This window comes from Streptomyces sp. NPDC000134 (genome assembly GCF_042899225.1).
GTDB lineage: Bacteria > Actinomycetota > Actinomycetes > Streptomycetales > Streptomycetaceae > Streptomyces.
Genome location: NZ_JBIAZN010000011.1, coordinates 1 through 115343, shown reverse-complemented (window position 1 = coordinate 115343; position 115343 = coordinate 1). Strand labels below are relative to the sequence as shown.

At 73.5% G+C, this 115343-nt stretch carries 89 protein-coding genes (1 of these 89 running past the window's edge); 36 read left to right on the top strand and 53 right to left on the bottom strand.

The window, feature by feature from the left end; translation table 11 throughout:
• Together ACFY32_RS18240 and ACFY32_RS18235 are read left to right on the top strand one after the other, a co-directional pair.
• Window positions 1-420: the 3' end of a polysaccharide pyruvyl transferase family protein gene (locus ACFY32_RS18240; RefSeq protein ID WP_390674694.1), read on the top strand. Its footprint begins 486 nt before the window's first position; 420 of the gene's 906 nt are visible here — the last part of the coding sequence; its start codon lies beyond the left edge, outside the window; the stop codon is at window positions 418-420.
• 61 nt (window positions 421-481) lie between these two features.
• Window positions 482-790: a DUF3040 domain-containing protein gene (locus ACFY32_RS18235; RefSeq protein WP_359198466.1), complete on the top strand. Its 309-nt coding sequence runs from the start codon at window positions 482-484 to the stop codon at window positions 788-790.
• A gap of 13 nt (window positions 791-803) precedes the next feature.
• Here the strand turns inward: ACFY32_RS18235 and ACFY32_RS18230 are convergent, their stop codons facing one another.
• The 12 genes from ACFY32_RS18230 to ACFY32_RS18175 all read right to left on the bottom strand — a co-directional run bounded on the left by ACFY32_RS18230 (window position 804) and on the right by ACFY32_RS18175 (window position 13060).
• Complete coding sequence (locus ACFY32_RS18230; protein ID WP_359198463.1) at window positions 804-1700, bottom strand: glycosyltransferase; 897 nt, start codon at window positions 1698-1700, stop codon at window positions 804-806.
• Entirely contained in the window at window positions 1697-2599 is a 903-nt protein-coding gene (locus tag ACFY32_RS18225; RefSeq protein WP_359198653.1) for a glycosyltransferase, read from the bottom strand. Before ACFY32_RS18225 ends, ACFY32_RS18230 begins: the two co-directional genes overlap by 4 nt.
• A gap of 8 nt (window positions 2600-2607) precedes the next feature.
• Window positions 2608-3579 (bottom strand): glycosyltransferase family 9 protein, encoded by a 972-nt coding sequence (locus tag ACFY32_RS18220; RefSeq protein ID WP_390674693.1) that lies wholly within the window; start codon window positions 3577-3579, stop codon window positions 2608-2610.
• On the bottom strand, window positions 3576-4946 hold the full coding sequence (rfaE2, locus tag ACFY32_RS18215; RefSeq protein ID WP_390674692.1) for a D-glycero-beta-D-manno-heptose 1-phosphate adenylyltransferase: 1371 nt from the start codon (window positions 4944-4946) through the stop codon (window positions 3576-3578). Before rfaE2 ends, ACFY32_RS18220 begins: the two co-directional genes overlap by 4 nt.
• The gene (locus ACFY32_RS18210; RefSeq protein ID WP_359198454.1) at window positions 4939-5538 is read right to left on the bottom strand and encodes an SIS domain-containing protein; all 600 of its coding nucleotides are present in this window, start codon (window positions 5536-5538) and stop codon (window positions 4939-4941) included. Before ACFY32_RS18210 ends, rfaE2 begins: the two co-directional genes overlap by 8 nt.
• Window positions 5538-6755, bottom strand: coding sequence for a glycosyltransferase (locus tag ACFY32_RS18205; RefSeq protein WP_359198451.1), 1218 nt, complete (start codon window positions 6753-6755; stop codon window positions 5538-5540). The genes ACFY32_RS18210 and ACFY32_RS18205 overlap by 1 nt, the downstream gene beginning before the upstream one ends.
• Entirely contained in the window at window positions 6752-7702 is a 951-nt protein-coding gene (locus tag ACFY32_RS18200) for a glycosyltransferase (RefSeq protein WP_390674691.1), read from the bottom strand. The genes ACFY32_RS18205 and ACFY32_RS18200 overlap by 4 nt, the downstream gene beginning before the upstream one ends.
• A complete protein-coding gene (locus ACFY32_RS18195; protein ID WP_359198445.1) occupies window positions 7699-8688 on the bottom strand; it encodes a glycosyltransferase family 9 protein in 990 nt (329 codons plus the stop codon). Before ACFY32_RS18195 ends, ACFY32_RS18200 begins: the two co-directional genes overlap by 4 nt.
• Entirely contained in the window at window positions 8685-9299 is a 615-nt protein-coding gene (locus ACFY32_RS18190) for an HAD family hydrolase (protein ID WP_359198442.1), read from the bottom strand. Before ACFY32_RS18190 ends, ACFY32_RS18195 begins: the two co-directional genes overlap by 4 nt.
• Window positions 9296-10315, bottom strand: a complete 1020-nt coding sequence (locus tag ACFY32_RS18185) for a glycosyltransferase family 2 protein (protein ID WP_390674690.1) — start codon at window positions 10313-10315, stop codon at window positions 9296-9298. Before ACFY32_RS18185 ends, ACFY32_RS18190 begins: the two co-directional genes overlap by 4 nt.
• Window positions 10312-11955 carry a carbamoyltransferase C-terminal domain-containing protein gene (locus ACFY32_RS18180; protein ID WP_359198437.1) on the bottom strand — a complete coding sequence of 548 codons (1644 nt, stop codon included), beginning with the start codon at window positions 11953-11955 and terminating at the stop codon, window positions 10312-10314. Before ACFY32_RS18180 ends, ACFY32_RS18185 begins: the two co-directional genes overlap by 4 nt.
• A 127-nt stretch (window positions 11956-12082) precedes the next feature.
• The gene (locus tag ACFY32_RS18175; protein WP_359198434.1) at window positions 12083-13060 is read right to left on the bottom strand and encodes a UDP-glucuronic acid decarboxylase family protein; all 978 of its coding nucleotides are present in this window, start codon (window positions 13058-13060) and stop codon (window positions 12083-12085) included.
• A 133-nt stretch (window positions 13061-13193) separates the two neighbouring features.
• On the opposite strand from ACFY32_RS18175, the gene ACFY32_RS18170 reads away from it, so the two are divergent.
• Window positions 13194-13634 carry an SRPBCC family protein gene (locus tag ACFY32_RS18170; protein WP_359198431.1) on the top strand — a complete coding sequence of 147 codons (441 nt, stop codon included), beginning with the start codon at window positions 13194-13196 and terminating at the stop codon, window positions 13632-13634.
• A gap of 68 nt (window positions 13635-13702) precedes the next feature.
• Here ACFY32_RS18170 and ACFY32_RS18165 read toward each other — a convergent pair whose 3' ends face one another.
• The 5 genes from ACFY32_RS18165 to ACFY32_RS18145 all read right to left on the bottom strand — a co-directional run bounded on the left by ACFY32_RS18165 (window position 13703) and on the right by ACFY32_RS18145 (window position 20345).
• Window positions 13703-14842, bottom strand: a complete 1140-nt coding sequence (locus ACFY32_RS18165) for an XdhC family protein (RefSeq protein ID WP_390674689.1) — start codon at window positions 14840-14842, stop codon at window positions 13703-13705.
• A 55-nt stretch (window positions 14843-14897) separates the two neighbouring features.
• Window positions 14898-16355: an NCS2 family permease gene (locus ACFY32_RS18160; RefSeq protein WP_390674688.1), complete on the bottom strand. Its 1458-nt coding sequence runs from the start codon at window positions 16353-16355 to the stop codon at window positions 14898-14900.
• Between the two features lie 209 nt (window positions 16356-16564).
• Window positions 16565-18949 carry a xanthine dehydrogenase family protein molybdopterin-binding subunit gene (locus ACFY32_RS18155; protein WP_390674687.1) on the bottom strand — a complete coding sequence of 795 codons (2385 nt, stop codon included), beginning with the start codon at window positions 18947-18949 and terminating at the stop codon, window positions 16565-16567.
• A gap of 2 nt (window positions 18950-18951) precedes the next feature.
• Window positions 18952-19458, bottom strand: a complete 507-nt coding sequence (locus ACFY32_RS18150; RefSeq protein WP_359198419.1) for a (2Fe-2S)-binding protein — start codon at window positions 19456-19458, stop codon at window positions 18952-18954.
• A complete protein-coding gene (locus tag ACFY32_RS18145; RefSeq protein WP_359198416.1) occupies window positions 19458-20345 on the bottom strand; it encodes an FAD binding domain-containing protein in 888 nt (295 codons plus the stop codon). Before ACFY32_RS18145 ends, ACFY32_RS18150 begins: the two co-directional genes overlap by 1 nt.
• Before the next feature lie 286 nt (window positions 20346-20631).
• Between ACFY32_RS18145 and ACFY32_RS18140 the strand changes: the two genes are divergently transcribed.
• Window positions 20632-22323: a PucR family transcriptional regulator gene (locus ACFY32_RS18140; protein WP_390674686.1), complete on the top strand. Its 1692-nt coding sequence runs from the start codon at window positions 20632-20634 to the stop codon at window positions 22321-22323.
• Between the two features lie 152 nt (window positions 22324-22475).
• A complete protein-coding gene (locus tag ACFY32_RS18135) occupies window positions 22476-23234 on the top strand; it encodes a hypothetical protein (protein WP_359198650.1) in 759 nt (252 codons plus the stop codon).
• A 458-nt stretch (window positions 23235-23692) separates the two neighbouring features.
• Here ACFY32_RS18135 and ACFY32_RS18130 read toward each other — a convergent pair whose 3' ends face one another.
• On the bottom strand, window positions 23693-24505 hold the full coding sequence (locus tag ACFY32_RS18130) for a GntR family transcriptional regulator (RefSeq protein ID WP_390674685.1): 813 nt from the start codon (window positions 24503-24505) through the stop codon (window positions 23693-23695).
• Between the two features lie 168 nt (window positions 24506-24673).
• Here ACFY32_RS18130 and ACFY32_RS18125 point away from each other — a divergent pair, with 168 nt between their 5' ends.
• Window positions 24674-25519, top strand: a complete 846-nt coding sequence (locus ACFY32_RS18125; RefSeq protein ID WP_359198408.1) for a (2Fe-2S)-binding protein — start codon at window positions 24674-24676, stop codon at window positions 25517-25519.
• A 278-nt stretch (window positions 25520-25797) separates the two neighbouring features.
• Window positions 25798-26847, top strand: a complete 1050-nt coding sequence (locus tag ACFY32_RS18120) for a DUF2637 domain-containing protein (RefSeq protein ID WP_359198405.1) — start codon at window positions 25798-25800, stop codon at window positions 26845-26847.
• A gap of 40 nt (window positions 26848-26887) precedes the next feature.
• Here ACFY32_RS18120 and ACFY32_RS18115 read toward each other — a convergent pair whose 3' ends face one another.
• The 3 genes from ACFY32_RS18115 to ACFY32_RS18105 all read right to left on the bottom strand — a co-directional run bounded on the left by ACFY32_RS18115 (window position 26888) and on the right by ACFY32_RS18105 (window position 30528).
• Window positions 26888-27304: an ATP-binding protein gene (locus tag ACFY32_RS18115; protein ID WP_390674783.1), complete on the bottom strand. Its 417-nt coding sequence runs from the start codon at window positions 27302-27304 to the stop codon at window positions 26888-26890.
• Between the two features lie 188 nt (window positions 27305-27492).
• Complete coding sequence (locus ACFY32_RS18110; protein ID WP_390674684.1) at window positions 27493-29235, bottom strand: pyruvate dehydrogenase; 1743 nt, start codon at window positions 29233-29235, stop codon at window positions 27493-27495.
• A 66-nt stretch (window positions 29236-29301) separates the two neighbouring features.
• Window positions 29302-30528: a protein phosphatase 2C domain-containing protein gene (locus ACFY32_RS18105; protein WP_390674683.1), complete on the bottom strand. Its 1227-nt coding sequence runs from the start codon at window positions 30526-30528 to the stop codon at window positions 29302-29304.
• A gap of 947 nt (window positions 30529-31475) precedes the next feature.
• On the opposite strand from ACFY32_RS18105, the gene ACFY32_RS18100 reads away from it, so the two are divergent.
• Both ACFY32_RS18100 and ACFY32_RS18095 read left to right on the top strand, forming a co-directional pair.
• On the top strand, window positions 31476-32459 hold the full coding sequence (locus ACFY32_RS18100) for a winged helix-turn-helix transcriptional regulator (RefSeq protein ID WP_359198396.1): 984 nt from the start codon (window positions 31476-31478) through the stop codon (window positions 32457-32459).
• A gap of 36 nt (window positions 32460-32495) precedes the next feature.
• A complete protein-coding gene (locus tag ACFY32_RS18095; RefSeq protein ID WP_359198393.1) occupies window positions 32496-32978 on the top strand; it encodes a DUF456 domain-containing protein in 483 nt (160 codons plus the stop codon).
• On the opposite strand, the gene ACFY32_RS18090 is transcribed toward ACFY32_RS18095, so the two are convergent.
• The 7 genes from ACFY32_RS18090 to ACFY32_RS18060 form a co-directional block, all read right to left on the bottom strand.
• On the bottom strand, window positions 32904-33470 hold the full coding sequence (locus tag ACFY32_RS18090) for a methylated-DNA--[protein]-cysteine S-methyltransferase (protein WP_359198390.1): 567 nt from the start codon (window positions 33468-33470) through the stop codon (window positions 32904-32906). The genes ACFY32_RS18095 and ACFY32_RS18090 overlap by 75 nt on opposite strands.
• A gap of 4 nt (window positions 33471-33474) precedes the next feature.
• Window positions 33475-34896 carry an AlkA N-terminal domain-containing protein gene (locus tag ACFY32_RS18085; protein WP_359198387.1) on the bottom strand — a complete coding sequence of 474 codons (1422 nt, stop codon included), beginning with the start codon at window positions 34894-34896 and terminating at the stop codon, window positions 33475-33477.
• A gap of 66 nt (window positions 34897-34962) precedes the next feature.
• The gene (gene rsgA / locus ACFY32_RS18080; protein WP_359198384.1) at window positions 34963-36054 is read right to left on the bottom strand and encodes a ribosome small subunit-dependent GTPase A; all 1092 of its coding nucleotides are present in this window, start codon (window positions 36052-36054) and stop codon (window positions 34963-34965) included.
• A 233-nt stretch (window positions 36055-36287) separates the two neighbouring features.
• Window positions 36288-45794, bottom strand: coding sequence for a neuraminidase-like domain-containing protein (locus ACFY32_RS18075; RefSeq protein WP_390674682.1), 9507 nt, complete (start codon window positions 45792-45794; stop codon window positions 36288-36290).
• Window positions 45795-45850: 56 nt separating this feature from the next.
• Window positions 45851-53413, bottom strand: a complete 7563-nt coding sequence (locus ACFY32_RS18070) for a SpvB/TcaC N-terminal domain-containing protein (RefSeq protein WP_390674681.1) — start codon at window positions 53411-53413, stop codon at window positions 45851-45853.
• Between the two features lie 301 nt (window positions 53414-53714).
• The gene (locus ACFY32_RS18065; RefSeq protein WP_390674680.1) at window positions 53715-55190 is read right to left on the bottom strand and encodes a cellulose binding domain-containing protein; all 1476 of its coding nucleotides are present in this window, start codon (window positions 55188-55190) and stop codon (window positions 53715-53717) included.
• A 157-nt stretch (window positions 55191-55347) separates the two neighbouring features.
• Entirely contained in the window at window positions 55348-56667 is a 1320-nt protein-coding gene (locus ACFY32_RS18060) for a radical SAM protein (RefSeq protein WP_359198372.1), read from the bottom strand.
• Window positions 56668-56813: 146 nt separating this feature from the next.
• Here ACFY32_RS18060 and ACFY32_RS18055 point away from each other — a divergent pair, with 146 nt between their 5' ends.
• Window positions 56814-58088 carry a D-arabinono-1,4-lactone oxidase gene (locus tag ACFY32_RS18055; RefSeq protein WP_359198370.1) on the top strand — a complete coding sequence of 425 codons (1275 nt, stop codon included), beginning with the start codon at window positions 56814-56816 and terminating at the stop codon, window positions 58086-58088.
• Here the strand turns inward: ACFY32_RS18055 and ACFY32_RS18050 are convergent.
• The 3 genes from ACFY32_RS18050 to ACFY32_RS18040 form a co-directional block, all read right to left on the bottom strand.
• Complete coding sequence (locus tag ACFY32_RS18050; protein WP_390674679.1) at window positions 58033-59316, bottom strand: MFS transporter; 1284 nt, start codon at window positions 59314-59316, stop codon at window positions 58033-58035. The two genes, ACFY32_RS18055 and ACFY32_RS18050, sit on opposite strands and share 56 nt — an antisense overlap.
• Window positions 59317-59394: 78 nt before the next feature.
• On the bottom strand, window positions 59395-59916 hold the full coding sequence (locus tag ACFY32_RS18045; RefSeq protein WP_390674678.1) for a hypothetical protein: 522 nt from the start codon (window positions 59914-59916) through the stop codon (window positions 59395-59397).
• Window positions 59913-61631 (bottom strand): PHP domain-containing protein, encoded by a 1719-nt coding sequence (locus ACFY32_RS18040; protein WP_359198361.1) that lies wholly within the window; start codon window positions 61629-61631, stop codon window positions 59913-59915. The genes ACFY32_RS18045 and ACFY32_RS18040 overlap by 4 nt, the downstream gene beginning before the upstream one ends.
• A 173-nt stretch (window positions 61632-61804) precedes the next feature.
• Between ACFY32_RS18040 and ACFY32_RS18035 the strand changes: the two genes are divergently transcribed.
• The gene (locus ACFY32_RS18035) at window positions 61805-62383 is read left to right on the top strand and encodes a WHG domain-containing protein (RefSeq protein WP_359198358.1); all 579 of its coding nucleotides are present in this window, start codon (window positions 61805-61807) and stop codon (window positions 62381-62383) included.
• Here the strand turns inward: ACFY32_RS18035 and ACFY32_RS18030 are convergent.
• The 4 genes from ACFY32_RS18030 to ACFY32_RS18015 all read right to left on the bottom strand — a co-directional run bounded on the left by ACFY32_RS18030 (window position 62378) and on the right by ACFY32_RS18015 (window position 66363).
• Window positions 62378-63241 carry an alpha/beta hydrolase gene (locus ACFY32_RS18030; protein ID WP_390674677.1) on the bottom strand — a complete coding sequence of 288 codons (864 nt, stop codon included), beginning with the start codon at window positions 63239-63241 and terminating at the stop codon, window positions 62378-62380. The genes ACFY32_RS18035 and ACFY32_RS18030 overlap by 6 nt on opposite strands.
• A 61-nt stretch (window positions 63242-63302) precedes the next feature.
• Entirely contained in the window at window positions 63303-64124 is an 822-nt protein-coding gene (locus ACFY32_RS18025; protein ID WP_390674676.1) for an isocitrate lyase/phosphoenolpyruvate mutase family protein, read from the bottom strand.
• Window positions 64125-64231: 107 nt separating this feature from the next.
• Entirely contained in the window at window positions 64232-65269 is a 1038-nt protein-coding gene (locus tag ACFY32_RS18020; RefSeq protein WP_390674675.1) for a rhamnogalacturonan acetylesterase, read from the bottom strand.
• Between the two features lie 29 nt (window positions 65270-65298).
• Window positions 65299-66363 carry a glycoside hydrolase family 43 protein gene (locus tag ACFY32_RS18015; protein ID WP_359198347.1) on the bottom strand — a complete coding sequence of 355 codons (1065 nt, stop codon included), beginning with the start codon at window positions 66361-66363 and terminating at the stop codon, window positions 65299-65301.
• A 192-nt stretch (window positions 66364-66555) separates the two neighbouring features.
• On the opposite strand from ACFY32_RS18015, the gene ACFY32_RS18010 reads away from it, so the two are divergent.
• Window positions 66556-67104: a hypothetical protein gene (locus ACFY32_RS18010; RefSeq protein ID WP_390674674.1), complete on the top strand. Its 549-nt coding sequence runs from the start codon at window positions 66556-66558 to the stop codon at window positions 67102-67104.
• Window positions 67105-67162: 58 nt separating this feature from the next.
• On the opposite strand, the gene ACFY32_RS18005 is transcribed toward ACFY32_RS18010, so the two are convergent.
• Both ACFY32_RS18005 and ACFY32_RS18000 read right to left on the bottom strand, forming a co-directional pair.
• Complete coding sequence (locus ACFY32_RS18005; RefSeq protein ID WP_390674673.1) at window positions 67163-67810, bottom strand: hypothetical protein; 648 nt, start codon at window positions 67808-67810, stop codon at window positions 67163-67165.
• A gap of 43 nt (window positions 67811-67853) precedes the next feature.
• The gene (locus ACFY32_RS18000; RefSeq protein WP_390674672.1) at window positions 67854-71273 is read right to left on the bottom strand and encodes a DNRLRE domain-containing protein; all 3420 of its coding nucleotides are present in this window, start codon (window positions 71271-71273) and stop codon (window positions 67854-67856) included.
• A 480-nt stretch (window positions 71274-71753) separates the two neighbouring features.
• Between ACFY32_RS18000 and ACFY32_RS17995 the strand changes: the two genes are divergently transcribed.
• Together ACFY32_RS17995 and ACFY32_RS17990 are read left to right on the top strand one after the other, a co-directional pair.
• Window positions 71754-79487: a polymorphic toxin-type HINT domain-containing protein gene (locus ACFY32_RS17995; protein ID WP_390674671.1), complete on the top strand. Its 7734-nt coding sequence runs from the start codon at window positions 71754-71756 to the stop codon at window positions 79485-79487.
• Between the two features lie 10 nt (window positions 79488-79497).
• Window positions 79498-79866 carry a hypothetical protein gene (locus ACFY32_RS17990; protein WP_390674670.1) on the top strand — a complete coding sequence of 123 codons (369 nt, stop codon included), beginning with the start codon at window positions 79498-79500 and terminating at the stop codon, window positions 79864-79866.
• 543 nt (window positions 79867-80409) lie between these two features.
• Here ACFY32_RS17990 and ACFY32_RS17985 read toward each other — a convergent pair.
• The 8 genes from ACFY32_RS17985 to ACFY32_RS17950 all read right to left on the bottom strand — a co-directional run bounded on the left by ACFY32_RS17985 (window position 80410) and on the right by ACFY32_RS17950 (window position 89192).
• Window positions 80410-82413: a hypothetical protein gene (locus ACFY32_RS17985; protein ID WP_390674669.1), complete on the bottom strand. Its 2004-nt coding sequence runs from the start codon at window positions 82411-82413 to the stop codon at window positions 80410-80412.
• A gap of 446 nt (window positions 82414-82859) precedes the next feature.
• Window positions 82860-83600: an SDR family NAD(P)-dependent oxidoreductase gene (locus ACFY32_RS17980; RefSeq protein ID WP_390674668.1), complete on the bottom strand. Its 741-nt coding sequence runs from the start codon at window positions 83598-83600 to the stop codon at window positions 82860-82862.
• A 227-nt stretch (window positions 83601-83827) separates the two neighbouring features.
• Complete coding sequence (locus ACFY32_RS17975; RefSeq protein ID WP_359198334.1) at window positions 83828-84823, bottom strand: acyltransferase domain-containing protein; 996 nt, start codon at window positions 84821-84823, stop codon at window positions 83828-83830.
• A complete protein-coding gene (locus ACFY32_RS17970; RefSeq protein WP_359198331.1) occupies window positions 84820-85233 on the bottom strand; it encodes a lipocalin-like domain-containing protein in 414 nt (137 codons plus the stop codon). Before ACFY32_RS17970 ends, ACFY32_RS17975 begins: the two co-directional genes overlap by 4 nt.
• Before the next feature lie 55 nt (window positions 85234-85288).
• On the bottom strand, window positions 85289-86323 hold the full coding sequence (locus tag ACFY32_RS17965; RefSeq protein ID WP_359198328.1) for a ketoacyl-ACP synthase III: 1035 nt from the start codon (window positions 86321-86323) through the stop codon (window positions 85289-85291).
• A 32-nt stretch (window positions 86324-86355) separates the two neighbouring features.
• The gene (locus ACFY32_RS17960; RefSeq protein WP_359198645.1) at window positions 86356-87183 is read right to left on the bottom strand and encodes an SDR family oxidoreductase; all 828 of its coding nucleotides are present in this window, start codon (window positions 87181-87183) and stop codon (window positions 86356-86358) included.
• Between the two features lie 45 nt (window positions 87184-87228).
• Window positions 87229-88329 (bottom strand): terpene synthase family protein, encoded by a 1101-nt coding sequence (locus ACFY32_RS17955; protein WP_359198325.1) that lies wholly within the window; start codon window positions 88327-88329, stop codon window positions 87229-87231.
• A 29-nt stretch (window positions 88330-88358) separates the two neighbouring features.
• On the bottom strand, window positions 88359-89192 hold the full coding sequence (locus ACFY32_RS17950; protein ID WP_359198322.1) for a class II glutamine amidotransferase: 834 nt from the start codon (window positions 89190-89192) through the stop codon (window positions 88359-88361).
• A 258-nt stretch (window positions 89193-89450) separates the two neighbouring features.
• On the opposite strand from ACFY32_RS17950, the gene ACFY32_RS17945 reads away from it, so the two are divergent.
• Both ACFY32_RS17945 and ACFY32_RS17940 read left to right on the top strand, forming a co-directional pair.
• Window positions 89451-90479, top strand: coding sequence for a phytase (locus tag ACFY32_RS17945; RefSeq protein ID WP_359198319.1), 1029 nt, complete (start codon window positions 89451-89453; stop codon window positions 90477-90479).
• A gap of 143 nt (window positions 90480-90622) precedes the next feature.
• Window positions 90623-90811 carry a hypothetical protein gene (locus ACFY32_RS17940; RefSeq protein WP_359198316.1) on the top strand — a complete coding sequence of 63 codons (189 nt, stop codon included), beginning with the start codon at window positions 90623-90625 and terminating at the stop codon, window positions 90809-90811.
• Between the two features lie 427 nt (window positions 90812-91238).
• On the opposite strand, the gene ACFY32_RS17935 is transcribed toward ACFY32_RS17940, so the two are convergent.
• Window positions 91239-91505, bottom strand: coding sequence for a hypothetical protein (locus ACFY32_RS17935; RefSeq protein WP_359198313.1), 267 nt, complete (start codon window positions 91503-91505; stop codon window positions 91239-91241).
• Window positions 91506-91843: 338 nt separating this feature from the next.
• Here ACFY32_RS17935 and ACFY32_RS17930 point away from each other — a divergent pair, with 338 nt between their 5' ends.
• From ACFY32_RS17930 to mmuM, 5 genes are all read left to right on the top strand, one after another.
• Complete coding sequence (locus tag ACFY32_RS17930; protein WP_359198310.1) at window positions 91844-92017, top strand: hypothetical protein; 174 nt, start codon at window positions 91844-91846, stop codon at window positions 92015-92017.
• Entirely contained in the window at window positions 92008-92835 is an 828-nt protein-coding gene (locus ACFY32_RS17925) for a hypothetical protein (protein ID WP_359198307.1), read from the top strand. Before ACFY32_RS17930 ends, ACFY32_RS17925 begins: the two co-directional genes overlap by 10 nt.
• Window positions 92832-93764, top strand: a complete 933-nt coding sequence (locus ACFY32_RS17920; RefSeq protein WP_359198304.1) for a DUF6895 family protein — start codon at window positions 92832-92834, stop codon at window positions 93762-93764. Before ACFY32_RS17925 ends, ACFY32_RS17920 begins: the two co-directional genes overlap by 4 nt.
• The gene (locus ACFY32_RS17915) at window positions 93764-94870 is read left to right on the top strand and encodes a serine hydrolase domain-containing protein (RefSeq protein ID WP_359198301.1); all 1107 of its coding nucleotides are present in this window, start codon (window positions 93764-93766) and stop codon (window positions 94868-94870) included. The genes ACFY32_RS17920 and ACFY32_RS17915 overlap by 1 nt, the downstream gene beginning before the upstream one ends.
• 94 nt (window positions 94871-94964) lie before the next feature.
• Entirely contained in the window at window positions 94965-95861 is an 897-nt protein-coding gene (gene mmuM, locus ACFY32_RS17910; protein WP_390674667.1) for a homocysteine S-methyltransferase, read from the top strand.
• Between the two features lie 4 nt (window positions 95862-95865).
• Here the strand turns inward: mmuM and ACFY32_RS17905 are convergent, their stop codons facing one another.
• A complete protein-coding gene (locus ACFY32_RS17905) occupies window positions 95866-96336 on the bottom strand; it encodes a hypothetical protein (protein WP_359198295.1) in 471 nt (156 codons plus the stop codon).
• Between the two features lie 175 nt (window positions 96337-96511).
• On the opposite strand from ACFY32_RS17905, the gene ACFY32_RS17900 reads away from it, so the two are divergent.
• Window positions 96512-97426: a chlorophyllase gene (locus ACFY32_RS17900; RefSeq protein WP_359198292.1), complete on the top strand. Its 915-nt coding sequence runs from the start codon at window positions 96512-96514 to the stop codon at window positions 97424-97426.
• Here the strand turns inward: ACFY32_RS17900 and ACFY32_RS17895 are convergent.
• Window positions 97411-98256 (bottom strand): GNAT family N-acetyltransferase, encoded by an 846-nt coding sequence (locus tag ACFY32_RS17895; protein ID WP_390674666.1) that lies wholly within the window; start codon window positions 98254-98256, stop codon window positions 97411-97413. The two genes, ACFY32_RS17900 and ACFY32_RS17895, sit on opposite strands and share 16 nt — an antisense overlap.
• A gap of 20 nt (window positions 98257-98276) precedes the next feature.
• Window positions 98277-98726, bottom strand: coding sequence for an ATP-binding protein (locus ACFY32_RS17890; RefSeq protein WP_359198286.1), 450 nt, complete (start codon window positions 98724-98726; stop codon window positions 98277-98279).
• 85 nt (window positions 98727-98811) lie between these two features.
• Between ACFY32_RS17890 and ACFY32_RS17885 the strand changes: the two genes are divergently transcribed.
• Both ACFY32_RS17885 and ACFY32_RS17880 read left to right on the top strand, forming a co-directional pair.
• Entirely contained in the window at window positions 98812-99627 is an 816-nt protein-coding gene (locus tag ACFY32_RS17885; RefSeq protein ID WP_390674782.1) for a Scr1 family TA system antitoxin-like transcriptional regulator, read from the top strand.
• Window positions 99624-99863 carry a DUF397 domain-containing protein gene (locus ACFY32_RS17880; RefSeq protein WP_390674665.1) on the top strand — a complete coding sequence of 80 codons (240 nt, stop codon included), beginning with the start codon at window positions 99624-99626 and terminating at the stop codon, window positions 99861-99863. The genes ACFY32_RS17885 and ACFY32_RS17880 overlap by 4 nt, the downstream gene beginning before the upstream one ends.
• On the opposite strand, the gene ACFY32_RS17875 is transcribed toward ACFY32_RS17880, so the two are convergent.
• Window positions 99820-101313, bottom strand: coding sequence for a carboxylesterase/lipase family protein (locus ACFY32_RS17875; RefSeq protein WP_390674663.1), 1494 nt, complete (start codon window positions 101311-101313; stop codon window positions 99820-99822). The genes ACFY32_RS17880 and ACFY32_RS17875 overlap by 44 nt on opposite strands.
• Window positions 101314-101467: 154 nt before the next feature.
• Here ACFY32_RS17875 and ACFY32_RS17870 point away from each other — a divergent pair, with 154 nt between their 5' ends.
• The gene (locus ACFY32_RS17870) at window positions 101468-102511 is read left to right on the top strand and encodes a LacI family DNA-binding transcriptional regulator (protein ID WP_390674662.1); all 1044 of its coding nucleotides are present in this window, start codon (window positions 101468-101470) and stop codon (window positions 102509-102511) included.
• A gap of 88 nt (window positions 102512-102599) precedes the next feature.
• Here ACFY32_RS17870 and ACFY32_RS17865 read toward each other — a convergent pair whose 3' ends face one another.
• Window positions 102600-103208 carry a TetR family transcriptional regulator gene (locus tag ACFY32_RS17865; RefSeq protein ID WP_359198275.1) on the bottom strand — a complete coding sequence of 203 codons (609 nt, stop codon included), beginning with the start codon at window positions 103206-103208 and terminating at the stop codon, window positions 102600-102602.
• 168 nt (window positions 103209-103376) lie between these two features.
• On the opposite strand from ACFY32_RS17865, the gene ACFY32_RS17860 reads away from it, so the two are divergent.
• Window positions 103377-103847, top strand: a complete 471-nt coding sequence (locus tag ACFY32_RS17860) for a nuclear transport factor 2 family protein (RefSeq protein WP_359198272.1) — start codon at window positions 103377-103379, stop codon at window positions 103845-103847.
• Window positions 103848-103914: 67 nt separating this feature from the next.
• Here the strand turns inward: ACFY32_RS17860 and ACFY32_RS17855 are convergent, their stop codons facing one another.
• Window positions 103915-104592, bottom strand: a complete 678-nt coding sequence (locus tag ACFY32_RS17855; RefSeq protein ID WP_390674661.1) for a helix-turn-helix domain-containing protein — start codon at window positions 104590-104592, stop codon at window positions 103915-103917.
• 19 nt (window positions 104593-104611) lie between these two features.
• Window positions 104612-105751, bottom strand: a complete 1140-nt coding sequence (locus ACFY32_RS17850; protein ID WP_359198266.1) for a YihY/virulence factor BrkB family protein — start codon at window positions 105749-105751, stop codon at window positions 104612-104614.
• Window positions 105752-105839: 88 nt separating this feature from the next.
• On the opposite strand from ACFY32_RS17850, the gene ACFY32_RS17845 reads away from it, so the two are divergent.
• The 10 genes from ACFY32_RS17845 to ACFY32_RS17800 all read left to right on the top strand — a co-directional run.
• A complete protein-coding gene (locus tag ACFY32_RS17845) occupies window positions 105840-107474 on the top strand; it encodes an acyl-CoA dehydrogenase family protein (protein ID WP_359198263.1) in 1635 nt (544 codons plus the stop codon).
• A gap of 278 nt (window positions 107475-107752) precedes the next feature.
• Entirely contained in the window at window positions 107753-109066 is a 1314-nt protein-coding gene (locus ACFY32_RS17840) for a GAF domain-containing protein (RefSeq protein ID WP_359198260.1), read from the top strand.
• A 141-nt stretch (window positions 109067-109207) separates the two neighbouring features.
• Window positions 109208-110515: a hypothetical protein gene (locus tag ACFY32_RS17835; RefSeq protein ID WP_390674660.1), complete on the top strand. Its 1308-nt coding sequence runs from the start codon at window positions 109208-109210 to the stop codon at window positions 110513-110515.
• Between the two features lie 302 nt (window positions 110516-110817).
• Window positions 110818-111390 (top strand): GNAT family N-acetyltransferase, encoded by a 573-nt coding sequence (locus ACFY32_RS17830; RefSeq protein ID WP_359198254.1) that lies wholly within the window; start codon window positions 110818-110820, stop codon window positions 111388-111390.
• A gap of 168 nt (window positions 111391-111558) precedes the next feature.
• Entirely contained in the window at window positions 111559-111642 is an 84-nt protein-coding gene (locus ACFY32_RS17825; RefSeq protein ID WP_351056814.1) for a putative leader peptide, read from the top strand.
• Window positions 111643-111769: 127 nt separating this feature from the next.
• A complete protein-coding gene (locus ACFY32_RS17820) occupies window positions 111770-113470 on the top strand; it encodes a nitrite/sulfite reductase (protein ID WP_390674659.1) in 1701 nt (566 codons plus the stop codon).
• Window positions 113467-113646, top strand: a complete 180-nt coding sequence (locus ACFY32_RS17815) for a hypothetical protein (protein WP_359198248.1) — start codon at window positions 113467-113469, stop codon at window positions 113644-113646. Before ACFY32_RS17820 ends, ACFY32_RS17815 begins: the two co-directional genes overlap by 4 nt.
• Window positions 113643-114353, top strand: coding sequence for a phosphoadenylyl-sulfate reductase (locus ACFY32_RS17810; protein ID WP_359198245.1), 711 nt, complete (start codon window positions 113643-113645; stop codon window positions 114351-114353). Before ACFY32_RS17815 ends, ACFY32_RS17810 begins: the two co-directional genes overlap by 4 nt.
• A 29-nt stretch (window positions 114354-114382) precedes the next feature.
• The gene (gene cysC / locus ACFY32_RS17805; RefSeq protein WP_390674658.1) at window positions 114383-114919 is read left to right on the top strand and encodes an adenylyl-sulfate kinase; all 537 of its coding nucleotides are present in this window, start codon (window positions 114383-114385) and stop codon (window positions 114917-114919) included.
• A partial coding sequence (locus ACFY32_RS17800) for a phosphoadenosine phosphosulfate reductase family protein (protein ID WP_359198239.1) occupies window positions 114916-115343 on the top strand: 428 nt, incomplete at its 3' end. The genes cysC and ACFY32_RS17800, both read left to right, overlap by 4 nt.

The following is a 115343-nucleotide window of genomic DNA, read 5'->3' as shown; positions in this document are numbered from 1 at the left end:
GCGGTGACGGGCTGGCTGGCCGGCCAGGACTGCGCCCGTCTCGAACTGGAGACCAGGCTCGACACCCGCGACTGGCGGCTGTGCGCGACCCCGGCCCATCTGGAGGCCGTCCTGGCCAGGCTGGACCTGGTCGTCACCGACCGGCTGCACGGGCTGGTCCTCGCCCTGCGGGCCGGCACCCCGGCCCTGGCGGTCGACCCGGTCGCGGGCGGCGCGAAGGTGACCGCGCAGGCACGGGCCTGCGGCTGGCCCGCGCTGATACCGGCGGAGCGGGTCGGTGCCGGTGTGCTGGAGCACTGGTGGCGGTGGTGCCTCACGGACGGCCGGGAGGCGGCCCGGCGGGCCCGCGCGGGCTTTTGCGCCGGGCTCCCGGACGCGGCCGACGGCCTGCTGGACGCAGTGGCCGGGGTCCTTCGTTAGGACCCCCGGCGGGACGGGCACTCCGGGTGGTGTCGGGTCGTTTCCTGGAGGGATCACCACCGTGAGCATCGGCCGACTTTCCGAGCAAGAGCAGCGCATCCTCGAAGAGGTCGAGCGGGAGCTGTGCCGCGACCGCCGGCTCGACCGGGAACTGCGCACCTTCCGGCCGGGCCCGGGGCCCGGCCTCGCGCGCCTGGCGTCCTACCGCCCGCGCGCCCTGACCGTCGCCCTGCTCTGCGTCCTCGCCGTGACCCTGATGGTGACCGGCATCGTCACCTCCGAACCGGGGGTGGTCTGGGCGTTCGCCGCCGTGTGGCCGGTGACGCTGTTCGCGGTGTTCCGGCTGCTGTGCCGGTGGACCGAGGGCTGAGCCGCCGCGCGGGTCAGCCCGTGTAGCTGCGGGCCGTGGAGTCGCGCTGGGACGGCTCCAGGGTGCGCAGCCGGGCCTCGACCTCGGGCGGCAGCACCCGGCGCTCGCGCAGCACCCACGGCAGGGCGGCGGTCGCCTCGGCGAAGGCCCGCAGCGAGGCGGTGTCGCGCGGGACGGTGCGGGCCAGGTGCAGGGTGCGGCGCAGGGCGTAACCGGCCGGCCGGCGCAGCCAGGTGAACCACAGGGTGTTGCGGATGCCGTGCGCCCGGCGGAGCGTGGCGTCCCGCACCGCGGACGGGTGGTGGTGGATGGTCAGGTGGTCGGCGTACGTCAGCCACCAGCCGTCCGCCGCGAGGTCGGCGGCGAGCAGCTCCTCCTCACCGCCCAGCCAGAGCCGGGGATGGAAGCCGCCCGCGGCGCGGAAGGCGTCGGCGCGCAGCACGGTCGCGGCGGCCAGGAAGGACCCGAGCGCCGGTCCGGGCAGCCAACCGGGGCCGGGCACGGGCGAGTCGCGCAGTTCCTCGACGATGGGGTCCTCGGTGCCGGCCGGTTCGACCACGATCCGGGCGGTGACGGCGCCGAGCGCCGGGTGCGCGTCGAGCAGGTCGGCCGCGCCGGACAGCGAGCCGGGCGCCCACCAGGAGTCGTCGTCGCAGAACGCCACGTACGGGGTGCGGACCCGGCGGACGGCGAGGTTGCGGCCGACCGCGCCCAGGTTGCGGCCGGGGCGCAGCAGGGTCACCTCCGGGTGGTGGCGGGCGACGGCGCCGGCGGTGCCGTCGGTGGAGGCGTTGTCGGTGACGATCACCCGGGGTCTTTCCGGGAGTTCGGCGAGTCGGTCCAGGGTGCGCAGGAGTTCGGGGCGCCGGTTGTGGGTGATGACGACGACCGTGCTGCGGGGGTCGCTCATCCGGCGGCCCCGTCCAGGCGGCGGGCGGCCCGCTCCACGTGCGGGGGCAGCGGCCGGCGGGCGCGCAGCGCGGCGGGCAGCCTGGTGAGCGTCTCGCGCAGCGCGCGCCGGGCGTGCGGGTCGTGCCGGGCCTCGGCGGCCAGCGCGCGGGTGCGGGCCAGCGCGTGCGGCAGCGGGCGGCGCAGCCAGGCGGTGAGCAGTTCGTTGCGGCGGAGCACGGCCGGGCGGTCGGTGCGCGGGCCGGGGGCGGGGTGGTGGTGGGCGGTCACCTCGGGGCAGTGGGTGACGCCCCAGCCGCGGGCGGCCAGGTCGTAGGCGAGGAGGGTCTCCTCGGCGCCGAAGAACAGCAGCGGGTGGTAGCCGCCCGCGTCCAGGAACGCCTCGCGGCGGACCACGCAGGCGCAGGCGAGGAAGCCGAGGACCTGGGTGCCGGGCAGGTCGGTGGCCGCGCCGAGCGGGGAGGCGGCGAGCACGCCGTTGAGCGGGTCGGCGTACCCGGCGGGGCCGACCAGGGTGCGGGCGGAGATCAGGCCGAGCCGGGGATGCTCGTCGAACAGGCGGGCGGCGGTGGCGAGCGCGCCGGGCGCCCACCAGGAGTCGTCGTCGCTGAACGCCACGTACGGGGTGCTGAGCGCGCGCACGCCGTCGTTGCGGGCCGTGGCGCCCCGGTTCAGGGGCAGCGGCAGGACCTGGACCTGCGGGAAGTCCCGGGCCAGCAGCGCGCGGGTGTCGTCCGTGGAGGCGTTGTCGGCGACCAGGATCTCCGGGCGTTCGGGCAGGGCGAGCAGGTGGCGCAGGGTGACGGCGAGGCTCGCGCAGCGGTTGCGGGTGGCGATGACGACACCCACCGGGGCGTGGCCGGGCCGGTCGGTGCGGGCGTCTTCGCGGGTGGTGGACAGGGCGTGGTTCACGGGGCTGCCTCGCAGAGGGCGTCGAGGGTGCCGACGGCGGCCAGGACCTCGTCGGCGGTGATCCGCAGCAGGGCGGGGTCGGTGTCGCGGCCGTGCGGGTCGCCGTCCGGGCCGGGGTGCCACAGGGCGCGGTGGCGGGGGTGGCCGGGCGGGCCCCAGCGGGTGGGCGGCACCGGGCCGAACAGGGTCACGGACGGGGTGGCGTGCGCGACGGCCAGGTGCGCGATGCCGGTGTCGCCGCTGAGCACCGCGTGGGCCTCGGCGACCAGGGCGGACAGGACCGGGTAGGGCAGGCCGCCGCCGAGGACGTCGGTGCCGGGCAGCCCGGCCTGCTCGGCGAGGTGGGCCACCAGGGCGCTCTCGCCGGGGCCGCCGGTGACCACGACCCGCAGGCCGCGGGCGCGCAGTTCCCGGGCGACGGCCGCGTACCGCTCCACCGGCCAGCGGCGCGCGGGGGCGCCGGCCCCCGGGTGCAGCACCACCGCGCCGGGCGCCGGGGACGGGTCCGGCGGGCGGGGCAGCAGCAGGTCGGCGGGGTCGGCGTCGATGCCGTACGCCGCCAGCAGGCGGCACCAGCGGTCGCGTTCGTGTTCCTCGGCGTACCAGGGCGGTCCGTCGATCTCCGGGGTGCCGGGGTGGGCGAACGCCATCAGCGTGCGCGGGCGCAGGTCCGCCAGCAGTCGGTGGCTGGGCGGTCCGTTGCCGTGCAGGTCGACGGCGACCTCGGGCGGCGGGCCGGTCCAGTCCAGGGCGCGCGGCACCGCCCGGCCGGGCGCGGCGGCGGGCAGCAGCGTGTCGACGGCCCCCGTGGCGTCGGCCAGGGGGGCCAGTTCCGCCGGGGTGGCCAGCACGATCTCGTGGCGCGGGTACGCCCGGCGCAGCGCCCGCAGCGCGGGGACCCCGGCGAGCAGGTCGCCGAGGCCGAGGGCGCGCAGGACGAGGACCCGGGGCCGGACCGGCGTGGTCATCGCACCCCCTGCGCGGCGCGGGCCAGCAGCGCGGTCGAGGAGCGGCCGTCGAGGTACGGCAGGAGGACGGCCTGGCCGCCCCACTCCTGAAGGAGCGCGGCCTCGGGGAGGTCGGCCCCGGCGTAGTCGCCGCCCTTGACCCACACATCGGGGCGCAGGTCGGCCAGGAGCCGCTCGGGGGTGTCCTCGTCGAAGACGGCGACCGCGTCGACGCAGGCCAGGGCGCGCAGCACGCGGACGCGGTCGGCGAGGGGGGTGACGGGGCGGCCCTCGCCCTTGCGGCGGCGGACGGAGGCGTCGGAGTTGACGCACACCACCAGGCAGTCGCCGAGCCGCCGGGCGGCCTGGAGCAGGCCGACGTGCCCGGCGTGCAGCAGGTCGAAGCAGCCGCCGGCGGCGACGACCGTGCCGTGCCGGGCGCGGACCCGGGCGGCCAGCGCGTGCGGGTCGTCGGCGTCGGCGGGCGGGTCCTGCGCGGCGCGGGAGTCGGCGCGCGGCAGGGCGCCCGCGCCGCCCGCGGCGACGAACTCGGTGGCGGCGGCGACCGCCCCCTCGACGGCCTCGCCGACCAGGGCGCCGTCGGCGAGCAGTCCGGCGGCGGTCGCGGCGAACCGGTCGCCGGCCCCGCAGGAGTCGCCGTGGTGGGCGCCGGGCGCGGGCACCAGCAGCGGGTGCTCGCCGTAGGAGAGCAGGGCGCCGCGCGAGCCGAGGGTGACGGCGACGGCGGCGACCCGCCACTGGCGTACCAGGGCGGCGGCGCTGTGCGCGGCGGCGCGCAGCCCGCCGCCCACGGCCTCGCCGCGCGGGGCGAAGCCGTGGGCCTCCTTCTCGGCGGGGGTGACCAGCCGGGTGCCGGGGACGGGGGCGCCGCCGCGCGGGTGCGGGTCCCAGACCAGCGGCGGGCGGTCGGCGAGTTCCGCGCGGAGCGCGTCGGCGGTGCCGCGGCCGTAGTCGGAGACGAACACGGCCTGCGCGGCGCGCAGCACGGCGCGCGCCTCGTCGGTGGCGGCGCGGGCGTGCCCGCCGCCCCGGTCCAGGCGGACTACGGGCCGGTCCTGGGCGAGGACGCGGGTCTTCTCCGGCAGCGTACCGGCCTGCGGCAGGGCGATCAGCGTCAGCCAGGGTTCGAGGAGCGCCCGCAACTGGCGGGCGGCGGGGTCGTCGCCGAGGCCGGTGATCAGGGTGACCTCGCGGCCGTCGCGGGCGGCGAGGTAGGCGGCGAGCGCGGCGCCGCCGGGCCGGGTCCGCTCGGCGCACTCCGCCACCACCGGCACGGGCGCGTCGGGCGCGAGCCGGTCGGCGGAGCCGGTCAGGTCGCGGTCGAGCAGGGCGTCGCCGACCACCACCAGCGGGGTCCTGTCAGCCATGGGCCCGCCCCCGGCCGGTAGGGCGGTCCAGGGCCGCGTCGAAGGCCGCGCAGATCATGTGCACGGCGACCAGGTGGAGTTCCTGGACGGTCGCGCCGCTGGGTGCCTCGACGCACAGGGCCTCGTCGCTGCCCAGCATCAGCGGGTTGGGTTCGCAGCCGGTGAGCGCCCACACCCGCAGACCGGCCGCGCGGGCGGCGTCGGCGGCGGACAGCAGGTTGGCGCTGGCCCCGGAGGTGGAGAGCAGCATCAGCACATCGCCCTCGCGGCCGTGGGCGCGGACCTGGCGGGCGAAGACCTCGTGCACGCCGTAGTCGTTGGCGATGGCGGTGGTGGCGGAGGTGTCGGCGTGCAGGGCGATCGCGGAGAACGGCGGCCGGTCGTCGCGGTAGCGGCCGACGATCTCGGCGGTCAGGTGCTGGGCCTGCGCGGCGCTGCCGCCGTTGCCCGCGGCGAGCAGCCGGCCGCCGCCGGACAGCACGCCGGCGAGGGTCTCGCCCCAGCGTTCGGTGATGTGCGCGCGGGCCCGGAACGCGGTCAGGGCGTCCTGGAGTTCGTCGCAGTGCCCGGCCACGGGCGGGTGCACGGTCATCACGCCACCTCCTTCGACAGTTCGTGTTCGGCGAGCGTCCGGCGGTAGACCCGCTGTACGCCGTCGGCGACGCGCCGCCAGGTGTAGTGGGTCAGGACCCGGTCGCGGCCGGCCCGGCCCTGCTCGCGGCGGAGTCCGGGGTCGGCGAGCAGGGCGCGGGCGGCGTCCGCGACGGCCCCGGGGTCGCCGGGGGCGACGAGGCGGCCGGTGACGCCGTCGGCGACGGAGTCGCGGTGGCCGCCGACGTCGGTGGCCAGGACCGGCACGCCGCAGGCCATCGCCTCCAGCGGCACGATGCCGAACGGCTCGTACACCGGGGTGCACAGCACCAGGTCGGCGCTGCCGATCAGGGCCGGCATGTCCCGCGGGTCGACGGCGCCGAGCAGCCGGACCCGGTCGGTGACCCCGGCCCGGCGGGCGATCCCGGCCAGGCGCTCGGCCTCCGGGTCGGCCCACACATCGCCGGCCGGGGGGCCGCCGGCCACCAGCAGTTCGGTGTCGGGGAGGTGGGCCAGGGCGCGTACGGCCAGGTCGTAGCCCTTGCGGGGGACGAGCCGGCCGCAGGACAGCAGCCGGTGCCGGCGGCGCCGCTCGGGGGCGCGGCCGGCACCGGCGGCGGGCCGGAAGTGCTCGGCGTCCACGCCGCAGGGCACCACGGAGACCTGGCGCGGGGGCACGCCCAGGTCGCCGAGTTCGACCACCTCGTCGGTGCAGGTGGCCAGGACCCGGGCGCAGGTGCGGCCGATCTGCCGCTCGATGCCGATCCGCTCGTACGGGCTGGTGTCCCGCATCCCCTGGTGGCGCCGCTTGACGGTGCCCAGGGCGTGGAAGGTCTGCACGACGGGGACGCCGTGCGGCTGCGCGCCGATCTGGGCGGCGAGTCCGGACATCCAGAAGTGGGCGTGGACCACGTCGGGCCGCTCTTGCCCCCAGGCGCGCGCCAGATGGGCGCCGAACGCCGGCATGTACGGGAACAGGCCGTCCTTGGGGACGGTCTCGGCGGGCCCGGCCGGGACGTGCTCGACGACGGCGCCGCCGGGCAGCGGCACCCGGTCGGGCAGGTCGAGCGAGTCGCGGCGGGTGTAGACGACCACCTCGTGCCCGCGCCCGGCCAGTTCCTCGGAGAGGCGGGCCACGTACACGTTCTGGCCGCCGGCGTCGACGCCGCCGAGCGCGGCGAGGGGGCTCGCGTGCTCGGACACCATGGCGATCCTCATCGGGTCACCTCCTTGAGCAGCCGCTCCCAGTCGTCCAGGAAGCGGGACAGCCCGTAGCGGGCGAGGGCCGCCGCACGGGCCCGTTCGCCGACCGCGCGCGCGTGCGCCGGGTCGGCGAGGAAGTCGCGTACGGCGTCGGTCAGTACGTCGATGCGGTTGGAGACCACCCCGGCGCCGGGCGGGACCGCCTCGGTCACCTCGGTGGTGGCGAGGGCGACCACGGGCATGCCCAGGTGCATGGCCTCCAGCAGGGACAGGCCGAGGGAGGTCCAGCGCACGGGGTGGACGTACACCCGCCGTCGGGCGAGTTCCGCGTGCAGGTCGCGCTGTACGGCGTCCTGGGTGCGGCAGCGGCCGGGGTCGACGCCGATGTGCTCGGCGAGTCCCTCGGTGCGCATGCCGAACACGTCGAGGGGGGCGGCGCGGGCGAAGACGGGCAGCAGGTCGGTGCCGGTGGTCCGGCCGCGCCTGACCGGTTCGTTGACGACGACGGCGGCGCGGTCGAGTTCGCCGGTCCAGCGGTGCCCGGGGTCGACGATGCCGTGTTCGACGACGGTCGTCTCGGTGGCGCCCGCGTCCCACATCAGCCGGTTGAAGTGGGTGACGTGGACGAGGGTGACGCCGGGGATGCCGGCGGCGGGGTGGCGGGTGTCGGGCACGTCGCCGTGGGGGGCGTTGTGCTCCAGGTAGACCAGCGGGGGGCGGCGGCCCAGCCACCGGTCGACCAGGCCGAGTTCGTGCGGGCGTTGCAGGACGACGAGGTCGATGTGCTCCTCGCGCAGCCGCTCGGGCGGCACCTCCAGCACCGAGCCGGGCCAGTCCCAGGTGCGGGCGCGGCCCAGGCCGTCGGGGCCCCGGTCCGGGGTGACGGGGACCAGGTAGGTGTGGGGGCCCTGCACGAAGGACGTGGTCCACGACCCGTGCACGTGCCAGATGAGGAGCCTCATGCGTCCCCCAGGAGTTTCTCGACGGCGGCGGCGACGTCGGTGGCGGTGACGGTGTTCAGACAGGGGTGGCCGGGGACCGGGCACTGCCGGGCCCTGCTGCCGGCGCAGGGCGCGTCCTGGTCGCCCAGCAGCACGTAGGGGACGCCGTAGGGCCGCCAGCGTCCGGCGGGGACGACCGGGGCGAACAGGGAGACGACGGGGGTGCCGACGGCGGCGGCGAGGTGGGCGGGCGCGGTGTTGCCGGTGACGACGGCGCCCGCGCCGGCCAGCACGCCGGAGAGTTCGGGGGCCTCGGTGCGGCCGCCGAGGTCGGTGCCGTGCCGGCCGGCGACGTAGGCGGTGAGGTCGCGCTCGCCGGGGCCGCCGGTGACCAGGACGCGGTGTCCGGCGGCGGCCAGTTCCCGGACCGCCTCGGCGGCGCGCTCGGGGCTCCAGGCGCGGGCGGGGACGCTGGCGCCGGGGTGCAGCACGACGTACGGGCCGGTGCCCGTCAGGCCGGTGACGGCCGGCGGGGTGCGCACCCGCAGCCTGCCGTCGTCGGGTCTGGGGAACCCGGCCGCCTCCGCCAGGTCCAGCGCGGCCTCGGCCTCGTGGGCGTCCGGGGCGCGGCGGTGGCGCAGGTCGAGCAGCGAGCCGGGGTAGTCCACGCTGTCGGCGGCGAGGCGGCGCACCCCGGCCAGTCGCAGCACCAGGGCGGTGGGCAGCGGCGACTGGTGGAAGGAGGTGAGGATCAGCCCGGTGTCGGCGTCGATCCGGTCGGCGAGGGCGTCGATCTCCGCGCGGTCCACGGCGGGCGGCGCGAAGCCGCCCCAGGGCGCGTCCCACACCAGTACCTCGTCGACGCCGGGCAGCAGACGGGCGGCGGGGGCGCCGCGCGGGCCGCACAGCAGGGTGACGTGGTCGGCGCGGGCGGCGACGGCGCGCACCGCGGGGCCGGCGAGGAGGACGTCCCCGAAGCTGTCCAGCCGGGTCACGATCGCTCTCATCCCGGCCTCCCGCACGGATCGGCGGGCGGCGCGGGCGGCATGGCCCAGGCGGCCTCGACGGGGTCCTCGCCGGCCGGTCCCCGGCCCTTGCGGGGCCCGCCGAGGACGGCGCGTACGGCGGTCATCAGGTCGGCGGCGACGTGGTCGGCGGCGGAGGTCTCCTCCGGGCGGGTCGCCTGGTTGGGCACGAGGATGCCGTGCGCGCCGGCCCGGCGGGCGGCCTCGACGTCGGCGCCGATGTCGCCGACGACGACGCAGTCGGCGGGGTGGGTGCAGATCCGTCCGGCCGCCCACAGGATCAGCCCGGGTTCGGGTTTGCGGCAGTGGCAGCCCGCGTCGGGGCCGTGCGGGCAGATCGCCCACACGTCGAACGGGCCGAGCAGTTCGTCGACGCGGTGGTTGACGCGGCGCACGTCGGCGTCGGTGATCAGGCCGCGGGCGATGCCGGACTGGTTGGTGACGACGCCGGTGGCGATGCCGCGGTGCCGCAGCAGGGCGAGGGCCTCGCGGGCGCCGTCGACGGGGCGGACCCGGTCGGGGTCGCCGTTGTAGGGGACGTCGTGGACGAGGGTGCCGTCGCGGTCGAACAGGACGGCCTTGACGGGGCTCATGCGGTCATCTCCTGCCAGGCGGGGGCGGACCGGTGGCGCCACTCCCCGCTGATCCGGTGCCAGGTGGCGGCCGGCGGGATGAGGACGCCGGTCGCGAGCATGGTGGTCACCTCGTGCCGGGTGCGCGGTCCGGGGGCGATGCGGGCCCAGGTGAACTCGGCGGTGCCGGCCGCCCAGGCGAGCCCGGCGGCCGCGGCGGCCCGGGGGCGGCCGGCGGCGGCGAGCAGCAGGGCGGCGGCGCCGGCGGCGGTGATCGCGGCGTGCCGGCGGAACCGGCCCCGGGGCGCGACCGCCTTGGCCCACCAGTCGGGGCCGTGCAGGCGCCGCATCAGGGCGTCGTCGGCGTTGCCGCGCTGCTGCCCGAGCGAGACCCAGCGGCCGGCGGGGCGCACCGGGTGCCGGGTGGTGCGCCGGCCCTGCCGGATGCGCCATCCGGCGTCCAGGACGCGCAGGGCGAGGTCGGCGTCCTCCCGGAAGGCGCGGGTGAAGCGTTCGTCGAAGCCGCCGACCTGCTTGAGCGCCTCGGTGCGGTAGGCCATGTCGGCGGTGATCCAGCGGGCGGTGGCGAGTCCGGCGGTGCCGCGCTCCCAGTCGGTGGGGCGGCGCTCGCCGGGCAGGGGTACGGCGATGACGCCCTGGACGCCGGCGGTGTCCGGGGCGGCCTCGGCGAGGTCCTGGACGAGCTGGTCCCGCCAGTGCGGGCCGACCTGCACGTCGTCGTCGAGGAACGCGGTCCACGGGGAGACCACCGCGCTCAGGCCGGTGTTGCGGGCGGCGGCCGGTCCGCGTCCGCCGCCGCGCAGCACCACCGTGCGTTCGCGCAGGTCGCCCAGGACGCCGAGCGGGTGCTCCAGCGCGCCGGGGTCGGGGTCCGGGCCGGGCCGGTCGTCCACGAGGACGATCTCGTCGGGTTCGGGGCCGTGCGCGGCGACCAGCGCGGCCAGGCAGTCGGCCAGCGTGGCGCGGGCGAGGGTCGGGATCACGACGGCGTACCCGGTCGTGGAGGTGTCCGTCATGCGAACGCCTTCCCCCGGCGCACCGCGAACGGTCCGATGGCCAGCAGGTCCACGGGCGCGGAACCGAAGCATTCCAGGGCGTCGCGCGGGTCGTCGGCCATGGGCCGCCCGGCGGTGTTGAGGCTGGTGTTGACCACGACCGGCAGTCCGGTGCGCCGCTCGAAGGCGGCCAGCATCCGGGCGACCAGCGGTTCGCGGCGCTCCTCGACGGTCTGGACCCGGGCGGTGCCGTCGACGTGCACGACGGCCGGGATGCGGTCGCGCCACTCGGCGGCGACGTCGTGCACGAAGAGCATGTACGGGCTGGGGATCGGGCCGCCGGAGAAGATGCGGCCGGCGCGGTCGGCGAGCACCATCGGGGCGACCGGGCGGAACTCCTCGCGGCCCTTGACCTGGTTGAGGCGTTCGAGGTTCGCGGCCCGGCCGGGGTGGGCCATCAGGGAGCGGTGGCCTAGGGCGCGGGGGCCGTACTCGCTGCGGCCCTGGAACCAGGCGACGACGCCGTCCCGGGCCAGTTCCTCGGCGACCGTCTCGGCGATGTCGTCCGGTTCCTCGTAGGGGACGGCGGCCGTCTCCAGCCAGGCGCGGATCTCCTCGTCGCTCCAGCCCCGGCCGAGGTCCGCGCCGGGCATCGGCTCGGGGGCGGTGCCCTCCTGGGCGGCGGCCAGGTGCAGGGCGCCGCCCAGCGCGGTCCCGGCGTCACCGGCGGCCGGCTGCACCCAGACGTCCCGGTAGGGGCCGCGTTCGGCGATCTCGGAGTTGGCGACGCAGTTCAGGGCGACGCCGCCGGCCATGGTGAGGAACTCGCCGCCGGCCTCGCGGTGCAGCCAGTGCACCAGTTCCAGCAGGGTCTCCTCCAGCACCGCCTGGGCGCTGGCGGCCAGGTCGGCGTGGTCCTGGGTCCATTCCTCGCCCTTGCCCCGGGCGGGGGCGAGGGCGGCCCAGTCGACGCCGTGGGCGCGGAAGCCGCCGTCGCCGGTGGCGTGGACGTGCTCGCGCAGGGTGTCCAGGAAGCGGGGTTTGCCGTAGGAGGCGAGGGCCATGACCTTGAACTCGTCGCTGCTGCGCAGGAAGCCGAGGTGTTCGGTCAGTTCCTCGTAGACCAGGCCGAGCGAGTGCGGCAGGGCCTGGGCGGCGAGGGTGTCGAGCTTGCCGTCGCGGTAGCGCCCGGCCAGGTGGGAGGCGCACTCGCCGCGCCCGTCGAGGACGAGGACGTCGTTGTCGGGGTGCGGGGAGGCCGGTCCGGCGGAGGCGGCGTGGGCGACGTGGTGCGGGACGAAGACGACCCGGTCGGGGTCGAGTCCGGGGAGCGCCTCGGCGAGGAACCGCGGGGCGCGGCGGGCGTACTCCAGGCGCAGCGGGTCCCAGGGGTCGTCGAGTCCCATGTCCGCGGCGGGCCGGGCGAGCCGGGGGTCGAAGGAGTAGGCGACGGCGTCCAGGTCACCGGGCTCGACGCCGGCGTGCTCCAGGCACCAGCGGGCGGAGAGTTCCGGTACCTCCCAGGCGGAGAACGGCACCGGCCGCTTGCCGTGCTTGCGGCGGCTGAAGCGCTCTTCCTCGGCGGCCGCAACGGTCCTGCCGTCGATGACCAGTGCGGCGGCGGGGTCGTGGAACAGGGCGTTGATACCAAGGATGCGCATGGGGGATGCTCCGTCCTGTGTCGCTTCCGGGTCGCGGGTGCCTTGGGGCGGCTGTCTCAAACACTTGGAGACAGCTCAACTCCGAAAAAGACAGGAAAAATCACCATCCGTAACGCTTTGCCCGGATTCAGGCGGCGACGGTGTGCGCGAACCAGCCGATGGTGCGTTCCAGTCCCTCGTTCCAGCCGGTACGGGGCCGCCAGCCGAGTCTCTCGCGGGCCAGGGTGGTGTCGGGGCGGCGGCGCCCGGGGTCGTCGACGGGGCGTTCGACGAAGCGGATTCGGGAGCCGGAGCCGGTGAGGTCGATGATCCGGCGGGCCAGCTCCAGCATGGTGATCTCCTCGCCGCCGCCGATGTTCACCGGGCCCCGCTCGCCGGACGCGGCGAGGGCGAGGACGCCGTCCACGGTGTCGTCGACGTAGCACAGGGAGCGGGTCTGGCCGCCGTCGCCGGCCACGGTGAGCGGCATTCCGTCCAGGGCCTGGGCGATGAAGGTGGGCACGGCGCGGCCGTCGCCGGTGCGCATCCGGGGCCCGTAGGTGTTGAAGATGCGGACGATGGCGGTGTCGGTGCCGTGCACCTGGTGGTGGGCGGTGGTCAGGGCCTCGGCGAACCGCTTGGACTCGTCGTAGACGCTGCGCGGGCCGACCGGGTTGACGTTGCCCCAGTAGCTCTCGCGCTGGGGGTGCTCCAGCGGGTCGCCGTAGACCTCGGAGGTGGAGGCGAGCAGGAAGCGGGCGCCGTCGGCGCGGGCCCGCTCCAGGGCGTTGCGGGTGCCGGTGCTGCCGACGTCGAGGGTTTCGAGGGGCAGCCGGAGGTAGTCGGCGGGCGAGGCGGGGCAGGCGAAGTGCAGGACCAGGTCGAACCGGCCGGGCAGGCCGGTGAGGGCGGCGGGGTCGGTGGCGTCGGCCCGGACGAAGCGGAAGCCGGGCCGGTGTTCCAGTTCGGCGACGTTGGCGCGGGTGCCGGTGGCCAGGTTGTCCAGGCAGACGACCTCGGTGCCGGGGCCGAGCAGTCTGGCACACAGATGGGACCCGACGAATCCGGCTCCGCCGGTCACCAGCGCCCGGCGCCAGCGCCGGCCGCCCTCGGGGCGTTCACTCACGGGACTCTCCTCACGCTCGCCGTCACTTCCGTCTCCGGCGGGTAACCCGGTGAGTGCCCTCCGTATCTCGAATGCGCATCCCTCGAACAAGGCTTCGACGGCGGGGCGGTCCGGGAGTCCCTACGATCGTCGCGTGGTCACCTTCTCGCTGGAGCGCACGGCTCCGCTGCCGCCGGCCGAGACCTGGCGCCGGCTCACCGCGTGGCACCGGCACGGTGACGCGGTGCCGCTGACCCGGGTCACCGTCGCCCCCGCCGGGCCCACCGGTCCGGGCACGCTCGTGGTGGCCCGCACCGGGCTCGGGCCGCTGGCCTTCGAGGACCCCATGGAGGTGACCGTCTGGCGGCCCCCGCTGGACGGCGGGCCCGGCCACTGCCGGCTGGAGAAGCGCGGCAAGCTGGTGCGGGGCTGGGCGGAGATCGACGTCCGGCCCGGCCCCGGCGGCCGGACCCGGGTGGTGTGGCGCGAGGAACTGGGCATCCGCCCGCTCCCGCCCCTCTTCGACGCCCTCGTCGCCCGCACGGGGCGGTACGTCTTCGGCCGCGCGGTCAACCGGCTGCTGCGGCGGCCGTGACGGCGGGGCGGACGGACGGCCGCGACGGACGACGGCCGGGGCGCCGGCCGGGCGGCCGGGCGGCCGGGTCAGGACATCTGGGCGACCGGGGCCGGTTCGTCGTGGTGGATCGGGGTGTGCGCCCCGGTCAGCGGGACGCCGCTGCCGCCGCGCCGGGCCGCGACGATCTCGGCCGCGATGGACAGCGCGGTCTCCTCGGGCGTACGGGCGCCCAGGTCCAGGCCGATCGGGGATCGCAGCCGGGCCAGTTCCAGGTCCCCGACGCCGACCTCGCGCAGCCGCGCCTCCCGGTCCAGGTGGGTGCGGCGCGAGCCCATCGCCCCGACGTACGCCACCGGCAGCCTCAGCGCCAGCCTCAGCAGCGGTACGTCGAACTTGGCGTCGTGGGTCAGCACGCACAGCACCGTGCGGGCGTCCACCCCGGTCCGCTCCAGGTACTCGTGCGGCCAGGCGACGACGACCTCGTCGGCGTCGGGGAAGCGGGCCTCGGTCGCGAAGACGGGCCGGGCGTCGCACACCGTCACCCGGTAGCCCAGGAACCGGCCGACGCGGACCAGCGCCGACGCGAAGTCGATCGCGCCGAACACGATCATGCGGGGCGGCGGCACCGACGACTCCACCAGCACGGTGAGCGGCGCCCCGCACCGCGAGCCCCGCTCGCCGATCTCCAGGGTGCCGGTGCGCCCGGCGTCCAGGAAGGCCCGCGCCTCGGCGGCCACCGTGGCGTCCAGCGCGGGATGCGCCCCGAAGCCGCCGTCGCGGGAGCCGTCCGGCCGCACCGTCACCGCGCGGCCCAACAGGTGCGCGGGGCCCGCCACGATCCGGGCGAGCGCCGCCGCCTCCCCGCACGCGGCGGCGGCCAGCGCGGTCGCCGCCGCCGGCCGGGCGGGGTCGTCCGCCCGGACCGGGGTGACCAGGATGTCGATGACCCCGCCGCAGGTCAGGCCCACGGCGAAGGCGTCGGCGTCGCTGTAGCCGAAGCGTTCCAGGACGGTCGTGCCGTCCTGGAGCACCTGCCGGCACAGCTCGTACACGGCGCCCTCCACACAGCCCCCGGAGACCGACCCGACCGCCGTGCCGTCGGCGTCCACCGCGAGGGCGGCGCCGGGCCGGCGCGGGGCGCTGCCGCTGACGGCCACCACCGTGGCCACCGCGAAGTCGCGTCCCTGCCCGATCCACCGGTGCAGTTCCTCGGCGATGTCCAGCATCTGTCGGTCTCCTCGGGAAGATCGGGGTGGAGGGACGGGTTCCCCGGCCGGACGGCTAACGCACGCCCAGCCAGCTCTCGATCGGGTTCAGGGCGAAGTACACGAGGAAGACGGCCGTCAGCACCCACATGAAGGCGCCGACCTCCCGGAACCTGCCCTGCGCCGCCTTGATCGCCGTGTAGGCGATGACGCCGGCGGCGACGCCGGTGGTGATGGTGTACGTGAACGGCATCAGCACCACGGTCAGGAAGACCGGGATCGCGGTCGCCCGGTCCGCCCAGTCCACGTGCCGGGCGTTCATCAGCATCATCGCGCCGATCACCACCAGCGCCGCCGACGCGACCTCCTGCGGGACGATCGCGGTGAGCGGCGTGAAGAACAGGCAGGCCGCGAAGAGGGCGCCGGTCACCACCGAGGCGAGTCCGGTCCGGGCGCCCTCGCCGACGCCGGTGGCCGACTCGATGAACACCGTCTGGCCGCTGCCGCCCGTCACCCCGCCGATCGCGCCGCCGGCGCCGTCGATGAACAGCGCCTTGGACAGGCCCGGCATCCGGCCCTGGTCGTCGGCGAGTCGCGCCTCGGTGCCGACGCCGATGATGGTCGCCATCGCGTCGAAGAACCCGGCGAGCACCAGGGTGAACACGATCATGCCGACGGTCATCGCGCCGACCTCGCCCCAGCCCCCGAACCCGACGTCGCCGAAGAGCGAGAAGTCGGGCCTGGAGACCGCGCCGCCGTGCAGCTCCGGGGCACCGCCCGCCCACTGCCCGGCGCCGACCACCCCGCCGGCGTTCAGCAGGGCGGCGACGGCGGTGCCGGCGACGATGCCGATGAGGATGGCGCCGGGGACGTTCCGCGCCTGGAGCATGAAGATCAGCAGGAGGGTGCCGCAGAACAGCAGCACCGGCCAGCCGGCGAGTTCGCCCGCCGGGCCGAGGGTGAGCGGGGTGGCCTTGCCCTGGTGGACGAAGCCGGACTTGTAGAAGCCGATGATCGCGATGAACAGGCCGATGCCCATGGTGATGCCGTGCTTGAGCGCGAGCGGGATCGCGTTCATGATCATCTCGCGCAGGCCGGTGACCACCAGGAGCATGATCACCACGCCGTAGACCACGCACATGCCCATCGCCTGCGGCCAGGTCATCTCGGGGACGACCTGCGAGGCGAGCACGCCGGAGACGGAGAGGCCGGCGGCGAGCGCGAGCGGCACCTTGCCGACGAAGCCCATCAGCAGGGTGCTCAGGGCCGCGGCGGAGGCGGTGGCGGTGATCAGGGCCTTGGTGGCGAGGGTGTTCCCGGCCGCGTCCTCGCCGGACAGGATCAGGGGGTTGAGCAGGAGGATGTACGCCATCGCCATGAAGGTGGTGACGCCGCCGCGCACTTCGCGCGCCACGGTCGATCCTCGCCGGGATATGTGGAAGTAGCGGTCGAGCCACGACCGGCCCGCCGGGACGCGGGAGCCCGCGCCCGCGTCCTCGGCGGTGGTCGTGGGCTCCGCTGACTGCTGGGTCATGGTGCCGTCTCCCAAGGTTCACAGGGGCACCCGTGCCATGTGTGGTCACGGGATTTGGGAGGTGCCGCAGTCGGGGGACGGCCCGTTAACCGCACCTTGAGGTGGCCGGCGCCGGGGTGACCGTGGATGAGGCCGTTGCCCGGCGCCGGGATGCCGTCGCGCCCACCCGTGCCGCCCTGCGGCACGCCTGCCCGCGACGGGGGGCGGAGCTACGCCGTTCCGGTGAGGTGCTCCGGGCGGACCGGGGTGCGGTCCAGGCTGAGGCCCGTCGCGTCGCGGACGGCCGCGAGGACCGCCGGGGTGGAGGACAGGGTGGGGGCCTCACCGATGCCGCGCAGCCCGTACGGGGCGTGCTCGTCGGCGAGTTCGAGCACGTCGACCGGGATGGTCGGGGTGTCGAGGATGGTGGGGATGAGGTAGTCGGTGAAGGAGGGGTTGCGCACCTTGGCCGTCTCGGGGTCGACGACGATCTCCTCCATCACGGCGATGCCCAGGCCCTGCGTGGTGCCGCCCTGGATCTGCCCGACGACGGAGAGCGGGTTGAGCGCCTTGCCGACGTCCTGCGCGCAGGCCAGTTCGATCACCTTGACCAGGCCGAGTTCGGTGTCGACCTCGACCACCGCGCGGTGCGCGGCGAAGGAGTACTGGACGTGCCCGTTGCCCTGGCCGGTGCGCGGGTCGAAGGGCTCGGTCGGCCGGTGCCGCCACTCCTCCTCGACCTCGACGGCCTCGCCTTCGAGGACGTCCGCCAGGTCGGCGAGCACCTCGCCGCCGTCGGTGACCACCTTGCCGCCCTCCAGCAGCAGTTCGGCGGTGGCCCAGGCCGGGTGGTACGAGCCGAACCTGCGGCGCCCGATCTCCAGCACCCGCTCCCGCACCAGCTCGCAGGCGTTCTTCACCGCGCCGCCGGTGACGTACGTCTGCCGGGACGCCGAGGTCGAACCGGCGCTGCCCACCGCCGTGTCGGCCGGGTGGATGGTCACCTGGGCGACGCCCAGCTCGGTGCGGGCGATCTGGGCGTGCACGGTGACGCCGCCCTGGCCGACCTCGGCCATCGCGGTGTGCACGGTGGCCACCGGCTCGCCGCCGGCCACCTCCAGGCGCACCCGCGCGGTCGAGTAGTCGTCGAAGCCCTCGGAGAACCCGACGTTCTTGATGCCGACCGCGTACCCGACCCCGCGCACGACGCCCTCGCCGTGCGTGGTGTTGGACAGGCCGCCGGGCAACTGGCGTACGTCCGCTCCGTCGCTGGACTCCCACTGGCGCTCCGGCGGCATCGGCATCGCCTTGACGCGGCGCAGCAGTTCGGCGACCGGCGCGGGTGAGTCGACGGGCTGCCCGGTGGGCATGAGCGTGCCCTGTTCCATGGCGTTGCGCTGCCGGAACTCCACCGGGTCCAGGCCGAGTTCCCGGGCCACCTTGTCCATCTGCGCCTCGTAGGCGAAGCACGCCTGGACCGCGCCGAAGCCGCGCATCGCGCCGCAGGGCGGGTTGTTGGTGTAGAGGGCGATCGCCTCGATGTCGACGTCGTCGACGGCGTAGGGTCCGACGCCGAGCGAGGAGGCGTTGCCGACCACCGCCGGGGAGGCGGAGGCGTACGCGCCGCCGTCCAGGACGATCCGGCACTTGACGTGGGTCAGCTTGCCGTCGCGGGTGGCGCCGTGCTCGTAGTACAGCTTGGCGGGGTGGCGGTGGACGTGGCCGAAGAAGGACTCGAACCGGTTGTAGACGATCTTGACGGGTCTGCCGGTGCGCAGTGCCAGCAGGCAGGCGTGGATCTGCATGGACAGGTCCTCGCGCCCGCCGAACGCGCCGCCGACGCCGGAGAGCGTCATCCGCACCTTGTCCTCGGGCAGCCCGAGCACGGGAGCCATCTGGCGCAGGTCGGAGTGGAGCCACTGGGTGGCGATGTAGAGGTGGACGCCGCCGTCCTCCTCGGGCACGGCGAGTCCGGACTCGGGGCCGAGGAACGCCTGGTCCTGCATCCCGAAGGTGTACTCGCCCTTGACGATCACGTCGGCCCGGCGGGCCGCGGCCCCGGCGTCGCCGCGCACGATGGGCTGGCGGTGGACGATGTTGGGGTGCGGGACGTGGCCCATGTGGTGATCGGTGCGGTGCTCGTGGACGAGTACGGCACCGGGTGCGGTCGCGGACGCCTCGTCGGTGACGACGGGCAGCTCCCGGTACTCGACCTTGATCTTCGCGGCGGCGCGGCGGGCGGTCTCGGGGTGGTCGGCGGCGACGAGGGCGACCGGCTCGCCGTGGTGGCGGACCTTGCCGTGGGCGAGGACGGGGGTGTCCTGGATCTCCAGCCCGTAGTGGCGTACGCCGGTCGGCAGGTCGTCGTAGGTCATGACCGCGTACACGCCGGGCAGCGCGAGCGCCTCGGAGGTGTCGATGGAGACGATCTCGGCGTGCGCGACGGTGGAGCGCAGGATCTGGCCCCAGAGCATGTCCTCGTGCCACATGTCGGAGGAGTAGGCGAACTCGCCGGTGACCTTGAGCGTGCCGTCCGGGCGGAGCGTGGACTCGCCGATGCCGCCCTTGGCGGGGGCTTCCTGGGTGAGCTTCGTGGGTGCGCCGTTGGCTGCCATGGTCAGACCCCCTCGGACTGGCGGGCGGCGGCCAGGCGCACCGCGTCCATGATCTTCTCGTAGCCGGTGCAGCGGCACAGGTTGCCGGAGAGCGCCTCGCGGATGTCCGCGTCGCTCGGGTCGGGGTTGCGCTCCAGCATCTCGTCGGCGGCGACGAGCAGGCCGGGCGTGCAGAAGCCGCACTGGACGGCGCCGGCGTCGAGGAACGCCTGCTGGATCGGGGCGAGCCCGCTCTCCCGCGCCGGGTCGCCGGCCCGTTCCCTGGCGTACTCGGCCAGCCCTTCGACCGTGACGACCTCGCGGCCCTCGGCCTGGCCGGCGGCGACCAGGCAGGAGCAGACGGGCACGCCGTCCAGGCGGACCGTGCAGGAGCCGCACTCGCCCTGTTCGCAGGCGTTCTTGGAGCCGGGCAGGCCGAGCCGCTCGCGCAGCACGTACAGGAGGGACTCGCCCTCCCACACGTCGTCGGCCTCCTGGGGACGTCCGTTGACGGTGAAGTTGACGCGCATCAGGCGGCGCCTCCCTTTCGCTCGGCGGTGCGGTACGACTCCCAGGTCCACGTCAGCGTGCGGCGGGCCAGCACGCCGATCGCGTGGCGGCGGTAGCTCGCGGTGCCCCGGACGTCGTCGATCGGGTTGCAGGCGGCCGAGCAGAGCTGGGCGAACCGTTTGGCGACGGAGGGGGTGACGACCTTGCCGTTGTCCCAGAAGCCGCCCTCCGCCAGGGCCGCGTTCAGGAACTCCTCGGCGGCCGTGGCCCGCACCGGCGTCGGCGCGGCGGACCCGATGCCGGTGCGGACCGTCCGGGTCCCGGGGTGCAGCGCGAGGCCGAACGCGCACACGGCGATCACCATGGCGTTGCGGGTGCCGACCTTGGAGAACTGCTGCGGTCCGTCGGCCTTCCTGACGTGCACGGCGCGGATCAGCTCGTCGGGTGCGAGCGCGTTGCGCTTGACGCCGGTGTAGAAGGCGTCGATGGGGATCATGCGGGTGCCGCGCACCGAGACCGCCTCGACCTCGGCGCCTGCGGCGAGCAGCGCCGGGTGGGCGTCGCCGGCCGGGGAGGCGGTGCCGAGGTTGCCGCCGACGCCGCCGCGGTTGCGGATCTGCGGGGAGGCGACGGTGTGCGCGGCCAGGGCGAGCCCCGGCAGTTCGGCGCGCAGGTGTTCCATGATGCGGGTGTACGGCACGGAGGCACCGAGCCGTACGCTCTCCTGGCCGACCTCCCACTCGGCCAGTTCGCCGACGCGGTTGAGGTCCATGAGGTACTCGGGCCGGCGGTGGTCGAAGTTGATCTCGACCATCACGTCGGTGCCGCCCGCGATCGGCACAGCGGTGGGGTGCTCGGCCTTAGCGGCGAGCGCCTCCTCCCAACTGGCGGGGCGAAGGAAGTCCATGACCGGCTCTCTTCTTCGTCTCGTGGGGCGTGGGGATTGAGCCAATCCGTGTGCGGCGGGCCCGGCTCGTTCATGTGCTGTTCACGCTGAGTGGGCTCAGTACACAGCTCCGTGCGCCACCGGGGTCAGTCGCAGAAACCATGAAGGAGTTGGCTGGCCAGGGCAATCGTCTTGTAGATTCATATGAACGGAGGTCCTCGGTAACCTCCTCGATCTCCTGTGGAAACGCGCGACACAGCCGCGTGACCTGGAACACGCTTCGAGACAGAGAACGGCGGCGACGAGAATGCGGCTGCGCGCACTGCTGGACACGGACGCGCTGGGCCTGAGACTGCTCGGCGGCGAGAGCGAGCTGGACCGCGCCGTGCGCGGGGTGATGACCACCGACCTGCGGGACCCCAGCCGCTATCTCTCCGGCGGGGAGCTGGTGCTGACCGGCCTCGCCTGGCGCCGTGACGCCGCCGACTCCGAGCCGTTCGTACGGATTCTGGCGCAGGCGGGGGTGGCCGCGCTCGCCGCCGGTGAGGCGGAGCTGGGCGAGGTGCCCGAGGACCTGGTGGTGGCGTGCGCCCGGCACCGGCTGCCGCTGTTCGCGGTGCACGAGTCGGTGGCGTTCGCGACGATCACCGAGCACGTGGTGCGGCAGGTCTCCGGCGAGCGCGCCGGGGACCTCGCCGCCGTCGTCGACCGGCACCGCCGGATGATGACCTCCGGACCGGCGGGCGGCGGCCCGGACGTCGTCCTTGACCTGCTCGGCTCCGACCTGGACCTGCGGGCCTGGGTGCTGTCGCCGACCGGGCGGACCGTCGCCGCCGCCAGGGTGGCGGGCCCCGCGCCGGCCCCCGAGGTGTGCGCGAGGCTGGCGGCGGAGCACCTGGCGGCCACCCGCGCGGGGCGGCGGGCGCCGCACCGGGTGGCGCTGGCCGGGACGGTCTACAGCCTCTTCCCGGTGCGCGGCGGCGGGCGGGACCCGCAGGGCGCGCGGGTGGCGCGGGACGTGCGGGAGACGGTGCTGTCGGACTGGCTGCTGGCGGTCGAGGCGGACGCCGGGGACTGGGCGGAGGAACGGCTGGACCTGCTGCACGGCGTCACCCAGTTGATCGCCGTCGAGCGGGACCGCAGGGACGCGGCCCGCACGGTCCGGCGGCGCCTCGCGCAGGAGGTGCTGGAGCTGGTGCAGTCGGGGGCGGTGCCCGCCGAGATCGCGGCCCGGCTGCGGGTGGCGGCGCCGGTGCTGCTGCCGGGGCTGGGCGCCGCCCCGCACTGGCAGGTGGTGGTGGCCCGGGTGGAGTGGGACGACCGGGACGCCGGGGGGCCGGACAGCGGCCGCGGCGCCCAGGCGCTGCTCGAAGAGGTCCTCGTCGACCCCCGGGCGACCGGTCCCGAGCACTCCGACCGCATCGCGGTGGCGCACGCCGGCGACGAGGCCGTCGCGCTGGTCCCGCTGCCGGCCGTCGCGGGCGGGCACGACGGCTCCGAGGCGGGCGTCGTCGCCGACGCGCTCCTGGAGGCGGTACGGGAGCCGCTGGCGGCGGGGCTGGACGGGGACGGGCGGGTCACGATCGGCGTCAGCGCGGCGGTGCACTCGGCGGAGGGGCTGCGCGGCGCGCTGGAGGAGGCCCGGCACGCCCGGCGGGTGGCCGCCGCCCGCCCCGGCCGGGTCTGCGCGGCCGGCCACCAGGAACTCGCCTCGCACGTCCTGCTGCTGCCGTTCGTCCCCGACGACGTGCGCCGCGCCTTCACCGCCCGGCTCCTGGACCCCTTGCGGGAGTACGACCGGCGGCACCGCGCGGAGCTGATTCCGACGCTGGAGGCGTTCCTCGACTGCGACGGCTCCTGGACCCGCTGCGCGGCCCGGCTGCACCTGCACGTCAACACGCTGCGCTACCGCGTCGGCCGGATCGAGCAGTTGACGGCGCGCGACCTGTCGAAGCTGGAGGACAAGCTGGATTTCTTCCTGGCACTGCGCATGAGCTGACCTCTCGGCGGGCCGCCCCGCGGTCCCCGAGCGCCACTACTTTGTGAATTCTTTCACCCACCCTCTTGGCCGCGCCCGGCGTTCCGTGCTGAGATGCGCCCACCACTCGGGCTCGACGGCGTGCTAGGGAGGGCAACGTGGCGCACCCCGCCATGTCTGGTACGGGAACCACCGCAAGTGACGATCCGCTCCAGACCGCGATATGGCGGCTGCGTTCGCGCGCCTGCTGGGCCGACGCGGCCGCCCTGCTGCGGCCGGACACCGCGCCCGCCGCGCTCCAGCGGGCCGCGCTGCTGGTGGAGCGGTGCCTCTACACCGAGCAGGGCTGGGAGGAGGCCGAGGACGCGCTGCGCACCGCCGAGGCGCTCGCGCACGGCGACGAGGAGCGCGGGGCCGCCGCCTGCGAACGCGGGCAGCTCGCCTACGCGGCCACCCTGCACGGTGTGCGGGACCGGGCCGACGAGGCGCGGGCGGCGCTGGGCCGGGCGGCGGCGCTGATCGCGCCGGGGGCGCGGGGGCGGGCGCTGCTGGACTTCCGGCGCGGACTGCTCGCGGAGAACCTCACCCGCTCCCCGCAGGCGGCGCGGGCGGCGTACCGGCGGGCGCACGCCGGGGCCACCGCGCACGCCGATCCGCTGCTGCTGTCGTTCACCTGGCGGCACCTGGCCGGGCTGGCGCTGCGCGACGGGGAGATCGCCGAGGCCCGGCACGGCTTCGCCGAGTCCCTGCGCATCCGCGAGGAACTGGGCTACCTCGTCGGTACGGCCCCGGCGCTGGCCTCGCTCGCCGAGACGGAGGCCGAACCGGAGGCGACCCGGCTGCGCGAGGAGGCCCGCCGCCTCTTCCGCCTCCTGGGCGGCGTCCCCACCTGGCTCGCGGCCCACCTGACACCGTCACCGGGGGCGGCCTGACGGAGCGCCTCGCGCCCTCCCTCTCTCCCACCGCCGGTCACGGACGGCCCGCGACGGCGGCCGGAGAGGCCCATGGCGGCGGGGGGAGAGTCCCACGACGGGGGGGAGGCGGTCGGCCCGCGGCGGCCAGAGGCGGTCCACCCGCGGCGGCCAAGGCAGTCGGCCGAAGGCGGTCCGCCCGCGGCGGCGGAGGCGGCCGGCCGGAGGCGGGCGGAGGCGGTCCGCCCGCGGCGGGCGGAGGCGGCCGGCCGGAGGCGGGCGGAGGCGGTCCGCCCGCGGCGGGCGGAGGCGGCCGGCCGGAGGCGGCCGGAGACGGCCGGCCCGCAGCGGGAGGAAGCGGCCGGAGGCGGGTCGGCCCGCGGCGGGCGGAGGCGGTCCGCCCGCGGCGGCGGAGGCGGTCGGCCGAAGGCGGCCGGAGGCGGTGCGCGCGGGTGGTGCGGGAGCGGGGCGTGTGCGGCTCAGCCCTGCGCGAAGTGCCGTTCCACCAGGGTCCGTACCGCCTCCTGGTCGCCCGCGATCAGGGCGTCCAGCAGGGCGGTGTGGTCGTGGGCGTCGGCGATCAGGTCGGCCCGGCCGCGGGCGGCGGGGCCGCCGACCAGGGGCCACTGCGCCCGGCGGTGCAGGTCGTCGGCGATGCGCAGGAGCTGCTCGTTGCCGGCCAGGGCGAGCACCGCGCGGTGGAAGGCGCGGTCGGCCTCGGCGTAGGCCGCCCGGCAGTTGGCGGACGCGGCCCGGACGGTGGCCTCGGCCAGCGGGCGCAGCCCGGCCCAGCGCTCGGCGGGCACGGTCCGGGCCAGCCTCAGCACCACCGGCGTCTCGATCAGCGCCCGGACCTCGGCCAGCTCGGCCAGCTCCCGGGGGCCCCGCTCGACGACCCGGAACCCCCGGTTGGGGACCACCTCGACGGCGCCCTCCTGGGCGAGCTGCTGCATGGCCTCGCGCACCGGCGTCGCGGAGACCCCGAACCGTTCGCCGAGCGCGGGCGCGGAGTACACCTCGCCCGGCCGCAGCTCCCCGGCGACCAGCGCGGCGCGCAGCGCGGCGAGGACCTGCCCGCGCACGGAGGAGCGCTGGACGAGCGGCCGGGGGCCGGCCGGCGGGGTCTCGCCGTGGGTGTGCTCGCCCCGGGCGGCGTCCCCGGCGGCGGGCCGGTCCCCGGCGGTCTCCCGCCCGGCCCCGCCCGTGCGGGCCTGCGCCGGCACCCGGGCCCCGGCCGCGCGGCCGAACGCGGCGGTTCCCGCGCCGCCGGAGCCCTGCGCGCCCTGCTCCACCGGGTCCTCCTACGACGTGTCGGTACTTGGGGTCATTACGACCGGTTGTCACTGATCCGTCAAGCACTTTAGGTCGTACCGGCCACCGGTTCACATCCGGGAGATCTTGGGTAAGGTAAGGCTTACCTCTTGCTCGCCCGTTCGAACGACGTGGATCGGTGGTCCCGCATGTCCGTCCCCCGCTCGGCCGTCGCGGACGCCTACGCGCGTCTGACCGAGGCCCTCCCGGGACTCGCCGTCACCGAACTGTCCGCCGGCGAACCGCTGCCCAGCGGCGGCGACTGGGTGGCCGCCGCCGCGCTCGCGGAGGGCGGGGCCGCGCTGGAGACGTTCGTGGCCTGGGACGACGCCCAGGTGGTCCGGGACTACGGGCAGCGCGCCCGGCCGGACGTGGTCGCCAGCTTCGGCCTGCACCGGTACGCCTGGCCGGCCTGCCTGCTGGTCACCGTCCCCTGGTTCACCCACCGCCGGGTGCCCCGCTACCCGGTGACGCACGTCGCCTACGACCGCCGCGCCGAGGGCCTGCCGCTCGGGCACCTGGCGGTCCGGCCCGAGGGCTTCGCCTGCCTGCCCGGCGACCCGGCCGCCGCGCTGCCCGGCGCCCGCGTGGTCGCCGACGAGGAGGCGCTGCGGGCCGAGGTGCGGGCCGCGGTCGCCGAGCACCTGGAGCCGGTGCTCACCGGGTTCGGGCCGCGGATGCGGCGGCGCGGCCGGGCCCTGTGGGGCATGGCGACCGACGAGATCGTCGAGGGCCTGTGGTACGTCGCCCACCTCCTCGGCGAGCAGGAGCGGGCCCGTCAGGAGCTGGAGCTGCTGCTGCCGGGCGCGACCCGGCCGTACGTCGGCGCGGCGGCGTTCCGGGAGCTGAAGGGCCCGGACGGCAAGCCGCTGCACACCCGGGACCGGGCGAGCTGCTGCATGTTCTACACCCTGCGCCCCGAGGACACCTGCGCCACCTGCCCCCGCACCTGCGAGGCGGACCGCGTCGACAAGCTGCTCGCCACCGCGAGTTGACGCCCCGTCGGGCCGGAGCACTCCCCCGCGTCGCCTAAGATCATGCGTGGTTGCACAGATTCCTCACGCGTCACGGGAACTTTCCGTGGAACCACCCGGACGGGTAGTCTTGTTCGAACTCAACTCCCGCCCCTCAAGCGGCAGTTCGAGCAGAACGCCGCCCAGGGCTTTCCCTCGCACCCCCTTGGCGGCCTCTTGCCGCGAAACCCCCTGAGGGCCGACGGGATTGGGCCACTATGGCGGGCGTTACGCCCTATCCCACTGCAAGGGACCCCTAGATGAGACTGACCGACATATCGCTGAACTGGCTGCTTCCGGGCGCCGTACTGCTCCTGGGCATGCTGGCGGCGGTGGCGGTGCTCGCGCGCGGCAAGCGCACCTCGGGGAAGGACGCGAGCGCGGACGACTCGTGGGAGCGCGCCGAGGAGCGCCGCCGGCGCAAGGAGGCCCTGTACGGCACGGTCTCCTACGTCCTCCTCTTCTGCTGCGCCGCGGTCGCCGCGGCCCTCTCCTTCCACGGCCTGGTCGGGTTCGGCGAGCAGAACCTCGGCCTGAGCGACGGCTGGCAGTACCTGGTCCCGTTCGGCCTGGACGGCGCCGCGATGTTCTGCTCCGTCCTCGCGGTCCGCGAGGCCAGCCACGGTGACGCGGCGCTCGGCTCCCGGATTCTGGTGTGGACCTTCGCCCTCGCGGCGGCCTGGTTCAACTGGGTGCACGCCCCCCGGGGCGCCGGGCACGCGGGCGCCCCGCACTTCTTCGCGGGCATGTCCCTGTCGGCGGCCGTGCTGTTCGACCGGGCGCTGAAGCAGACCCGCCGGGCCGCGCTGCGCGAGCAGGGCCTGGTGCCGCGTCCGCTGCCGCAGATCCGTATCGTCCGCTGGCTGCGCGCCCCGCGCGAGACCTACCGCGCCTGGTCGCTGATGCTCCTGGAAGGGGTGCGCAGCCTGGACGAGGCGGTCGAGGAGGTCCGCGACGACCAGCGCCGCAAGGACGAGGCCAAGCTGCGCCGGCGCGAGAAGGAGCGCATGGAGCGGGCCCAGTTGAAGGCGATCAGCCGGGGCCACCGCGGCTTCCCCGGGCGGGGCGGCCGACAGGTCGAGGTCGAGGTGCAGGCGGTGGAGCGCGGCTCCGACCGGGTCTCCGCGGAGCCTGTCATATCGACCACCAAGGAGCAGTTGCCCGCGCGTCAGCGTCCGTCCCTGCAGCCCGTGCGCGGCGCCGGTGACCCGGTGACCGTCGACCTCACCGCGGAGGACGACACCCAGGCGCTGCCGCGGCTGGACTCCCTGGAGCGCAAACTGAAGGACCTGGAGCAGCAGTTCGGCTAGCGCGCCGCCCGGTCCGGTGCGAGGGGGCGTGACCTTCGGGTCACGCCCCCTCGGCGTTCAGCTCGAACCAGACCGACTTGCCCACCCCGTGCGCCCGTACGCCCCAGGCGTCCGCGAGGGAGCGCACCAGGACCAGGCCCCGGCCGTGCGTGCCGTCCCGGTGCTCGGCGGGCCGGGTCCGCGGCCACCGGCCGACGAAGTCCCGCACCTCCACCCGGAGCGCGCCCGGCCCGACGGTGGCCGTCAGGATCGCGTCGTGATCGGTGTGCACGAGCGCGTTGGTCACCAGTTCGCTGGTGAGCAGTTCCGCGACCTCCGACCGTCCCGGCCACCCCTGGTCGCACAGCAGCGCGCGCAGCGCCCGCCGGACCTCGGGCACCGCCCGCAGGTCGGCCCGTCCCAGTCTGCGCCTGAGCCGGGACTCCGCTCCCATGGTGTCGTCGGCCTTCTCCTCCACCGTGTCCCTCGTGGTCTGCCGCTCCATGTCCCCCGTCCGCGTGTCGCCGCCGTCGCCCCTCCTGCTCGAACACGTTCACGAGCATCCATGCCCGGTGCGGCCCGCCACACTCGGCCTGGCGTACGACGACCGCGTGTTCGGCCATCGGAATGGCCGAACACCGTCGGCCGGATCGGCTTCCCGGCGGATCAGGGCCGGGGCACGTTGCGCAGGTTGGAGCGGGCCATCTGGAGCATCCGGCCCACGCCGCCGTCCAGGACGATCTTCGAGGCGGAGAGGGCGAAACCGGTCACCATGTCGGCGCTGATCTTCGGCGGGATGGACAGGGCGTTGGGGTCGGTGACGACGTCGACGAGGGCCGGGCCCTTGTGCTTGAACGCGGCCTTCAGCGCGCCGGGGAGGTCCTTGGGCTTCTCCACCCGTACGCCGTAGGCGCCGCAGGCTTCCGCGACGGCGGCGAAGTCGGGGTTGGTGTTGGCGGTGCCGTGCGAGGGCAGTCCGGCGACCAGCATCTCCAGTTCGACCATGCCCAGCGAGGAGTTGTTGAACAGCACGATCTTCACCGGCAGGTCGTACTGGACCAGGGTGAGGAAGTCGCCCATCAGCATGGAGAAGCCGCCGTCGCCGGACATCGCCACGACCTGCCGCTTGCGGTCGGTGAACTGCGCGCCGATCGCCATCGGCAGCGCGTTGGCCATCGAGCCGTGCGAGAAGGAGCCGATGACCCGGCGCCGCCCGTTGGGCGTGAGGTAGCGGGCGGCCCAGACGTTGCACATCCCGGTGTCGACGGTGAACACCGCGTCGTCGTCGGCCATCTCGTCCAGGACGGCCGCCACGTACTCGGGGTGGATGGGGACGTGCTTCTCCACCTTGCGGGTGTACGCCTTGACCACGCCCTCCAGCGCGTCGGCGTGCTTCTTCAGCATCCGGTCCAGGAACTTGCGGCTCTTCTTCTCCTTCACCCGCGGGATCAGGCAGCGCAGCGTCTCCTTGGCGTCACCCCACACCGCGAGGTCCAGCTTGGTGCGGCGGCCCAGGTGCTCGGGCCGCACGTCGATCTGGGCGATCTTGACGTCGTCGGGCAGGAAGGCGTTGTACGGGAAGTCGGTGCCGAGCAGGATCAGCAGGTCGCACTCGTGGGTGGCCTCGTAGGCGGCGCCGTAGCCGAGCAGGCCGCTCATGCCGACGTCGTAGGGGTTGTCGTACTGAATCCACTCCTTGCCGCGCAGGGCGTGGCCGACCGGGCTCTTGATCTTGCCGGCGAACTCCATCACCTCGGCGTGCGCGCCGGCCGTGCCGCTGCCGCAGAAGAGGGTGACCTTGTCGGCGTCGTCGATCAGGCGGACCAGCCGGTCGATCTCCTCGTCGCCGGGGCGGACCGTCGGCCGGGAGGTGACCAGGGCGGTCTCGGGGGCCTGCTCGGGGGCGGGCTGTCCGGCGATGTCACCGGGCAGGGCGACCACGCTGACGCCGGAGCGGCCGACCGCGTGCTGGATGGCGGTGTCCAGCAGGCGGGGCATCTGCTGGGGGCTGGAGATCAGCTCGCAGTAGTGGCTGCACTCGGTGAACAGGCGGTCGGGGTGGGTCTCCTGGAAGTAGCCCAGGCCGATCTCGCTGGAGGGGATCTGCGAGGCGAGGGCGAGGACCGGTGCCATCGAACGGTGGGCGTCGTAGAGCCCGTTGATGAGGTGGAGGTTGCCGGGGCCGCAGGAGCCGGCGCAGGCGGTGAGCTTGCCGGTGATCTGCGCCTCGGCGCCGGCGGCGAAGGCGGCGGTCTCCTCGTGGCGCACATGCACCCAGTCGATGCCGGAGTGGCGGCGGACGGCGTCCACGACCGGGTTCAGGCTGTCGCCGACGACGCCGTAGAGACGGCGGACACCGGCGCGGACGAGAATGTCGACGAACTGCTCGGCTACGGTCTGTTTGCCCATGGCGTGCGTGTGCCCCTTCGGTCCGCTGGTGATCCCTCGGGTTCCATGGAGGCACAGCGGACGCCGTCACGCCTCCCACACGGCGGCGGCCGTACGGTCGTCGGCGTAACCCTCGACCCGGGTGCCGGTGTCGGCGAGGAATCCGGCGAGGCCGGGCGGGGTGCGGCCGGACCACCGTCCGGCGAGGTGCGCGCGCAGGCCGGACTCGCCGCGCAGGGGGCCGGCCAGGCCCTGGGTGCACAGCAGCAGGACATCACCCGGGCGGGCGACGGAGGCCCGGAAGCGGAAGGGTTCCCGGGGCGGTGCGGCGGGCTGGTCGTACGGGCCGGGCGGGGTGGTGATGCCGAGATCCAGGGTGAGCCGGTCGCCCTCGGGGGTCTCGGCCGGCGGTGACCCGAAGCCGACCACGGGGGCGCCGGCCGTCTCGGCGGCGGCGGGTTCGATGTCCTGCCAGTCGCCGTCCCGCAGCCGGAACAGGCCGCCCGCGCCGACGCCGAAGAACACCCGGGTGCGACAGGCCGGATCGGCGGGGAGCAGCAGACAGCGCAGGGTGGCGGTGTACTCGTCCGGCGCGAGGCCCTGTTCGGCGGCGCCGGCGCGGAGCCGGCCGAGACTGCGGTCGGTCAGGCGGTGCAGGCCCGACTTCAGGTCGCCGCGGCGGGCGGCCCGCAGGTCGGCGACGAGGCGGGCGTGGCTGCGGCCGACGGCCCGGCCGATCCAGCGGCATGCCTCGGCGGCGGCGCGGTGGGCGCCGACGGCACCGGGGGCGCCGGTCGCCATCGCCACCAGCACCAGGGCCTGCTCGCCGGTGCCGAACCGGGCGGTCAGCAGGGCGTCGCGGCGCGGATCACCCCGGAACCGGGCGGATTCGCCCCGCACGGACGCGGCCCGCAGGGTGCCGGCCCCCGACCGGGCCCCCTCCAGCACGGTGTCCGCCACCAGACCGTCCAGCGCCTCCGGATCGGCGACGGGCAGCACGGCGTGCCCGGCCTCGCAGACGAACGCCCCACCACCGACGTGACCCTGCGGGGCGGGGGACGGGACGTCTCGGGGGGCGGGGGCCGGGGCGCCCTGCGGTCCGGGTGCGGTGGCCTGTGGTCCGGGGGCGACGCCCTGCGGGCCGGGGGTTGCCCCGTCCCTCGGGCCTGAGGCCCCCGCCTCCTGCGGGCCGGGTGCGGTGGCCTGCGGGCCGGGTGCGGTGGCCTGCGGGCCGGAGGTTGCCGCGTCCTTGGAGGCTCGGGTCGCCGCCTTCTGCGGGCCGGGGTCTACGCCCTGCGGGCCTGGGCCCCCCACGCCCTGCGGGCCGGGGGCTGCGGCCTGTGATTCGGGGGCTGCGCCCTGCGGGCCTGGGGCCCCCACGCCCTCCGGGACGGGTGCGGCGCCCTCCGGGACGGGTGCGGCGCCCTGCGAGCCGAGGGCTGCGCCCTCCGGGCCGGGGGCTGCGCCCTGCGAGCCGCCGGGGGTTGTCGTTTCCCACGGGCGCGGGTCCGCCTTTTCCCACGGGCGCGGGCCCGCCACCCGCCACGGGCCGGCGGCAGCCGGTTGCCACGGGCCCGGGGACGCGCCGTCCGGCGGGCTCGGCACGCCTGCGTCCGGCGGCCCGGATGACGGGGCGTCTCCGGCCGCGCGGGGCGGGTCCGCCGCGGCCGGTGCCGTCGGGAAGGTCACGGGGCCGGGGTCCGGGTCGGTCGGTGGTTCCCAGGGGGCGCGCCACGCGGGCCGCCGTGCGGCCGGGTCGAACCCGAACCGCCCGGGGTCGGGCGGCGCCGCCGGGCGCGGGGCCGGCCCGGTCCCGCCGCGGCGGGGCGCCGGGACCGGCCCCGCGGGGGCGGCGGACGTCCCCGGGCCGCCCGGGGCGTCCACCGTGCCGGCGGCCGACGCGAAGCGGTCGTCCAGGGAATCGGGTGCTGCCGTGGGCCCGGTGTCGTCCGCGGAGGCGTCGTACAACTGCCGCCACCACTCGTCCTCGTGGCCCCTGGGACTTCCCCCCTGCTGGCTCATGCCGCCAATTGTCCACCGGGCGGGCCCGATGAACACGGGGCGACCGGAAAAATCGGGCGCGGCCCGGCAGCCGCCGAGCGGTCCCACCCCCCACGGGAGAACCGCCCGGCGACGATGAGCCCACCTTGGCAGAGCGAGGGGGCCTGCGGCGATGATGGGCGAAGGCGGGTTTGCGCCGTGGCCGTTTTCCGCCACGGACGCGGGTCCGGGGCCGGGGACCAGGGGAGGGACGACGTCTGATGCTGGGTGTGCTGGGGCTGGAGGAGCCGCACGAGTCGGCGTACCGGGCGCTGGTGGCCGTGGGCGCCGCCGACGTGCCCGATCTCGCCCGGAAGCTGGCGCTGGGCGAGCGGGACACCGAGCGGGCGCTGCGCAAGCTGGAGCAGACCGGCCTCGCGGCGCAGTCGTCGGCGCGGCCGGGCCGCTGGGTGGCGGCGCCGCCCGGCGTGGCGCTGGGCGCGCTGCTCGCCCAGCAGCGGCACGAGCTGGAGAAGGCGGAGCTGGCCGCCGCGCTGCTGGCCGAGGAGTACCGGGCCGCGGCGGCCGAGCCCGCGGTGCACGACCTGGTCGAGGTGGTGATCGGCGCGGCGGCGGTCGCCCAGCGCTTCCTGCAGTTGCAGTTGGGCGCGGCCGAGGAGGTGTGCGCGCTGGTCACCGGCAATCCGGTCGCCGTCACCGGCATGGAGAACGACGCCGAGGAGCAGGCCGCCGGGCGCGGGGTCCGCTACCGGGTGGTCGTCGAGCGGGCCGTGCTGGACCAGCCCGACGGGATCACGGAGCTGACCGCCGCGCTCGGCCGGGACGAGCAGGTCCGGGTGGTGGACCGGGTGCCGACCAAGCTGGTCGTCGCCGACGGCACGCTCGCCCTGGTGCCGCTCACCGCGCGGGCCGCGGAGCCCGCCGCGCTGGTCGTGCACGCCAGCGGACTCCTCGAACTGCTGATGGGCCTGTTCGAGAAGGTGTGGCGGGAGGGGCTGCCGCTCCGGCTCGGCGCGGCCGGGGTGGGCGAGCAGCGCCCCCAGGGGCCCGACGCCACGGACCTGGAGATCCTCTCCCTGCTGCTGGCCGGCCTCACCGACGCGAGCGTGGCCAAACAGCTCGACCTGGGCCTGCGCACCGTACAGCGGCGGGTGAAGCGGCTGATGGAACTGACCGGGGTGACCACCCGGCTGCAACTGGGCTGGCACGCCTACGAGCGGGGCTGGGTGGCCCGGGAGCGCTGAACTGCGGACCGGGCCGGACGGCGGCAAGCTGGTGGGATGGGAGTGCTGGACCTCCTGCTGGCCGGCCTGGTCGTGCTGCTCGGGCTGTGCGGCGTCCTGCTGCCCGGGGTGCCGGGGGCCTGGCTGGTGTGGGCGGGGGTCCTGTGGTGGGCGCTGAAGGACACCCGCCCGCTCGCCTGGGCGGTGCTGGTCGGCGCCACCGGGGTGCTGCTGCTGTCCCAGGCGGTCCGCTGGGCGCTGCCGCCCCGGCGGCGGGGCGCGCCCGGCCCCGACGGCAGGCTGCTGGCGTACGGGGGCGGCGGCGCGCTGCTGGGATTCGCGCTGGTGCCCGTGGCGGGCGCGGTGCCCGGTTTCCTCGGCGGGATCTATCTGGCCGAGCGGCTGAGGCTGGGCCGGCACGGCGCGGCGGTGGCGGCGCTGCGCACGGCGATGCGCTCGGGCGGCTCAGGCGTGCTGGCGGAACTGTTCGCCTGCCTGCTGATCACCGGGGCCTGGGTGGGTGCCGTCCTCGCCGGGTGACGCGGCGAGGACGCCCTCCAGGGTGAGCAGCCGCAGCTTGCGGGGCAGCCCGCCCGCGTACCCGGTCAGCGTGCCGTCGGCGCCGATCACCCGGTGGCAGGGGCGCAGGATCAGCAGCGGGTTGGCGCCGATCGCCCCGCCGACCGCGCGGACGGCGGCCCGGGGGGCGCCGATGCGGGCGGCGATCTCGCCATAGGTGGTGGTCCTGCCGTACGGAACGGCGTCGAGGGCGTCCCACACCCGGGTGCGGAAGGCGGTGCCCTCGGCGCGCAGCGGCAGGCGGAACCCGGTGGGCTCCCCGGCGAAGTAGGCGGCGAGCTGCTCGGCCGCCTCCCGGAACGGGCCGGGGTCGGGCCGCCAGTCGTCCTGGACGGTCCGCCCGCCCTTCTGGCCGGGCACGGACAGCGAGGTCAGCGCCCCGTCCGGGTCGGCGGTCAGCAGCAGCGGGCCGACGGGGCTGGCCAGCTCGGTCCAGTAGGTACGGGTGGACATCGGGTTACTCCAACTCCCCTGCTGCGCGCAGGTGGTTCAGGGCGTACGAGCGCCAGGGGCGCCAGGTGTCGGGTACGTCGGTGCCGGGCGGGGCGGCGTCCGGGTCGCCGAGGGCGCGGGTGCGGACGGCGGCGGCGGTGGCCGGGTCCAGGCCGGGCAGGGCGAGCAGGGCGTGCTCGGTGTCGTCCCGGTCGGCGCCCGCGTCGAGGCGTACGGCGCCGTCGGCGAGGGCGGCGGCGAGGGCACCGAGGGGGCCGCCGGGCTCGGCCTCGGCGAGGACGGCCGGTTCGGGGAAGAGGTGGGTGAGGGCGCCGCAGGGCGCGTCGAGGCGCTTGCCGTACCGCTGGACCAGTTCCCCGGCGCGGGTGCGGCCCACCAGGGCGCGGACGGCGAGTTCCTCCGGGTCGGCGGCGCCGGGCGAGCGCAGGCCGGGGCGGGCGGCGACGAGCGGGGCGAGCCGGGGGTCGGCGCCGAGACGTTCGTCGACGGCGTACGGGTCGGCGTCCAGGTCGAACAGGCGGCGCAGCCGCTGCACGGCGGTGGTCAGGTCGCGCAGGTCGGTGAGGTGCAGCCGGGCCTCCAGCCAGCCTCCGCCGCCCGCGCGGGGGGCGCCGCCGCGCTCTTCGACGGCGGCGATGCCGGTGCCGTAGGGCAGGCGGAGGGTGCGGCGGTAGACGCGGCGGCCGGGCGGTCCGCCGACCTCCTCGACGCCCGCGACGGCCTCCCGCCGGAGCAGGTCGAAGACGGGCCCGGCCTGGTAGGGGCCGCGGTGGGCGAGCCGCAGCGGGATGCCGGCGCCGGGGGTGGCCCGGTCGCGGACCGGGGCGGCGGCGCGCAGCGCGGTCGGGGTGGCCGCGTACACCGCGCGGATGGTGTCGTTGAACTGCCGGACGCTGGCGAACCCGGACGCGAAGGCGATCTCGGTGACCGGCAGCCCGGTGGTCTGGAGCAGTACCCGCGCGGTGTGCGCCCGCTGGGCGCGGGCGAGGGCGACCGGTCCGGCGCCCAGTTCGGCGGTGAGCTGGCGCTGCACCTGGCGGGCGCTGTAGCCGAGCCGGGCGGCGAGCCCGGCGACGCCCTCGCGGTCCACGACGCCGTCGCCGATCAGCCGCATGGCGCGGCCCACGACGTCCGCGCGGGCGTTCCAGTCCGCCGAGCCGGGCACGGCGTCCGGGCGGCACCGCCGGCAGGCGCGGAAGCCCGCGCCCTGCGCGGCGGCGGCGGTCGGGAAGAACCGCACGTTGTGCCGCCTGGGCGTGACGGCGGGGCAGCTCGGCCGGCAGTAGATGCCGGTGGTCTCGACGGCGAAGAAGAACGCCCCGTCGAACCGGGCGTCCCGGCTGCGCACGGCCTCGTACCTGCTGTCGTCGTCCCTAGCGGGGTCCGTCGCGGAGCGGACCACCGGGCTCCTCGCACTGTCCTTCACATGGTCCAGTGTCCGCCAGTCCCGGCACCGGGACTGGCGGATATCGGACGTCACACCCGGAAGGGGTCAGCGCCGGCGCCCCCGCTTGGCCTCCATGGCCGCCCGCCCCTCGGCGCCCCGGCGCTTCCACTCCTTGCGGATCTCCGCGCGCAGCCGGGCGTCGGTCTTGGCGACGATGCGCTGGTTCTCCCGCAGCAGCTTGCGGTAGCTCTCCAGCCGCCGCTGGGGCAGCTCACCGCGGTCCACGGCGGCCAGCACCGCGCAGCCCGGTTCGCGCTCGTGGGCGCAGTCGTGGAACCGGCAGTCGGCGGCCAGCTCCTCGATCTCGGCGAAGACCTGTCCGACGCCGCTGCCCGCGTCCCACAGGCCGACGCCCCGCAGCCCGGGGGTGTCGATGAGCACTCCCCCGCCGGGCAGGGCGAGCAGGTTGCGGGTCGTGGTGGTGTGCCGGCCCTTGCCGTCGACGTCGCGGATCGCCCGGACGTCCATGACCTCCTCGCCGAGGAGGGCGTTGGCGAGGGTGGACTTGCCCGCGCCGGACTGGCCGAGCAGCACCGCGGTGCCGCCCGCGACGACCGCCGCGAGGACGTCCAGGCCCTCCCCGTGGGCGGCGCTGACGGGGAGCACCGGCACGCCGGGCGCGCTGGTCTCCACGTCCCGCACGAGGTGCGCCAGCGTGGCCGGGTCGGGCACCAGGTCGGCCTTGGTGAGCACGACGAGGGGCTGGGCCCCGGACTCCCAGGCCAGTGCCAGGAACCGTTCGACGCGGGCCAGGTCCAGTTCGCCGGCGAGGGACACGGCGACCACGGCGTGGTCGACGTTGGCGGCGAGGATCTGCCCCTCGGACCGCTTGGAGGAGGTGGATCGCACGAAGGCGGTGCGGCGCGGCAGATACGTCCGCACGTAGCGCGGGCTGCCGCCGGGGTCGACGGCGACCCAGTCGCCGGTGCAGACGACGCGCAGCGGGTCGGGCGGGGTGACGAACGCGGTGTCGGCGCGGACCACGCCGTCGGCGGTGATCACGTCGCACTGGCCGCGGTCGACCCGGATAACCCGGCCGGGCACGAGCCCTTGGGCGGCGTACGGGGTGAACGCGTCGGCCCAGGCGGTGTCCCAGCCGTGGGCGGTCAGTGCGGTGGAGATGGCGGGGAAAGTCAAGGGGTGACCCTTCGAAGGGGCGGCCCCGGCGCGCGGATGCGCGGTGTCGTCAGCCGGTGGCCACGGAGGTGGACTGAGAGAACTTCCGGATGCGGGCAGCGCCCGTCGCAACGACAGCCATCGGTCACACCTCCTCGCTCGAACCGGGTCACCCGCGGCGACCCCCGGTCGCCGCTCGAACAGCACCGACAGTAGGGGACCCCGGGCTTCGGCGCCACCTAATTGAACGGCGGTCAGGCCACCGTGTAGTTGACGATCAGGAACACCTCCGTCACCGCGTCCGCCGGCAGCGACCTGAAGTCCGGCGCGCCGGTGCGGCGGAGCTTCAGGGTCCAGTCGTCCAGGTCCGCCTCGCCGCCGGTCAGGTCCCTGGCTCCCCGGTGCAGGCCCTGGAAGGAGGGGTCGGGCACGACCTGGAGCAGGTCCGCCGGGTCCGTGCCCAGGGGCGTGAGCTGGGCCTCGAAGGTGTGGGACGGGTCCGCGGGGTGGACGACGACCTCGATGCCCCGGGCCTTGCGGGAGGCGAAGCCGCGGGTGAAGAAGGGCAGGCGCCCGGTCAGGTCGCCGAGGTCCAGTCGCTGGTCGTCGTCCGCGCCGGGCGGGCGCAGGAAGCGGTACCAGGCGTCCGGGTACTCGCGGCGCAGGTCGAGCACCCGGTACAGGCCGTGCCGGGACTCGGCGAGCGCCAGCTCCCCGAGGGTCTGGCGCAGTTCGGCGGCGGCCTGGGCGCGCAGCACCGCGCCGCCCTCCCGCGCGGTGTAGCGCAGGTGCAGTACGGCGTCGGAGACCGAGGCGAAGTCGAACTGCGGCAGGTCCTTGCCCAGCCGCAGGTGCCAGGAGCTGACGGCGCCCGCGCCCTCGAAGGGCAGATACCGCTCGTCGCGGAAGCTCAGCTCGAACAGGCCCGCGTCGGACTGCGCGGTACTGGTGGCGATCGACTGGACCGCGCCGACCTCGTCGCGGAAGCGCGGGTCCCCGGCGGCGGTGTCCCGCGCGTACTTCCCGGCCAGCAGGGTGGGGTCCTTGCGCAGCCGGTTGCCGGTGAGGGTGAGGGTGCAGGCGACGGTGGTGGCGGGGCCGCTGACGCAGGGCAGGGTCAGGCCGACCGTGCGCAGGCGGCGGAAGTAGTGACCGGGGTAGTCCATGTCGAAGGCGGACTCCGGGATGTCGATGAAGCACTCGCCGTTCTGCCGCAGCTTCAGCAGGGCCACCGGGTCGAGCTGGGCCAGCGAGACGTGCTTGGTGAGTTCGTACTCGCGGCGGTTCCGCTCGTAGTACGCCGTCTCCAGGCGGCGCAGGTCGTGGGCGAGCCGTTCGCCGGAGAGCAGGCCCTTGCGCAGGCTGTCCCAGGAGCCGAAGCGGACGTAGTCGGAGTCGGCGAGGCCGAGTTCGTAGCGGAAGCAGCGTTCGGCGCGGCGGGCCATGTCGTGGGCGAGCCGGTAGCTCTGGAAGTACAGCGCGGACAGTTGGGTGACCGTCCAGTCGTGCAGTTCCCGGTTGGTGAACTTGCCGCGCAGGAACTCGTCCTCGCCGGCGGCCTGCTCGATGCGCCGGTCGTGCTCGGTCAGTTCCTGCTCGGCGACGCGGATGCGCACCTGGGCGGCGGCGATCTGCCGGTCGGCCTGGGCGATCTCCTGCACGGCGAGGTCGCACTGGAACTGCCAGTCCTGGGCGCGGCGTTCGTAGGAGCCGATGGTGTTGGTCATGCCCGCGCCCATCTGGGCGATGTTCGACAGCCCCCGCAGGGCGTCGGCCGTCTTGCCGAGGGCGTCGCTGGCCTGCTTGCCGCTGACGCTGAGCGTCAGGTGCGGGGAGCCGCCGAAACCGGAGGCGCCGGCCGTGACGTTGGGGATGAGTGACATGGGCGAGGCGAGCAGGTTCAGGACGGTGCCCGCGGTCTCCAGGCCCATCGCGCCGATGGTGAGGCCCAGCCATGCCTTCTCCCACCCGTTCCAGCCGTCGGCGAGCAGGCCCTGGTAGTGGTCGCGGCGCCGGACGGCGACCTTCTGGGCCTCCTCCAGGCTCTCCCGGGCGCGGGTCTCCTCCTCCACCCGGGCGACCCGGACCAGCCGGGCCTGGGCGAGCACCCGCTGTTCGTGGGTGGAGCGCAGCCGGGCCATGGCCTCCTCGTCCCGTTTCTCCAGGGCGGTGAGCATGGCGGTGCCGAGGGACTTGACCTCTTCGCACATCTCCTGGGCCCGCTGGTGCGTGAAGGAGAAGCGGTACAGGGGCAGCGGCGCGTTGAGGTCGGCGACGGCGGCCGCGACGTCGCCCCCGGCCGTGACCGCGCCGATCAGGGCGCCGGGGTCGAGTTCGGGTTCGAACAGCGGCAGGCCGCGCTCGACGCCCGCCAGGTTCATGCAGTGGCGGATCTTGAACAGGCGGTCCTCGACGGTGTCCCAGAGGCCGAGCAGCTTGGCGTTGTTCGGGACGCAGAAGTACGGGACGTCCAGGCGGGGCAGTTCGGGTCCTTCCCCGTCTCCCTCGACGCCGCCGGGGTCGGCGTCCGCGAGGAGGTTCTCGATCTCGACGAGGGCGTTGCCGAAGTCGTCGATGTGCTCGGTCTGGAGCTGGTAGTACGTCCTGGCCTGGTCCGGTGTCGTGCGGGGCACGCCGCGCGGGCGGGGGCCGAGCACGGAGGCGGCGAGGACGTAGAGCTGGGTGGCCTCGTTGACGGTCTCCAGGGTGTCCTGCTCGAAGAGCTGGTCGGCCCAGGCGATCAGGGTCTGGATGTACTTGACGACCACGTTCTTCTGGTAGGCGACCGTGCGCATCCGGGCGATCAGGTGCGGGTCGAACGGGTTGTTCCGCCACTCCGCGACCTGGGCGCGCAGTTCCGCGTCGCCCTGGGCGACGGCACGCAGGATGTTCTCGATCCGCTGGGCCCGGTACTGGGCGGTCGTGGTCTCGTAGAACTTCTTGGTGATCCAGAACTTCTGCTGCGGGGTGTCCGGATCGGGGGTGGCCGTGTCGGTGCTGGTGGGGTCGAAGATGTGGTGGAACCACTCCAGGGCCTCCTCGAACCGCTGGTTGGCGGCGAGTTTCTGCGCCAGCAGCAGCGGGACGTGGAAGAACAGCTCCCAGTTGTAGGGGGCGTAGGCACCCTGGTAGCCGAAGTCGACGTCCTCGACGGGCCAGGGCGGGGGGACGTAGAAGAAGTCGGGCTGGTAGGTGCCGAAGTCGAAGGGGGCGGGGGCCCCGGGCAGGCTGTGCGGGGCGGTCTGGACGCGCCGGTTGAGGACGCCCTTGACGCCGCTGGTGTTGAGTTCGCGCACGAACAGGTCGGTGTACGGGTGGTAGTGGATGTCGAACCGGACGCTCGCCCAGGTCCAGCCGGTCCAGTCGAAGCCGAACCAGAACCACCAGGTCCAGGTGGAGAAGGACATCAGGTAGGTGTGCCGCGAGTCCCACAGGAAGGAGGTGCCGGTGCCGTCCCTGGGCATGTCCTGTGCCGCGGAGTCGAGGACGGAGTACGTGCCGCCGGGCTCGACGGCGCCGGCCAGGGACAGCGACAGGGCCTGGAAGTGCGCCGGGAGGAAGTGCGGCTTGACGTCGATCTCGGACTGCGAGTTGTACGAGAAGTACAGCGCCCCGGTGTTGTGCTGGATCAGGCCGTCGCGCAGCTTGCTGCCGGCCGGAGAGGAGAGGTGCTCGTAGAACGGGGCGGGGTCGACCGGGTTGATCTGGCGTCCGGTCTTGTCGAAGGCGAGGATGCTGCGCGGGGCGGTCTCGCCGGCGTCCCGGCTGACGTGGAGCTGGGTGCGGATGCCGTCGGGCAGGGCACGGGCGCGCAGCGCGACGTTGTACGGGGTGTTCGCGCCCGCCGCGTACTGCCAGATGGTGCCCGCCCGGTCGGAGAGCACCTTGGGGCTCCAGCCGCCCTTTTTCAGCTCGCTCCAGAACATCCGTACTTCCCAGAACCGGTCGGGCTGGGCCAGCGTGGCCGAGGAGTTGGCGCTGGGGGTGCGGACGGAGTTCTGCGTGACGGCCCGTTCCAGGAACTGGGGCCACAGCAGATGGAGCCGGCGGTGGTGCACGGCGGTCACCAGGTGGTTGGAGTTGATCTCCAGGTCGATCCGTTCCCAGGGGGTCCAGCGGGCCCCGTTGACCTGGCGCCGGTGGTAGTACTCGGCGCCCTGGCTGGAGCGGGTGCGGCCGATGACGTGCAGATAGGTCTCGTCGGGGCCGGCCACCTCGGTGTGCTGGGCCCGGATCTCCAGGTTGGCGACCCGGTCGAGGCTCTCCAGGTAGGTGCGGAAGGCTTCCTCGGCGCTCTCGGCGGTGACCTCGTTCTGCATCAGCTCCTGTTCCAGGTCGCGGAAGAACGGGGACTTCTCGTCGCGCAGCTCCGGTTCCAGCCAGTTCTCCGGGTAGAGGAAGACCTTCCGGTTCGCCTCCCAGACCCGGTAGCGCTTCATCCAGGACCACTGCTTCCAGCGCGGGTCGAGGTCCGTGGCGGCCAGGATGTCGGTCTCCAGGTTCAACTGGACGCGCTGCACGAACAACTGGGCGGAGGCGGCCGCCTGCTTGAGGCGGGAGGTGAGCATGCACGGGCTCATCTCGACGTCGATGAGGAAGTGCGCGTACAGCCCGTTGCTGTCGGTCCAGGTCTGGCCGGCGTCCTCGTCGGGGTGGGCGACGAGCCAGTCGACGAGCGCCTTGCGCTTGCGTTCCCGGAAGACGTCCTGGAGCGGCCGGATGACCTCCTGCCACTGGCCGAGGTCGTACTTGGCCTTCACCGTCTGCTTCAGGCTCTCCGCGGTCTCCTCCCCCGGCTCGGCGACGGCCCAGGTCAGGGCCCGTTCGGCGGTCACGCCCACCCGCCTGAGCACGGCGGCGGCGGCGGCCAGGCGCAGCAGTGCGGCCGAGTCGGCGAGGCTGTCCTTGACCACGTCCGGTCCGCCGGCGTCGCGCCAGCCGAAGGCGGTCACCAGGGCGTCGAGGTCGGCGGGCGGCCAGCCGGTGAGGGCCGCCAGGTCGGTGAGGACGGCGGCCGGGGGCACGGCGGGGTCGAGGACCCGGGCGGCGAACTCCAGCGCGGTGAGCGGGGCCGGGGGCAGCGCGGCCCGCCAGGTGAAGAACCGCGCCATGGAGACCCACTCCCGGAGCGGTACCGGCGTGCCGGTGCCGTCCACCGGGAAGTCCCCCGGGTGCGGCCAGCCCAGGGCGCCCGCCCGGCCGTCCGCCAGCCACCACCGCACGTCGTCCGCCGTCAGCTTCAGCGCGCCGGCCAGGAGCGCGTCCTTGTGCAGCAGCCGCAGCGCCCCGAAGGCGTCCGGGAAGTCGGCCTCGGCAGGCGGGTAGCGGTACCCGCCATCGGGCAGCCGTTCGAGCAGGCGGGGGTCGTCGAGGTCGCGCAGCAGGGTGCCGGCGGCGCCGGGCCGGTGCAGCGCGCCCAGCAGGACGTTGGCCGTGGGCACGTCCAGGCCCAGCAGGTCGGCGCAGCTCTGGGCGATGTACGCCTCGCGCCGGGTGGTCAGCAGATACGTCTCCAGGGCGGGCTGGAGGTAGCCGAAGCGGGCGTCCACGGCCTGCTGGCGCCGGAGCGGGTCGAGCCCGGCGGGCAGGGCGGCGAGCCGGGTGCGGGCCTCGGCGAGGTCCAGGACGCCGGTGAAGTACCGCTCGATGAGCGCGTCCCGCTGGGCCTGGGTGCCCTGCCAGGTGCCGTCGGCGAGGGCGAGGGCGGCGACCTGGTCGGCGTCGGTGACGAGCCCGGCGAGCAGGCCGAGCCGGGCCCGGACGTACGACTCCGGGCTCTCCTCTGCCGCGCGGCGCAGCTCGGTGGTGATCTTTTCCAGGCCGGTGCGCAGCTCGGTGAGGAAGGCGGTGACGGTCCTGCTCTCCAGGGCGGTGGCGGAGTGCGGGACGATCCGGTGGGCCAGCAGATGGTCGAGCTGGGCCACCGTCAGCGAGGACGCGGCGACCAGGGCGGCGAGGTCGGCGAGGTCCAGCAGGCCGTCGGGGCCGGCGAACGGGTCGTCGTCCCAGAGGCGGACCAGCCGCAGGAACTGGTCCACGGTCAGCCGCAGTGCCTTGGCGGCCACGGCGACCCGGTGGACCGCGCTGAGCAGGCCGAGGTCGAGCGGGGTGCCGGCGGTGGCCTCCAGGTCGTCGAGGATGAGCTGGAGGTCGCCCTCCCGGATGCGGAACGCGGCGAGGATGCCGGGCACCTGGTCGCCGACCGTGCCGGTGAGGTCCGCGGGGTCGGCGGGGAACCGGGCGACGGCTCCGACGAGCCGGTTGCGGAACAGCCGCTGGTACTGGGTCTCCGCCTGGGCGGCGCCCTCGTCGCCCCAGACCCGGTGCGGGCGGTGCTCGATGCCGCGGAAGAGGCTGCGCAGCTCGGTCCAGTCGAGTCCGAGGCGGGTGCGCAGCTTCAGCAGGCCGGCCAGTTCGCGCAGCGCCCGGGAGGTGATGACTCCGGGTTCGGCGGCGGAGGCGAGGGTGTTCTCGTTCGGGGGGAGCAGCAGATCGAGTTCGGGCATGGTCCACTCCCCCGCCCGCCACAGCCGCACGAACCGGTGGACGCGGTCGAGGGCGTCGGTGTCCAGCTCCGCGACGGTGAGGGCGGACACGTCGCACTCGGGGCCCGCGGCCTCGCCGGTCCGCGCGATGCGCAGGGCGCCGGCGGGGTTGACGTAGGCCGTCTCCAGGAGTTGCAGCAGTCCGGTGTAGGCGAGGCCGGTGCGGTGCAGCAGGACCGGGACGTGCGCGAGGACCTCGGTCCAGGTGCCGGTGACGCGGCGGGTGGGGTCGTCGGGGTCGGGGATGTCGTTGTCCGTCTCGGCGAGGCCGTAGAACTCCCAGGGCGCGCGGCCAGGCAGGGTGCCGGTGACGATCAGCCGGGCCGTCTCGGTCAGGCCCAGCCGGGCGGCGGCGAGCTGGGTCGCGGACAGCGCGCCGGGGCCGCCGCGGCGCAGCAGGTCGAGCAGGTCCGGGCGGGGCACGCCGAGGTGGTCGAGATAGCTGCGGGTCTCCAGGTGCGCCAGGTCGAAGGGCAGGTGCAGCGGGAAGACCTCCTGGCGCAGCCTGCGGTAGGCCCCCTGGTCGGTGTACTCGGGGTTGGCCCGCAGTTCGGCCGCGGCGGCGAAGGTCTGGCGGGAGACCCGGACGCGCAGTTCCTCGCCGCCCTCGACCGGGTCGCGGGAGATGGTCCAGGCGTGGCCGCTGTCGCGGACGGTCCACCGGCCGCGGCTGTCCGGGGCCTGTACCCGGGCGTCGGCGGCGACGGTGACGCCCCGGGCGGCGAGCGCGTCGCGCAGGACCGGGGAGATCTGGCCGGCGCCGAGTTCGCCGGCGAGGGAGACGTCGAGCAGGACGGGTGCCTCGGGGGCGACGACGTCCTCCAGGATCTCGTTGACCAGGTCGACGTACGGCAGCGGTGTCTCGGTGTTCTCGCAGCTCAGTTCGAGGGCGCCGAGGTCGGGGCGGCGGGCCAGGAGCACGTCCCGCACGCTCCGGCCGGCGTGCGGGCCGGTGCCCTGGGTGCCGCGCTGGCCGAGGAAGCGCAGCACGTCGACGAAGTACGCGGCGGGGCTGTGCACCGAGCGGCAGCCCGCGCAGGCGCAGTAGTCGACGGAGCCGAACAGGGTCCGCAGATTGGGCAGGGCCCTGATCCGCGCCTGGGTGTCGGCGTCCGGTGACCGGTCGGGCAGGGCGAAGGGGGTGGCGCCGGTCAGGGCCAGGTTGTACTCGCCGTAGAGGGCGAGGGACTGGGCGTAGACGGTCTCGGCCTTGCGGTACAGCCGTACGGCGGCGGTGTCGGACAGCGGGGCCGCGTCCTGTGCCGCGGCGACCCGGTCGGCGAGGATGCCGTTCCGCGCGGCCGGCGCGCCGGTGACGGCGGCGACGAACTGGCCGCGGCCCAGGAAGTAGACGGCCTGCGCGGAGTCGAGTCCCCGGTCGCGCAGGGTGGCCACCGCGGTGTAGGTGGGGTCGAGCTTGAACGCCCGCTGGACCGACTTCAGGTCGGTGACCAGGGCGGCGGGGTCCTCGATCCCGTCGAGGGCGCCCGGTGTCGCGTCGAGGTAGTGGTCGACGCGGACGCGGTCCAGCTCGAAGCCGGGGTTGTGATCGAGGAAGTGGACCAGTTGCCGGTCCCCGTCGGCGGCCAGGGACCTGCCCGTGTGCTGGGCGCGGTCGAGTTTGCCGGTGAACGAGGCGGTGGGGAAGGCCCGTTCGAACTGCCGGTCGAGGACGGTGGCGTAGGTGCGGCGCTTCTCCTCCTCGGTGTCGCCCTCGGTGTCGTCGGGGACGCCGATGGGCCCGCCGCCGGGGGCGGGCTGCTGGAGCTGTCGCTCCCAGTCGTCCCGGGAGAGCCGGGCGAGGGACCGCTCGAAGGCGGTGCGTTCCTCGGCGGCCGGCGCGGTGTCGGTGATCCCCTCGGTCCGGTCGCCGAAGCGCTCGGCGAGGGCGCCGACCAGGGGGACGTGGTTGCGGGTGAGGCCGCCGAGTTCCAGGGAGAGCCGGACCCGGGGGACGGTCGCCGGCGGGATCACCTCGTCCCGGCTCACCTGGTCCCAGAAGTCGTCGGCCGACCCGGAGAACGACGTGAACGCCTCCAGGAACGCCGTCTTGTGCTCGGCGGCGTCGGGGGTGAGGTCGATCAGGTCGCCGACGGTGCCCCGGCCGTCACCGAGCACCGTGTCGCCGGTGTAGCGCAGCTTGATCCGGGCGAGGGTGTCCAGGATCGCCGGGACCCGGTCCTCGACGGCGACCGGCACGAGGTTCTCGGCCAGCGCCTTCTCCAGGAGGGCCTTCTGTGTCTCGACGGGGAGTTCCGCCAGGGCGCGCAGGGCCCGGTCCTCCGACGCGGCCATCCGCTGGGGGTCCTTGATGTCCTCCAGCAGGGTCTCGCTGAAGATGGAGGGCTGGCCCTGGCCGAGGTAGGCGAAGAGTTCCTCGGGGGCGAGCGGGAGTTCCTCCCGGGCGGTCTTCGCGGCGAGCCGGTGGCAGCCGACCCAGACGCCGATCGCGAGCGGGGTGCGGCCGGTCTCCCCGGCCAGGAAGGAGATGTCCTGGAACCGGTCGTCCTCGCGCAGGTCCACCGGGGCGACGGAGTCCAGCAGCGGGGTCACTTCCGCGGTGAGGGTCTCCCACTGGGAGGCGCCGGGGTAGTCGCGCGGGCCGAGGGTGAGGTTCCACTCCAGTTCGCCGGGGACGTTGAAGCGGACGGGGGTGCGCAGGAGTTCGCTCCCGTCGGCGCCGAGGACCTTCAGGACGAGGTCGGCGCTGTCCTTCTCGGAGCGGCGGAACTGGTCCGGGCCGTAGCGGATCTCGTACGTCCCGTCGCACAGCTCCGCCCTGCCGAGCGGCTCCTCGCCGCGCAGGTCCCGGTCGGCGGCCTCGACGGCGCCCTCGGTCAGCGGGGTGCCGGTCCGGTCACGGACCTCGCCGTACACGCGCAGCGGCCGCTGGGCCGGTTCGCGGTCGACCGTCAGGTCGATGACGGTCTCCTCCTCCAGTTGCTCGTACGGGCTCTCGCCGAGCTGCTCCTCCTCGTCGAACACCTTGATACGGCACAGGAACCGGGGGGTCGTCGTCCCCTTGCCGCCGCCCAGTCCCTGGAAGGAGACGGCGTAGCGGCCGTCCTCGTCGGTCGTCGCGGGTTCCCCGGCCTCGCGCTCCTGCGCGGAGTTCCCGCTCTTGACGAAGACCCGGACGGTCAGACCGGGGAAGGGCACTCCGGAGACGCTGATGACGCGTCCCGTGACACTGAATCTGTCGGTCGTCGTCCGCATCGGTCGCTCTCCCAGCCTGACGGTTGATCAGCTCGTCCTGTCGTGGTTCTGTCCGCTCACAGCCATTTGCTCAGCGCGTAGCCGGCGACCCCGATCAGCGCCCCGATGCCGGCTCCCACCGCCGTGCTCACGCCGGGCACGGGCACCAGCGTGCCGATGGCCGCGCCCATGAGGGCCGCCCCGGCCACGGCCGCTCCGAGGGAGACCGCCTCTCCCGCGCCCGCCTCGCGCAGCGTCTCCTCGACGGCGGTGCCGGCGGCCGCGCCGCCCATGGCGGGCAGGGTGACCGACCAGGCGAAGGTGGCCGGCGCCGCGGAGACCGCCGAGGCCACCGCGGGCAGCGCGCCCGAGGTGACGCCCAGGGTGCCGATCACGAAGGACTCCGCGAACGTGCCGACGAGCACCGCCTCGCCGAAGCCGGGGACCACCGCCTCGGCCAGGGTGTTGCCCACGCCGCTCGCCCCGGCCCCGAGGCGCCGCAGGCGGCCGGGGGCGGAACCGGCCCGGGTGTGCGCGGCGATCTTGTTCTGTACCTCGCCGAGCCGCTCCTCGCCGAACTTGTAGTCGAGCTGCGCCAGCGTGGCGCGCTCGGCGGAGCCCTGCGGGATCGGGGAGCCGTGTGCCTGGTTGGCCGCCTTCATCCGGGCCAGGCCGGGCAGGGCGATGTCCTCGACCTCGTCGATGGGCTTGCCCGCGGCGAGCTGCGCCTTCAGTGCCCGGGTCGCCGCGTTGTCACCGGGGGTCTTGGTGTCCGACACCGCCTTCGGCGACACCATGGTGGGCGTGGAGCCGGACTGGGCGCGGGCGGCGTCCCCGACGAGCGCGTCCTGGGCGCGCGGCGCGACGTGTTCATTGATCGTCTTGATGGTGCTCGGGTCGCCCGGGGTGCCGTACTCGGGAGGGTGCTGGCTCGACCAGGTGGCCACGTAGCCCGGCTCGCCCACCCGGGGCAGCCGTGGTCTGCCGGTCTCCGGGTCGAGCCACTCGGCGTTGAAGACCGGGAAGCGCGTGCCGTCGCTCCTGCGGTCCCAGCCCGCGAAGACCGCGCTGCCCGGGGTGTAGGGGAACCGGGGGTTGTTCGGCGGCAGGATCTTCTCGAAGTCCGCTCCGGTGAGCACCGGTGCCTTGCGTCCCTTGGGCACCCTGAGGGTGTATTCGCTCCGGCGGCCCGCCGGGTTGAGGTCGCCGGGCTCGGGCTTGCGTTTCTTGCCGTGCCCGTCGGGGTCGGTGAACATCACCGGGTTGTCGCCGCAGTACCGGTACAGGTTCAGGCCGTCGGCGAACCCCGCCGGGTCCGGGCTGGTCCAGCGGCCCAGCCAGGGGGCGTAGTACCGGGCGCCGATGCAGTACAGCCCGGTCTCCTCGTCCCGTTCCTTGCCCGCGAAGCGGTAGCGCTTCAGGCTCAGGTCGGTGTCCGGGCGGCCGCTGCGGTAGGCGGTGGTGCCGTAGGGGTGGTACTCCTCGTAGGAGACGGGGCGGCCGGTGTCGTCGGTCTCCAGGGTGGCGGAGCCGAGGTGGTTGCCGTACTGGTAGCGCACCAGGGGGACGCCCAGGGGGTTCGCCGGGTCGGTGGCGCGGTCGTCGCGGCGCTTGATGTCGACCTGGGCGACCCGGCCGGTGTTGTCGGACAGGTGCAGGGTGTGCCGTTCGTAGAAGGGGGCGGCCGGGCCCTGCCGCCGGCGGTGGATCTCCAGCGGCCCCAGGTAGAGGTGTTCGACGATCTCCCCGCCGGGGCGTTCGATCACCTTGCGGGTGCGCTGTCCGCCGGCGCCGTAGCGGTAGTACGCCGTTCCCCCGCCGCCCAGTTCCGCCCGGCGCAGCCGGTCGAACGCGTCCCAGACCAGTTCGTCGGGGGCCGTGCCGCGCAGCCGCGTCATCCGGCCGAGGGCGTCGTGGTCGTAGGTGGCGGTGTACGGGCCGTCCTCCGGGTCGCCGGGGCGACTGGTGGCCCGCAGGCGGTTGGTGCGGTCGGCGGGGTCGCTCTGGTACGCGTAGCGGTAGCGGCGGGTCCACAGGTCCTGGGCGGCCCGGTGCCGCAGGGCGGTGAGGTTGCCGAGCGGGTCGTACTCGTAGGTCTCGCTGTACGCGCGCACCGCCGCCGCGTCGTTGGCGTGCGGGAGTCCGCTCACGGCCTCGACGTCGGCGTCGGTACGGGTGGTGTCGTTGGCGCCGCCCGCGTGCTCCCGGCCGGCGGCCCGGACGAGCTGGTAGAGGGCGTCGTACTCGTAGCGGGTGGTCGGGGAGACGACCTGGTTGGCGAAGAAGTGGGTCTGCTGGGCGCCGTCGCGGACCTGGGTGACGTTGCCGACCGGGTCGTAGGTGTAGCGCAGGTCCTGCAACGGGGCCGTGGCCGGGCCGGTGAGCAGGCCGGTCAGGCGTCTGGTCGCCGGGTCGTAGGTGGAGCGGGTCCGCACGTCGTTGCCGAACCGGGCGGAGCGGCGGCGGCCGAGCGCGTCGTACTCCTGTTCCTGGAGGAAGGTGACCGGTGCGGCCCGGCCCGGCAGGTGGGCCGCGATGGAGGCGGGCAGCCCGGACTCGTCGTACCGGGGGACGAGCGCGGTGCCGTCCGGGAGGGTGAGCCGCACCGGGCGGCCGAGGGCGTCGTGGGCGGTGGTGGAGGTGAAGGGGGCGCCGGTGTCCAGCAGGGGGGCCGCGGCCGACTGGACCGCCTGGTAGCCGGCGGCGTCCGTCACCGCGCGCCAGTCCGGGTCGGCGGTGTGGTCGCGGGTGAACAGGCGTTCCACCTCGGTGGGGATGCCGTGCAGGTCGGCGCGCTGGACGCGGGTGCTGCCGTCGGTGTCGAAGACCTGGTGGACGGTGCCGAGGAGGTTGCGCTCGGCGGCCTCGGGGTGCCGGTCGCCGTACACGGCGTGCTGGTAGACCGTCTCGGTGCCGCCGCTGGAGCGCAGCCCGGTCACGGGGCGGCGCAGCGCGTCGTACTCGGCGCGCAGCTCCTGGCCGTGCTCGTCCCAGGTCCGCACCAGGCGGCCGGCGATGTCGGTGAAGGTCCAGCGGCGGCCGCGTTCGGCGCTGTCGAGTTCGAAGGGGGTGCCGGCCATCCCGGTGAAGCCCGAGGCGACCGCCCGGCCCAGTTGGTCGAAGAGGGCGGTGCGGCGGCCGGTCAGGTCGGTCTCGGAGCGTACCGACGCCGTCGTGCCGTCCTCGTACCGGGCGACGGTCAGCACCGGGCGGCCCAGGCTGTCCAGGTGCGCCTCGGCCGGTGTGTCCGCGTGCCGGGCGGCGAGCCAGGCGGCCCGCCGCTCGGCGTCGGCCACCGGTTCGGGCTCGGTGCGCGGGTCGGGGCGGCCCCGCAGTTCGTACCAGCGGCTCTGGCGGACGGTGTCGTTGGCGTCGTGGAAGCGGGTGGACCACTGTCCGAAGTCGCTGCGGGTGAAGGTGCCGTCCGGCAGCTCGGTGCGGACCAGGCGGCCCACCGGGTCGTAGAAGCGGATCGCGGTGGAGCCGATGGTGCGCATCGCCTCCTCGGGGTCGTAGGCGTGGGTGGGGCTGAAGTACGGCTCGTACTGCTTGACCGGCAGGCCCTTGTTGTTGACGACGGTCCGTCCGGTGCCGGTCCAGCGCGGGGACGCCTGCACGGTGACGGGGGTGCCGTCGGGGCCCGGGACCAGCGCCTCGCCGGGTGCCGTGCGGCTCTTGACGAGGGCCGGGGTGCCGGCGCCGTCGAGGTAGGTGTACGACTCGCGCAGCGGTGAGCCGGGGTCGCCGTGCCGCTCCTTGGCGAGCAGGCGGCTGACGTTCGGCGCGCGGTGCCGCTCCCACTGGAAGAGGTCGTACTCCAGGCGGGTGGTCGGGTCGGCCAGGGTGTCGCCCTCGCCCGCGCCCTCCTTGCCGAGCAGCGCGGTCCGCACCACCAGGCCCAGTTCGTCGTAGCCGACCGCGGAGCGGTTGCCGTTGGGGTCGGTCAGCCGGACCGGGGCCAGCACCCGGTAGTCGTTGGCCAGTTCGACGGTGTTCCAGGCGGCCTGGACGACCCGGCGGCGGACCGGCAGCAGGTCGTGGACGTCGAAGTCGGTGACCGTCTCCACGCCGAACGGGTCCCGGGTGCCGACGGGCCGGTAGAAGCGGGCGGCGGGGTTCCCGGGCGGGTGGACGTCGGTGCCGGACGGGACCCACCAGTCGGCGCCGTCGGCGAGGCGCACGTAACCGGCGGCGGTCAGGTCGGCGTCGCTGATCCGCCCGCCGTACCGGTCCGCCACCAGGTGCGGGGTGAAGGCCAGCCGGTAGCCCTCGTAGGGCAGGGCGAGGGTGTCCCAGTGGCCGAGCGGCAGCGGGGCCAGGGCGTCGTCGCGAAACAGGGTGCGCTCCACGGCGAGCGGGCGCCGCCGCACGGCGGTGCCGTCCGCCTCGTCCTCGTAGGCGAGGGGGGCGGCCCGGCCGATGCCCTCGCGCAGTTCGCGCGGGGTGAAGGCGCCCGCGGCCGGGGTGAGGCCGGTGATCTCGGAGCTGCGGGTCTCGAAGGGCCGGCCGAGCCGGTGGACCGGGACGGGGGAGCCGGTGTCGAGGTCGGGGGTGTACTCGGTCTCCGTGCACACGATGTGGGTGCGCGTCTGGTCCCGGGTGACCTCGGCGGGCAGCGCGGGGTCGGCGACCCGGCGGCCGTGGACCACGGACACCGACCTCAGCACCTCGCCGTGCGGGCCGTGTTCGAGGACGACACGGTGGGTGACGCGCGGGTCGGAGGGGTCGCGGTCGTAGGTGCGGGTCATCGTGGCCCGCTCGTTGACCAGGAAGACCGGGCGCGCCGGGCCCCGGGGCTGGAGCCGCTCGACGGCGTAGGCGGTCTCGGTGACCGTGTAGGGGTGGTCCTGGTCGGCGGTGCCGTCGAAGCTGTAGACCTCGGTGCGCAGCGGGCGGCCCCGCAGGGCCCGCAGGCAGTCGCGCAGTTCGCCGGCGTCCAGGCCGCCGGGGAGTTCCGGGCCGGGCAGGTGACGCTGTCCGAGGTAGAACTCGGCGGTGATCCGCTCCAGCAGTCCGGGACCGTCCGGGTGGGCGCCGGTGTGGAACCAGCTCCGGGTGGTGACCGGCGGCTGGTAGAGGGCCGGGTCGGTCTCCTGGGCGCCGCCGGTGCGGGCCGCTTCGGCGGCGTACCCCTCGTACGCCTCCGTGTCGTGCCGCTCGATCAGGCCGAAGCCGGCGAACTCCCGTTCCACGCCGTCGAAGTGGCCGTGGTGGTAGGAGTAGCGGGTGGTGAAGCGGGTGCGCCGGACGTGGTCGAGGTGCTCGCACCGCTCGACCACGTGGACCGGGAACGGCAGGCGGGTGTGCCAGGGGCGGCCGGCCCGCCGGTCGGCGAGGTAGAAGGCGGTGGACGGGGCGTAGCCGACCCGGGTCTCGGCGCCCATGTGGTTGTCGGCGCCGACCAGCAGGTGCGGTTTGGTGCCGCCCATGAGGTCGACGTAGCGCAGCGGATCGCCGGCGTCGGCGGGCAGCGGCGAGGACCAGACCAGACAGGCGGTGCCGTTGCCCAGCAGGTCGGCGACCCGGACCTGGGCGGGGTGGCCGAGGTGCGGGAGGGCGGGCAGCCGGTTCTCCGGGCTCCAGGCGTTGCCGGAGCGGTTGTACCAGAGCCGCACGCCGTCCCGGGCCAGGTACAGCAGGTCGGTCGTGCCGGAGCCGTCGACGTCGGCGAGCCGGACCCGGCGGGGGTCGAAGTCCTCGGGGGTGCCGAGCGGCGGGGCGTCGCTCATCACGACGGGGGCGCCGAACCGGCCGTGGCCGAGGTTCGGCCAGTAGCGGATCTCGCCGTTGCCGATCCGCACCAGGTCGGTGAGGCCGTCGCCGGACATGTCGGCGAGGAACAGGGTCCGGGTGCTGTCGCCGAGCAGCGGGCGCGGTCCGGTGCCGTCCTCGTCGGGGTGCGGGGCGGTGCGCGGTCCGCCGAAGCCCCGCGCGCCGAGCGACGGGTACCACACGACGCCGGTGTCCTCGGCGGTCAGCAGGTCCGCGAGGCCGTCCCCGGTGAGGTCCACCAGTCGCGTGGCCGGGGTGTCGGGATCGACGGCGGGGGCGGAGACGAACGGGACGAACGGCTCCCAGCCGCCGTCCGCGGTCCGGGCGTGGAAGCCGCGCGGCTCGCCGTCCAGGCGGACCAGGTCGAGCCGTCCGTCGCCGTCGAGGTCGGTCAGTTCCCGGCCCGGCCCGGCCGGCGGCAGGGCCGGCCGGGTGGCGAGCCGGCGCAGCGGGCCGAGGCTGCCGCCGCCGAGGCCGGGCTTGTAGTACCAGGCGTCCTCCCGCGCGCTCAGCACGCCGGACAGTCCCTCGCCGTCGAGGTCGACCCAGTCGTACGACGTCTCGTCCAGGCCCGCGGGCAGGTTCTCCAGGCTGCCCGCGTCGAGGCGGCGCACCTCGGTGCTGATCTCGGCGCGCGTGTAGGTGAGGGTGAGCGGCGGCAGCGACCGGCTGGTGTACCCGCCGCCCGCGGCGCGCTCGAAGCCGCTGACGGTGAGCGACTCCAGGAAGGAACCGCCGATGTGGCCCCGCGCGGTGTCGCCCGGCACGCCCTGCGCGTCGGGGTCGGCGCGGTAGCCGAAGGTGGTGGCGGCGACGAGGCAGTCCTGGCCCACGCCGGGTTCGCCGGGGAAGTGGTGGAACATCAGCGCGCGCCGGCACAGCCGGTAGGTGCGCACCTCGAAGGCGGGGCGGTGGGTGGAGAACGGGTCGGCGCGGCACGGCCACGGCGCCGTGGGCAGCGGGGTGGGGGCGTCGCCGTCGTGGCCGCCGTAGTCGAGGACCAGTTCGAACATCCATTGCGCGTCGCGCAGTCGTTCCGCGCTCACGTCCACCGGCCGGCGGCCGTCGCCGTCCAGCAGCGGGACCCGGTTGCCGTAGCGGACGCTGTACGGATAGCGGGCCACGCGCCGCCGGGGGCTGTCCGCGGCGCCCCGGCACCGCTCGTGCGGCGCGGTGGTGTCGACGCCCTCGGCGTCCTCGGCCAGGTAGCGGTAGTGCACGGCGTTGCCCCGGTCGTCGCGGGTCTCGCACAGCAGCCAGCCGAAGACCCGGCGCGGGTCCTCGGGATCGGTGATCCGGGACGCGCCGTCGCGGCCGTAGACGTTCAGCAGGTTGTCCGCCGACAGGGTCCGCCAGTGCACGTCGCCGTCCGCGGTGCGGGTCCAGCGCTCGATCCTGGTGAAGTCGCCCTCGACCCGCGGCCGGTAGCGGCGCACGCGGTAGCCGGGGTGCGCGGAGCCGTCGCCGTCCTGCCCCGGCGGGTACGGTACGAGGTCGTCGGCGCCGGTGAGGAGGAAGACGTCGGCGTCGGCGTCGGGGCCGGCCGCGCTGTCGCGGTACCGGGGCAGGCCGTTGTCGGTGCGGCGGGTGACGGCCGGCAGGGAGAGTTGCCAGCCGATGCCGAACGGTCCGTTGCCCGCGCCCGAGTCGTAGTCGAGTGTCAGGGCCGGTGTCAGCTCGCGGGCGGTGCTGAGGGCGAGCGGCACGGTCATCCGGCCGGTGCCGCGTGCCGGGTCGGTGGTGAACTTCTCGCCGATCGGCCGGATTGCTCCCCCGCCCTTCGGCAGCGATCCGCCGGGCGTCGCGTCGCCGCCGCGCACCGCGCGGATCGCGTCGTCCGGGTCCGCCGCTGCGCTGGACTCGTCCACGAGACCCCCGTTCCCGCAGGCACCCACCGGTCCGGAGCACCTGCTCACGGCAAGGCTCCGGCAGGCGGGACACGCTCGTACAGGGAATAACAGGGCAACTCGTGCCAACCGGCACATCGGTCGGCAAGGCGCAGAAGTGGCCGGAAATCCCTGCGGAACGGGCCGGGGGCGCACCGCATCGGTCGGCCCGCGCACCCGGCGCCGCCGGTGGTCGGTTCATTCATCGCGCCCGGCACGGGGCAAACGATTCAGCGGTCGCGGGGGATTGTCCGGTTCCCCCCTCCTGGCCGGGCCGGAGGGTTCAGTCGGCCGCGCAGGCACGCCCGTTCAGGGTGATGTCGCCCGGTGGGGAGTTGCGGTCCCGCCAGGAGGCGAGGAAGCCGAAGCCGACGCTGCCGCCGGCGGGGAGGGCGCGGTTGTAGTCGGCGGCGTCGGCGGTGACGCGGGGGCCGTCCTGGGTGGCGGTCGCGTCCCACATCCGGGTGACGCGCTGGCCGTCGGGGAAGGTCCAGGTCACCCGCCAGTCGTCGAGGGCGCGGCCGGTGGTGACGGTGACGGCGGCCTGGAAGCCGTCGGGCCACTGGTCGACCAGGTCGTAGCGGACGCGGCAGTCCGGGGACGCGGTCGGGGCGGGCTCGGGCTCGGGGTCGGGGTCGGGGTCGGTGACCGGGGTGGCCGTGGCGGTGGCCCGGGGTTCGGGTTCCGGGCCGGGGCCGGAGGGGTGCCGGCCGGGGCCGGCCCCGGGCGTCCCGGTGGTCCCGGCGGCGGACGGGCGGGCCCGCGCGGTGACGGACGGCGGCGGTGGCGCGGGCACGGGGTCGGCGGCCGTACGGCGGCCGGCGCCGCCGGCGGGCGCGGGGGCTGCGGTGCCGGAGGAGGAGCCGAGGGGCATCAGGGAGACGCCGAGGGCCAGCAGGGACACCGCCGCGGCGGCGAGCAGCAGACCGCCGCGGCGCATCCGGGCGCGGTGCCCGCCGGGCACCGGGCGCTCCTCGTCGGCGTCGGCCGGGCCCGGAGGCGCCGCGCCGAGGCGGGCGTCGGCGGCCCGGCGGCGGCGTTCCAGGTAGGCGGGGCCGCCCCAGCCGAGGACCCCGGCGGCCAGTGCGGCGGCCGGGGCGGTGCCGTGCGGGCGCAGGCAGGCGGCGGCCTCGGCGCAGTCGGCGCAGGTGGCGAGGTGGCGCGAGAGGTCCTCGGGGAGGTCGGCGCCGGGCGAGCCGGTGACCGCGTCCAGTAACGCGGCGTGGTCGCGGCAGGGGCCGTCGAAGCGGGCGCGGCGGCAGCGGTCCCGGAACCGGGCGCGGGCCCGTTCGAGCCGGTCGGCGGCGGTGGCCGGGTCGAGGCCGAGGCGGCGGGCCACCCCGGTCAGCGGCAGCGCCTCCACGTCGGCCAGCCAGAGCAGTTCGGCGTCCGGGGCCCGCAGTTCCCTGAGGGCGCGCAGGGCGAGCGGGCGGCGCGGCGGCGGGCCGGTGTGGCGGGCGGCCTCCGGGGAGTGCAGCCACAGTCTCAGGCCGGGGTCGAGTTCCTGGCCGCGCCCGGCGGCCTCCCAGGACGCCGCCGTGGCCCGTACGGCGGTCAGCAGCAGGGGGACGCGGGGCAGCCTGGCCGGGCGGCCGGTGCCGCGGGCCTCGCGCGTGCCCCGCGCGAACGCCTGCGCGGCCAGCCTGCTCGCGGCGGCCGACCCGGCCGTGCACAGGTCGGCGTAGGAGAAGACGGCGTCCCAGCACTCGGAGAACAGCGCGGCCTCGGCGGCGTCCTCGGGGATCGGCAGGTCGGGCATGGCTCTCCCGCGTCCACGAGCGAGGCCAACTCGTCATGACGACGACGGAGTTGGGGGGAACCTCGCGGCAGGCGCCGAGCCTTTCACGTCCCCGTCGGCACTGACAAGCGCCGTACGGGCGAGCGCGCGGCCCGGCACACCCGCCCCGTACGCCCCGTCAGACCTCCACGGCCTCGTCCGCCGGGAGGCTGTCCATGAAGGAGCTGACGGAGAACACCGCGTTGCCGGCGCCGGGCGGGCCGTAGCCGGGGGGCGAGGAGAGACCGAAGTCCTCCATGGTCTGCCGGTACGCCTGGAGCAGCCGGATGTGGTACTCCAGGGGGGCGCCCTGCGGGTTGGCCTTGCCGAGCGGGGTGGTGGGCTCGGGGCACCAGGTGGTGAACCGGGGCGTGATGCCGTGCGACATGAAGAAGCGCAGGCCCTCGGTGGTGGAGGCGATGGCCTCGTCGACCGTCTTGAAGCCGAACGGCTCGGCCATCTCCACGCCGGCCACGAAGTTCGGGATGACGTTGCGGGCGCCGAAGATCTCCGCCGAGTCCAGGATGCGCCGGTGCCACTCGTCGCGGCCGACGTAGCGCTCCTTGCCGGGGCAGTACCGCTTGAACAGGTACTCGTCCCACACCTCGAAGTTGGGGTGGTAGATCTGCACGCCGTAGTCCTTGAAGCGCTGCACGTCGTCGCGGGGCAGCGCCTGGGCGACCACCTTGCCGATCCAGCGGCCGGGGAAGCGCTCCTCGATGGCCTTGGCGTAGTGGCCGTAGAAGTCGGCCTCGTCCCGGCCGGAGACGGTGGAGGTGATGGCGCCGCCGGTGAGGGTGTACGCGGTGGACGCCTTCTGGGTGTCGTACCGGTCGATGATCTCCAGGGCCTCCAGCACCTCCTCGACGTCCTTCACGCCCGTGTAGGGGCGGCCGGCCGCCTTGTGCTGGCGCCAGTTGTGATTGATGTCGCAGTACTGGCACTCCTCCTTGGCGCCGAAGTACTGGCAGACCCGGAAGACGGTCAGGTAGATCAGGTAGCCCCACTGGATGGTCGGGGCGACCTCCATGACCGACTTGCCGTTGGAGAGGGTGTGCCGGTAGTACTCCGGCATCGGCGGCACGCCGACGTCCGCGATCCGCCTGCCGTCGAGGTAGAGGCCGAGCACCCCGTCCTCGCCGGCGGCGACGCGGTACGGCGAGGACGGGTTGACCCGCACCGAGACGACCGTGCGGCGCAGGTCGTAGGGGCCGCCGGTGAGGATGATCTCCTCGGGCGGGCGGCGCAGCGCGGCCTCGCCCAGCTCGGGCAGGGTGCCGTGGTCGAAGGAGAAGATGAAGTACGACTTCGGCTTGACCTCACCGTCCTCGTTGTCGCTGAGGGCGCTCGGGTCGAAGGCCACCCCGCCGCGGAGCAGGTCCTCCTTGAAGACCGCCTCCCGCGGTACGTGCGGAAAGCGCTCCATCAGATCCTCGACCAGCGCGGTACGGCTGCCCATCCGTGTCTCCTCCCGGCTCAGGCGTTCGACTTCTCACGGTATGCCCCCGCTGGTGCGGCTTCCCCGCCGGGGCCCCTTCCACGGGGCCAGGTAGGTTTCCGGCGGAGGACCGCGGGTCCTCGACGGATCGATGAGAGGGCTGCGGTATGACCGACACCACCGTGACCAACTGGGCCGGCAACATCACGTACAAGGCCGGGGAACTGCACCGGCCGCGGTCGCTGGACGCGCTGCGGACGCTGGTCGCCGGGAGCACCCGGGTGCGGGTACTGGGCAGCGGACACTCCTTCAACGAGATAGCCGAGCCCGGCGCCGGGGGCGTCCTGCTGTCCCTGGCCGGCCTGCCCGGCGAGGTCGACGTCGACACGGCGGGCCGTACGGTCCGGGTGGGCGGCGGCGTCCGGTACGCGGAGCTGGCCCGGGTGGTGCACGCCCACGGACTGGCGCTGCCGAACATGGCCTCGCTGCCGCACATCTCGGTCGCCGGGTCGGTCGCGACCGGCACCCATGGCTCGGGTGTGACCAACGGCTCACTCGCCTCGGTGGTGCGCGAGGTGGAACTCGTCACGGCCGGCGGTACGACGGTGGCGCTCGCCCGGGGCGACGAGCGGTTCGGCGGGGCCGTCACCTCGCTCGGCGCGCTGGGCGTGGTGACCGCGCTCACCCTGGACCTGGAGCCCGCCTACGAGGTCGAGCAGCACGTCTTCACCGAACTGCCGTTCGCCACGCTGGACGCGGAGAGCCTCGCCGCGGTGATGTCGGCGGCGTACAGCGTGAGCCTGTTCACCGACTGGCGGGCGCCCGGCTTCCGCCAGGTGTGGCTCAAGCGCCGCACCGACCGGCCCCTGCCCGACTTCCCGTACGCCGCGCCGGCCACCGAGAAGATGCACCCGGTGCCGGGGATGCCCGCGGTGAACTGCACCGAGCAGTTCGGGGTGCCGGGGCCCTGGCACGAGCGGCTGCCGCACTTCCGCGCCGAGTTCACCCCGAGCAGCGGCGCCGAACTCCAGTCCGAGTACCTGATGCCGCGCGAGCACGCCCTGGACGCGCTGCGCGCGCTGGACGCGATACGCGAGGAGGTGGCGCCGGTGCTGCAGACCTGCGAGGTGCGCACGGTCGCCGCCGACGCGCAGTGGCTGAGCCCGGCGTACGGGCGGGACACCGTGGCGGCGCACTTCACCTGGGTCGCGGACACCCCGGCGGTGCTGCCGGTGGTGCGGCGGGTGGAGGAGGCGCTGGACGCGTTCGACGCCCGGCCGCACTGGGGCAAGGTGTTCACCACGGCACCGGCGGTCCTCGCCGCCCGGTATCCGCGGCTCGGCGACTTCGCCGCGCTGGTCCGCGAGCTGGACCCGGCGGGCACCTTCACCAACGCGTTCGTCGGGCAGGTGCTGTCCGGCCCGGCCGGTGGACCGGCGTGAACAGCGCGACGACCGCGATCAGGACGCAGCAGGCGCCCGCCACCAGCGCCACCGGCGTGGTGCCGCGGTGCTCCGCCGCCCAGGTGAGGGCGGCCGCGCCCAGCGGCGCCGCCGCGTAGTGCAGGGTCCAGAAGGCGGAGGTGACCCGGCCCAGCAGGTGTTCCGGGGTGACCTCCTGCCGCAGCGACATCGAGCAGGTGCCCGCCATGCCGACGCAGGCCAGGAAGGCCGCGCTCAGCACGGCGACGGCGGGCACCTCGCGCACCCAGCCCAGTCCGGCGAAGGCCAGCCCGCACACCGCGACCGCGCCGGTCCAGGTCCGGCCGAAGCCGAGCCGCCGGCGGACCCGGGCGACCAGCAGGGCCCCGGTGATGGTGCCGACCGCGCCGGCCGCCATGACGGTGCCGACCGTGCCGTCGTCGTGGCCGAGGTCGTGCTTGAGGTGGTAGATCACCAGGTCGTTCAGGCCCAGGGTGAGGAAGCTGAACCCGGCCAGCAGCACGGTGAGGGCGCGCAGCACCGGGTGTCCGTACAGGAAGGACACCCCGACCCGCAGGTCCGCCCAGAGGCCGGGGCGCCGCTCGCCGGGGGCGTCGTCCGCGGCGCGGGCCCGGAACCGGACGAGGAGCAGGCAGGCGGCCGAGACGCCGAAGCTGGCGGCGTCCACACCGACCGCGGTGGCGGGTCCCGACCAGGCGGCCACCATTCCGGCGCCGAGCGGTCCGAGCACCCCGGCCGCTGCGGCGGTGGCGTTCAGCCGGCCGTTGGCCTCGGTGAGCTGCCCGGTGCCGACCAGGCCGCGCACGACCGTGACGTAGCCGACGGCGAAGAACATGCCGACGGCCTCGCACAGCGGCAGCACGACGTACAGCAGCCAGAGCTGGGGGCCCGCCAGCCAGACCACCGGGACCGCCCCGTACAGCGCCAGGCGGACCAGGTCGCAGCCGATGAGCAGCTTGCGGCGGTCGACGCGGTCGACGACGGCCCCGGCGAAGACGGCGGCGCCGACCGAGGCGATGCCGCCGACGGCCGTGAGCAGGCCCATGCTGGCGATCGAGCCGGTGGCCTCCAGCACCAGCAGGGGCAGGGCGATCAGGGCGAAGGAGTCGCCGAGGACGGAGAGGGTCTGCGCGGCCCAGAAGACCGAGAAGTCCCGCTGCCGCCACAGGGGCCGCGCGGTGCGCGCGGTGTCCCCGCCGGTCCGGTGGCGGTGTGCCTCGTGCGTCATCCAGTCCCTTTCCCCGACGATGTGCCGGGTCACCCTAAGACGCGCGGGGAAGGGGACGGTACGGGTTTTCCGGTGCGGTCAGTGGTCGGCGCAGCAGGGCGTCGGGGCGGGGTCCTCGAAGGGGACGAGGGTGCCGCCGGCGTGCGGCATGGCGGCCAGGACCAGTTCGCCGTCCTCCCACCGGGGGCGGACGAACTCCCGGGTCACCAGCGGCAGTCCCGGGTCGGGCGGTGCCGGGTCGCCGAGCACGCGGACCCGGGCGATCGCGGAGCGCTCCAGCAGCTCCGCGACCATCAGGGTGCCGGTCAGGCGGGCGGCGCCCGGGTAGAGCACCGCCCGTCCGGACCGGTCGGGGGCGCCGTCCGTCACCGCGTACCCCTGGCCGGTGAGTGCCGCGCGGGCGGTGCCGAGCGCCGCCGCGTCCGCCGCCGCCAGGGACAGCGCCACCCGCCGCCGGCCGCCGTCCCGGACCAGGTGGGTGCAGCCGAACACGTCCTCGGGCAGGCCGAGCCGGGCCGCCAGGTCCGAGAGCAGGTGGTCGGCGTCGCGCAGCGCCGTCACGTCGGTGTCGACGCCGATGGCGTACGGCGGCGGGGTCACGAGGGCAGCACCCAGACCGGGTTGGAGTAGAACCACAGGTCCTTCCACGGGTCGGCGTCGCCCACCACGTCGATGGCCGGGCCGTGCGGGTCGACGGCCGCGCCCAGCGCGCCGACGGCGGACCGGTTGCCGTCGGTGCCGCGCAGCCGGAGGTAGACGGGGCGGTCGACGCGGCCGAGGTCGTAGGTGAGGGTGACCGTGCCGGCGTTCTTGTTCACCTCGTAGGACTTGACCACCTTGGCGGTGGGCGCGGTGAAGGTGTCCTTGTCCCGCACCTCTCCCGTCACATCGCCCTGGACGACGTCGACGCGGGCCAGGGTGGGCTGGAAACCGGCCCAGTTGGGGCCGCCGGCCAGGGCCACGTCCACGCCGAGGGAGACCCGGGTGCCCTTCTTGACGTGCAGGGCGCCGCCGAGGGTGGCCCAGCGTCCGCCGCCGACGACCCGGACGTCGAGGCCGGAGATGAGCTGGCCGTGGTCGACCCAGACCCGGCCGGCGCGGATGCCGTCCATGACGGCGGCGTAGGAGAAGCCGTCGGCGCCGACGTGGGTGCGGCTGTAGTAGCCGGGCCAGTAGTCGTTCTCGGTGATGTCGATCTTGCCGCCGTACACCGGGTCGTCGTGACGGCCGTTGGCGGTGAAGTCGCCGCCGCCGCGGGCGGCGGTGTCGCCGTAGATCTGGTGCGAGTCGGAGTTGGCGGTGATCCACCACGGCTTGCCCTCGGCGAGCAGGCTGTCCCAGAGGCCGCCGACGGTGGCGGTCATCCAGTCGAAGCCGCCCCAGGTGCGGTAGGACTCCAGCGGGTAGGCGGCGAAGGAGTCGGCGCCGGGGCTGTTGTCGTAGATGCCGCGGGCGCCGCCGGGGCCGAGCGGCTCGGGCAGGCCGCCGGCCTGGTGGCCGGGGGCGCCCTCCATGCCGACGGCGATGCGGTGGCCCGCGGAGGTGGCGTCGCGCCAGGCGCGGATCTCGTGCGGGGAGTCGATGCCCTTGCGCGCCGGGTGGTTGGCGAGCATCAGGGCGTCCTTGACCTTGCGCCGCCGGACCTGCTCGGAGAGGAAGGCCAGCCCGGCGATGGCGAGGGCCTCGTTGGCGGGCGAGGAGCCGGAGGCGGCCTTGACGGCACCGTCGTAGCCGGACTCGAACTGCTTGAGGACGGAGACCTCGTTCTTGCCCGGGTGGACGAAGACGGTGCCGTGCTCGGCGGCCGGGATGTTCCACTCCAGGCCCTGGAAGACCAGGGTGTCCCGGTGGGCGCGGCGGGCGTCCTGGATGTCCGGGTTGACCTTCTCCACGCCGATCTTGGCGTGCGTACCGCTGCCGTGGTCGGTGATGACCAGCCAGTCCATGCCGTGCCGGGCGCCCTGGCGGACCTGGTCGATCACCCGGTACTTGCCGTCGCTGCTGTACTGGGTGTGGATGTGGTGGTCACCGGCCAGCCACAGGAACCCCTTCTTGCCGCTGCCGCCGCCACGGGCGTACGCGGGCGCGGTGGCGGCACCGGCCAGCACGCTGCTCGCGGCCAGGCCCGCGCCGAGCAGTCCGGCGCGGCGCAGCAGGGTCCGGCGGGACTGCTGCTCGGGGCTGAGGGCCTCGTCGGGGACGGAGGTGTCGAAGGCGGCGGGCAGCGGCGCGGTGGCCTCGTGCTCGTGGCCGTGGCCGTGGCCGTGGTCGTGATGGTGATGCTGCCCGTGGGTGTGTCCGTGTCCGTGGCCCATGTCGCCTCTCCTGGTCTTCCGGCGCGGCCGCGCCGCCCGAGGAGGATCGATCCGGAAGATGAACGTCGAACGGCCTGGGGGTGAGGGACGGCGGTACCGGACACGGCGAAGCAGGTCGCGCGCCCCGCTATAGGCTGCGCTTCAGCCTTTCCCCAGGTAACCGGAGGTCCCGTATGCCCCGCGCCGGACTCAGCGCCGACCGCGTCGTCACGGCCGCCGTCGAACTCGCCGACGAGGTGGGCTTCGAGAAGGTCACGCTGTCCGCGCTGGCCCGCCGCTTCGGTGTGAAGGACGCGAGCCTGTACTCGCACGTCAGGAACCTCCAGGAGCTGCGCACCCGGATGGCGCTGCGGGCGGGCGCGGAGCAGATCGAGGAGATCGCGCGGGCGGTCGCCGGCCGCGCCGGGAAGGACGCGCTGGCCGCCTTCGCCGGCGCCTACCGGGCGTACGCGCTGCGCCACCCCGGCCGGTACGCCGCCACGCAGATCCGCCTCGACCCCGCCCTGGTGGCCGGCTCCCCCGCCCCGCGCCGCACCGCCGACATCACCTACGGCATGCTCCGCGCCTACGGCCTCTCCGAGCCCGACCTGACCGACGCGGTCCGCCTGTTGCGCAGCACCTTCCACGGGTACTGCGCCCTGGAGGCGGCCGGCGCGTTCAACGACCCCCGGGACGTGCGGGCGTCCTGGGACAAGGCGATCGAGGCGCTGCATGTGGCCCTGGCGAACTGGCCCGGGGCCGGCCGGTCATGACCCGGTGGGCGCCGGCACGGCGAGGTCGCCGAGCACCCGGGCCGCCGGCGCCGGGTCGACCAGCCACTTCAGGTGGCTGCTGGTGAGGGTGCGGACGTCGTAGGGGTTCTCCGGCGTCAGCGCGTCGCCCTCGCGGATCATCCGGTCCTGCATGGCGAGCGGGATGCTGGTGTCCTCGGTGAGCCGGACGTACGTCCGCGGAATCCGCCCCCAGGTGTCGGCGCGGGCCCGGTCCTCGGGGGTGCCGGTGTCGAGGTTCTCGTCGGGCTGGAAGGTGTTGAGGAAGACCAGGAACTCCTCGTCGGTCCCGTCGGCGAGGAAGGCTGCCTTGAGGGCCGCGAGGGCGGCGGGGTCGGCGGTGCGGAAGTTGACGCGCAGCAGCCCGAGTTCGGCCGGGTTGCCGGCCAGCGCCGAGGCCAGGGACGCGGCGTCGACGGAGGCCATCTCGGGCTCGGCGTAGTAGGCGTTGGCGTCGAGGTCGACGGGGCACCAGGCGGAGACGTAGACGATGCGGTCGATGAGGTCGGGCCGCTGGTTGGCCGCGACGGTGGCCGTGAGCCCGCCCCGGCTGTGCGCGACCAGGACCACGGGCCCGTTCCGCTTGGCCCGCTCCAGGGTCCCGATGAGGTGCGCGACGTTGTCGGCGAGCGTGACGCCCTTGATGGCACCGGGCGCGGTGGCGAGCCCTTCGAGGTCCTGCGGGGCCTGGTAGGCCCGGGAGTACGTCGCGGCGAACCCGTGGCCCGGGAGGTCGACGGCGACGGACCGGTGCCCGAGCAGCCCGAGTTCGGCCTGCAGCGGAGCGAAGGCGAAGGAACTGGAGAACGCTCCGTGCACCAGGACGTACGTCGGTCGCATCTGTCTGCTCACTTTCCGGCCCCGCGGGGCGAGTTGTCCGTCGACGAAAGCCGCACAGTACTCAGCGATCGATCATCCGCACCACCCCTTCGTACGTCGGTGTCGTCCCGCCCGGCACCCGTCCCGCGCGGACGTCGGCGGCGGCCTCGACGGCGGCGCCCAGGGCCCGCCGGTAGAGCAGCGAGCCGAGGCTGACCCGGCGGACGCCGAGGTCGGCCAGGTGCGGGAGGGCGGGACCGCCGGGGGCGTACAGGACGTTGAGCGGTACGTCGCCGAGGTGGGCGACGAGGGCGGCGATCTCGCCGGGGTCGGTCAGGCCCGGCACGAACACACCGTCGGCGCCCGCCTCCCGGTAGGCGTCGAGCCGCTCCCGGGTGCCGGTGCCGTCGCCGGACCAGTACGTGTCGGTGCGGGCGTTGACGAAGAGGCCGGGGGCCGCCTGCTTCACGGCGCGGATCTTCGCGGCGTGCCGGCCGACGGCCCCGAGCCGGTCCTCCAGGTTGACCCCGACGGCACCGACCGCCGCCAGTTCCTTCGCCAACCGCGCCACTTGCTCGGCGTCGTCGCTGAAGCCGTCCTCCGCGTCGACGGAGAGCAGGAAGGGTCCCGAGCCCAGGGCCAGGGCGAGGGCGAGGGTCTGGTCCCGGATCGCCGAAGTCCCGTCGGGCAGCCCGGCCGCCGCCGCGACCCCGAGGCTGGTCGTGCCGAGCGCCGGGAACCCGCGGTCGGCCAGGGCGTACGCGGAGGCGTGGTCCCAGGCGCAGGGCAGGAGGAGGGGCTCCCCGGCCCGGTGGAGCGCGGCGAAGGGGGTCGGGGTGGCGGGGGTGGCATGGTCGGCTGAGGTGGCATGGTCGGCGGGGGTGGCGTACGGGGCGTCGGTCATGGACGGCACGGTAGGCGGCGGTCGGTTCGGCACCGGCCGAAGTGTCCTGGGCACCGGGGCGGGAGACCCGGGGGCGTCCGTACCCCGTCCCCGACGCCCGGGACGGGTCAGTTGCCGTCGCCCCTGACCAGCCCCTCCGGCACCAGGCGCTGCTCGACCAGGGCGTCCCGTACCAGACCGGCGTACACCGTGGCCCCGTACTCCGAGGTGTGCGTGTTGTCGCGCTTGGTGTCGGTGAGGTAGAGCGCCTTGGAGTCCTCGACGCCGAGGGACTCCACGAGTTCCTTGGTCCGCGCGGTGAGGTCGATCAGCGGTACGTCCTCGTCGGCGGCGAGGGACCGGACGACGGCGGGGTGGTCGACGCCGAGGCCGTTGACGAGGAGGGCGGTGCCGTTGTCCAGCGTGCCGTCGGCGTTGAACCAGCGCCGCACGATCGGGGTCACCAGCACCGGCCGCCCGCCCTCGGCCCGCACGCCCTCCACCAGGGTCCGGAGATTGTTCCGGTAGGTGGCCTCATCCGTGGTCTTGTCGTTGTGGGCGAGCTGGACCAGCACGAGGTCACCGCGCCGGACCCGCGACCGGACGGCGTCCCACAGCCTCGGGTCGGCGAGGTAGCTGACCGTGCTCTCACCGGAGTCGGCGTGGTTGGCGACGGACACGCCCTTGCGCAGGTACCGGGGCAGTTGCTGCCCCCAGCCGGAGTACGGCTCCCCCGGCTGGTCGCAGACCGTGGAGTCGCCGACGAGGAAGACCTGCCGGGCGTGCCGGGCCGGGCTCACCCGGACATCGGCGAGCGCGGGCGCCGCCCCGCCGAGCACCAGGTCGAGCCCCGGGCTCCCGTCCGGCCCGGTGGGCTCCCCCTCCGGCGTACGGACGTCGACGGTGAAGCTGCGGACGGCCCGCTCCCCCGCCCCCACGGGCGTCTCGGGCAGCAGCGCCCGCCGGGTCTCCCCGCTGACGGACGTACGGGAGGGGGCGTCCCCGCCGAGCACCACCCGCACGTCGTACGTACCCGGTGGCACGTCGAAGTGGCAGACGGTGCCGGTGCAGCTCGGCGCCGGACGCGCCTGGGCCGGGGACGATACGACGGCCAGGGCCGCCGCCACGGCCAGGCCCACCGCGACCGGTGCTTTCCTCCGCCTCATGACACCCGGGTACACCACTGTTCCCGCCCTCACACCGTGTCCGCGACGGGGACGCCGAAGTCGGGCGTGCCGTCCGCCCGCCAGCCCAGTCGCTGGACGCGGGTGTGCCGGTTCGGGTCGTGCAGCGGGTCGCCGGTGATCTCCTTGTACTGGCGGGCGTGGTACACGAGGACGTCGGTACGGCCGTCCTCGGCGACGGTGAAGCTGTTGTGCCCGGGGCCGTACTGGCGGGTGGTGTCGTCGCTGGTGAAGACGGGTGTCGGTGACTTGACCCAGTTGGCGGGGTTCATCAGGTCGGCGTCGGCGTCGATGGTCAGCAGGCCCATGCAGTAGTTGGCGTCGGTGGCGCTGGCGGAGTACGTCATGAACAGCCGCCCGTGGCGGGCGATGACGGCGGCGCCCTCGTTGACCTTGAATCCGACGCACTCCCAGTCGTACTCGGGCGTCGAGAGTCTGACCTGCGGGCCGGTGAGGGTCCAGGGGTTCGCCATCCGGGACAGCCAGAGGGCGGTGTTGTTGTCCATACCGGGTTCGTGCTGCGCCCAGGCCAGGTAGCGGCTGCCGCGGTGGGTGAAAGTGGTGGCGTCCAGCGAGAACGTCTCCCAGGCGGTCCTGACCTGCCCCTTCTCCACCCAGGTCCCCCGGAAGGGATCGCGGTGGGCGTTCTCCAGCACCCAGATCCGGATGTCCCACACGCTCTCCGCCGGGGCGGCGGCGAAGTAGACGTACCACTTGCCGTCGATCCGGTGGATCTCCGGTGCCCAGATGTGGGCGCCCATGGCGCCGGTGGCGTGCTTGCGCCAGATCACGGACTCGGCGGCGCTCCCGAGCCCGTTGAGGGTGCGGGAGCGGCGCAGGACGATCCGGTCGTACTCGGGGGCGGTGGCGGTGAAGTAGTAGAAGCCGTCGGTGTGCCGGTGGATGTGCGGGTCGGCACGGTTGCGGACGAGCGGATTGACGTACGGGGCGGCCTTCTTCGGGGACGCGGCGGCGTGGGCGACGCCGGGGACGGCGGCGAGGACGCCGGCGGCCGCGGCGCCCTTCAACAGCAGCCTGCGGCCCGGCGGTTCGGGTTGATCGTCGATGCGGCTCATGCGGGTGCCTCTCGGTGGAGGTGACACGTCACCGTTCGGCGGACCGAACGACATCTGACATGACGAACGTCGACAAGGTAAAGGTGTGCTGGGGCAAGGTCAACGGGCCGTACGGCGCGGCCAGTTCGCCGCGCATCCCGCCTTACGGTCCCGGGTACGCGACAAAGCACCCGAGACTGTGAAGGGATGGACATGGCCGGCAGCGCGCGGCAAGAAGCCCGTCACGACGACCGTCCGAAGCGGCGATGGCAGGACAGCTTATGGGCTATCGGCCTGTTCGCCCTGGTGGCGGGGGTGATCGTCCGGCTGGCCGCCAACGGACTGTCGTCCTGGCCCTCGGCGGTGCTCGGCGCCGTGGCGATGGCCTTCTGGGTGCCGTGGCTGGTCCGCCGCATCCGCCGCAGGGACGCGACCGCCTCGGGCGCCGAGCCGGACGACATCCCCGCCCTGGAACGCCAGATCCTCAAGGGCGACCCCCCGCCGCAGGACCCGCGCCGCCGACAGCAGTTGGCCGCGCTGGTCGACTCCCGCCAGCACCGGCTGCGGCGCAACCGCTGGTGGGCGCTCCCCCTGATGGCCGTCCTCTTCCTCGGCACGGCCGCCCTCGGCCTGACCACCGGCTCGACGACGATGGGCATCGGGATACTCGTCCTGGGCATCGCCTTCGTCACCTGGCTGACCTGGTACAACATCCACTTCGACCACCGCCTCGCGCGTATGCGGCGGCGGTTGGAGGGCTGACGGACGCGCTGGTCCCGGTGCGCGTTCCACGCCGGACACAACGGGCCGGGACGAGCGGTCACGATGTGGAGAGCTTCGCCGTCTGGGCTTCGATGGCGGCCGCGGGCAGGGTGGGCGTACCGCTGAGGTAGGCGAGCTTGTCACCGACTCGCAGGACGACCGACTTCACCGGCACCGACTTCCGCGCACTCCTCACGGACGCCCCCCATCCCATGGCCTGATCCGTGCCTTCGGGAGCGAGCTCCGGGACGACGTCGCCCACCTCGCGCCCATCACCGTCGACCGTGGCCGTGAAGCCGTCCGCACACTCGTCAAGGGCGGTGCCGATCGCGTCCATGGCCGCGAGGGCCTCGCCGGGACGGTACTCGGCGAGGACGGTGGTGACCGTGACGCCCTCGCCCGACAGACGGCGCACGACCGTGGCCGCCGGATCACCCACCGCCGCGCCGGACAGGGCGTACGCCAGCGGCGCGCAGCCACTCCGGGCGGCCTCCACTTCGGGCCGACCGGCCGTCTTCGCCGCCGCGAGGCCGCTCACGTCCGCGGGCTCCAGTGCCGCGCCGGCCAGGTCCGTGCCGCCCGCCGCGGCACTCGGCGCAGTGGTGGGCTTCAGCAATGTGCCGGCGCCGCCACCGCCGCTCACCGTGCTGCACGCGGACAGTGACGCGCACAGAAGCAGCGTCACGTAGCCGCAGGCCCGTCGCATGTCGACCTCTTCCCTTCGTGGCCGGGAACCGTGGACGGCCTGCTCACCCGAAGGCCAGCTTCGTCGTCGCCCACTCGCTGGCGGAGCTGATGACAGCGGTGCCCGTGCCGATGACGGATGCGCCGCCCTTGTAGAAGTAGATGCTTCCCGTACTCGCCAGTGCCCAGATGTCGGGGATGCCGTCACCGGTGACGTCCGGAGTGCCCCGCAGGTGCGTGACCGGCACGGTCGCCGTCGACCAGCCCTCGGCGTACGTCTCGTCGGCACCCGTCCTGGAGTCCGCCGCGGTGGCAAGGGAGGCAATGGTGGAGCCGCCCGCGCTGTCCGCGACGCCGAACCGGAGGTAGAGCCGGCTGGAGACACCGGAGCGCCACAGCAGGTCGGGAGCGCCGTCCTTGTCATGGTCGCCCACCGAGACCAGGTCCCGGTCGAGCCAGGCGGTCGAGGCGATCTTGGTGACCTCCAGGAAGGACGCACCGGTGTAGCCGCCGAAGGCCCACAACTCGCCACTGGTGCCGGTGGCGAACAGGTCGGCCCGGCCGTCGGCGTCGTAGTCACCCACGATGATCTGGTCGAACAGCGCCGGGTCGGGTGAGCCGGCGGGCAGCCGGACGGTGCTGCGCTGCGCGATGTCGACACCGCCGTATCCGTCACCCGGGTACACGTACAGCTTCCCGTCGGGCATCCGGGCGAACAGGTCGCCGACGCCGTCGGCCGCCAGCGCATCGCCGCCATGTGCGATCAGGGCCGGCTTGCCGTCGGCGCCCTTCCAGTACCCGGGCCTGTGGTCCTCACCGTCACCGTCCGGGTCGGAGAGCAGTCCGATCCCGTCGTCCTGGCCCGCCTCCAGGCCGACGTGCAGGTCACCGGCCTTGGTCGACGGGTACATCAGCAGATTGCCGCCCGAACTGATCGCGTACAGGTCGGGGATGCCGTCGCCCGTGGTGTCACCGGGCTTGTCGGCGGCGTCGCGCGGGGTGACGTAGAACAGGTACTTGGTCCCGAGCGACGGGTTGCCCGCGCCGTCCACGACTCGCACGTACAGGACGTTGGGACCGGCGGTGGGCGGTGTCAGCGGTCGCGTGTACGGCGATCCCGCAGGCACCGTCTTGGAGTTGTCGTAGTTCGTGTTGTTGAACGACCACTCGTACCTGGTGGTGTCCTTGTCCTCGTCGGGCGCGAAGGTGAACTCGCCGGCCGTGCCGTACTTCACCTCCGACCAGACCGTGCCGTCCTGATCGGCTGCCGGGAAGTCGGTCGAGCTCACGAGCGGTTCGTTCGGTTTGCTGCTGTCGAAGATGAACCGGCAGACCTTGGGGTCGGCCGTGGGCGCGTACGCCGAGGCCGCCCCGGTGGAGTCGAGCGCCCGGACCCGCCACGAGTACTGGTAGCCGTCGGTGAACGCCGACTTCGACACCGTGACCGAGGCTTTGCCGGCACTGGTCACCGCGACGTTCTTGTCGAGGATCTTGTCGTCGATGTAGCCGGTACGCCACAGCTCGAAGTCCAGGTACTTCAGGTCCTGCCGGGTGGAGGTGTCATCGGGGTCGGACGCGGTTGCCGAGAGCGTGAGATCGCGCTTGCCGATGTGCGTGTACGGCGTGGAGCGGTCGCAGCCACCGCCGGGAGCCTGCGCCGGTGAACCCGGCGTCCGGGGCTTGCGGTTGTAGACGATGCTCAGCTTGGGCGCGCTGTCGCTCTCCGCCCGGAACTTCTTCCAGGAGTAGGCGGAGTCCTCGGTGGTGGCGCGGAGTCCGATGGTCATCGACTGCGCCCCGCTGTCGGCGGCGTCCTGAACGGCCGACTTGGCGCTGTACTCGACGTAGTCGTCCGGGCAGGAGGAGTTGTAGCCGTGCGCGAAGGACTTGGTGCCGATCTCCTTCTTCCAGTCCGGCTGGTTGTTCCAGGTCGTCTTCGAGGAGATGCCGCCGGTCACCCACACCTGCATCTCCCGTGCGGAGCACGACCAGGAGTACGTCTCGCGCAGCTTGAGGGTGGCCGATGAGACGGTCGCGCCCTTGATGCTGGTGCTCCAGCCGAGCCGGAAGAAGGAGCGGGACAGGCCCCAGGTGGTGGACTCGTAGCCGACACGCGCCTCGGTGGTGCCGGTGTTGTAGTTGGCGCCGTCGTAAAAGCTGGAACTGGGGTACTTCTTGTACGCCGTGGTCCAGTTCTTCGTCTTGCCGTAGATGGTGGGGTCGATGAAGACCGGGTAGACGGTGTCCTCGTCGGCCAGCAGGCCGGTGTCCGGGACCACGGACAGACCGGTGGAGGTGGCGCCCGGATCGCTCAGCTCGGCGTCGGCGACGGCCATATGGGTGCCAGGGTCGGGGCCGGCGAGCCCGGGGAGCGCGAACACTTCCTCGTCGCTCAGGGAGGCGTCACGGTAGGCGGCCGGCCGGAACGCCGCGGGGTCGGCGTCCGGTGTCCCGTCGGTGGCGGATTCCGTCGGCCCGTCCGTGTCCATGCCGTCCTCGGGGGCGGCCGTCTCCTCGTCCACCGGAGCGCCGGACTCCTCCGAGTACGACGGCGCCGGCTCGGGACTCTCCGTCGGCTCGGGATCGTCGCCCTCGGTGACGGCGCTGCGGCCGGCGGAGTCCCACAGATAGGGCGTCGGAGAGAACGCGAACTCCTGTCCCTCCCGGTCCTTGCCGCTGACGACCTTGGTGACCGGGTCCAGATGGAACGTGAGGTCCGGGGAGGACAGACCGTACGACAGCTCGGCCAGCGCCGGGGCGGCGGCCGCCCGCGCGCTGTGCACGATCAGCACGTGGCTGAAGCCACTGGCCTGTGCGGTCAGCAGCAGGTCCACACCGTCGAACACGTTGCGGTACAGGGCGCTGGATCCGCTGATCACGGGCTCGGGCACCGCGCCCGGCCAGCTCAGCGTGATCTCGTGCCCGCCGCTGCTCAACGTCGCCAGCTCGGTGTAGCCCTCGGTGGCGTCGACCGTGGTCAGGGCGTCACCGTCGTCGGAGGTGGTGAAGACCGCCGGGCGGACGGCGCCGCCCGCGCTCGCGCGGCCGGGGCGGGTGCCGCCCCGGCCGCCTCCGGAGAAGACCACGCGATCGGCGGTGGCCCTGGGCGCCCACCCGCCACCGCTCACCTCGGCCAGCGTGGTGTCGATGGGCTTCCAGACCCCGTTCACCTTCGCCCGCACCGGCGCACCGTGCGCGACCAGTTGGAAACTGCCGTCCGGACGCGCGTACGTCTCGGACGTCTCGTCACGCAGAGCGGTGACCTCGACCCGCTTGCCGGTGGTGACGGCCTCTTCCTGGGCGGTCTCCTCGGTCAGCGGTCGGGCGGCGGCCTGCTTCCTCCCGGTCGACGGGGAATCCGCGGCGCCGGGATCGTCGAACAGCGGCACGGTGAGCAGCCCGACGCCGAGCGCGCCGGCGATGAGGGCGCCCACCCCCGCCCGTCCGCGCCTGGACGCGGGCAGGCCGAAGCGACGACGTTCCATGGTGCTGCGTTCCCTCCCCCTGGAATTCCGGAACGCCCGGAATTCTGTGAGTCCCTCCGCGTCCCGGCCGCGTTTCCTGTCGGTATTCGGGAAGCGAGCACAGAGCATGACCGATGCGGCGGCATCGCGCCACACCTCTCCTCCACATCTGCGGCGCACGCCCGCCACACGTCCTCGACGGACTCCCCGGGCCTGCGTGCCTGACCTGGGAAAAGGGACAGTCGAAGGATCATGCTTTGCCCATCTTTGCCGGGTGATCACCTTCCGTTTGGTCCGAAATAAATGAGATTGAATCGCCTGCATTGCATTTACCGCAGCCTGCGGGAATTGCTTACGTGACCTAGATCACCGGCCACATTCCGCTTGTTGACTTTTCGTGAACACGTCCCCGAGAGTTCGTGATCATCAATGGACCGAACTGTGTGCGCGGGGGCTGCCGCTGTGTGGGGATCGCTGTCGTGGAGCGGCAGGCAGGAGCGCGTGAACACGCGCGCCGAGCGCCGCAGACGGGCGCGGACACGCGCCGGTGTCATCGGCTCGCTCGTGGTGGCTCTGACCGTGGGCATCCTGCCCGCCGCGTACGCGCTGCCTCCGGGTGACGACCGCAGTGGCGTCGACCTGGTCGACCTCCCCGACGCCAAGCAGGCCAAGGGCGAGAACGGCGGCGAACTCGCGGAACTCACCACCGCCGAGGCGGAACAGCCCGCCGAGTACGACCCGAGCAAGGTCACCGCCCCCGCCGGCGGCACGGTCGTCAAGAACCTGACCGGCCTCGCACCCGGCGACATGGTTCCGATCGCCCAGGACAACGGCACCGCCCTGCCCGTGGAGGTCGGTGCCCCCGAGGCCGCCTCCCCCGACGAGGCCACCGCGCTGGAGGGCGAGTGGCAGGTCTCCCTCGCCGGACAGGACGAACTGGCCGCCACCGCCATCGAAGGCGTGGCCCTGACGGTCACCCCGCCCGCGGAGGCCAGCGGCGACGCCGTGATCGCCCTGGACTACAGCGACTTCTCCGAGTTGTACGGGGCCAACTGGGCGGACCGGCTGTCCTTCGTGCAGTACCCGTCATGCTTCCTGACCACTCCGGACACCGAGGGTTGCTCGGAGCCGTCCGAGGTCACCACCGACAACGTGGTCGAGCAGACCGGCACCGACGCCGACGGCAACCCGGTGTACGAGCGCCGCATCGAGGCGACCGTGGCCACCGAAGCCCTGGCCGCGGGCGGCAGTTCCGAGGAGACCTCCACGGCCTCCACCGCCGCCGCGTCCGACGAGGGCACCGTCACCGACGGTGTGTACCGCGAGGGCACCGGCGGCACCCGTCTGGCCTCACTCGCCGCCGCCACCGCTGGCACCTCCGGCTCCTCCGTCCTGCTCGCCACCGACTCCGGGTCCGGCTCCAAGGGCGACTTCGGCGCGACTCCGCTGGTCAGCGCCGGTTCCTGGTCCGCGGGCGGCAACTCGGGCGGCTTCACGTACTCGTACACCCTGCAGACCCCGAGCGTGCCCGGCGGCCCGTCCCCGTCGGTCTCCTTCGGTTACAACTCGCAGGTCGTGGACGGCCGTACCTCCGCCTCCAACAACCAGCCCTCGTGGATCGGTGACGGCTGGGAGTACAACGCGGGTTCCATCACCCGCACGTACACCTCGTGCCGCGACGACCGGACGAACGGCAACAACACCAAGAAGACCAGCGACCTCTGCTTCGGCTCGTACAACGCCACCCTCACCCTCGGCGGGACGACCACGGAGCTGGTCCTGCCCGACGGCGCGGACCCGTACGGCGACAAGTGGGTGACCGCGAGCGGCGACGGTTCCCGGGTCGAACTGCTGAAGGACACCGGCCTCGGCAACGGCGACGCCGACGGCGAGTACTGGCGCGTCACCACCCGGGACGGTACCCAGTACTACTTCGGCAAGCACAAGCTGACCACCGACTGGGCGAGCGGCGACCCGGTCACCGACTCGGTCCTGTCCGTGCCGGTCGCCGGCAACCAGCCCGGCGAGCCCTGCTACAAGGCGGGCGACTTCGCCGGCTCCTTCTGCGACCAGGCCTGGCGCTGGAACCTCGACTTCGTCGTCGACACCGACGGCAACGCGATGACGCTGTGGTGGGCGAAGGAGTCCAACCGCTACGCCAAGAACGAGAAGTTCAAGTCGTCCGTCTCCTACGACCGCGGCGGCTACCTCAAGCGCATCGAGTACGGCCTGAAGAAGGACAAGCCGTACGCCGCCCCGATCGCCAAAGTCACCTTCGACGTCGACGAACGCTGCTTCAAGGAAGGCGAGATCGCCTGCACCTCGGCGGGCGACGAGAACGACAACTTCGCCTCCGGCGACTTCGCCAAGAACCGCATCTGGTACGACACACCGGCCGACCTGTACTGCGCCGCCGGCAAGGAGTGCTACGTCCCCGTCCCCACCTTCTGGTCGCGCAAACGGCTCGCCCAGGTGACCACGTGGACCCAGCGCACCCAGGGCTCCACCGAGCTGTCCAAGGTCGACTCCTGGACGCTCCAGCAGTCCCTGCCGGCCGACCTCACCGACGAGGGCACTGCGCTGTGGCTGGAGTCCATCACGCGCACCGGCTACGGCACCGACGGTGAGGCCATCGCCCTTAACCCGGTGCAGTTCCTCGCCAACAGCCTGCCCATGCCCAACCGGGTCAAGGAGGGCGCGAACGACCCCAACCCGGCCTTCGACCGGCTGCGCATCGCCCGGGTCGTCAGCGAGTACGGCGGTGAGACCGTCGTCACCTACAAGGCACCCACCGGCGCCTGCAAGACCGGCAGCGGCTTTCCCGAGCCGGAGGCGAACACGGGCCTGTGCTTCCCGGTGTACTGGAACGCCGACCCCGATGTCGAGACCATCGACTGGTTCCACAAGTACGTCGTCGAGTCCGTCCAGGAGCTGCCCGCCCTCACCGGCGCCGACCCGGTCACCACCACGTACGAATACCTCGGTGACGCGGCCTGGGCGCTGAACCAGGCGGAGTTCTCCAAGAAGAAGACCCGCACCTACGACCAGTGGCGCGGCTTCGCCCGCGTACGCACCTACACCGGTGACGACAGCGACACGGCGTACCTGACCACCAAGCGGGGCATGACGGAGACCCGCTTCTTCCGTGGCATGGACGGCGACCCGCTGCCCGGCGGCGGCAGCCGCTCGGTCACCGTCAAGGACTCCGAGGGCGCCACCATCGCCACCGACCGGGAGCCCTTCGCCGGTCTGGTCGCCGAGACGCTCACCTATGCCTCGGCCACCGCCGGCACCTGGCTGACCCGCACGGTCGACAAGCCGAAGGCCGTGGAGCTGGCCTCCCGCAGCCGCACCGGCGGCATTCCCGCTCTCAAGGCCTGGCGCATCCTCACGCCGGAGTCCCTCACCTACACCCGTTCGTCCGGCACCGGCACCGACAAGCGCACCCTGCGCGTGCTGCGCACGGTCACGGAGTACGAGGACACCTACGGCCTGCCGACCCAGGTCACCGAGTACAACGACTGGTCCTCGGACGCCGCGGCCAACAAGGCGGACGACGACACCTGCACGGTGATGTCGTACGTCCACAACACCGCCAAGCACCTCATCGGTCTGGCCAAGCAGACCCTGACCACCGCCGGCACCTGCGCTCAGGCGGACGCGGCCACCGCCGCGGACTGGATCGACGGCTCCCGCGTCGCCTACGACGGCGGTGCCTACGGCGACCCCCCGGCCTCCGGCAACGCCACCACCACCTGGGCGATCACCGGAACCGGCGGCAACTGGGTGAAGGACGGCGAGGTCACCTACGACGGCTACGGCCGCACCACGTCGACCCGCAACGCCCTGGCGATCGCGCAGAACGACCCGGACTACAAGGACGTCACGACCTACAGTCCGTCCGAGGGCCAGGTCTACCGGATCACCACCACCAACGCGCTGGACCAGAGCGAGATCACCACCGTGGAGCCCGGCCGCGGGGTCTCCCTCACCGAGCAGGACATCAACGGCCGCGTCACCACCTACGGTTACGACGCTCTGGGCCGCACCACCCAGGTGTGGGCCCCTTCCCGGGCGACGTCGAAGTCCCCGTCGGCGATGTTCACCTACGACACCACCATCGGCCAGCCCGTCTCGGTGACCACCGAGTCCCTGACCGACGACGGCGACTACGACGTCTCCACCGTCATCTACGACGGTATGGGCCGCGAACGCCAGAAGCAGGATCCGGCGGTCGGCGGCGGACGTCTGATCACCGACATCCTCTACAGCGCCAACGGCACGATCGCCCGGACCAACAACGCGTACTTCGACAAGGACGAACCGTCCACCGTCCTGTTCGAGCTGGCCTCGGACTACCAGGTGCCGAACGCCACCCTATATTCCTACGACGGTCTGGGCCGCACCCTCACCGAGACGCCGTACCTCAACGGCAAGGAGGACCCGAAGAAGGCCACCCGCTACGAGTACGGCCTCGACAACTCCACGGTGGTCAACCCGGAGGGCGCGGCGGCGCAGCGCACCTGGTCCGACGCCCTGGGCCGCACGGTCCGGGTGGACACGTACACCGACGCGCTGCGGGCGGCCCACCGCTCGACGACGTACACCTACGACGAGCGCGGCGACCAGGTCGAGGCGAAGGACTCCGAGGGCAACGTCTGGAAGTGGAAGTACGACGCCCGCGGGCGCGAGGTGGAAGCGGTCGACCCGGACACGGGGACGACCACGACCCGGTACGACGTCCTGGACCGCCCCGAACTGGTCACGGACGAGAACGCGTCGGTCTACACCGTCTACGACAAGCTGTCCCGCCCCGTCGAGCAGCGTGAGGGCTCCGCCACCGGCACCCTGCTGGGGAAGACGGTCTACGACACGCTCATCGGTGGGGCCGGTCTGCCCACCTCGCAGACCCGCTACACCGACGGCCTCGCCTACACCACCTCGGTGACCGGCTACACCGCCGACTACCAGCCGACCGGCCGGCGCATCACGATCCCCGAGTCCGTGGCCATGGCGTACGGGCTGCAGAAGGAGTACGCCTACAGCTTCGAGTACTCCGCGATGGGTGTGCTGGAGGCGACCAACCTCCCGTCGGTGGGCACCCTGCCCGCCGAGAAGGTCGTCGTGCGCTACAACGACGACGGTCTGCCGGTCTCCACGTCCGGCCTGGAGTGGTACACCGCGCAGACCTCCTACTCCCCGTACGGCCAGGTCCTGCGCGCGGTCAGCGGCGAGAACCCCAACCGGGTCTGGACGACGAACCTGTTCGACGAGGCGACGGGCGAGCTGACGCAGAGCATCGTCGACCGCGAGTCGACCAGTGACACCACGGCCGTCACCGGGCACCGCGTCAACTCCCGCGCGTACACCTACGACCCGGCCGGCAACGTCACCTCCATAGCGGACACCGCGAACGCGACGACCGACCGGCAATGCTTCGCCTACGACGCCCTGGGCCAGCTCACCGAGGCCTGGACCGCCCCGTCCGCCTGCAAGGCCGCCGGCAAGGACACCGCGGCACCGAAGTACACGGACGGCACGACCAACGTCACCGCCGCCAACAGCGGTTACTGGCAGAGCTACGAGTACGACGCGCTCGGCAACCGCAAGAAGCTCGTCGAGCACGACCCCGGCCTGGACGCCACCAAGGACGCCACCACCGAGTACGCCTACGGCAAGGCGGACGGCACCCAGCCGCACACCCTGACCGGCATGTCCTCCACCTACAAGGCGGACTCCGGTGCCCGGGTGACCAAGGCGACGACGCTGACGTACGACGACGCCGGCAACACGCTCACCCGTACGTACGACGGTTCCGAGCAGGCCCTGGACTGGACCTGGGACGGCCAGGTCGAGAAGATCACCGGCTTCGGCGAGAACGGCTCCGGTGCCTGGAAGGGCCTGGCCGACAAGTGCCTCGACCTCGCCAGCTCGCTGACGACGGCCGGCACACCGCTCCAGCTCTACTCCTGCAACGGCAGCAAGGCGCAGAAGTTCCGCATCGACTCGGCGTCCGCCGCCGACCCGTCGACCGGCGCCCTGAAGATCCTGGGCAAGTGCGCGGTCCCGAAGGACGGCGGCACGGCCAACGGCACCGCGGTCGTCATCGCCGACTGCACCGGCGCCGCCGCCCAGCAGTGGACGGCGACCACGACGGGCACCCTGAAGCACGTCGCGTCGGGCAAGTGCCTGGACGTGCCGGCCTCCAACTCGGCCGACGGCACGGACCTGCAGCTCAACACCTGCGGTACCGGGGCCAACCAGAAGTGGGTGCCGGACAAGGAGACGAGGTACGTCTACGGCGGTGACGGCTCGCGCCTGATGGCGATCTCCGCCACCGAACGCACCCTGTACCTGGGTGAGGCGACGATCTCCGTCAACGCGGCCGGCGGCCCGGCCTACACCGAGCGCTACTACTCCCAGCCGGGCGCGCCGACGGTCATGCGCTACGCGCAGGGCACGAGCGCCTCGAACCTGTCCGCCCAGATCACCGACCAGAACGGCACGGCGTACGCCAACGTGGAGCTGGAGTCGGGCAACAGGGTCAGGTTCTCCAAGACCGACCCGTTCGGTGTCGAGCGCGCCGAGGCCACGACCTGGCGCTCGCACCGCGCTTACGTCGGTGGCGACGACGACGCCGGCAGCGGTCTGATCCATCTGGGCGCCCGGGAGTACGACCCGGCCACGGGTCGCTTCCTCTCCGCCGACCCGGTCCTGGACCTGGCGGACCCGGTGCAGATAAACGGGTACGTCTACTGCGAGAACAACCCGGTCACCTTCGCCGACCCCTCCGGCCTGGCGTCGGAGGGCGGGACCAGCGAGTACGGCGGCCCGTCGGCGTCGGCCGAGGCCTGGGCGAAGAAGCAGCTCAACACGTCCCTGGCCGATGTCATCCTCTCGGTCGGCTGGGCCGCGCTAAAGGACTTCATCGGCTGGAACGACGTGGTCGGCTGCTTCTCCCGGGGCGACCTCTGGGCGTGCGGCAGCCTGTTCATCCAGGCCATCCCCTGGACCAAGCTCGGCAAGATCCCCGCGGTCATCGGGGCGGCCAAGCGCATCGCCAGCGCGGTCAACGCCTGGATGAAGGCCAAGGAGAAGGCACGCAAGATCATCGAGATGGCCAAGAAGGCCCGTGAACTGGCCCGCAAGGCGAAGGAGGCCAAGCGCAAGGCCGCCGAGAAGGCCGCCCAGTTGAGGAAGAAGGCCAAGGAGGCGGCGACCCGCAAGGCGAAGGCGGCCGCGCGGAAGACGGGCAACGCCGTCCAGAAGACCCAGAAGGCTGCGGCCAAGAAGGCGGAGCCGAAGCCGAGGCAGACGAAGGCGAAGGACGAGTCGTCGGGCAAGCCCTCGGAGTCCTCCGGCGGCGGCAGCGGCTGCACCACGGAAGCCAACAGCTTCGTCCCCGGCACCCTGGTCCTGATGGCGGACGGCACCACCAAGCCCATCGAGGAGATCAAGAACGGCGACAAGGTCCTCGCCACCGATCCGGAGACCGGCGAGACAGCCGTCGAAACGGTCACCGCCGAGATCCTCGGCAAGGGCCTCAAGCACCTGGTCAAGGTCGAGATCAGCACCGCCGACGGCAAGACCGCCGAGGTCACGGCCACGGAAGGGCACCCCTTCTGGGTCCCGGAATTGGGCGAATGGATCGACGCCACCGACCTGAAGCCCGGCCAGTGGCTCCGCACCAGCGCCGGCACGTACGTCCAGATCGCCGCGGTAACCCACTGGACGACCCAGCGGGCGACGGTCCACAACCTGACCGTCAGCGACCTGCATACGTACTATGTGCTGGCCGGAGCCACTCCGGTTCTGGTTCATAACTGCAATACGTCTTATCAGCTGTCGCTCGATACGCGAGCCGCAGTCGGTAGTGGAAATGCGCAGGCATACCAGATTGCACACACCGGAGCGACCGAATACCGTGCCGTCGGTGGCGGAGAGAGAGTCTGGGCTGACGGTTTCGACGGAAACACTGGAGAACTTCTCGACGCCAAGTTCATTGAGAAGCCTGGACGTAGTCCGTTCATTCCAGGATCAGGCATTCCCGACTTCATTCGGAACAAGATTGCGGCTAAGACCGGTGACGAGTTCAGAAGATATTCTGCCGTGATCAATGATCCTTCCAATCCTCTGACGGGGCTACGCGTGATCACCAACCATCCTGGTGCGGTGCCATACTTCCAAGGGTTGATGCAGCAGCATGGCATCCCAGGCTCAGTGGTTGTGAGATAGGAGCAGGTCAGTGACGTACCTCGCCGTCTTTGAGAGCGACACATGGCGTCTGGAGCGAGAGGTTCTGGCGCGGGCGCTCGCCAGCGACTGGCCGCAAGTGCAGGTGAAACTGACTTCCCCTGGATCCCCAGGTTTCGAGGTTCGCTATGTGGAATGGAGCTACCAAGCGGAATTGGGTGAACTTGAGGGATACGCGCACTCGGACGGGCAGGGGATCTACTTGGAAGGGCCCATCGAACTCGTGGCTGACTTTGTCGTCTGGTATCGGGGGCTGGTGCCGCCCGAGGAGCAAGTCATCTTCTGTGATGACTCCTACAGCTTCGATGGCGTAGTCTCGACGAACGCGGTAAGAGAAGACATCATCGCCATCGCCGAGTGAGTGACCCCGTTCGAGAATTGCACTGCAAAGGAGGGGAGGCCCTGCCCGGGTGGGTGGCCGCGCCGGCCGAACCGGAGAACTTTCTGGCCGTTCTGGAAAAGGGCCTGCGTTCCTACGGTTTGCCCGTACTGGATGACATGCTGGAAGAGTCCATCCTGGTGGACCTCGGCCACGTTGACGGGAAGGCTCTCGCCAAGGCGCGGAGGGACGCCGACGCTGCGCCGGTCGTCCCCGATCTGCTGTGCGATGTGCTCGCCCTGGAGGTCGGGCTGCGAAGCCTCATGCTTCCGCCGGCGTCCTGCGGGCGCGCTCGGTTGTCGGTCCGTCTGCGGTGGCCGGTCGGTGGGGAGCGGTGGCGTGGCAGGGCCGGAGGCCGTGGGACGCCACCGCTCCCCCGGGACGGGACGTCCCGGGGGAGCGGGGCGTTGCCGGGGAGCGGAGCGCGAGAGCGGCGACGTGGTCGAAGAACGGATCGTTCATGGAGCCGACCCCTTCAAGTCGTCGCCCGCCTCCGGCTCCGCCGCCCGGCGGGAGAGCGTGGCATCAGGCGGGTGGCAGCGGGACGGTCGTCTCGGCCGGGAGGAAGGTGTCCCCGGCCGTCGCGGTCACCTCGGCCGACTGCTGTCCGGCGGGCAGGGTCACCGTGGCCTTGCCGTCGGGACCGGTGAGGGCCTCCTGGGAGCCGACGCGGACGGTGGCGCCCTGGACGGGCCGTTCGTCGCCGTGGATGTCGGCGGTGACCGTGGCGGTGACCGCGGTCCCCTCCGGTGTGGTCGCCGCCGAGGCGGTCAGGGCGAGCGAAGTGGGGCGCGGCATGGTGTCCGGGCAGGGGGCCACGGTGGGCAGCCCGGATGCCTGCTTGCCGTACCAGGACGAGGAGACGGTACCGGTCTTCACCACACCCGGGTCGCCGTTCTGCGGCCGGGGAACGACCTGCTGGTACTGGAGCGCGGCCTTCAGGTGGCCGACCCGGTGGCCTTCCGCGTCGGTGGCGACCAGGTTGTCGTTGACCGTGACCAGGGCGGCGATGCTGCCCGTGACCGTCTGCGTGCCGTTGAGGAAGTGGACGCCGTCGTCGCTGTAGTCGTGGTATACGACGGAGAACACGCCGCCCAGGACGTTCCCGCCGATGGTGATCACGGCGGTGCCCGAGTCGCGGCCGTGGACGGTGTGCACGCCGGGCATGTCGAAGCTGGACCGGTACGCCTGAGGGGTGGGCGCCCAGGAGCCGACGGCCGTGGTGACGGTGGGGTCCGGGGTGGTGGCCGGCCGGTTGATGCGGGCGACGATCAGCTCGTTGGGTGCCGTTCCCTTCTGCTGCACGTAGCTGTTGGCGTCGGCCGCCGGGGGGTTCAGGGACCTTCCCTGGAGCAGCACCCGGGTCGAGTCGGGGCTCCACACCTGCTGGCCCGACAGGTTGTTGGCGGGAATGGTGCTGCCGCCGCCGTACGGATTGAGCGGCTGTCCGATGATCTTGCCGCCCTGGTCACCGGAGGGGGGCAGCAGCCACGGGCTGAGGTCGCACGCGAAGCCGGGCCGGCTGGAGACATAGTACGTGTCCACGATGACCTGGGCGAGGTTGATGAACGGGCGGGCCAGTGGCATCAGTCCGAGGGCGGTCATCCGGTTCTGGGTGCGCCAGGACGCCGTCAGCAGGGAGTCGTTGTCCGGGGAGAACGACCCGTCCTCGTTCCAGTCCGGGTACTCGGTGAGCTGCGTCACCTTGCCCGTGACCAGGTCGATCTTCTGCTGCTGCGGGATGCCGCCGGGCTCGGCGGCCAGGACGACGGCGGAGCGTCCGCCGTCGGCGAAGGACTTGAACTCCTGGAGCGACCCCCCGTTCGCCCAGTGGTCGGGGTCGGGGTCCAGCGGGCCCGTCGGCGCGGGCGGGTTGATCGCGTGCAGATCGCCGAGGTGGTACCCCGAGTCCCCGCGGACGAGCGCGGCGACGATCATGACCAGTCCGCCCGGACGGGTCAGCGAGTAGCCGAGGTGGACCCCGTCCGGGGCCAGGTGGTAGGTGCGCCGCCCGAGGTTGGTCTGCCCCGGGGTCTCGTCGGCGGACAGGTCCACCGGCAGCCACTGGTGACTGGCGCAGTCCAGCAGGCTGGGCGCGCACTCCAGTACCTGGACCGTGTCACCGAGTTCGTTGGCCAGGAACATCCGCCGCTGGTCGGGGAAGGCGTAGGCGAAGCCCCCCGTGATGTCGGGATGGTCCGTCATGGAGCAGGTCAGGCACCTCACGTTGCCGCCGTCGGCGTCGGCGACCCACTCCCGGCCGCCGTTGTAGTCCTGGAAGAGGACGTGCTGTCCGTCCGGGAACCACGTGGGCCCCCAGGGCATGACGCCCTCCGGTACGGGCATCCTGTCGCGATCCACCGCGTAGAAGGGGGGTATGTCCTGCGGAGCGCCGTCCTGGGCGAGGGCGGTGCCAGGCGGACCGGCGCTGTAGGCGGCGGCTGTGATGAGGGACGTCACCATGAGCACGCGCCACCAGCGGTGGCATACGGCGGCGAGGCGGTGTCTGAGGTGGATGGACGCTGTCATCGCTGTGCCTTTCCTTCGCGTGATACCGGAGACCCGGAGCGGTCCGGCGGCGCCGGCGCGCCGGCGGACGCTTCCCGGGCGTCGGCCCGCTCCGACGCCGCGGAGACGGGAGCGGACGACCGCCCCGGAAGCGGCGGCACGGGGAACGCTCCGGTGACGGCACGACGGCGGATCACATGAGCCTCCCAGGGCCTGACGTGGCATACAGCAATATCGATCCGCCGGAAAACCTCGCACCATAGCCCAGTCGGGCCAGCGCGCACTCTGGCCCGTACTACACATCCCCGCGCACGGGGTGCACACCCCGCTCCCGTGGTGTACACCCCGTGCGCCCCCGGCGGGACGCCGGAGCCGTTCCTCCTCGTCCGTCATCAGCCGTGCCGTCTGGGGTCAGGTGTCGACGGTCGTGGCGAAAGCCGGGCCCTGGTCACCGTCGGCCGCCCGGGTCAGGCCGTGAAGCCGCCGTCCACGTCGATCGACGCGCCGGTGATGTATCGGCCGTCCGGGCCGGCCAAGTGGGCCACGGTGGCGGCGACTTCGGCGGGGTCCGCATAGCGGCCGAGGGCGGTGAGGCCGGTGATCGTCCCGGCGTTCGGGCCGTCGGCCGGGTTGGCGTCGGTGTCGGTGGGGCCGGGGTGGACCAGGTTGACGGTGATGCCGCGGGGGCCGAGTTCCCGGGCGAGGCCCTTGGTCATGCCGACGAGGGCCGTCTTGCTCATGGCGTACAGCGCGAAGCCCGGGAAGGGGGTGCGCCCGGCCATGTTGCTGCCGATGCTGATGACGCGGCCGCCGTCGGTCATGTGCCGTACCGCCGCCCGGGATGCCATGTACGGCGCTCGGACGTTCACCGCCAGCGTACGGTCGGCCTCGGCCGGGCCCATGTTCTCCAGCGGGCCGACGAGGAAGACCCCGGCGTTGTTGACCAGGATGTCGAGTCGCCCGAACGTCCCGGCGGCCCGATCCACCGACGCGGTCAGCGCCTCCGTGTCCGCGCTGTCGGCCTGGACGGCCAGCGCCCGGCGTCCCCCCGCCTTGATGCGCTCGGCCACCTCAGTGGCCCGCTCCGCGTTGTTCTCGTACGTCAGGACGACATCCGCCCCTTCCTCCGCCAGACGCAGCGCCACCGCGGCGCCGATCCCCCTGCTTCCGCCCGTGACCAACGCAACGTTTCCCTCAAGTCGCTTCATGCCTACGAGCATCGCCGTCCCGTTTCCGGGGTGCTGGCGGGATACCGACCTGGTGTCCGCCCAGGGGAGCCCCCGGCCGGTCGTGCGGTTCCGGCGCCGGAGAAATCGGCCGCCAACGTCGTCTGCACCCGGGCGGCCAAGCAGAGGTACATCGACGAGCGGACCGGCAGGGAAGTCCTCACCATCCTCCTGTAGCCGTAGCCGGCGTACCCCGCCCGCGACAGACGTCACGCCGCGCGGAACACGTCCCGCAGGCCGGGCCCCGCGCCGTCCGCCGCGAGCGGTGCCAGCGCGCGTGCCCGCGGCCATGTCGCACAGACCGACCGGGTCAGGGCGTCGCCCACGCCCGTCTCCACGAACACACCCGTACGCGTGCGGGACGGAAGCCCGTGGAGCGTCTCCAGGAAGCGGGCGGGCTCGGTGACGCACGCGGCGAGTCCTGCCACGAGTGGGTCGTCGTCGGTGCACGGGCGCCGCCGCGCGGTCGAGACCGTCGGCCTGCGCAACGGGCGCTGCGGTGTGGTTCCGCCGAGCCGCAGGAAGGTGTCGGCGACGCCTTGGAGGCAGGGGTGGTGGGCGGCGTACGGGATGGGGAGCCGGTGCAGGCGCGGATGGGGTGGGCTGTCCAGCGCGAGAAGTGCCTCGATCGCGTACCGCGGCCCGCTGACGACCGTCTGTTCGGGGGCGTTCACGCAGGCCACCACCACGTCGTGGCTCCCGGTGCGCCGCAGGAGTTCCCGGGCACCGTCCTCGCTCGCGTCGACCAGCAGGCAGCCGCCCCGACCGGTCTCGGGGGCGTAGGCGGTGTTGAGCGAGCAGACGAGCCCCGTCCCCTCGGACACCGTGAAGGCCCCGGCGTACACGAGCGCCGCGAACTCTCCGAGGCTGTAACCGATGAGGAGCCGCGGCACGATTCCGGCGGCCTCCAGCGCGTGCGCGAGGGCGACGGAGGCGGCGAAGCAGGCCAGCGGGCCGACGCCGTAGGGAAGATGTTCCTCTTGTCCGGCGTGTCTCAGGACGTCGCCGATCGAGCCGTAGCCGTGCTCGGCCGCGACGCCGTCCACCTCCGCCAGGACCTGGTCGGCGGCGTCGAGAGCCCTGGCCGGGACCCGCTCCGCCGGGTAGTAGAGAGCCGCCAGCGCGCCCTGTGGACGGATTCCCTGCCCCGGGAAGACGAAGACCGCGTCGGGCTCGGAAGGCGGCCGAGGCGGTGCGGGGGTCACGGGGCGTCCTCCTGCTGGGGGCCGGCCGCCGCGGGGACGGGACGGGCCCGCCGCCATGTCGCGGTCAGCGTCGGCCGGGAGTCGTCCGGCAGGGAGCGGAGAACGAGCCGGTCCTCTTCCCACCGGACGGTGCGGGGCAGTTCGACACCGTGCCACTCGGCGGAGCTGCCGACAGTGGTGTGGTGGACGACGCGGTCGCCGAGCCACTGGTACGAGCCGGCGTAGCCGATGTAGCCGGCCGGGCCGGCGACCTGCGCCGACATCTGGCCGTCGGCCGTGTAGATGAGTATCCCGCGTGCCCCGGGCCCGAGCAGGTGCCTCGTGGCTCCGTGAGCGTCGGTCGCGGTCAGCGATATGAGGCTCCAGGCGCCGACGACGAGGGCCGGAGCGGTCTCGGTCCGTGTGTTCATGGGGATGCCTTCGGAACTGGCCGCCTGTCGTGTCCGGTCCGCGGGGACGCGGCCGTCATGACCGCGGCGCGGCGGTGTGCGCCCCGGTCGGCTCCACCCACCGCAGGAGCGCGCCCGCCCACGACAGGCCGGCTCCCACGGCCGCGCACAGCACGAGGTCTCCCGCGTGGAGATCTCCCCTTGAGCGCAGGTGGGCCAGGGTCAGGGGGATCGACGCGCTTCCCGTGTTGCCGAGGACGTCACCGGTGACGGCCACGCGCTCGGCCGGGACGTGGAGTTCCGTGGCGATGTCCTCGATCAGATGCGGGTTGGCCTGGTGCGGCACGAAGTGCCGCACGTCCTCCAGACGGGCGCCGGTCTGCCGCAGGGTCTCCTGGACGGCTTGAGGTATCAGCCGCAGGGCGTAGTCACGCACCCGGTGGCCCGTCATGGCGACACGCGCACCGCCGGGCATGGACGGGTCCAGCTTCACGGTCACCGGCGGGTCGACGGGACTCTCCGTACCGATGACGCTGCCGATCAGGCCGGCGGAGTCGGTGACGGGCGAGATCACCACCGCTCCCGCGCCGTCCCCGAAGATGGAGGCGGTGGACCGGTCGCTCGGATCGACCGCGGCGGTGAACCGTTCCGTCCCGACGACCAGAGCGGGCACCCGCTGCGGGTCGGACACGTACATGGCGCGGGTGAGGTGCAGCCCGAACAGGAAGCCTGAGCATGCGGCCGAGACGTCGAACGCCACCGCTCGGCGGGCTCCGATCCGGGCCTGCACCTCCGCGGCGACGGCGGGTGACAGTTGTTCGGCGGTGGTGGAGCCCGCGATCAGCAGCCGGACGTCGCCGGCGTCGATCCCCGCGTCGGCCAGGGCCTCCTCGGCGGCGGCCGTCGCCATGGACACGGTCGTCTCCTCAGGGGAAGCCACCCGGCGTGACCGCACCCCCGTGCGGTCGGTGATCCATTGCCCGGAGACCGGCAGTGTCCGCGCGACTTCGTCATTGGAGCGGCTCTCTTCCGGCAGGTACGTCCCCAGCCCGGTCAGGCCGAGCGGGGACGGCGGGGGCGTGCCGTTGCCGGTACCGCGTCGCGGTGTCATGTCTCTGTTCACCTCCGGTGGGCTGTGACGCGTCAGTCGGCCGTGAAGGGCGACGGCGGTTTGGCGAAGCCCGACAGGCCGACCTCGGGAACCGAGAGTCCGCCGTCCACCACGAGGGCGTGCCCGGTGACATAGGAAGCGGCCGGGGAGGCCAGGAAGAGCACCGGACCGGTGATCTCGTCGGTGGAGGCCCACCTGCCGACGGGAACGTGGCTGGTGATCCAGTCGGACGTGGACTCGTCGCCGCTCACGAACTCGGTCATGTCCGTACGGGTCCAGCCCGGACACACGGCGTTCACCCGGACCCCCTCGCGCGCCCAACTGAGGGCCAGACTGCGGGTGAGTGAGAGCTGGCCCGCCTTGGTGGCGGCGTAGGCGTCGAGCCTCGGGCTCCCGGCCAGGCCGGCGATCGAGGACATGATGACCAGGCTCGCCCGGTCGGACGAGGTCAGGTGCGGGTGGGCGGCACGGCACAGGGCGGCGGTGGCGTTGAGGTTGACCGCGATGACGGCGTCCCACTCCTGCTGGCGGGTCTGCTGCAGCGGAGCCAGCAGGGGAGTGCCGTCCTCCTCCGTGGGCAGGATGGACGCGTTGTGCACGATGACGTCGATGCCTCCGAGCCCGGCGGCGGCCCGGTCCGGCAGACCGGCGGCCACGGCGGTGTCCGACAGGTCGCCGTCCAGGACCAGCGCGGTGCGACCACGGCTTTCCACGGCCCGTGCCGTGTCCGCCAGGGCCGCGCGAGTGCGCGCGGCCACCGCCACGTCGCACCCCGCGTCCGCCAGCCCGACGGCCACGGCCTTGCCGATTCCCCGCGAGGCGCCTGTCACCAGCGCACGGCTGCCGTCGAGTTGGAACATGGTGAGCGCGCTCGTCACGAGTACCTCCGAAGGACGAATGCCGGTTCACATGAAGGCCGCCGAATTCACCCAGCACGACGCAGGGAGCCCGTTCCGAACCCGGCCGCTGCGCCGCCGCGAACACCTCGCGGCTGACATGGCGTGTCTTGGTGTGTCATGGCGTGACGTCACCAGTACAACAGACGGGCACTGCCGAGTGAAGGGCCGTCGCCCAGCGCCCCGTGAACGTGTTGAACGGCGCTGTCGAGAGGGCTCCCGCGGTGCGGAGCCAGGTCCCGACGCACGGTCATGTCCCGGGGGCGAGGGGACGGGCCGGAGCGGTACGTCGGAGCCCCAGCCGCGGAAGTCCGCGACGGCGTAGAAGGCGACGGACCAGTCCAGCAGTCGGAGTATTTCGTGTGCCGGCGGACAGCTTCGGGCCAGGAGCGGTGCCAGGGTGCGGCGCGCGGCTTCGGAGGCCGAGGCGATGGCGGCCCGTACCTGCTCGGCCGTCACGTCGTACATGAGGATGTTGTTCTGCCCGGGTTGGGCGCGTTCCCATGAGTACGTCGCCAGGTCGTTGGCCAGTCGGACAGCCACCATGACGTGGTCGAGGGCGGCGCCCAGCAGGGGCAGGTGGTCGAGCAGGGTGGACCGGTCCGTGGTGATCCAGCGCGGCATGTGGGTGATCCACACCAGGACGCTGTCCGCGTGGCGGAGGTATTCCGCGGCGTCGGGCGCGGCGGAGCCGTTCTCCCGGGCTCGGCCCGTGGTCCAGTCGTAGCGCATGCCGTCGAGCGCCTTGGCGAACTTCTCGGTCCACAACCCGGCCAGTGCCGGATACCCCGGCTGCCGGCTCAGCTCGGCCTGCCACGCGGACAGGGCGGTCAGCAGCGGATGGCTGTCGTCGGCGGTTCCCGTCCGCACGATGGTGGCGCACCGGCCGAACAGGTCGTCGAGTTCCGCGAGTCCGGACACGGTCTGTTCGACGTGGTCGTCCAGCGCGAAGGTCCACGCGCACATGGGTGCGGCCGGGCACAGCTCCGGTGCGGGACGCCACGGGCTGATCGCCGCCGCGGTGATCGCCAGCGCCTCCAGCGGGACCGCCCCGACAACAGGATGCCGTGTCGCCCACCGCCGCAGGTCGGCCAGCAGGCGGAGACGCACCCGACGATATGCCCTCCCGCTCGCGGGGGCTACGGCGCCTGCGGGGTGAAGGAGAAGCGTCCGCCGCCGGTCGGGCTGACTACGCCGTAGGTGCCCTCCGGGACCTCGTTCCAGACGCCGGGGAGGTCGCCGAGGGGTTCGGAGACGATGAGGCGGGTGGAGTCGGAGGCTTCGCGGAGGAAGGCGAGGTCGGGGTGGAGGGAGCGGAGGGTTTCCACCCGGGTGCTGTAGAAGAGGGAGCGGGACGCCTTCTGGGTCGAGTAGCGGAAGGCCCAGACGGACTCGCCGTCGGTGGTCGCGATCGTCATCTGGAGGGGGTGCTCCACTCCGTGGGCGCGGCCCACCTCCTCCACCAGGCCGGCCATCCGGGCCACCGCCGTCGGGGGGTCGTGCTCCAGGCCGAAGGTGAGGGCGAGGTAGAACATCACCTCCGAGTCGGTCGAGCCCTCGATGTGCAGGAACAGCTCCGGGTCCACGGCCGTGACCAGGTCGCGGCGGATGCGGGGGTACTCCGCGATCGCGCCGTTGTGCATCCACATCCAGCGGCCGTACCGGAACGGGTGGCAGTTGGTCTGCTGCACCGCCGAGCCCGTCGAGGCGCGGATGTGGGCGAAGAACAGGTGGGAGCGGACATGGCCCGCGATCTCCCGCAGGTTGCGGTTGCTCCACGCCGGGCCGACCTCGCGGACGATCGCGGGGGTGTCCTTGGCCGGGCCGTACCAGCCGACGCCGAAGCCGTCGCCGTTGGTCGTCTCGACGCCCATCTTGGCGTGCAGGCTCTGGTCGATGAGCGAGTGCGTCGGCTTGTAGATCATGTTTTCGAGCAGGATCGGGGAGCCCGAGTAAGCGAGCCAACGGCACATGTCCACCGCCTTGTCGTCGTTCCATCACGTCCGGCCGCGGGGGCGGGCGGGCTCTGTTCCAGCATCGCAGGACCGCGACGCCGACGCCCCGCGGCCGGCGCCCGTCGCCGGGACGCGCGCCCCCGCGCCCGCCCCGGCGCCCCACTCCCCCGCCCCTACCCCGCAAACCGCAGGTCACCCACGCGTCACGCACGGCTTCTACCGTCCCTCTGCCCCTTGATCCACTCACGGGGGGCACGATCCGGAAGGAGTCCGCCTGTGCTCACCGCCAGGTCCACCACTCGCGTCACCGCCGCCGTTCTCGCCGCCGCGGCGCTGCTGGCCCAGGCCGCCTCGCCCGCCTCGGCCGCCGTGGACTTCGATGTGACGGCGACCGTGGAGACGGCGCCCGTCTCGCACAGCGGCGACGCCGCCGACGGCCCGGCGATCTGGGTCAACCCCGCCGACCCCGCCGAGTCGGCCGTCATCGCCACCGACAAGAAGGGCGCCCTGGAGGTGTACGACCTCTCCGGTGCCCGCCTCCAGCGCATCAGCGGCGACTACGGCAACAACGTCGACCTGCGCGGCGACATCGTCGTCTCCGCCGACGACGAGGCCGAGGACGGCGACGGCGCCATGCACGTCTACCGCATCGACCCCGCCACCCGGAAGCTCACCCACCTCAGGGACATCCCCACCGAGGTCACCGCCCACGGCATCTGCATGTACCGCTCCCCCTCGTCCGGCAAGCTGTACGCCTACCCCAACTCCACCTCCGGCCGGGTGGAGCAGTGGGAGATAGCCGTCAGCGGCAACACCGTCTCCGCCACCTCCGTCCGCCTGTTCGACGCGGGTGACGCCGTCGAGGGCTGCTACGCCGACGAGCGCACCGGCAGGCTCTACCTCGGCGAGGAGGACACCGGCGTCTGGGTCTACGGCGCCGAGCCCACCGCCGGCACCGCCCGCACCTCGCTGGACTCCGCGACCTCCGGCCACCTCACCGCCGACGTCGAGGGCATCGCCGCCGCCGGGAACCGGCTGTTCGTCTCCTCGCAGGGCAGCGACGACTACACCGCCTACGACCGCTCCTCCGGCGCCTACCTCGGCCGGTTCTCCGTGGTGGGCGGCAGCGCGGCCGACGACTGCGAGGACACCGACGGCATCGACGCCACCGCGTCCGCGCTGGGCACCACCTTCCCGCAGGGCATGTTCGTCTGCCAGGACGGCTCGAACTCCGCGCCCGGCACCAGCGGCAACCAGAACTTCAAGTTCGTGCCGCTCCAGCGGATCACCGCCGTGCTGGGATGACGGCCGGGGGCGGCCGGGCGGTTCCCCTCCTCCTCCTTCGAAGGGCCACCGCCCGACCGTCCTCAGACGATGGTGACGAGGAAGGGCCCGGCGGTGGTGGTGAGGCCCCGGGGGTCGCGCAGGCCAGCAGGTCCGTACTGGTGATGACGACCGTGTCGACGAGGGTGTGCCCCGCGAAGTCGCCCGAGGTGATGATGCCGGTGGACACCAGGACGGTCGTGCCGTCCGGGCGCAGCGCCAGGCTGCTGGTGAACGTGAACCGCGAGGGCGACGTCCCCGGCTTGCTCCAGGTGATGCTGCCGTGCCGTCACTGCTGCCGCCCAGGCAGTTGAGGTTGCCGCTGCCGCTGAACTCGTAGGTGCCGCCGGCGTGCGTGAAGTCGAGGGACACGCAGGGGACGGTAACGGGTCACGGCGCTGTGGGGATTCGCGGGCACAGCCAATCGAGATCCTGAGGAAGAGGGACGTGTGTGGGCGGCGGTACCGCGGCGGGTACAACCGCCGCCACAGCGGACAGGAAACGCGTTCGGTGAGGACGTGGGCTCCGGCCGCGGCCTGGCGGTGCGTCTGTTCGCCGACGGCCCTGGGGTATCGGCTGGCAATGCCGGTCGGCGCACTGTCACGTGGGAGAACGACACGCTGTCGATCGCCCGCGCCTGGGGCGCCACCATCTCTGGCAGCCACTCGTCGATCCGCCACCTGACCGGCGCCGGACCATTCAGGTCCACTCAAAGCGACGACGCACTAGCAGGTCCCGGCGTCAGGAACCGATCGGAGCGCAGTTGACCCCGACGGCATTGATACTGGTGAGCGGGGGCAGCGGCACCAGAACGTTGAGGTTGGTACAGAAGTAGGTGATGCTGACCGGCTGGCTGACGTGCACCGTGGCGTTCAAGTGAATACCGAGTTGGACGTTGTCGCACCCCTCGAACGTGCTCACCAATCCTGTCAGAGTGGCCGTCTGGCAGTTGATGAGGGGCTCGGCCGCCGTTTCCGCCGATGCGGGAGCGGCCGCGGTGGCTATCACGGCTCCCGCCGCCAGGAGACACGCCGCGCCTGTTCCGGCAAGTTTTGAACATTCTTTGATCCTTTCCCAGCACTCTGGTCAGATGTGACAGTCCGCAGATTACTCTCCCTGCACCCAGCGCGGGAATAGCAATACCTGTTATTCCGATCAGAGTTCTGTAAGTGGCTGTTGTTATCACCGGGAATCCTGAGGCGGATACCGCAACCGAGTCGACTCGTTCCGGCGCTCGCATCAACATCAAATCGGACCTTACAACGCGCAGCTTTCACTTGTTTCATTGCGAAGCCGCCGGGTAGCCAACACTTCAAAGCCACACTCTCCCCCGATGGAGGAATTCCATGTTGTTCACCGAAACACTCAGGGAAAAGACTGCTGCAGTGGACACCCCGTTGCTGGAGGAGCTGGTGGCCGCTCCCGAGGCGGCGGTGAGTGACGCGCCTGCGTACCGTCCCGCATGCGCCGGCCACGTCGTCTGGTCCCCGAAGGAGCCGAAAGACCCCGAGTGCTCGTGATCTCCGATCGGGCACGCGCCGTACACAGTGATTCCGCGGAGCGTCTGGCCCGCGCCGCTCTCGGTGCCCTCCTGGGCACCGAGAGCGGGTGTGTGGTGGCGCGGCACCTGCTTGCCGCGGCGCAAAGCGACGAGTTCGCCGGCGGAAGGCCGGCGTCGCCGGCATCCGCCACCTCGGTAGCGGCGACCGCGGTACGCATGCTGGGTGCCAACGTGCTCGCTCCGTACGCGCTGACCGGTCGGGCCCTGCCGCCGGAGGAGTCGGAGGCCGTCCGCGCGGTCCTTCCCGTTGCACGACCGGCTGGATTGAGCCCGCCGACGGCGGGCGAGCGGGAGCGGTCCTGGGAGTTGAGATGGGTGGACTGGGGACTCGCGTGCGTGCTGCACCACCTGGATCCCGCCGCCCCCGGCCCGGACCGCACCACGCCGCCGGGCCCGCCGCGGTGCGACGCCGGTGCGCCGCGCCGCGTGGACGCCGGCCCGGGCGCCGAAGGCCGGAGTGAAGGCTGGGTACCCTGGTCCTTGCGGATGGGTCGGGTGGCCTCGCTCGCCCTGCCCTGTCTGGACGGTCCCGTCCACCACGCCGCGCGGCGCAACGCCCTGCCGCTGGCGCGTGGCGCCACGCGTGCGCTCCTGCGGGGTGACTACAGCACTGCGGCACGCATCACGCGCTGGCTCGCCTGGCTCGCCGCGGACGGTGTGCCACCGTGTCTCGATGTGGATCTGCTGACACAGGACATCGCCCTGCGCGGTGGTGGCCGACGGTGCCTGCTGGACGTGGCCCTGGCCCGCCAACTGCTCGATCTGGAGATCGGATGAGCGGTGACGCGGCCCGGACCACGCACACGGCCGGCTCCCGCGCCCTGGGCTGGCTGCACCGTCACCGACGGCTGGGCGCGCTGGCCGGTGAGGACCCCGACACGCGCCTGGACACCTACAAAGCCCTCGGTGAAACGGCCCTGACCGCTTGTCTGGTGCTGCACCACGGAGCCGCCGGCAGCCGGGAGCGCGTACTGGCCCGCGAGCTGCTGGAGTTCTGCTGGTCCGAACTCGACGAGGGTCTCGTTCTCTACCAGCGTCTGCTGCGCCACCCCCTGGCCACGGATCCCGTGGAGTTGTACGGCCACCTCGCCGGGGCCGGGCTCCGGCATCCCGGTATGGAGCGGCTGCTGCCGCACTTCGCCGCCGTCGGCACCGCACGAATCGTTGAGCACGTACCCAATCGGCGGCTCGCCGTCGCCAACGCCCTCCGCATGGCCGGTCACGGACACCGCCTGGAGGGCACGGAATGGCACCGGCTGACCCGGGCGACCTGGCTGGGCAACCTCCCTGTTCCCTGGCAGATCGACTGGGCGACCGGTTACGCCGTCACCCACACCGTCTACCACCTCACCGACTGGGGCAGACGACCGGACGGCATGCCACACGACATGACGGAATATTTCTCCCGCTGGCTGCCCGTCTGGCTGGACATCTGGTCGGAGACTCGTCAGTGGGACCTGGTCTCCGAACTGCTGCTGGCCGGGCTCTGCCTGGACGAACCGTACGACCCGGCCGACGACCTGCGGCGCCTGGCGGAACAGCAGCACGAGGACGGGCTGATGCCGAGCGACGGACGGCCCGTCGGGGACGACCCCGTCACCCGCTTCCAGGACCATCAGCACACCACTCTCGTCGCCGCCGCCACCATGACACTGGCGCTCGCCCGCAGTCTCGATGTCGGCGGTGGTTCGTCGGGGAACCCATGATGACCGTTTCGTACTCCGGTGACCCCAAGGATCACCAGCTCCCCCCGGACATGGTGCGCCGGGTGACCCGCCCCCTCCTGTCCGCGGCACCCGGCGCGAGCGCGGTGACGGTGGCGCTGCACCGCGACGGACGCCGGGCGCTGGTGGCGCGCGGCCGGATCGCCTACCGCGACGATGCGCGGGCCGACGCGCACACGCGCTTCGAGATCGGCTCCCTCACCAAGACGTTCACCGCCCTGCTATTCGCCGAGCAGGCAGCCCGCGGCGAACTCGGCCACCACGACCGGTTGGCCGACCGCCTACCCCCCGGAACGGGTTTGCCCACGGGTGGTGCCGCGATCACCCTCACCCACCTCGCCACCCATACCTCCGGCCTCCCCCTCGCCCCGCCCGGTCTGCCTCACCTGCCACCCCTTCTGCTCCACACAGTGATGCCGCGGCTGATGGCACCCCCCTACGAGGTGTTCACCACCGCCGACCTGCTGCGTGCACTTCCCAGGAGCCGCCTGAGAGCCGGCCCCGGCACACGCGTGCGCTACTCCAACTTCGGAGTCGCCCTCCTGGGACAGGTCCTGGCGCACACGGCGGGCGGCGTTCCCTATCCCGCCCTGCTCGCCGCCCGCGTGCTCGACCCGCTACGACTCCGGGACACCGACTGCTCGCCCACCGGGCCGCCAGGGACCACCCAGGCAGCCGGCTATCATCGCAGGCGCTCCCAACCTCCCATCCGGATGCCCGGCATGGCTGCCGCGGGAGCCGCCCGGGCGAGCGCACACGACTTGCTCACCCTCGCCGAGGGACTCCTCGATCCTGCCTCCGCCGCCGTTCCCCCCTCCCTGCGCACCGCTCTGGCCGACGTCCAGCGCCCCAGGCTCCGCCTGCCCCCCGGCAACGGACTCGCGCTCGTATGGAACATCCGCCCCCAGCCTGACGGCACCTCTCTCCGCTACCACGCGGGAGGAACCTTCGGAGGTACCGCCTTCGTCGGCTTCAGCCCCTCCCACGGCACCGCCCTGGTGGCGCTGGCGAACACCGCCGCACAACGCGACAATCACCTTGTCCAGGAGGCTTACAACGCCCTGCTCAGGCTCACCCGACAGGGCTGACACGGGCAGCGGCCGTAAGCGCCGGAAACGCGCGCCCGCCAACGCGCGAACGGCTTGACCGGCCACCTCGCGGAGTGCGACTAACGTCGGAAGCATGTCCACCCACCTGGCAGAGGAACTCGCCGCCCGCCCCCTCGTCCTGGACGGCGGCCTGTCCAACCAGCTCGCGGCGGCCGGGTACGACCTCGGTGACGAGCTGTGGTCGGCCCGGCTGCTCGCCGAGCGGCCCGAGGCCCTGGTCGAGGCGCATCTCGCGTACTTCCGGGCCGGGGCGGACGTGGCGATCACGGCCAGCTATCAGGCGACCTTCGAGGGGTTCGCGGGGCGCGGGATCGGCCGGGAAGACGCCGCCGGGCTGATGGCGCTCAGCGTCGACCTGGCCCGCGAGGCGGCCCGCCGGGCCGGTGCCGGACGGCCGCTGTGGGTGGCGGCGTCCGCCGGGCCGTACGGGGCGATGCTCGCGGACGGGTCCGAGTACCGGGGGCGGTACGGGCTGGGCGTCGGTGAACTGGAGCGGTTCCACCGGCCCCGCCTGGAGGTGCTCGCCGCCGCCCGGCCCGACGTGCTCGCGCTGGAGACCGTGCCCGACACCGACGAGGCGGCGGCGCTGCTGCGGGCGGTGCGCGGGCTGGGGGTGCCGGCCTGGCTGTCGTACACCGTCGACGGCGGGCGGACCCGGGCCGGGCAGTCGCTGGAGGAGGCGTTCGGGCTCGCCGCCGACGCCGACGAGGTGATCGCCGTCGGCGTGAACTGCTGCGCCCCCGAGGACGTCGGGCACGCCGTGGCCGTCGCGGCGCGGGTGACCGGCAAGCCGGTCGTCGCCTACCCCAACAGCGGGGAGACCTGGGACGCCGCCGCCCGCGACTGGACCGGGCGCTCCAGTTTCGACGCCGAGCGGGTACGGGGGTGGCGGGACGCCGGAGCCCGGCTGATCGGCGGGTGCTGCCGGGTCGGGCCCGGGACGATCACCCGGATCGCGGCCACCCGCTAGCCGCTCAGTCGCCGTCCGGACCGCCCGTGTCCACGTCGGGCACACCCGGCGGCCCGGCCCCCTCGGGGTGCGGTGTCCCCGTGCCGCCGGAGACGGCCGTCGCGGTGATCAGGCCCGCGACGCAGGCCACCATCAGGGCCGTACCCGCGAGGAACAGGGCGGCCCACGGCGGGCTGTCCACGTCCACGTCGAAGAGGACGAGCAGACCCGCGCCCGGACACACCCCGAAGACCCAGGAACCGCAGACGGTGGCCACCGTCAGGTTCTGATGCAGATCGCAGGGCGCCCGTCCCGGCCGCACGACCGGGATCAGGGCGACCGCCTGGCAGGCCAGGCACACGAGGACGACGACGGCACAGCCCGCGAACGACAGCGGACGCGACCAGTAGGACACCAGCCCGGCCAGGGCGCCGAGGAACGTGCCCGTGTTGCCCGCCACCACCCACACCGAGCGGGACCGCAGGAGATCCAGCACGCCGTCGACCATGCGCCGCCCCCGTACGCCGCTACCGCCCCGGCTTGCATCATGCCCACGTCGGCAGGGGCCCGTACATCCCCCTGCCTCCCCGGCTTGCAAAACGGAACAGCGCTCCGTATCGTCCTCGACATACCGGAGCAGTGTTCCGTTTATCTGCCTGAGAGGCACCTCCATGTCTGTTGCGCATTCCTCTGCGGTGATCACCGCCAAGCCCGTGGTCCTGCCCGCGCCGGGGCGCGGCGAGGACCTCCAGGTCGCGGTGTCCGCGCCCGCGACCGGGAGCGGTCTGCCCGTCGTCGTCTTCTCGCACGGTTTCAGTTGGTCGATGGACGGTTACGCGCCGCTGGCCGACCACTGGGCCGCCCAGGGCTTCGTGGTCCTGCGGCCCACCCACCTCGACTCCCGCACGCTCGGCATCCCCGCCGACGACCCCCGGACGCCCCGGATCTGGCGGCTTCGCATCGATGATCTGAAGCGGGTACTGGACGGACTGGATGTCCTGGAGGCCGCCGTGCCCGGACTCGCCGGGCGGGTCGACCGCGACCGGATCGCCGTCGCCGGGCACTCCTGGGGCGCGCAGACCGCGAGCACCCTGCTGGGCGCACGCGTCCTCGACTCCGACGGGGTGCCCGGAGAGGACCTGTCCGACCCCCGGGTCGGCACGGGTGTGCTGCTGGCGCTGACCGGGCTCGGGGACAGCCTGACGCCGTTCGCCGCCGAGCATCTCCCGTTCATGCGGCCGGATTTCTCCGCCATGACCGCGCCCGCGCTCGTCGTCGCCGGTGACCGCGACGACTCCGCGCTGTCCACGCGCGGACCGGACTGGTTCACCGACGGCTACACCCACAGCCCCGGCGACAAGAGGCTGCTCACCCTCTTCGGGGCCGAGCACTCGCTCGGCGGCATACCGGGCGAGAGGGTCGCCGAGACCACCGACGAGAGCCCCGCCCGCGTCGCCCTGGTCCAGCGGCTCAGCACCGCCTTCCTGCGCGACACCCTGCACCCCGGCGACACCGCCTGGAAGGCCGAGGCCGCCGCGCTGGAGGCGGACCCCGAGCCGCTGGGCCGCCTCTACGTGAAGTCGTAGAGGGCGAAGTCCGCCACCGGGACGTAACCGAGGCGCCGGTACAGGGCGTTGCTGGTCGGATTGGCCAGATCCGCGAAGAGGACGACCTCCTTCGCGCCCTCGGCCAGCGCGTCCCGGGTCGCCTCGGCCGTCACCGCGCCCGCGTAGCCGCGTCCGCGCGAGTGGGCCGGGGTGTACACCGGGCCGACCCGGACCTGGCCGGCGACCGGCGGGTTCACGCCCGCCATCGACACCGGCGTGCCGTCCGGGGTCTCCCAGAACACATAGCGCCGGTGGCCGACACGCCGCTCGTCCACGGACCGGGGGTCCTCTCCCACGGCGGCCATGAACTCCCGGTTCCAGCGGACCACTTGTCCGGCGTCCCGCTCCCCCGCCCACCGCGCCCGGCCCTCCGGGAACGGCTCCGGCGGCGTCAGCGTGCCCAGCCGGTACAGCCGCTGCCGTTCCCTCAGTACGGGCGTCGCACCCGCGTGCCGCCGCCACGCCCGCGCGAACACGGCGGCGGCGGCCTCCTCCGACCGCACCCCGGGCAGTACGTGACCGGCGCCGGCCAGCCTCGCGGCCAGCAGGTCGGCCTGCGCACCGGTCACCGCCGTCAGGTTCAGCCCGGCGGGCGGGGTGCGGAAGAACGCCGCCCGCACCTCGCCCTCCTCCTCCAGCAGACCGAAAACCGGGGCCTCGGCCCCGAACGCGTCCGGCCCCCGCGACCGCAGCGCCTCCGTCACCGTCAGCGCGACGGAGTGCAGCGCCGGGCGCGCGTGCAGGAAGTCCCCCGCGCGGGCCAGGAATTCATCGACGTCCTCGGTGAGGTACCAGTCATCAGGGCGCATGCCTCATGGTTCCTCGCCCGTCACCCGGGCGCCCCCGAATTTTCCGCGAACTCGCACCACACCGTCTTGCCGGGGCTCCGCTCCCCCACCCCCCACTTGTCCGCCAGCACCGACACCAGCAGCAGCCCGCGTCCGCCCTCCCCCGGTTCCCGCACCGCCGGTACTCCGCCCCCGCTGTCGTGCACCTCGACCCGGACCAGTCCGTCGTCGTACGCCAGCAGCCGCAGCAGGAAGCCGCGTCCCGGCGGTACGCCGTGCAGCAACGCGTTGGTCGTCAGCTCACTGACACACAGCACTACGTCGTCCGCGCGCCTCCGCGCGCCCCAGTCGTCCAGCGCCCGTCGCGTGAACTCCCGCGCGGCGGGCACGGACCGGCGTTCACGACGGTAGAAACGCTCACGCTGAGCAGGTGCGTGGAACAAGGGTGGAGTTTTGCCATTCACGTGACGAGAGTCACACTCCGTGGCCATCATCAAACAGTGCGTGCGCCCGTACGGCATTTTCGTACGGGGCCGCCACTGTGAAGGTACGCACGTGGGTGGGGAGTTCGACCGCATGGCCACGACTCGACGGAACACGTCCGCGATGAAGATGGTGGGCGCGCTGCTCGCGCTCTACCGTGAGGCGGCGGGGTACACACAGAGGTCCCTCAGTGAGGTCTTCAACATCAGTGAACAGCAGATCGCGTCCATCGAACAAGGCCGACGGCCCCTGAAGCCGGATCTCGCCGAGCAGCTTGATGAACGTCTCGGTACGAAGGGTGCGTTGTCGACTGCCGTCAGCAGGATGCCGGAGGTTGACCTGGTCCCGCTGTGGGCGGAGGAGTATCTGGACCGAGAACGCGAGGCCATCGCCATCTCGTGGTACGAGGCACTGGCCGTGCCGGGTCTGCTCCAGAGCGAGGCGTACGCACGGGCGGTCTTCCGCAGCCGCGTACCGGTCTATGACGAGGACGAGATCGAACAACTAGTGACCTCACGGATCGAGCGTCAAAAGATCCTGCACCGCAAGGTGCCACCGACTACCAGCTTCGTCATCTGGGAAGCGGCGCTACGCGACTGCCTGGGTGGCAAGGAGGTCTACGACGATCAGGTGCGCAAGTTGCGGGAGTACGCCGATGTACCCGGGGTCGCTCTTCAGATTCTGCCGCTCAACCGTACCTCGCACGCTGGGCTGGACGGTCCGTTCATTCTCCTGGAAACCCCCGAACATCAGCGACTCGGGTACAGCGAAACCCAGCGTGGGAGCACCCTGGTTGCTGACCCCGACGGGGTCGGGATCCTGACCCAGAAATATGCGATGCTGCGGACGCAGGCCCTCAACATGGAAGACACGAGGGCCATGTTGGACCACCTTCTGGGAGAAGCATGAGCGGCACGGCACTTGAGTGGTTCAAGTCGAGCTACAGCGGAAGCGAGGGCGGTGCTTGCCTCGAAGTCGCCCTCACCTGGCGCAAGTCGAGCCGCAGCGGCAGCGACGGCGGCAACTGCGTGGAAGTCGCTGCCCACCCCGCCGCCATCCACATCCGCGACTCCAAAACCCCCGCCACCCCCCACCTCACCGTCACCCCCGAAGCCTGGACCGCCTTCCTCCGCCTGACCCGCTGAGCGCCACCTCCCGGTCCCGCAGCCCCCGTACCGTGTGCGGCGACCCGGCCCCGTCGAAGATCCGTACGGGGTGGGTGGCGTCCCACGCCTCCCACCCCGGGTCGCCCGTCGCGGCGAAGCGGACCCACGCCGTGTGCATCGCCTCGGCAAGTGATCGGGGCGCCCCCTCCCCCGCGAGCCGCCGCGCGTCCGGCAGGTCGCCGCTGTCGAAGACGAAGCCCAGTTCCAGGGAGTGGCAGGCGCCGAGGTCGGGCAGGCCGGACGGCCAGGCGAACTCGTAGACGTACGACGTGCCGGGCCGCGCGTCGGCGAGGCGGTGCAGCGGGACGCGCAGCAGGTGGTCGGTGATCATCTGGCCGACGATCTCGGCGGTGCCCGCGTCGGGGCGCAGGGCGCGGTAACCGCGCGGGACGTCGTGGCCGCAGCGGCAGCGGGCCCGCGCGCCCGCGAGGGCGACCGCGCCGAGCCGGTCGACGCGTTGCAGCAGGCCGCCGGGGACCAGCCAGAGCCGGTACTCGTCGCGGGTCCAGCCCATCAGCAGGTCGGTGCCGGGGGCGGCGTCCCCGGCGACGAGCGCGTCGAGGGGGTCGCGGGGAAGGATGTCGTCGTCGACGACGATGCCGAAGGCGGGACCGCCGAGGACGGGGCTGCTGAGCCGGCCGACCTCGCCCTGGACGCGGAGCAGCAGGCCGCGGTCGACGGCGGCGAACGCCTCGGCGGTGGCGGGGATCTTCAGCCGGTTGGCCATGCGGCGGACGATCCGCCGTACCTTGGCGCGGTCGGTGGCCTCGGGGGCGCCGCTCTGGAGGACGGCCCGGCGGAACAGGCCCTGGGCGCGGGGGGCGGCGAGGAGCGCGCCGATGCTGATGGCCCCGGCGGACTGCCCGGCGAGGGTGACCCGGCCGGGGTCGCCGCCGAACGCGGCGATGGACTGCCGTACCCACTCCAGCGCGGCGATCTGGTCGCGCAGTCCGGCGTTGGCGGGGGCGTCCGGGAAGAGGGCGTAGCCCTCGATGCCGAGGCGGTAGTTGAGGGAGACGAAGACCACGCCGTCCCGGGCGAAGGTGCGGCCGTCGTACACCGGCACGTCGGACGAGCCCCTGGTCAGGGCGCCGCCGTGCAGCCAGACGAGGACGGGCAGGCGGGCGCCGGGGGCGGGGTCGGGGGTCCAGACGTTGAGGTTGAGGCAGTCGTCGCCGGGGAGGTCGGGGTCGCTGAGGTAGCGGGCGAAGGCTTCGGAGTACGGGGGTTTGGAGGCGGTGGGGCCGAAGGCGCCCGCGTCGCGTACGCCGTCCCAGGGGTCCGGCGGGGCGGGCGGTCGGAAGCGGCGGGGGCCGAAGGGCGGGGCGGCGTAGGGGATGCCCCGGAACACCGCGACGCCCTGCTCCCACCGGCCGCGCACCAGGCCGTAGGGGGTGCCGACCTCGGGGTCCGTCCGGTCAGCCGTCATGTGCCCACCAGCCCTTCCACGGCACCGGTACCGCTACAGGACAGCGCCTCGGTGTGCGGGGGTATTCCGCCGGGTAGGGAGCCGATCTAGATTAGGAAGCGCTTTCTACGGTGTGCCCTGCCCTGCCCGTGCTCTCTGTGAAGGTGGTTGCCCGATGGTCCGTACGGCGCGTGCGAGCACGGCGGCCGGGCCGACGCTGGCGGTGGTGGCCCGGGAGGCGGGCGTCTCGGTGCCGACCGCGTCGAAGGTGGTCAACGGCCGGGAGGACGTGGCGCCCGAGACGCGGCGCCGGGTCGTTGAGGCACTGGACCGGCTCGGGTACGTGCGCCGGCCCCGGTTCGACACGACGAGGGCGCCCCGGCTGGTCGACCTGGTGGTCCACTCGCTGGAGAGTTCCGCGTCGGGCGCGGTGCTGCACGGGGTGGAGGCGGCGGCGTACGACGCGGGTCTGGAGGTGGTGGTGTCGGCGTGTCCGGCCCGGGGGCGCGGGGGGCTGGAGCGGATCGCGGAGCGGGGGTCGTCGGGGGTGCTGTTCGACGTGGCGGAGCTGCCCGCGCCGCACTACGCGTGGCTGGCGCAGCACCGGGTCCCGTTCGTGATGATCGATCCGGTGGCGGAGCCGCCGCCGGGGGTGGTGTCGGTGGGCGCGGCGAACTGGCAGGGCGGAGTGACGGCGACCGAGCACCTGCTGAAGCTGGGGCACCGGCGGATCGCCGTGATCGCCGGGCGGCGGGGCACGCCGGTGAGCGGCGCGCGGATCGCGGGGTACCGGTCGGCGCTGACGGCGGTGGGGGTGCCCGAGCGGCCGGAGTACGTCCGGCACGCGGGCGCGGAGCGGGGGGCGGCGCGGCGGCGGATGCGGGAGCTGCTCGATCTGCCGGAGCCGCCGACGGCCGTGTTCGTCTGCTCCGACCCGATGGCGCTCGGGGTGTACGAGGCGCTGGCGGAGCGGGGGATGCGGGTGCCGGAGGAGATGAGCGTGGTCGGCTTCGACGACCTGCCGGAGGCGCGGTGGGCGACACCCGCGCTGACGACCGTACGCCGCCCCCTGTCGGAGATGGCCGCGACGGCCCTGCGGCTGCTGCTGCGCATGATGGACGGCGCCCGTCCGGAGAGCACCCGGACGGAGTTGTCGACACGGCTGGTGAAACGGGCGAGCACGGGGCCCGTCCCAGAGGCGTTCGCCGCTGGAGGGTGACTTCCCCATCGAACTCCCGGAGGGCGCCGACGGCAGAACGCGCCAGTCGCGCACCCATCCGGTGTCGGGCGGGCGGCCGCGGGTCGCCTCAGTCGAGGGCGTGACTGCGGCCGGCCGCCAGGATCTCGTCGGAGAGTCCGGGCTCGACGTGGCGTACGGCACGGGCGATCATCAGCGCGCCGACCATTTCGCTGAGCAGGCGGATCGCCCTCCGACGGGCCTCGGCCGGGTCGAGCTGGTGGCCCTTCTCCTCGGCCTCGCGCAGGAACTCGGCGGCGAAGCCGGTGAGATAGCCCTCGACGCCTTCGGCATACGCGCCCTGGACCGCTTCGCTCTGCCGTCCGGCGTCGGTGACCAGGGAGGCGGAGGGACAGACGCCGTTCTCGGCGTCACGGTGTGCTGGGGACAGATACCCGGCCACGACGTGCTTCAGCGGAGGGCCGGCCTTGTCCTGACTGTCCTCGATCATGCCGGCCAGGCTTTCGAGCGACGCGGCGAAGGAGGCCCGGCACACCTCGACCACCAGGTCGTTCTTGGAGGCGAAGTGGTTGTAGAAGCCGCCGTGCGTGAGTCCGGCTTCCTTCATCAGCTCGGCGATGCCGACAGCGTCGATGCCCTGCGAGCGGAACATGCGGCCCGCCGCTTCGAGGATGTTCTGCCGGTTGCGGGCCTTGTCCTCCTTGGTGATCCGCGGCATCGCAGTCCTCCCGCCGTCGTTCCCGGCTTGACCTTTTCAATGACGACGCTCATCATAACAGGAGTTTCGATGACGTTCATCATCAAAGACCGCCGTCGAACGGGAGCGCCGTACGCGCGCCGCAGGGGTTGTCCCCAGCGGCGGCACCAAGCACCGAGGAGAACAGAAGTGACACGCAATGAAGAGGTCGTCCGCGAGGCATACCGGCTGGCGGAAGGGGACGTCCTGGACGGACCCGGCTTCCGCGCCCTGTTCACCGAAGACGGGACCTTCACCGACGTGCCGAACTCGATGACCTTCCGCGGTGACCAGATCCCCCAGGCGCTGGCGGGATTGGCCGCCGTCTTCCCCGACATCCACCGTGAGCTGCTCGCCGTGCATGTGCTCGGTGACGTGGTCGCCGTCGAACTGCGGATTCAGGGGACGCATCTGGGCGCGTTCCCGACTCCGGCCGGCGACATCCTTCCCACCGGGAACCGTATCGACGTGCCGACGGCGGACCTCTGGTACCTCCGTGAGGGGAAGATCGAAGCGTTCCGCTGCTACAACGCGGCGAACGTGCTGCTCGCGCAGATCGGGGCCACACCCGACTTCACGTCGGCGGTCGAGGCCGCCAGGACGGCCGCCACAGGGGTGTAGTTCCCCGCGCGGCACCGGGCAGGCGACACAGGCTCCGCCGAGGCGGCGCCGCCAGGACGCGGCCCGTTCACAGCAGCTCCGTCGGGGTCAGGCCCGTCAGCGCCCGTACGTCACGGGTGAGATGGGCCTGGTCGGCGTACCCGGTCCGGGCGGCGGTCTCCGCCAGCGGGACGCCGGTGCGGGCCAGGGCGAGGGCGCGTTGCAGGCGCAGTACCCGGGCGAGGGTCTTCGGTCCGTAGCCGAAGGCGGCCAGGGAGCGGCGGTGCAGGGCGCGGGCGCTCAGGCCGAGGCCGTCGGCGGTGCGGGCGACCGGGCGGCCCTCGGCGAGGGCGGCCACGATCCGGCGGGTCAGCGGGTCGGGCGGTCCGGCGTCCGCCGCCCGGGACAGGGCCAGGTCCTCCAGGGCGCGCGCCGGGTCGGGCGCCGCGTCGATCCGGGCGGCCAGCCGCCGTACCTCACCGGCGGGCCAGAGGCCGGCGAGGTCCACGCGCCGGTCGCGCAGCTCGTGCGCGGGGGCGCCGAGCAGGGCGGGGGCGGTGCCGGGGAAGAAGCGGACGCCCGCCCAGCGGCCGTCGGCGCCGCCGGGGAGGTACGCGCGGGTGTCGGGGCCGGCGACCAGCAGTCGCCCCTCGTTCCACAGCAGGTCCATGCAGCCGTCGGGCAGGACCCGGCCCGTGCCGGTGCCGTCCGGGACCGTGGTCCACACGACCGCGCCGGTCAGCCGGGACGCCCGTTCCGTGTACACGGGGTCACGGTACTGCGGGTCAGTGGTCCTGCGGCCGGCTGCCCTCGCCGCCGCCCCTGGGCGGGGCCTTGACGTGGGTGCGCAGCCGGGAGGTGACGTCCTCCGGGGGCAGGAAGCGGGACCAGCGCTCGGGGAACTCCGACGGCATGTCCGGGTCCGCCTCGCCGGTCGCGGCGGCGCGGGCCACGTACTCGGCGACCTGGGCCTGGCGGATGCGCTCGTTGGCCTCGCGGGCGGCGGCGGTGGCGGCGGCCGGCCAGACCCGGTCGATGGCCGCGTTGACCGCCGCGCCGACCAGCACGGCGAACGCGGACACGCCGATCCACAGCAGCACCGCGACCGGCGCGGCCAGCGAACCGTAGATGGTGGGGCCCTCGACGGTGCTGGTGAGGTAGATCCGCAGCAGGAAGCTGCCCAGCACCCACATGGCGAGGGCGACCAGCGCGCCGGGCACGTCCTCGATCCACGGGGAGCGCACCGGCACCGACACGTGGTACAGCGTGGTCAGGAACGCGATCGACAGGATGATCACGACCGGCCAGTACAGGACCTGCACGACCGTCGTCGACCAGGGCACCACCCGGACCACCGCGTCCGGTCCGGCCACCATCAGCGGCAGCGCGACCGAGCCGATCAGCAGCGCCACGACGAACAGGCCGAAGGAGAGCAGCCGGGTCTTCACGATGCCCCGGACGCCGTCGAGGCCGTACATCACGGTGATGGTGTCGATGAAGACGTTCACCGCGCGGGAGCCCGACCACAGGGCGAACAGGAAGCCGATGGAGATGACGTCCGGCCGGCCGCCCTCCATCACGTCGTCCAGGATCGGCTCGGTGATCTGCTTCACGCCGCGCTCGGAGAGCACCGTGCGGGAGGCGTCCATGATGTTGACGCGCAGGCTGTCGGCGGTGTCGGCGCCGATCCACAGGTCGACGTAGCCGATCAGGCCGAGGACGCTCAGCAGCAGCGGGGGCACCGACAGCAGCGTGAAGAACGCCGCCTCGGCCGCCAGGCCCAGGATGCGGTACTCCATGCAGGAGTTGACGGTGTCCTTGAGCAGCAGCCAGGCGGTCCTGCGCTTGGAGACGTTCCGGTAGAGGGCACGGGCCCGGTGGAGCCGTCCGGACGGCCGCTCGGGGAATTCACTTGCTGGCTGCACGACCTAAAGGTATCCGCCGCGGGGGGCGGCACTCACCCGCGGACGGGCTCGGCTGCCCCCGGGCGGCGGGGCGGGATAGGTTCGCGTCATGGCAGGCAGCACCCACACCGTGACGAATCAGCCCCCGCCGCTGGCCGGGTACGACGTCTTCACCGCCGACCGGGCGCTGACGGCGGCGGTCGACCGGCACCTTCCGCCGCCGCTGCGCGAGGAGGCCCGGGAGGAACTGTCGGGGCTCGGCCGGAGCTGCGGCTCGGCACAGGCCGGGGAGTGGGCCGCGCAGGCCGACCAGAACCCGCCCGAGCTGCGCACCCACGACCGGTACGGGCACCGCGTGGACGAGGTGGAGTTCCACCCGGCCTGGCACCGGCTGCTCGGCAAGGGCGTCGCCGCCGGGCTCACCGGCGGCTGGGACCGGCCGGGCGGGCACGTGCGGCGCGCGGCGGCCTTCCTGGTCTGGACGCAGGTCGAGGCGGGCACCACCTGCCCGCTGTCCATGACCCACGCGGCGGTGCCCGCCCTGCGGCACGAGCCCGCCCTCGCCGCCGAGTGGGAGCCCCGGCTGACGTCCGCCGTGTACGACCGGGGGCTGCGGCCCGCGCACCTGAAGGCGGGGGCGCTGTTCGGGATGGGGATGACGGAGAAGCAGGGCGGCAGCGACGTACGGGCCGGCACGACCACCGCGCGTCCGCTGGCCGAGGACGGGACGTACGAGCTGACCGGCCACAAGTGGTTCTGCTCGGCGCCCATGTCGGACGGCTTCCTGGTGCTGGCCCAGGCACCTGGCGGCCCGACCTGCTTCCTGGTGCCCCGGGTGCTGGCGGACGGCACCCGCAACGTGTTCCTGATCCAGCGGCTGAAGGAGAAGCTGGGCAACCGGTCCAACGCCTCCGCCGAGGTCGAGTTCGCCGGGACCTGGGCCCGCCGGGTCGGCGCGGAGGGCCGGGGGGTCGCGGTCATCATCGAGATGGTCGCGGCGACCCGCCTGGACTGCGTGCTCGGATCGGCGGGGCTGATGCGGCGGGCGGTCGCCGAGGCCGTGCACCACACCGCGCACCGCGAGGCGTTCGGCGGCAAGCTGATCGACAAGCCGCTGATGCGCAACGTCCTGGCCGACCTCGCCGTGGAGTCGGAGGCGGCCACCGCCCTCGCGCTGAGGCTGGCGGCGGCCTGCGACGACGGCGGCGAGTCCGAGCGGGCGCTGCTGCGGCTGGCGGTGCCGGCCGCCAAGTACTGGGTGACCAAGCGCTGTCCGCCGGTGGCGGTGGAGGCCGCCGAGTGCCTGGGCGGCAACGGGTACGTCGAGGAGTCCGGGCTGCCCCGGCTGGTGCGCGAGTCGCCGCTGAACTCGATCTGGGAGGGCGCCGGGAACGTCCAGGCGCTGGACGTGCTGCGGGCGCTCGGCCGGGAACCGGCGGCACTGGACGCCTACCTCACCGAGGTCGGCGCGGCGCGCGGCGCCGACCACCGGCTGGACGCGGCGATCCGGGACCTGCTGACCGACCTGGCCGACCTGGCCGGCGCCGAGGGCCGGGCGCGACGGCTCACCGAACGGCTCGCGCTGGTCCTCCAGGGCTCACTGCTGGTGCGGTACGCGCCGCCGGAGGTCGCCGACGCGTTCTGCGCCGGGCGCCTGGGCCGCGACGGCGGGGCGGCCTTCGGCACCCTTCCGGCCACCCTCGATCTGGCCTCCGTGGTGGAGCGGGCCCGGCCGGTGGTCTGATCGGCACGGGCGGCGACGGGGGTGGTGCTGCGCCGACACGGCACCACCCCCGTCTCACGGGCCCGTTTCAGGGCACGGGCGCCGCTCGGAGGCGACACGGCCCCCAGTCTGGTCCTCCCGGGGGCCGCCCGCCAGAGTTGCAGGAGGTTGCAACTTGCTGACGACTGCGCGCGGAGGGTGGCCCGGGGGCGGGGGCGAGCGGTCAGTATGGACGTGCGCGTAAGAGTCTTTTCAGACCGTCTCGCGATCGGACCGTCTCAGGGGGAGGACGAGGACCAGTGGCGCTCTCGCCGATGGACGTGACGCAAGGGAACGTGGCACGGATCGCCACCTCGGACGCGGCGCTCGCGGCCCGGATGCTCAGCGAGGTCCGCTCCGCCAGGCTCTCCGGCGGGCGGGCGCCGCTCGCGCCGCGCCCGGTGATCGAGCAGTCCTGGGAGCGGCTGCTGCGCCGCGGCGTCGACCCCGACCGGGGCCTGCCGTCCGGACCGCTGCCCGCGGACGAGGTGGAGCGGCGGCGGCGGACCTCGACGCTGCGGCACGTGCTGCCGGTGCTGCGCGAGAGCCTGCTGACGGTCGCGGACGCCGCCCGGCACATCATGGTGGTCGCCGACGAGGAGGGCCGGGTGCTGTGGCGGGAGGGCAGCCTCCCGGTGCTCCGCATGGCCGACGACCTCGGGTTCGAACCGGGCGCGGACTGGCGGGAGGACGTCGTCGGCACCAACGGGCTGGGCACCCCGGCGGTCACCCGGCGGCCCGTCCAGGTCTTCGCCGCCGAGCACTTCGTCCGCACGCACGCCGTCTGGACCTGCGCGGGCGCCCCGATCAGCGACCCCCGCGACGGGAAGCTGCTCGGCGTGGTCGACGTCAGCGGACCGCTGGAGACCATGCACCCGGCCACCCTGCCCTGGGTCACCTCGGTGGCGCGGCTCGCCGAGGCCACCCTGCGGGACCTGCACGTGCGGTCGCTGGAACGACTGCGCGCGGTGGCGGCGCCGGTGCTCGCCCGGTTGGACGGGCGGGCCCTGGTGGTGGACCGGGACGGCTGGACGGCGGCGGTGACCGGAATGCCGTACACCCGCCGGATCGGGCTGCCCGAGCCGCCCTCGCCGGGCCCGCGGCAACTGCCCGCGCTCGGCGCCTGCACGCTGGAGCCGCTGGCCGACGGCTGGCTGATCCGGGCCGGCGGCCGGGCCGCGCCGGGCGGGGCGACCCGGATCGAGCTGGACCTCGCCCGGCCGCGCCGCCCGCGCGTGCGGGTCAGCGGCGACGCGGGCTCCTGGTCCCGCGGACTCAGCCCCCGGCACGCCGAGTTGCTGTATCTGCTGGGCCTGCACCGCACCGGCCGCAGCGCGGCGGGCCTGGCCGAGGACATGTTCGGCGACCCGGGCCGCACGGTGACCGTACGGGCCGAGATGTCCCGGGTGCGGCGGTACCTCGGCGGGCTGCTCGAACACCGGCCGTATCGTTTCTGCGAGGATGCGGAGGTCGAGGTGCTGCTCCCCGACGACCCGCGCGACCTGCTCCCGTACTCGACCGGACCGGTCGTGACCGGACAGCGATCGGTCACCACACCCGCACATGGGGTGTAAAAGCGGTTTCTCCGCCCGATTCACCGGGTCCGCGCCCGTGGCGTGCCCGTCTGCCGTAGCATCGCTGCGGGTCGTCCCATCTGCTTCTCGGTCAACGCGAGGATCATCGGGCGCAGTTGGTACGGCGTCCGTGGAGGTTCTATGACGCATCGCGGCAGACACCGCCGGCGCAGGCGCGGCACGGCACTGCGCGCGTCCCTGGCCGGGGCCGCGCTGGCCCTCACCGCCGCCGCCACGATGATCAGCGCCTCCCAGGCCGAGGTCGTCGAGGACACCGGCGGCCTGAAACCGCTCACCGCCGCCGCCGACACCGCCCCGCTGGAGCTGACCGAGCACCAGGTGCCCCGGCGCTGGCTCGGCCGGCTCGCCTCGGCGATGGGCGACCCGGTGGGCGTCGGCACCGTCCTGGCCGACGCCGACCGCACCCTGCGCACCGAGGACCGGTGCACCGGCGAGGAGCGCGAGGCACTGCCCGTCGCCCCGGCGGCCACCCGCGCCTACTGCTTCGCCGACGCCGACACCCGGGGCTGGTCCCCGGGCGCGGTCACCACCTCGGGGGACGCCGACGAGGACGGCCGCTGGGGACGGCACCGGGTGATCCTCTCCGCTTGGAGCCGCGCCGACGGCACCGCCGGGCAGGGCCAGGCCCGGGTCGCCTTCGTCGACGCCGACGACCCCGCCCGGCCGGCCTACGCCTCGGCCCTGCTGGTCGTCCCCGTCGACGGCGGCCAGGACTACCGGGCGCTGTCCTCCCCCGCCTCCGGCATGGTCTGGTACCGGGACAAACTCCTGGTCACCGCGGGCGCCGGGGACCGCACCGCGCTCTACGTCTACGACCTGGGCCGCATCCAGCGCGCCACCGCCGAGGGCGCCGCCGTCGGCCGGGTGCCCGGCGGCTGGGCGGCCGGCGGGGAGCGGTACGTGCTGCCCGCCGTCGCCGGCTACGCGATGTCAGCCGCGCCCGGCGCCGCCCGGCCCGCCGCGCTCTCCCTGGACCGGGGGACCTCGCCCGTCAGCCTGGTGGCGGGCGAGTCGGTGCCGGAGGACGCCGGCCGGCCCACCCGGCTGTGGCGCTACGCCCTCAGCACCGACCCGGCCCGCCGGGGCCTGCCCGCCGCCGACGCCGAGGGGCACGTCGACGCCCGGGAGGCGTACGAGACCCGGGCCACGGCGGTCGGCGGGGTGCTGTCCCACCGCCCGGTCGGCGCCGACCGGGCCGACTGGTACCTGGGCACCACGGCCGGTGCCTGGGACGGGCGCGGGACGCTCTGGCGGCAGAACACCGCCGGGGCGCACACCACCGAGTGCGGCGCCGACCACTCCCAGCGCTGCTGGAGCGGGCGGGCCGGCTCCCTCTCGTACTGGCCGGAGACCGGCGAGATCTGGTCGCAGTCCGGCCGCATGCTGTTCGCGCTGCCGCTGTCCTCGGTGGAGGGGGCGCTGGGGTAGCGGGTCCGCCGGCACGGTCGGGGTGGCGCGGGGACCGGCCGTCCGGGCGTTGGTCATCCGGGGGTCGGTCGTCCGGCGGTCGGGGGCGGCGCGGGGGCCGCGGGGCCGGTCGCCAGGGGCCGGGGCCGGGGGTCGAAGGCCGATCGCCGGGGGCCGTAGGCCGATAACCGAGGGCCGTAGGCCGGTAGCCAGGGGCCGTGGGGCAGCCGCCAGGGTCCGGGGCCGTGGGCCGGTCGCCAGGGTCCGGGGGTGCCTCGGGGAGCGATCGACAGAGGTCCGGGGCGGATGATTGGGTGTCCGGCATGACCACCATCCCCGTGACCACCTGGTCCTTGGAGCAGACCGCGCCCGGCGACCTGCTCCCGGCGCCCGCCCCGGAGGGGGACATCCGGATCGTCCGCGCCGAGGTGCCCTCCCCCGAGTTCAGCCGGTTCCTGTACGCCTCGGTCGGCGGCGACATCGACTGGACCGACCGGCTCGGCTGGACCTACGCCCGGTGGCAGCAGCACCTGAACCGGCCCGGCGTGGAGACCTGGGTCGCCCACGACCACGGCACGCCCGCCGGATACGTGGAACTGACGCCCGGGGACGAGGGATCGGTGGAGATCGAGTACTTCGGCCTGATCCCGGCCTTCCGGGGCCGCGGCATCGGCGGCCACCTGCTGTCGTACGGCACCGCCCGCGCCTGGGACCTCGCGGAGCGCTGGCCGGAACTGCCGCCGACCAAGCGGGTCTGGCTGCACACGTGCAGCAAGGACGGCGAGCACGCGATGGCCAACTACCAGCGCCGGGGCTTCCGGCTGTTCGATACCGAGGTCAAGGAGGAGCCGGCCGGACCCACCCCCGGACCCTGGCCCGGAGCCTTCCCCGCCTGAGACCCGCCCGGCACCCCCCGACCCCCGCCGATCCGGCCTGACCTGCGACGACGCCGACATGGCCGATATGTGTGACCCAGAACACCCTTGTCTCGTCCAGCGAGACAAGGGTGTCCGCATCTCGGACAATGCTGGACTCTGTTCAGATCGCCGTGCCACGCTTCCGCCATGCCTGGATACGGAATCGCCTTGGTGAGTCGGCGGCACGTCGACCTCGGCCGCATGTCCAGCGCCATCTGTCCGGCGCGCTGAGAGTTCTCCAGCAGCACCGGCCCCCTCTCGTACGCCTGATTTCCGCGCGACGCCGCGCACCTATGCCCATGCGCCCGTACGCGCAGGTCAGAGTAGATTCCCGCCTGTCCCGAAGGACGTGTCAACCATGGCCGCCACCCCGCAGAACCCCGCTGCCGCGACTCCCCGCCGCAAGGTGAGCCGTCACCGTGGCGAGGGGCAGTGGGCCGTGGGTCATCACACCCCGCTCAACGGCAACGAACAGTTCAAGAAGGACGACGACGGTCTCAACGTACGGACACGTATTGAGACGATCTACTCCCGGCGGGGCTTCGACTCGATCGACCCGAACGACCTGCGCGGCCGGATGCGCTGGTGGGGCCTCTACACCCAGCGCAAGCCCGGCATCGACGGCGGCAAGACGGCCGTCCTGGAGCCGGAGGAGCTGGACGACCGGTACTTCATGCTGCGCGTCCGCATCGACGGCGGCCGGCTCACCACCCGTCAGTTGCGGGTGGTCGGCGAGATCTCGCAGGAGTTCGCGCGGGGCACCGCCGACATCACCGACCGGCAGAACGTGCAGTACCACTGGGTCCGGATCGAGGACGTGCCCGAGATCTGGAACCGGCTGGAGGGCGTCGGCCTGTCCACGGTCACCGCGTGCGGCGACACGCCCCGCGTGATGATCGGCTCCCCGGTGGCGGGCATCGCCGAGGACGAGATCATCGACGGGACCCCGGCGCTGGAGGAGATGAAGCGCCGGGTGCTGAACAACAAGGCGTACTCGAACCTGCCGCGCAAGTTCAAGACCGCGATCTCCGGTTCGCCGGTGCTCGACGTGGTGCACGAGATCAACGACGTGGCCTTCGTGGGCGTCCGGCACCCCGAGCACGGGCCGGGCTTCGACGTCTGGGTCGGCGGCGGCCTGTCCACCAACCCCAAGCTGGGCGTGCGGCTGGGCGCCTGGGTGCCGCTGGAGGAGGTGCCGGACGTCTACGAGGGCATCCTGTCCATCTTCCGCGACTACGGCTACCGGCGGCTGCGCAACCGCGCCCGGCTGAAGTTCCTGGTCGCCGACTGGGGTCCGGAGAAGTTCCGCGAGGTGCTGGAGAACGAGTACCTCGGCGGACGCAGGCTCATCGACGGCCCCGCGCCCGAGGAGCCGGTGGCCCGCTGGCGCGACCACATCGGCGTGCACCGGCAGAAGGACGGCCGGTACTACGTCGGCTTCGCCCCGCGCGTCGGCCGCGTCGACGGCACCACCCTGACCAAGATCGCCGACCTGGCGGAGGCGCACGGCTCGGGCCGGGTGCGCACCACCGTCGAACAGAAGATGATCATCCTCGATGTCGAGGAGGGGCAGGTCGACTCGCTGGTGGAGTCCCTGGAGGCACTGGACCTCACCGCGCGGCCGTCCACCTTCCGGCGCGGCACCATGGCCTGCACCGGCATCGAGTTCTGCAAGCTGGCCATCGTCGAGACCAAGGCGCGCGGCTCCCAGCTCATCGACGAGCTGGAGCGCCGCCTGCCGGAGTTCGACGAGCCGCTCACCATCAACCTCAACGGCTGCCCGAACGCCTGCGCCCGTATCCAGGTGGCGGACATCGGTCTCAAGGGCCAGTTGGTCGTGAACAGCGAGGGCGAACAGGTCGAGGGCTACCAGGTGCACCTGGGCGGCGCGCTCGGCCTGGACCCCGGTTTCGGCCGCAAGGTCCGCGGGCTGAAGGTCACCTCCGAAGAACTGCCCGACTACATCGAGCGGGTCCTCCGCCGCTACCAGGCCGAGCGCCAGGACGGCGAGCGGTTCGCCACGTGGGCCGCGCGTGCCTCCGAGGAGGCGCTGTCGTGACCGAGCGGGCCGCGCCCTTCTACTGCCCCTACTGCGGCGACGAGGACCTGCGTCCGAACGAAGAGGGCCATGGCGCCTGGGAATGCGCGGCGTGCAATCGCGCATTCCAGTTGAAGTTCCTCGGGCTGCTGGCCCGCGGGCTTCGGGCCGACCCCTCAGGAGGGGAACAGATATGACGGTTACTCAGGAAGAGCGTACGACCGGGGATCTCAAGGCGCTCGCCGAGCGGGCGGGCCAGGAGCTGGAGGAGGCCTCCGCGCTGGAGATCCTCCGGTGGGCCGCCGACACCTTCGGCGAGCGCTTCTGTGTGACCTCCTCGATGGAGGACGCGGTGGTCGCCCACCTCGCCGCCCGCGCGAAGCCCGGCGTCGACGTGGTGTTCCTCGACACCGGCTACCACTTTCCCGAGACCATCGGCACCCGGGACGCGGTGGAGGCGGTGATGGACGTCAACGTCATCACGCTCACGCCGCGCCGTACGGTCGCCGAGCAGGACGCCGAGTACGGCCCGAGGCTGCACGACCGCGACCCCGACCTGTGCTGCAAGCTGCGCAAGGTCCAGCCGCTGGAAGAGGGGCTGCGGGGCTATCTGGCCTGGGCGACCGGGCTGCGCCGCGACGAGTCCCCGACCCGGGCGGACACCCCGGTCGTCGGCTGGGACGAGAAGCGGCAGAAGGTCAAGATCTCCCCCATCGCCCGCTGGACCCAGGACGACGTGGACGCCTACGTGGCCGAGCACGGCGTACTGACCAACCCCCTGCTGATGGACGGCTACGCCTCCGTCGGCTGCGCGCCCTGCACCCGCCGGGTCCTGCCGGGCGAGGACGCCCGCGCCGGGCGCTGGGCGGGCCGCGCCAAGACCGAGTGCGGGCTGCACGGATGACGTCGACCCCCCACCTTCAGGAGAATCACGTGACGAGCGGAGCCACCGTCTGGCTCACGGGTCTGCCGAGCGCCGGCAAGACCACCATCGCCCACGAACTGGCCGGCGAGCTGCGCGCCGAGGGCCGCCGCGTGGAGGTCCTCGACGGCGACGAGATCCGCGAGTTCATCTCGGCGGGCCTCGGCTTCAGCCGCGCGGACCGGCACACCAACGTGCAGCGCATCGGCTTCGTCGCCGAACTGCTCGCCCGCAACGGCGTCCTGGCCCTCGTCCCGGTGATCGCCCCGTACGCCGACAGCCGGGAGGCGGTCCGCAAGCGCCATCAGGAGAGCGGCACCGGGTACCTGGAGGTACACGTCGCGACCCCGGTCGAGGTGTGCTCCGTCCGCGATGTGAAGGGTCTGTACGCCAGGCAGGCCGCCGGTGAGCTGACCGGGCTCACCGGCGTCGACGATCCGTACGAGGAGCCGGTCGCGCCCGATCTGCGGATCGAGTCGCAGGACCAGACCGTCCAGGAGTCCGCCGCGGCGGTCTACGCCCTGCTCAGCGAAAGGGGACTGGTATGACCACCGCGGTGACCCGCACCGAGGAGACCGACAGCCCGTACGCCCTCTCCCACCTGGACGCGCTGGAGTCGGAGGCGGTGCACATCTTCCGCGAGGTGGCGGGCGAGTTCGAGAAGCCGGTGATCCTCTTCTCCGGCGGCAAGGACTCCATCGTCATGCTCCACCTGGCACTGAAGGCGTTCACCCCCGCCCCCGTGCCGTTCTCCCTGCTCCACGTGGACACCGGACACAACTTCCCCGAAGTGCTGGACTACCGCGACCGCGTGGTCGCCGCCCACGGGCTGCGCCTGCACGTCGCCCTGGTCCAGGACTACATCGACCGCGGTGTCCTCAAGGAACGCCCCGACGGCACCCGCAACCCCCTCCAGACCCTCCCGTTGACCGAGAAGATACAGAGCGAGAAGTTCGACGCCGTCTTCGGCGG

Bases quoted from the DNA above. Each gene is read 5' to 3' on its own strand.
- ACFY32_RS18230 (WP_359198463.1), bottom strand. From the start codon at position 1,700: ATGAGCGACCCCCGCAGCACGGTCGTCGTCATCACCCACAACCGGCGC.
- ACFY32_RS18220 (WP_390674693.1), bottom strand. From the start codon at position 3,579: ATGACCACGCCGGTCCGGCCCCGGGTCCTCGTCCTGCGCGCCCTCGGC.
- rfaE2 (WP_390674692.1), bottom strand. From the start codon at position 4,946: ATGGCTGACAGGACCCCGCTGGTGGTGGTCGGCGACGCCCTGCTCGAC.
- ACFY32_RS18210 (WP_359198454.1), bottom strand. From the start codon at position 5,538: ATGACCGTGCACCCGCCCGTGGCCGGGCACTGCGACGAACTCCAGGAC.
- ACFY32_RS18205 (WP_359198451.1), bottom strand. From the start codon at position 6,755: ATGAGGATCGCCATGGTGTCCGAGCACGCGAGCCCCCTCGCCGCGCTC.
- ACFY32_RS18200 (WP_390674691.1), bottom strand. From the start codon at position 7,702: ATGAGGCTCCTCATCTGGCACGTGCACGGGTCGTGGACCACGTCCTTC.
- ACFY32_RS18195 (WP_359198445.1), bottom strand. From the start codon at position 8,688: ATGAGAGCGATCGTGACCCGGCTGGACAGCTTCGGGGACGTCCTCCTC.
- ACFY32_RS18190 (WP_359198442.1), bottom strand. From the start codon at position 9,299: ATGAGCCCCGTCAAGGCCGTCCTGTTCGACCGCGACGGCACCCTCGTC.
- ACFY32_RS18185 (WP_390674690.1), bottom strand. From the start codon at position 10,315: ATGACGGACACCTCCACGACCGGGTACGCCGTCGTGATCCCGACCCTC.
- ACFY32_RS18180 (WP_359198437.1), bottom strand. From the start codon at position 11,955: ATGCGCATCCTTGGTATCAACGCCCTGTTCCACGACCCCGCCGCCGCA.
- ACFY32_RS18165 (WP_390674689.1), bottom strand. From the start codon at position 14,842: ATGCTGGACATCGCCGAGGAACTGCACCGGTGGATCGGGCAGGGACGC.
- ACFY32_RS18160 (WP_390674688.1), bottom strand. From the start codon at position 16,355: ATGACCCAGCAGTCAGCGGAGCCCACGACCACCGCCGAGGACGCGGGC.
- ACFY32_RS18155 (WP_390674687.1), bottom strand. From the start codon at position 18,949: ATGGCAGCCAACGGCGCACCCACGAAGCTCACCCAGGAAGCCCCCGCC.
- ACFY32_RS18150 (WP_359198419.1), bottom strand. From the start codon at position 19,458: ATGCGCGTCAACTTCACCGTCAACGGACGTCCCCAGGAGGCCGACGAC.
- ACFY32_RS18145 (WP_359198416.1), bottom strand. From the start codon at position 20,345: ATGGACTTCCTTCGCCCCGCCAGTTGGGAGGAGGCGCTCGCCGCTAAG.
- ACFY32_RS18140 (WP_390674686.1), top strand. From the start codon at position 20,632: ATGCGGCTGCGCGCACTGCTGGACACGGACGCGCTGGGCCTGAGACTG.
- ACFY32_RS18135 (WP_359198650.1), top strand. From the start codon at position 22,476: ATGTCTGGTACGGGAACCACCGCAAGTGACGATCCGCTCCAGACCGCG.
- ACFY32_RS18125 (WP_359198408.1), top strand. From the start codon at position 24,674: ATGTCCGTCCCCCGCTCGGCCGTCGCGGACGCCTACGCGCGTCTGACC.
- ACFY32_RS18120 (WP_359198405.1), top strand. From the start codon at position 25,798: ATGAGACTGACCGACATATCGCTGAACTGGCTGCTTCCGGGCGCCGTA.
- ACFY32_RS18110 (WP_390674684.1), bottom strand. From the start codon at position 29,235: ATGGGCAAACAGACCGTAGCCGAGCAGTTCGTCGACATTCTCGTCCGC.
- ACFY32_RS18100 (WP_359198396.1), top strand. From the start codon at position 31,476: ATGCTGGGTGTGCTGGGGCTGGAGGAGCCGCACGAGTCGGCGTACCGG.
- ACFY32_RS18095 (WP_359198393.1), top strand. From the start codon at position 32,496: ATGGGAGTGCTGGACCTCCTGCTGGCCGGCCTGGTCGTGCTGCTCGGG.
- ACFY32_RS18090 (WP_359198390.1), bottom strand. From the start codon at position 33,470: ATGTCCACCCGTACCTACTGGACCGAGCTGGCCAGCCCCGTCGGCCCG.
- ACFY32_RS18075 (WP_390674682.1), bottom strand. From the start codon at position 45,794: ATGCGGACGACGACCGACAGATTCAGTGTCACGGGACGCGTCATCAGC.
- ACFY32_RS18065 (WP_390674680.1), bottom strand. From the start codon at position 55,190: ATGCCCGACCTGCCGATCCCCGAGGACGCCGCCGAGGCCGCGCTGTTC.
- ACFY32_RS18060 (WP_359198372.1), bottom strand. From the start codon at position 56,667: ATGGGCAGCCGTACCGCGCTGGTCGAGGATCTGATGGAGCGCTTTCCG.
- ACFY32_RS18055 (WP_359198370.1), top strand. From the start codon at position 56,814: ATGACCGACACCACCGTGACCAACTGGGCCGGCAACATCACGTACAAG.
- ACFY32_RS18050 (WP_390674679.1), bottom strand. From the start codon at position 59,316: ATGACGCACGAGGCACACCGCCACCGGACCGGCGGGGACACCGCGCGC.
- ACFY32_RS18040 (WP_359198361.1), bottom strand. From the start codon at position 61,631: ATGGGCCACGGACACGGACACACCCACGGGCAGCATCACCATCACGAC.
- ACFY32_RS18035 (WP_359198358.1), top strand. From the start codon at position 61,805: ATGCCCCGCGCCGGACTCAGCGCCGACCGCGTCGTCACGGCCGCCGTC.
- ACFY32_RS18030 (WP_390674677.1), bottom strand. From the start codon at position 63,241: ATGCGACCGACGTACGTCCTGGTGCACGGAGCGTTCTCCAGTTCCTTC.
- ACFY32_RS18025 (WP_390674676.1), bottom strand. From the start codon at position 64,124: ATGACCGACGCCCCGTACGCCACCCCCGCCGACCATGCCACCTCAGCC.
- ACFY32_RS18020 (WP_390674675.1), bottom strand. From the start codon at position 65,269: ATGAGGCGGAGGAAAGCACCGGTCGCGGTGGGCCTGGCCGTGGCGGCG.
- ACFY32_RS18015 (WP_359198347.1), bottom strand. From the start codon at position 66,363: ATGAGCCGCATCGACGATCAACCCGAACCGCCGGGCCGCAGGCTGCTG.
- ACFY32_RS18010 (WP_390674674.1), top strand. From the start codon at position 66,556: ATGGCCGGCAGCGCGCGGCAAGAAGCCCGTCACGACGACCGTCCGAAG.
- ACFY32_RS18005 (WP_390674673.1), bottom strand. From the start codon at position 67,810: ATGCGACGGGCCTGCGGCTACGTGACGCTGCTTCTGTGCGCGTCACTG.
- ACFY32_RS18000 (WP_390674672.1), bottom strand. From the start codon at position 71,273: ATGGAACGTCGTCGCTTCGGCCTGCCCGCGTCCAGGCGCGGACGGGCG.
- ACFY32_RS17985 (WP_390674669.1), bottom strand. From the start codon at position 82,413: ATGACAGCGTCCATCCACCTCAGACACCGCCTCGCCGCCGTATGCCAC.
- ACFY32_RS17980 (WP_390674668.1), bottom strand. From the start codon at position 83,600: ATGAAGCGACTTGAGGGAAACGTTGCGTTGGTCACGGGCGGAAGCAGG.
- ACFY32_RS17970 (WP_359198331.1), bottom strand. From the start codon at position 85,233: ATGAACACACGGACCGAGACCGCTCCGGCCCTCGTCGTCGGCGCCTGG.
- ACFY32_RS17965 (WP_359198328.1), bottom strand. From the start codon at position 86,323: ATGACACCGCGACGCGGTACCGGCAACGGCACGCCCCCGCCGTCCCCG.
- ACFY32_RS17960 (WP_359198645.1), bottom strand. From the start codon at position 87,183: ATGTTCCAACTCGACGGCAGCCGTGCGCTGGTGACAGGCGCCTCGCGG.
- ACFY32_RS17950 (WP_359198322.1), bottom strand. From the start codon at position 89,192: ATGTGCCGTTGGCTCGCTTACTCGGGCTCCCCGATCCTGCTCGAAAAC.
- ACFY32_RS17940 (WP_359198316.1), top strand. From the start codon at position 90,623: ATGACGACCGTGTCGACGAGGGTGTGCCCCGCGAAGTCGCCCGAGGTG.
- ACFY32_RS17930 (WP_359198310.1), top strand. From the start codon at position 91,844: ATGTTGTTCACCGAAACACTCAGGGAAAAGACTGCTGCAGTGGACACC.
- ACFY32_RS17920 (WP_359198304.1), top strand. From the start codon at position 92,832: ATGAGCGGTGACGCGGCCCGGACCACGCACACGGCCGGCTCCCGCGCC.
- ACFY32_RS17915 (WP_359198301.1), top strand. From the start codon at position 93,764: ATGACCGTTTCGTACTCCGGTGACCCCAAGGATCACCAGCTCCCCCCG.
- mmuM (WP_390674667.1), top strand. From the start codon at position 94,965: ATGTCCACCCACCTGGCAGAGGAACTCGCCGCCCGCCCCCTCGTCCTG.
- ACFY32_RS17900 (WP_359198292.1), top strand. From the start codon at position 96,512: ATGTCTGTTGCGCATTCCTCTGCGGTGATCACCGCCAAGCCCGTGGTC.
- ACFY32_RS17895 (WP_390674666.1), bottom strand. From the start codon at position 98,256: ATGCGCCCTGATGACTGGTACCTCACCGAGGACGTCGATGAATTCCTG.
- ACFY32_RS17890 (WP_359198286.1), bottom strand. From the start codon at position 98,726: ATGGCCACGGAGTGTGACTCTCGTCACGTGAATGGCAAAACTCCACCC.
- ACFY32_RS17885 (WP_390674782.1), top strand. From the start codon at position 98,812: ATGGCCACGACTCGACGGAACACGTCCGCGATGAAGATGGTGGGCGCG.
- ACFY32_RS17880 (WP_390674665.1), top strand. From the start codon at position 99,624: ATGAGCGGCACGGCACTTGAGTGGTTCAAGTCGAGCTACAGCGGAAGC.
- ACFY32_RS17875 (WP_390674663.1), bottom strand. From the start codon at position 101,313: ATGACGGCTGACCGGACGGACCCCGAGGTCGGCACCCCCTACGGCCTG.
- ACFY32_RS17870 (WP_390674662.1), top strand. From the start codon at position 101,468: ATGGTCCGTACGGCGCGTGCGAGCACGGCGGCCGGGCCGACGCTGGCG.
- ACFY32_RS17865 (WP_359198275.1), bottom strand. From the start codon at position 103,208: ATGCCGCGGATCACCAAGGAGGACAAGGCCCGCAACCGGCAGAACATC.
- ACFY32_RS17845 (WP_359198263.1), top strand. From the start codon at position 105,840: ATGGCAGGCAGCACCCACACCGTGACGAATCAGCCCCCGCCGCTGGCC.
- ACFY32_RS17835 (WP_390674660.1), top strand. From the start codon at position 109,208: ATGACGCATCGCGGCAGACACCGCCGGCGCAGGCGCGGCACGGCACTG.
- ACFY32_RS17830 (WP_359198254.1), top strand. From the start codon at position 110,818: ATGACCACCATCCCCGTGACCACCTGGTCCTTGGAGCAGACCGCGCCC.
- ACFY32_RS17825 (WP_351056814.1), top strand. From the start codon at position 111,559: ATGCCTGGATACGGAATCGCCTTGGTGAGTCGGCGGCACGTCGACCTC.
- ACFY32_RS17820 (WP_390674659.1), top strand. From the start codon at position 111,770: ATGGCCGCCACCCCGCAGAACCCCGCTGCCGCGACTCCCCGCCGCAAG.
- ACFY32_RS17810 (WP_359198245.1), top strand. From the start codon at position 113,643: ATGACGGTTACTCAGGAAGAGCGTACGACCGGGGATCTCAAGGCGCTC.